This window comes from Mesorhizobium sp. M1163 (assembly GCF_040318415.1).
Classification (GTDB): domain Bacteria; phylum Pseudomonadota; class Alphaproteobacteria; order Rhizobiales; family Rhizobiaceae; genus Mesorhizobium.
Window position 1 is genome coordinate 1 of the sequence record NZ_JAMYMF010000021.1, and the last position, 111974, is coordinate 111974.

113 protein-coding genes and 15 pseudogenes (1 of these 128 running past the window's edge) are annotated in these 111974 nt (G+C 61.2%); 53 read left to right on the forward strand and 75 right to left on the reverse strand.

The genetic code is table 11. The features are described 5' to 3' along the window. Nucleotides 1-802: 802 nt before the first annotated feature. The 4 genes and pseudogenes from NKH43_RS19820 to NKH43_RS19835 all read right to left on the reverse strand — a co-directional run. A complete protein-coding gene (locus NKH43_RS19820) occupies nt 803-1168 on the reverse strand; it encodes a hypothetical protein (RefSeq protein WP_352859521.1) in 366 nt (121 codons plus the stop codon). Between the two features lie 144 nt (nt 1169-1312). Further along, nucleotides 1313-1690, reverse strand: a complete 378-nt coding sequence (locus NKH43_RS19825; RefSeq protein ID WP_245278716.1) for a VanZ family protein — start codon at nt 1688-1690, stop codon at nt 1313-1315. A 408-nt stretch (nt 1691-2098) separates the two neighbouring features. Next, a complete protein-coding gene (locus NKH43_RS19830) occupies nt 2099-3085 on the reverse strand; it encodes a methyltransferase (RefSeq protein WP_352611051.1) in 987 nt (328 codons plus the stop codon). 336 nt (nt 3086-3421) lie between these two features. After that, nucleotides 3422-3673 (reverse strand): annotated as a pseudogene (locus NKH43_RS19835) (DUF2285 domain-containing protein); the annotation flags it as partial. Nucleotides 3674-4236: 563 nt separating this feature from the next. Here NKH43_RS19835 and NKH43_RS19840 point away from each other — a divergent pair. Then, entirely contained in the window at nt 4237-4767 is a 531-nt protein-coding gene (locus tag NKH43_RS19840) for a Ros/MucR family transcriptional regulator (protein ID WP_023721808.1), read from the forward strand. Here the strand turns inward: NKH43_RS19840 and NKH43_RS35340 are convergent. Continuing rightward, a complete protein-coding gene (locus tag NKH43_RS35340; RefSeq protein ID WP_084643003.1) occupies nt 4757-5026 on the reverse strand; it encodes a DUF736 family protein in 270 nt (89 codons plus the stop codon). The two genes, NKH43_RS19840 and NKH43_RS35340, sit on opposite strands and share 11 nt — an antisense overlap. A gap of 315 nt (nt 5027-5341) precedes the next feature. After that, a complete protein-coding gene (locus NKH43_RS19850; RefSeq protein WP_023721810.1) occupies nt 5342-5902 on the reverse strand; it encodes a DUF1003 domain-containing protein in 561 nt (186 codons plus the stop codon). A gap of 705 nt (nt 5903-6607) precedes the next feature. Between NKH43_RS19850 and NKH43_RS19855 the strand changes: the two genes are divergently transcribed. Then, nucleotides 6608-7030, forward strand: coding sequence for a YidB family protein (locus NKH43_RS19855; protein WP_023721812.1), 423 nt, complete (start codon nt 6608-6610; stop codon nt 7028-7030). A 38-nt stretch (nt 7031-7068) separates the two neighbouring features. Here the strand turns inward: NKH43_RS19855 and NKH43_RS19860 are convergent, their stop codons facing one another. The 5 genes and pseudogenes from NKH43_RS19860 to NKH43_RS19880 form a co-directional block, all read right to left on the reverse strand. Further along, nucleotides 7069-7227, reverse strand: a complete 159-nt coding sequence (locus NKH43_RS19860) for a KTSC domain-containing protein (protein ID WP_023721813.1) — start codon at nt 7225-7227, stop codon at nt 7069-7071. 84 nt (nt 7228-7311) lie between these two features. Then, nucleotides 7312-7542 (reverse strand): hypothetical protein, encoded by a 231-nt coding sequence (locus tag NKH43_RS19865; protein WP_352496536.1) that lies wholly within the window; start codon nt 7540-7542, stop codon nt 7312-7314. Between the two features lie 200 nt (nt 7543-7742). Further along, nucleotides 7743-7946 (reverse strand): CsbD family protein, encoded by a 204-nt coding sequence (locus NKH43_RS19870; RefSeq protein WP_031194857.1) that lies wholly within the window; start codon nt 7944-7946, stop codon nt 7743-7745. A gap of 154 nt (nt 7947-8100) precedes the next feature. Continuing rightward, nucleotides 8101-8401 (reverse strand): annotated as a pseudogene (locus NKH43_RS19875) (DUF1236 domain-containing protein). A gap of 201 nt (nt 8402-8602) precedes the next feature. After that, a complete protein-coding gene (locus NKH43_RS19880) occupies nt 8603-8989 on the reverse strand; it encodes an alpha/beta fold hydrolase (protein ID WP_245278717.1) in 387 nt (128 codons plus the stop codon). 128 nt (nt 8990-9117) lie between these two features. Between NKH43_RS19880 and NKH43_RS19885 the strand changes: the two genes are divergently transcribed. Continuing rightward, entirely contained in the window at nt 9118-9702 is a 585-nt protein-coding gene (locus NKH43_RS19885; RefSeq protein ID WP_023721817.1) for a CGNR zinc finger domain-containing protein, read from the forward strand. A gap of 113 nt (nt 9703-9815) precedes the next feature. On the opposite strand, the gene NKH43_RS19890 is transcribed toward NKH43_RS19885, so the two are convergent. Together NKH43_RS19890 and NKH43_RS19895 are read right to left on the reverse strand one after the other, a co-directional pair. Next, nucleotides 9816-11138, reverse strand: a complete 1323-nt coding sequence (locus NKH43_RS19890) for an MFS transporter (protein ID WP_352859523.1) — start codon at nt 11136-11138, stop codon at nt 9816-9818. Between the two features lie 46 nt (nt 11139-11184). Beyond that, nucleotides 11185-12078 (reverse strand): NmrA family NAD(P)-binding protein, encoded by an 894-nt coding sequence (locus NKH43_RS19895; RefSeq protein ID WP_352483889.1) that lies wholly within the window; start codon nt 12076-12078, stop codon nt 11185-11187. 120 nt (nt 12079-12198) lie between these two features. Here NKH43_RS19895 and NKH43_RS19900 point away from each other — a divergent pair, with 120 nt between their 5' ends. Further along, on the forward strand, nt 12199-13101 hold the full coding sequence (locus NKH43_RS19900) for a LysR family transcriptional regulator (protein WP_023721820.1): 903 nt from the start codon (nt 12199-12201) through the stop codon (nt 13099-13101). Nucleotides 13102-13559: 458 nt separating this feature from the next. On the opposite strand, the gene NKH43_RS19905 is transcribed toward NKH43_RS19900, so the two are convergent. From NKH43_RS19905 to NKH43_RS19930, 6 genes are all read right to left on the reverse strand, one after another. After that, nucleotides 13560-14309 (reverse strand): ribonuclease activity regulator RraA, encoded by a 750-nt coding sequence (locus NKH43_RS19905; RefSeq protein ID WP_023721821.1) that lies wholly within the window; start codon nt 14307-14309, stop codon nt 13560-13562. Nucleotides 14310-14331: 22 nt separating this feature from the next. Then, nucleotides 14332-15495 (reverse strand): mandelate racemase/muconate lactonizing enzyme family protein, encoded by a 1164-nt coding sequence (locus tag NKH43_RS19910; protein WP_023721822.1) that lies wholly within the window; start codon nt 15493-15495, stop codon nt 14332-14334. 33 nt (nt 15496-15528) lie between these two features. Next, nucleotides 15529-16626, reverse strand: a complete 1098-nt coding sequence (locus tag NKH43_RS19915; RefSeq protein WP_023721823.1) for an ABC transporter ATP-binding protein — start codon at nt 16624-16626, stop codon at nt 15529-15531. A gap of 10 nt (nt 16627-16636) precedes the next feature. Next, nucleotides 16637-17527: a carbohydrate ABC transporter permease gene (locus tag NKH43_RS19920; protein ID WP_031194860.1), complete on the reverse strand. Its 891-nt coding sequence runs from the start codon at nt 17525-17527 to the stop codon at nt 16637-16639. Beyond that, entirely contained in the window at nt 17524-18483 is a 960-nt protein-coding gene (locus NKH43_RS19925) for a carbohydrate ABC transporter permease (protein WP_023721825.1), read from the reverse strand. The genes NKH43_RS19920 and NKH43_RS19925 overlap by 4 nt, the downstream gene beginning before the upstream one ends. A gap of 78 nt (nt 18484-18561) precedes the next feature. Then, a complete protein-coding gene (locus tag NKH43_RS19930) occupies nt 18562-20040 on the reverse strand; it encodes an ABC transporter substrate-binding protein (RefSeq protein WP_031194862.1) in 1479 nt (492 codons plus the stop codon). Nucleotides 20041-20248: 208 nt separating this feature from the next. Between NKH43_RS19930 and NKH43_RS19935 the strand changes: the two genes are divergently transcribed. From NKH43_RS19935 to NKH43_RS19960, 6 genes are all read left to right on the forward strand, one after another. Then, complete coding sequence (locus tag NKH43_RS19935; protein WP_023721827.1) at nt 20249-20959, forward strand: GntR family transcriptional regulator; 711 nt, start codon at nt 20249-20251, stop codon at nt 20957-20959. A gap of 55 nt (nt 20960-21014) precedes the next feature. Then, entirely contained in the window at nt 21015-22181 is a 1167-nt protein-coding gene (locus NKH43_RS19940) for a mandelate racemase/muconate lactonizing enzyme family protein (RefSeq protein ID WP_023721828.1), read from the forward strand. 52 nt (nt 22182-22233) lie between these two features. Next, nucleotides 22234-23595 (forward strand): mandelate racemase/muconate lactonizing enzyme family protein, encoded by a 1362-nt coding sequence (locus NKH43_RS19945; RefSeq protein WP_352718094.1) that lies wholly within the window; start codon nt 22234-22236, stop codon nt 23593-23595. Nucleotides 23596-23612: 17 nt separating this feature from the next. Next, nucleotides 23613-24812, forward strand: a complete 1200-nt coding sequence (locus NKH43_RS19950; RefSeq protein ID WP_352859525.1) for a mandelate racemase/muconate lactonizing enzyme family protein — start codon at nt 23613-23615, stop codon at nt 24810-24812. Between the two features lie 619 nt (nt 24813-25431). Continuing rightward, a complete protein-coding gene (locus NKH43_RS19955) occupies nt 25432-25860 on the forward strand; it encodes a YybH family protein (protein ID WP_352859526.1) in 429 nt (142 codons plus the stop codon). Nucleotides 25861-26783: 923 nt separating this feature from the next. Then, on the forward strand, nt 26784-27950 hold the full coding sequence (locus NKH43_RS19960; RefSeq protein ID WP_352859528.1) for a tetratricopeptide repeat protein: 1167 nt from the start codon (nt 26784-26786) through the stop codon (nt 27948-27950). Between the two features lie 56 nt (nt 27951-28006). Here NKH43_RS19960 and NKH43_RS19965 read toward each other — a convergent pair whose 3' ends face one another. Further along, entirely contained in the window at nt 28007-28168 is a 162-nt protein-coding gene (locus NKH43_RS19965) for a hypothetical protein (RefSeq protein ID WP_352591020.1), read from the reverse strand. Between the two features lie 147 nt (nt 28169-28315). Between NKH43_RS19965 and NKH43_RS19970 the strand changes: the two genes are divergently transcribed. The 8 genes from NKH43_RS19970 (at nt 28316) to NKH43_RS20005 (ending at nt 35486) form a co-directional block, all read left to right on the forward strand. Continuing rightward, on the forward strand, nt 28316-28927 hold the full coding sequence (locus NKH43_RS19970; RefSeq protein ID WP_352859530.1) for a cupin domain-containing protein: 612 nt from the start codon (nt 28316-28318) through the stop codon (nt 28925-28927). A 116-nt stretch (nt 28928-29043) separates the two neighbouring features. After that, entirely contained in the window at nt 29044-29982 is a 939-nt protein-coding gene (locus NKH43_RS19975) for an ABC transporter substrate-binding protein (RefSeq protein WP_352790407.1), read from the forward strand. Nucleotides 29983-30056: 74 nt separating this feature from the next. Then, nucleotides 30057-30854 carry an ATP-binding cassette domain-containing protein gene (locus tag NKH43_RS19980; protein ID WP_023721835.1) on the forward strand — a complete coding sequence of 266 codons (798 nt, stop codon included), beginning with the start codon at nt 30057-30059 and terminating at the stop codon, nt 30852-30854. After that, the gene (locus NKH43_RS19985; RefSeq protein ID WP_352548565.1) at nt 30851-31855 is read left to right on the forward strand and encodes an ABC transporter permease; all 1005 of its coding nucleotides are present in this window, start codon (nt 30851-30853) and stop codon (nt 31853-31855) included. Before NKH43_RS19980 ends, NKH43_RS19985 begins: the two co-directional genes overlap by 4 nt. 4 nt (nt 31856-31859) lie before the next feature. Further along, entirely contained in the window at nt 31860-32948 is a 1089-nt protein-coding gene (locus NKH43_RS19990; RefSeq protein WP_352848528.1) for a phosphotriesterase family protein, read from the forward strand. Between the two features lie 28 nt (nt 32949-32976). Continuing rightward, nucleotides 32977-33747, forward strand: a complete 771-nt coding sequence (locus NKH43_RS19995; protein WP_352848525.1) for a glutamine amidotransferase — start codon at nt 32977-32979, stop codon at nt 33745-33747. A 3-nt stretch (nt 33748-33750) separates the two neighbouring features. Beyond that, entirely contained in the window at nt 33751-34659 is a 909-nt protein-coding gene (locus NKH43_RS20000) for a ribokinase (RefSeq protein ID WP_352859532.1), read from the forward strand. After that, nucleotides 34656-35486 carry a BtpA/SgcQ family protein gene (locus tag NKH43_RS20005; protein WP_352811987.1) on the forward strand — a complete coding sequence of 277 codons (831 nt, stop codon included), beginning with the start codon at nt 34656-34658 and terminating at the stop codon, nt 35484-35486. The genes NKH43_RS20000 and NKH43_RS20005 overlap by 4 nt, the downstream gene beginning before the upstream one ends. Before the next feature lie 111 nt (nt 35487-35597). On the opposite strand, the gene NKH43_RS20010 is transcribed toward NKH43_RS20005, so the two are convergent. After that, nucleotides 35598-35843, reverse strand: a complete 246-nt coding sequence (locus NKH43_RS20010) for a type II toxin-antitoxin system Phd/YefM family antitoxin (protein ID WP_352848517.1) — start codon at nt 35841-35843, stop codon at nt 35598-35600. A gap of 301 nt (nt 35844-36144) precedes the next feature. Next, nucleotides 36145-36495 (reverse strand): hypothetical protein, encoded by a 351-nt coding sequence (locus NKH43_RS20015; RefSeq protein ID WP_352859535.1) that lies wholly within the window; start codon nt 36493-36495, stop codon nt 36145-36147. Nucleotides 36496-36551: 56 nt separating this feature from the next. Between NKH43_RS20015 and NKH43_RS20020 the strand changes: the two genes are divergently transcribed. Then, nucleotides 36552-37574 (forward strand): LacI family DNA-binding transcriptional regulator, encoded by a 1023-nt coding sequence (locus NKH43_RS20020; protein WP_352859537.1) that lies wholly within the window; start codon nt 36552-36554, stop codon nt 37572-37574. Here NKH43_RS20020 and NKH43_RS20025 read toward each other — a convergent pair. Further along, a complete protein-coding gene (locus tag NKH43_RS20025; RefSeq protein ID WP_352811982.1) occupies nt 37562-38539 on the reverse strand; it encodes an alpha/beta hydrolase in 978 nt (325 codons plus the stop codon). The genes NKH43_RS20020 and NKH43_RS20025 overlap by 13 nt on opposite strands. A gap of 15 nt (nt 38540-38554) precedes the next feature. Further along, a complete protein-coding gene (locus NKH43_RS20030) occupies nt 38555-39703 on the reverse strand; it encodes a Gfo/Idh/MocA family protein (RefSeq protein ID WP_352811980.1) in 1149 nt (382 codons plus the stop codon). A 437-nt stretch (nt 39704-40140) separates the two neighbouring features. On the opposite strand from NKH43_RS20030, the gene NKH43_RS20035 reads away from it, so the two are divergent. The 6 genes from NKH43_RS20035 to NKH43_RS20060 are packed head-to-tail and all read left to right on the forward strand — an operon-like array spanning nt 40141 to nt 45363. Beyond that, nucleotides 40141-40914, forward strand: coding sequence for a sugar phosphate isomerase/epimerase family protein (locus NKH43_RS20035; protein ID WP_352859592.1), 774 nt, complete (start codon nt 40141-40143; stop codon nt 40912-40914). Between the two features lie 10 nt (nt 40915-40924). Further along, nucleotides 40925-42001, forward strand: a complete 1077-nt coding sequence (locus NKH43_RS20040) for a Gfo/Idh/MocA family protein (protein ID WP_352548576.1) — start codon at nt 40925-40927, stop codon at nt 41999-42001. Then, nucleotides 42001-42819: a sugar phosphate isomerase/epimerase family protein gene (locus NKH43_RS20045; RefSeq protein WP_352818086.1), complete on the forward strand. Its 819-nt coding sequence runs from the start codon at nt 42001-42003 to the stop codon at nt 42817-42819. The genes NKH43_RS20040 and NKH43_RS20045 overlap by 1 nt, the downstream gene beginning before the upstream one ends. Then, nucleotides 42819-43652 carry an alpha/beta fold hydrolase gene (locus NKH43_RS20050; protein WP_352848508.1) on the forward strand — a complete coding sequence of 278 codons (834 nt, stop codon included), beginning with the start codon at nt 42819-42821 and terminating at the stop codon, nt 43650-43652. The genes NKH43_RS20045 and NKH43_RS20050 overlap by 1 nt, the downstream gene beginning before the upstream one ends. Further along, nucleotides 43649-44371, forward strand: coding sequence for a ribulose-phosphate 3-epimerase (locus NKH43_RS20055; protein WP_352790388.1), 723 nt, complete (start codon nt 43649-43651; stop codon nt 44369-44371). The genes NKH43_RS20050 and NKH43_RS20055 overlap by 4 nt, the downstream gene beginning before the upstream one ends. Continuing rightward, on the forward strand, nt 44371-45363 hold the full coding sequence (locus NKH43_RS20060; protein ID WP_352548581.1) for an ROK family protein: 993 nt from the start codon (nt 44371-44373) through the stop codon (nt 45361-45363). The genes NKH43_RS20055 and NKH43_RS20060 overlap by 1 nt, the downstream gene beginning before the upstream one ends. Before the next feature lie 97 nt (nt 45364-45460). On the opposite strand, the gene NKH43_RS20065 is transcribed toward NKH43_RS20060, so the two are convergent. Then, complete coding sequence (locus tag NKH43_RS20065; RefSeq protein WP_023721854.1) at nt 45461-46222, reverse strand: DeoR/GlpR family DNA-binding transcription regulator; 762 nt, start codon at nt 46220-46222, stop codon at nt 45461-45463. A gap of 232 nt (nt 46223-46454) precedes the next feature. Between NKH43_RS20065 and NKH43_RS20070 the strand changes: the two genes are divergently transcribed. From NKH43_RS20070 to NKH43_RS20100, 7 genes are all read left to right on the forward strand, one after another. Next, the gene (locus NKH43_RS20070) at nt 46455-47261 is read left to right on the forward strand and encodes a beta/alpha barrel domain-containing protein (RefSeq protein ID WP_031194878.1); all 807 of its coding nucleotides are present in this window, start codon (nt 46455-46457) and stop codon (nt 47259-47261) included. After that, entirely contained in the window at nt 47258-48196 is a 939-nt protein-coding gene (locus NKH43_RS20075) for a PfkB family carbohydrate kinase (RefSeq protein WP_352548582.1), read from the forward strand. Before NKH43_RS20070 ends, NKH43_RS20075 begins: the two co-directional genes overlap by 4 nt. A gap of 149 nt (nt 48197-48345) precedes the next feature. After that, entirely contained in the window at nt 48346-49491 is a 1146-nt protein-coding gene (locus tag NKH43_RS20080) for an ABC transporter ATP-binding protein (RefSeq protein ID WP_352483933.1), read from the forward strand. Between the two features lie 707 nt (nt 49492-50198). Further along, nucleotides 50199-51452: an ABC transporter substrate-binding protein gene (locus tag NKH43_RS20085; RefSeq protein ID WP_031194880.1), complete on the forward strand. Its 1254-nt coding sequence runs from the start codon at nt 50199-50201 to the stop codon at nt 51450-51452. Nucleotides 51453-51610: 158 nt separating this feature from the next. Further along, nucleotides 51611-52492: a carbohydrate ABC transporter permease gene (locus tag NKH43_RS20090; RefSeq protein ID WP_352591063.1), complete on the forward strand. Its 882-nt coding sequence runs from the start codon at nt 51611-51613 to the stop codon at nt 52490-52492. A gap of 6 nt (nt 52493-52498) precedes the next feature. Next, nucleotides 52499-53347 (forward strand): carbohydrate ABC transporter permease, encoded by an 849-nt coding sequence (locus NKH43_RS20095; protein ID WP_023721860.1) that lies wholly within the window; start codon nt 52499-52501, stop codon nt 53345-53347. A gap of 54 nt (nt 53348-53401) precedes the next feature. Beyond that, complete coding sequence (locus NKH43_RS20100) at nt 53402-53641, forward strand: ricin-type beta-trefoil lectin domain protein (protein ID WP_352590998.1); 240 nt, start codon at nt 53402-53404, stop codon at nt 53639-53641. 87 nt (nt 53642-53728) lie between these two features. Here NKH43_RS20100 and NKH43_RS20105 read toward each other — a convergent pair whose 3' ends face one another. The 6 genes and pseudogenes from NKH43_RS20105 to NKH43_RS20130 form a co-directional block, all read right to left on the reverse strand. Further along, entirely contained in the window at nt 53729-54127 is a 399-nt protein-coding gene (locus tag NKH43_RS20105; RefSeq protein WP_352516340.1) for a type II toxin-antitoxin system VapC family toxin, read from the reverse strand. Continuing rightward, complete coding sequence (locus NKH43_RS20110) at nt 54124-54390, reverse strand: AbrB/MazE/SpoVT family DNA-binding domain-containing protein (protein ID WP_031194881.1); 267 nt, start codon at nt 54388-54390, stop codon at nt 54124-54126. The genes NKH43_RS20105 and NKH43_RS20110 overlap by 4 nt, the downstream gene beginning before the upstream one ends. A gap of 400 nt (nt 54391-54790) precedes the next feature. Continuing rightward, the gene (locus tag NKH43_RS20115) at nt 54791-55135 is read right to left on the reverse strand and encodes a DsbA family protein (protein ID WP_352859594.1); all 345 of its coding nucleotides are present in this window, start codon (nt 55133-55135) and stop codon (nt 54791-54793) included. A 44-nt stretch (nt 55136-55179) separates the two neighbouring features. Further along, nucleotides 55180-55398 (reverse strand): annotated as a pseudogene (locus tag NKH43_RS20120) (DsbA family protein); the annotation flags it as partial. Between the two features lie 698 nt (nt 55399-56096). Next, nucleotides 56097-57176: an S-adenosylmethionine:tRNA ribosyltransferase-isomerase gene (locus NKH43_RS20125; protein WP_352859541.1), complete on the reverse strand. Its 1080-nt coding sequence runs from the start codon at nt 57174-57176 to the stop codon at nt 56097-56099. Then, nucleotides 57173-57895 (reverse strand): SDR family NAD(P)-dependent oxidoreductase, encoded by a 723-nt coding sequence (locus NKH43_RS20130; protein WP_352859542.1) that lies wholly within the window; start codon nt 57893-57895, stop codon nt 57173-57175. The genes NKH43_RS20125 and NKH43_RS20130 overlap by 4 nt, the downstream gene beginning before the upstream one ends. 316 nt (nt 57896-58211) lie before the next feature. Here NKH43_RS20130 and NKH43_RS20135 point away from each other — a divergent pair. Together NKH43_RS20135 and NKH43_RS20140 are read left to right on the forward strand one after the other, a co-directional pair. Beyond that, nucleotides 58212-58421, forward strand: a pseudogene (locus NKH43_RS20135) (LacI family transcriptional regulator); the annotation flags it as partial. 333 nt (nt 58422-58754) lie between these two features. Next, entirely contained in the window at nt 58755-58904 is a 150-nt protein-coding gene (locus NKH43_RS20140) for a hypothetical protein (RefSeq protein WP_023721868.1), read from the forward strand. 178 nt (nt 58905-59082) lie between these two features. Here NKH43_RS20140 and NKH43_RS35345 read toward each other — a convergent pair. The 6 genes and pseudogenes from NKH43_RS35345 to NKH43_RS20165 form a co-directional block, all read right to left on the reverse strand. After that, nucleotides 59083-59219: pseudogene (locus NKH43_RS35345) on the reverse strand (integrase); the annotation flags it as partial. Between the two features lie 161 nt (nt 59220-59380). After that, the gene (locus tag NKH43_RS20145; protein WP_352859544.1) at nt 59381-61126 is read right to left on the reverse strand and encodes an adenylate/guanylate cyclase domain-containing protein; all 1746 of its coding nucleotides are present in this window, start codon (nt 61124-61126) and stop codon (nt 59381-59383) included. Between the two features lie 901 nt (nt 61127-62027). Continuing rightward, the gene (locus NKH43_RS20150) at nt 62028-62456 is read right to left on the reverse strand and encodes an SgcJ/EcaC family oxidoreductase (protein WP_031194889.1); all 429 of its coding nucleotides are present in this window, start codon (nt 62454-62456) and stop codon (nt 62028-62030) included. A gap of 885 nt (nt 62457-63341) precedes the next feature. Then, complete coding sequence (locus NKH43_RS20155) at nt 63342-64400, reverse strand: adenylate/guanylate cyclase domain-containing protein (RefSeq protein WP_352859546.1); 1059 nt, start codon at nt 64398-64400, stop codon at nt 63342-63344. Between the two features lie 203 nt (nt 64401-64603). Further along, nucleotides 64604-65059, reverse strand: a complete 456-nt coding sequence (locus NKH43_RS20160; protein ID WP_352859547.1) for an SRPBCC family protein — start codon at nt 65057-65059, stop codon at nt 64604-64606. A 295-nt stretch (nt 65060-65354) separates the two neighbouring features. Beyond that, the gene (locus NKH43_RS20165; protein ID WP_023723176.1) at nt 65355-65525 is read right to left on the reverse strand and encodes a hypothetical protein; all 171 of its coding nucleotides are present in this window, start codon (nt 65523-65525) and stop codon (nt 65355-65357) included. Between the two features lie 103 nt (nt 65526-65628). Between NKH43_RS20165 and NKH43_RS20170 the strand changes: the two are divergent. Beyond that, a pseudogene (locus NKH43_RS20170) lies at nt 65629-65779 on the forward strand (ISNCY family transposase); the annotation flags it as partial. 321 nt (nt 65780-66100) lie between these two features. Here the strand turns inward: NKH43_RS20170 and NKH43_RS20175 are convergent. From NKH43_RS20175 to NKH43_RS20200, 6 genes are all read right to left on the reverse strand, one after another. After that, complete coding sequence (locus NKH43_RS20175; RefSeq protein ID WP_023723177.1) at nt 66101-66817, reverse strand: ABC transporter ATP-binding protein; 717 nt, start codon at nt 66815-66817, stop codon at nt 66101-66103. After that, the gene (locus tag NKH43_RS20180; protein WP_352859548.1) at nt 66814-67560 is read right to left on the reverse strand and encodes an ABC transporter ATP-binding protein; all 747 of its coding nucleotides are present in this window, start codon (nt 67558-67560) and stop codon (nt 66814-66816) included. Before NKH43_RS20180 ends, NKH43_RS20175 begins: the two co-directional genes overlap by 4 nt. Next, nucleotides 67557-68543, reverse strand: a complete 987-nt coding sequence (locus NKH43_RS20185; RefSeq protein ID WP_352859550.1) for a branched-chain amino acid ABC transporter permease — start codon at nt 68541-68543, stop codon at nt 67557-67559. Before NKH43_RS20185 ends, NKH43_RS20180 begins: the two co-directional genes overlap by 4 nt. 8 nt (nt 68544-68551) lie before the next feature. Beyond that, the gene (locus tag NKH43_RS20190) at nt 68552-69424 is read right to left on the reverse strand and encodes a branched-chain amino acid ABC transporter permease (protein WP_352496556.1); all 873 of its coding nucleotides are present in this window, start codon (nt 69422-69424) and stop codon (nt 68552-68554) included. A 161-nt stretch (nt 69425-69585) separates the two neighbouring features. After that, nucleotides 69586-70854, reverse strand: coding sequence for an amino acid ABC transporter substrate-binding protein (locus NKH43_RS20195; RefSeq protein WP_023723181.1), 1269 nt, complete (start codon nt 70852-70854; stop codon nt 69586-69588). Between the two features lie 627 nt (nt 70855-71481). Beyond that, entirely contained in the window at nt 71482-72291 is an 810-nt protein-coding gene (locus NKH43_RS20200; protein ID WP_352590970.1) for a class I SAM-dependent methyltransferase, read from the reverse strand. A gap of 270 nt (nt 72292-72561) precedes the next feature. Between NKH43_RS20200 and NKH43_RS20205 the strand changes: the two are divergent. Beyond that, nucleotides 72562-72735: pseudogene (locus NKH43_RS20205) on the forward strand (tyrosine-type recombinase/integrase); the annotation flags it as partial. Here the strand turns inward: NKH43_RS20205 and NKH43_RS20210 are convergent. The 3 genes and pseudogenes from NKH43_RS20210 to NKH43_RS20220 form a co-directional block, all read right to left on the reverse strand. Further along, nucleotides 72732-73088, reverse strand: a complete 357-nt coding sequence (locus NKH43_RS20210; RefSeq protein WP_352859552.1) for an RES domain-containing protein — start codon at nt 73086-73088, stop codon at nt 72732-72734. The pseudogene NKH43_RS20205 and the gene NKH43_RS20210 sit on opposite strands and share 4 nt — an antisense overlap. Then, nucleotides 73009-73365 (reverse strand): RES family NAD+ phosphorylase, encoded by a 357-nt coding sequence (locus NKH43_RS20215; protein ID WP_352859553.1) that lies wholly within the window; start codon nt 73363-73365, stop codon nt 73009-73011. The genes NKH43_RS20210 and NKH43_RS20215 overlap by 80 nt, the downstream gene beginning before the upstream one ends. Next, nucleotides 73362-73433: pseudogene (locus NKH43_RS20220) on the reverse strand (XRE family transcriptional regulator); the annotation flags it as partial. The pseudogene NKH43_RS20220 and the gene NKH43_RS20215, both read right to left, overlap by 4 nt. A 187-nt stretch (nt 73434-73620) precedes the next feature. Here NKH43_RS20220 and NKH43_RS20225 point away from each other — a divergent pair. The 9 genes from NKH43_RS20225 (at nt 73621) to NKH43_RS20265 (ending at nt 84612) form a co-directional block, all read left to right on the forward strand. Beyond that, nucleotides 73621-74661 carry an NAD(P)-dependent alcohol dehydrogenase gene (locus tag NKH43_RS20225; protein WP_352859554.1) on the forward strand — a complete coding sequence of 347 codons (1041 nt, stop codon included), beginning with the start codon at nt 73621-73623 and terminating at the stop codon, nt 74659-74661. Nucleotides 74662-74998: 337 nt separating this feature from the next. After that, nucleotides 74999-75910 carry a carbohydrate ABC transporter permease gene (locus NKH43_RS20230; RefSeq protein ID WP_352642010.1) on the forward strand — a complete coding sequence of 304 codons (912 nt, stop codon included), beginning with the start codon at nt 74999-75001 and terminating at the stop codon, nt 75908-75910. Next, complete coding sequence (locus NKH43_RS20235; protein WP_352859556.1) at nt 75910-76809, forward strand: carbohydrate ABC transporter permease; 900 nt, start codon at nt 75910-75912, stop codon at nt 76807-76809. Before NKH43_RS20230 ends, NKH43_RS20235 begins: the two co-directional genes overlap by 1 nt. Nucleotides 76810-76856: 47 nt before the next feature. Continuing rightward, nucleotides 76857-78386 carry an ABC transporter substrate-binding protein gene (locus NKH43_RS20240; RefSeq protein ID WP_352859558.1) on the forward strand — a complete coding sequence of 510 codons (1530 nt, stop codon included), beginning with the start codon at nt 76857-76859 and terminating at the stop codon, nt 78384-78386. Nucleotides 78387-78451: 65 nt separating this feature from the next. Further along, entirely contained in the window at nt 78452-79981 is a 1530-nt protein-coding gene (locus NKH43_RS20245; RefSeq protein ID WP_352859560.1) for a xylulokinase, read from the forward strand. Continuing rightward, the gene (locus tag NKH43_RS20250; protein ID WP_352642018.1) at nt 79974-81299 is read left to right on the forward strand and encodes an iron-containing alcohol dehydrogenase; all 1326 of its coding nucleotides are present in this window, start codon (nt 79974-79976) and stop codon (nt 81297-81299) included. Before NKH43_RS20245 ends, NKH43_RS20250 begins: the two co-directional genes overlap by 8 nt. A gap of 76 nt (nt 81300-81375) precedes the next feature. Continuing rightward, on the forward strand, nt 81376-82458 hold the full coding sequence (locus tag NKH43_RS20255) for an ABC transporter ATP-binding protein (protein WP_352859562.1): 1083 nt from the start codon (nt 81376-81378) through the stop codon (nt 82456-82458). Continuing rightward, nucleotides 82459-83514 carry an NAD(P)H-dependent glycerol-3-phosphate dehydrogenase gene (locus NKH43_RS20260; RefSeq protein ID WP_352642021.1) on the forward strand — a complete coding sequence of 352 codons (1056 nt, stop codon included), beginning with the start codon at nt 82459-82461 and terminating at the stop codon, nt 83512-83514. A 183-nt stretch (nt 83515-83697) separates the two neighbouring features. Next, a complete protein-coding gene (locus NKH43_RS20265; RefSeq protein WP_352484287.1) occupies nt 83698-84612 on the forward strand; it encodes a sugar-binding transcriptional regulator in 915 nt (304 codons plus the stop codon). Between the two features lie 52 nt (nt 84613-84664). Here NKH43_RS20265 and NKH43_RS20270 read toward each other — a convergent pair whose 3' ends face one another. The 5 genes from NKH43_RS20270 to NKH43_RS20290 all read right to left on the reverse strand — a co-directional run bounded on the left by NKH43_RS20270 (nt 84665) and on the right by NKH43_RS20290 (nt 89546). Continuing rightward, nucleotides 84665-85396: an ATP-binding cassette domain-containing protein gene (locus tag NKH43_RS20270; RefSeq protein WP_031194992.1), complete on the reverse strand. Its 732-nt coding sequence runs from the start codon at nt 85394-85396 to the stop codon at nt 84665-84667. A gap of 2 nt (nt 85397-85398) precedes the next feature. Further along, nucleotides 85399-86379, reverse strand: a complete 981-nt coding sequence (locus NKH43_RS20275) for an ABC transporter permease (protein WP_352859564.1) — start codon at nt 86377-86379, stop codon at nt 85399-85401. 203 nt (nt 86380-86582) lie between these two features. Then, entirely contained in the window at nt 86583-87566 is a 984-nt protein-coding gene (locus NKH43_RS20280; protein ID WP_502906498.1) for a sugar ABC transporter substrate-binding protein, read from the reverse strand. A 39-nt stretch (nt 87567-87605) separates the two neighbouring features. Next, nucleotides 87606-88811: a mandelate racemase/muconate lactonizing enzyme family protein gene (locus NKH43_RS20285; RefSeq protein WP_352859565.1), complete on the reverse strand. Its 1206-nt coding sequence runs from the start codon at nt 88809-88811 to the stop codon at nt 87606-87608. 15 nt (nt 88812-88826) lie between these two features. Continuing rightward, nucleotides 88827-89546 (reverse strand): FadR/GntR family transcriptional regulator, encoded by a 720-nt coding sequence (locus NKH43_RS20290; RefSeq protein ID WP_352859567.1) that lies wholly within the window; start codon nt 89544-89546, stop codon nt 88827-88829. A gap of 344 nt (nt 89547-89890) precedes the next feature. On the opposite strand from NKH43_RS20290, the gene NKH43_RS20295 reads away from it, so the two are divergent. After that, entirely contained in the window at nt 89891-90895 is a 1005-nt protein-coding gene (locus tag NKH43_RS20295; protein WP_084643047.1) for a Tim44 domain-containing protein, read from the forward strand. 276 nt (nt 90896-91171) lie between these two features. Here NKH43_RS20295 and NKH43_RS20300 read toward each other — a convergent pair whose 3' ends face one another. Both NKH43_RS20300 and NKH43_RS20305 read right to left on the reverse strand, forming a co-directional pair. Further along, nucleotides 91172-92287: a Fic family protein gene (locus tag NKH43_RS20300; RefSeq protein WP_352813501.1), complete on the reverse strand. Its 1116-nt coding sequence runs from the start codon at nt 92285-92287 to the stop codon at nt 91172-91174. A 244-nt stretch (nt 92288-92531) separates the two neighbouring features. After that, nucleotides 92532-92903 (reverse strand): annotated as a pseudogene (locus tag NKH43_RS20305) (MarR family winged helix-turn-helix transcriptional regulator); the annotation flags it as partial. Nucleotides 92904-92945: 42 nt separating this feature from the next. Here NKH43_RS20305 and NKH43_RS20310 point away from each other — a divergent pair. Beyond that, nucleotides 92946-93195, forward strand: a pseudogene (locus NKH43_RS20310) (RES domain-containing protein); the annotation flags it as partial. Here NKH43_RS20310 and istA read toward each other — a convergent pair. From istA to NKH43_RS20345, 5 genes and pseudogenes are all read right to left on the reverse strand, one after another. Next, nucleotides 93196-93750: pseudogene (gene istA, locus NKH43_RS20315) on the reverse strand (IS21 family transposase); the annotation flags it as partial. Nucleotides 93751-94719: 969 nt separating this feature from the next. Beyond that, nucleotides 94720-94965, reverse strand: coding sequence for a DUF982 domain-containing protein (locus NKH43_RS20330; protein WP_352496211.1), 246 nt, complete (start codon nt 94963-94965; stop codon nt 94720-94722). An 8-nt stretch (nt 94966-94973) separates the two neighbouring features. Further along, entirely contained in the window at nt 94974-95219 is a 246-nt protein-coding gene (locus NKH43_RS20335; RefSeq protein WP_352548639.1) for a DUF982 domain-containing protein, read from the reverse strand. 219 nt (nt 95220-95438) lie between these two features. Next, the gene (locus NKH43_RS20340; RefSeq protein ID WP_352859571.1) at nt 95439-95693 is read right to left on the reverse strand and encodes a DUF982 domain-containing protein; all 255 of its coding nucleotides are present in this window, start codon (nt 95691-95693) and stop codon (nt 95439-95441) included. A 350-nt stretch (nt 95694-96043) separates the two neighbouring features. Continuing rightward, nucleotides 96044-96250 (reverse strand): annotated as a pseudogene (locus NKH43_RS20345) (hypothetical protein); the annotation flags it as partial. Between the two features lie 66 nt (nt 96251-96316). Here NKH43_RS20345 and NKH43_RS20350 point away from each other — a divergent pair. Continuing rightward, nucleotides 96317-97104, forward strand: a pseudogene (locus NKH43_RS20350) (class I SAM-dependent methyltransferase). A 55-nt stretch (nt 97105-97159) separates the two neighbouring features. On the opposite strand, the gene NKH43_RS20355 reads toward NKH43_RS20350, so the two are convergent. The 14 genes and pseudogenes from NKH43_RS20355 to NKH43_RS20420 all read right to left on the reverse strand — a co-directional run bounded on the left by NKH43_RS20355 (nt 97160) and on the right by NKH43_RS20420 (nt 105104). Continuing rightward, nucleotides 97160-97504 carry a hypothetical protein gene (locus tag NKH43_RS20355; protein WP_023722173.1) on the reverse strand — a complete coding sequence of 115 codons (345 nt, stop codon included), beginning with the start codon at nt 97502-97504 and terminating at the stop codon, nt 97160-97162. Between the two features lie 126 nt (nt 97505-97630). Next, the gene (locus tag NKH43_RS20360; protein ID WP_023722174.1) at nt 97631-97807 is read right to left on the reverse strand and encodes a hypothetical protein; all 177 of its coding nucleotides are present in this window, start codon (nt 97805-97807) and stop codon (nt 97631-97633) included. 193 nt (nt 97808-98000) lie between these two features. Further along, nucleotides 98001-98135, reverse strand: coding sequence for a YHYH domain-containing protein (locus NKH43_RS20365; RefSeq protein WP_156948257.1), 135 nt, complete (start codon nt 98133-98135; stop codon nt 98001-98003). A 125-nt stretch (nt 98136-98260) separates the two neighbouring features. Then, complete coding sequence (locus NKH43_RS20370) at nt 98261-98488, reverse strand: hypothetical protein (protein ID WP_023722175.1); 228 nt, start codon at nt 98486-98488, stop codon at nt 98261-98263. A 445-nt stretch (nt 98489-98933) separates the two neighbouring features. Further along, nucleotides 98934-99198, reverse strand: a pseudogene (locus NKH43_RS20375) (hypothetical protein); the annotation flags it as partial. A 4-nt stretch (nt 99199-99202) separates the two neighbouring features. After that, nucleotides 99203-99484 (reverse strand): divalent-cation tolerance protein CutA, encoded by a 282-nt coding sequence (gene cutA / locus NKH43_RS20380; RefSeq protein WP_023722176.1) that lies wholly within the window; start codon nt 99482-99484, stop codon nt 99203-99205. 75 nt (nt 99485-99559) lie between these two features. Then, a pseudogene (locus NKH43_RS20385) lies at nt 99560-100509 on the reverse strand (IS481 family transposase). A gap of 984 nt (nt 100510-101493) precedes the next feature. Continuing rightward, nucleotides 101494-101703: a hypothetical protein gene (locus NKH43_RS20390; protein ID WP_084643038.1), complete on the reverse strand. Its 210-nt coding sequence runs from the start codon at nt 101701-101703 to the stop codon at nt 101494-101496. A gap of 271 nt (nt 101704-101974) precedes the next feature. Continuing rightward, nucleotides 101975-102823, reverse strand: coding sequence for an NAD(+) synthase (gene nadE, locus NKH43_RS20395; protein WP_352859573.1), 849 nt, complete (start codon nt 102821-102823; stop codon nt 101975-101977). Between the two features lie 20 nt (nt 102824-102843). Further along, nucleotides 102844-103467, reverse strand: coding sequence for a cysteine hydrolase family protein (locus NKH43_RS20400; RefSeq protein WP_023722180.1), 624 nt, complete (start codon nt 103465-103467; stop codon nt 102844-102846). Then, nucleotides 103464-103778, reverse strand: coding sequence for a hypothetical protein (locus NKH43_RS20405; protein WP_352859574.1), 315 nt, complete (start codon nt 103776-103778; stop codon nt 103464-103466). The genes NKH43_RS20400 and NKH43_RS20405 overlap by 4 nt, the downstream gene beginning before the upstream one ends. Beyond that, nucleotides 103775-104005, reverse strand: coding sequence for a hypothetical protein (locus NKH43_RS20410; protein ID WP_023722182.1), 231 nt, complete (start codon nt 104003-104005; stop codon nt 103775-103777). The genes NKH43_RS20405 and NKH43_RS20410 overlap by 4 nt, the downstream gene beginning before the upstream one ends. Nucleotides 104006-104021: 16 nt before the next feature. Continuing rightward, the gene (gene xth, locus NKH43_RS20415) at nt 104022-104798 is read right to left on the reverse strand and encodes an exodeoxyribonuclease III (RefSeq protein ID WP_352548623.1); all 777 of its coding nucleotides are present in this window, start codon (nt 104796-104798) and stop codon (nt 104022-104024) included. A gap of 123 nt (nt 104799-104921) precedes the next feature. Further along, nucleotides 104922-105104 (reverse strand): DUF3606 domain-containing protein, encoded by a 183-nt coding sequence (locus NKH43_RS20420; RefSeq protein WP_031195005.1) that lies wholly within the window; start codon nt 105102-105104, stop codon nt 104922-104924. 363 nt (nt 105105-105467) lie between these two features. Between NKH43_RS20420 and NKH43_RS20425 the strand changes: the two genes are divergently transcribed. Next, nucleotides 105468-105983, forward strand: a complete 516-nt coding sequence (locus NKH43_RS20425) for a hypothetical protein (RefSeq protein ID WP_352859576.1) — start codon at nt 105468-105470, stop codon at nt 105981-105983. Between the two features lie 364 nt (nt 105984-106347). Here the strand turns inward: NKH43_RS20425 and NKH43_RS20430 are convergent, their stop codons facing one another. The 3 genes from NKH43_RS20430 to ligD form a co-directional block, all read right to left on the reverse strand. After that, nucleotides 106348-106515, reverse strand: coding sequence for a hypothetical protein (locus tag NKH43_RS20430; RefSeq protein ID WP_352859578.1), 168 nt, complete (start codon nt 106513-106515; stop codon nt 106348-106350). A 225-nt stretch (nt 106516-106740) separates the two neighbouring features. After that, the gene (locus NKH43_RS35350) at nt 106741-107625 is read right to left on the reverse strand and encodes a hypothetical protein (RefSeq protein ID WP_352548626.1); all 885 of its coding nucleotides are present in this window, start codon (nt 107623-107625) and stop codon (nt 106741-106743) included. A gap of 634 nt (nt 107626-108259) precedes the next feature. Then, nucleotides 108260-110038, reverse strand: coding sequence for a DNA ligase D (ligD, locus tag NKH43_RS20440; protein ID WP_352859597.1), 1779 nt, complete (start codon nt 110036-110038; stop codon nt 108260-108262). Between the two features lie 157 nt (nt 110039-110195). On the opposite strand from ligD, the gene NKH43_RS20445 reads away from it, so the two are divergent. The 4 genes from NKH43_RS20445 to NKH43_RS20460 all read left to right on the forward strand — a co-directional run. Further along, entirely contained in the window at nt 110196-110438 is a 243-nt protein-coding gene (locus NKH43_RS20445) for a DUF982 domain-containing protein (protein WP_352484268.1), read from the forward strand. Nucleotides 110439-110798: 360 nt separating this feature from the next. Next, the gene (locus tag NKH43_RS20450) at nt 110799-111041 is read left to right on the forward strand and encodes a type II toxin-antitoxin system Phd/YefM family antitoxin (protein ID WP_031195006.1); all 243 of its coding nucleotides are present in this window, start codon (nt 110799-110801) and stop codon (nt 111039-111041) included. Continuing rightward, complete coding sequence (locus NKH43_RS20455; RefSeq protein ID WP_352548630.1) at nt 111041-111457, forward strand: type II toxin-antitoxin system VapC family toxin; 417 nt, start codon at nt 111041-111043, stop codon at nt 111455-111457. Before NKH43_RS20450 ends, NKH43_RS20455 begins: the two co-directional genes overlap by 1 nt. Further along, nucleotides 111447-111974: the beginning of a tyrosine-type recombinase/integrase gene (locus tag NKH43_RS20460; RefSeq protein ID WP_352859581.1), read on the forward strand. The gene runs 645 nt beyond the window's last position; the window shows 528 of its 1173 coding nt (coding positions 1-528); its start codon is at nt 111447-111449; its stop codon lies beyond the right edge, outside the window. The genes NKH43_RS20455 and NKH43_RS20460 overlap by 11 nt, the downstream gene beginning before the upstream one ends.

Here is a 111974-nt window from a genome sequence, read left to right on the forward strand (position 1 = left end):
AAGTGAAATCAACACCGAACAGGTTCGCCCCGCTCAGGTCCTGTCCTTCTAGGATGAGAAGCTTCTTGTCACACTCGTGCCAATTGACGCCAGGCGTCGCGGCTGCGTGGCAATTGTGAGCGGCAGTGGCGTTCTGCCAAGCAAACACAGTGCAAAGCGCTAGAGCCAAGCCGGATGCGCCGTAAGCTCTGGTTCGCCTCAAAGTCATTGTTGCTGGACCTCTGCTACTCGCCGACACTCAACCTTACCACATCTGCTGACACTCGAGCCACGGTGACCACCGCGGTCACAGTTAGCGCATTTCTCATATTCACGATTTGATGTTGATCAACCGATCAACCCGCGCGTGGGGCGCGATTTGCGAGCGCCTCCCCATATCATCGCCGGTCCAGCAGAGCGCCCTGAAAGAATCGCCAGCCCGAAAGCGGACTATAACGCTAGCATCGACTACGCGCGCGCAGAAGCAAGCCGTGAAAACGTGGTTGTGAAGATCATCGAGTAGCGTGCCGGCTAAGCGTATCTCTAGGGAGCGAGGATGATCACGCCGCCAAGACGACACGGCGTGCCGATCGCGAGATACTGCCAGGAGGCCATGGGGCCGGGATTCCAAGCCATCGTAGGTTGCCTGCTTGGGCCGGATGGACGCGAGGCGAAATCATGCAATCCCCGCGACGGCTCATCGCCGCCGACAATATGGACCCAGAAAGAGAGGCGAGGACGGAAGCGGAGCTTGCGATTGCCGAGCGATGGTCTTCTTGCTCGTCGGTCCTCTCTAGCGGGTTCCCGGGAGGGCGATGCAAAGCTAAGTCTCTGCGCGGCGACGCCACCACGTGAGCCCGCAAGCGAAGACCCAGTTGAAATAGATGAGGGCGATAACCGGCCCGGCCAGGGGACCTTGCAGGTGCCAATAATCAAGGAAGTACCGTGCGCCTTCTGATAGCGTTCCATACGCCGTACCTACGAGCACGACGCATGCGGTAACAAGCAATCCGTTAGCGATATGGAGTGAAGGTATAGTGCGCAGTGCGTTGAGCCAAGCGGCAAACGAGACCGCAGCTAATGGCAGGCAACTCAACGCGCCCGCGATCCACCCGTGGCCAGCGCCAGCCAACGCGATGAAACCGAACAGCAGGAAGGCGCCGAACAGCGAGGCGATGACGTATTTCATGCGTCTAGTTCCGGGACTCCGAGTCCTTCTTAGCTACGGCCATCCCATTCTCCTCGCGGAAATCCTTTAGCGAAGCGTGCCGCAAATCCTATTCACCGCGCAAGTACTTTACGCGGCCAGCCCGTACTTGCCAGGATGCGACCTCTAGGAGAAGCCGTCAGCTAATTTCTTTGTCCAGCTTGCAATCGCGAGCCCGCACGCGATGCCGACACAATCGGCAAACCAGTCGAAGATATCCATGTCGCGACTTATTATTTGCATGCCCTGCAGTATCTCGATCGCGCCGCCAGTAAGGGCGAGAAAAACTATCAGCCTTGCTCTGTGCTCTGGCCAACCAAGACTGCCGATAGCCGTCAACACGACGAACGCTGCGGCGTGATTGAGCTTGTCATCGTGAGAGGTGAACCCGAAACCAAAATTCTGCAAAAGCCACACCGGTGAGAGCGCGAGCACGAGGACACCGGCCAGTGTGACCAGAAAAGCAATCCTTGCCACGATGGGAAAAGGTCTCGCACGCAACAAATCAGGCCACTCCTTTTATCCGAACCTAGGACGCCGCTGCTTCGAACATAGCCATCCGCACGTGGCGGCACATTGGGGAACAGAGTCCATTGCCGCAGATGGCTGGGAAAAAGGTAAATTGGAATCTCGGTAGGCTTCTGCGTTTAATACGGCAGTATCAGGGCGGGCGTCAGAAGCGGGCTGCGATCGGTGCCACCGACCAATGCAGCAATCGGAGGGGGAGTTTGCTGCGCGTACCGAACCGGCCACCCGGTTGTTCACCAACGGCGGCCGCGCCAGCAAGAGCTGCAGCGGAAAAACCAAAACGAGCTGCTCGGGCGGCAGCAGCGACAAGACAGCCGCAACCGCAATCAAGTCGCGGGGCGCCTCGGAGATCCCTGCGTCCGAAAATCAACGATTCAGCCACGGTCAGCCCGTGAGGCGCGCACGAAAGAGCGTGGAGCCGTCCGCCAGGCGCGACCTCGAAATATCCCGGAATCCAGCCTCGGTCATCCACGCGCGATACTGACCTTCAGTGTACGATTCGCCGTGGCGATAGAGGTTCAAGAAAGTGACATTCAGAAAGACACCCTCAGGCGGGCCGAGGCGGTCGTCATCGACGACACCCCACCCCGCAATTGCGATCTCGCCTCCGGGTGTGAGGCAACGTGCCGCGTTCAGGATCGAACTGCGCGCCTGGTCCGGCGGAGGCACCTGGACGACGGCCTTCAGGATCGCCAGATCGTGCCGACCGATCGATGGAGCGACAGTTATGTCCCCCTCTTCGACGACCACGTCGTCTGCACCGTATTCTGACAGGATCGCTGGCGCGACCGCTGCGACCGTTGGGAGCTCCATCAGCGTCGCCGCAATCTGCGGCCACCGCTCCCGAAGTCCGACAAGAATGGTCCCGGAGCCCCCGCCGATGTCGATCACCGAACTGATCGCCGAGAGGTCCATCTCCCGGGCCAAATGTCGGCCGAAAATCACCCCGCCCGGTGCGAGCCTGCGGCTGAAAGCCGCCGCGGCCTCGGCCCGCGCTTCGGAGAAGTCGTGCAGCGCAGCCGGCCGGTTCTGTCGCAGCGACTCTGCCGTCAGCAAGTCGGCTCCCCAGAGCTCCCGCAGGAGGGCATGATCGCCGCCGCGATAGGTTGGCTTGGACGCGTCGAGGAAGGCTGACGCTTCGGCTCCGTTGCGAAATTGACCATCGTTGACTTCGAGAAGACCAATGCTGGCGAGCGCGTAGAGGAGCCGCGACAGACGATCGGGCTCGACTTGGAGCGCGGCCCCAAGGCCGTCAGCGGTCACCGCGCTGCTCCCGAGCCGGGTGAAGATGCCGAGGTCCAGCCCGGCGCGAAGCGCCAAGGCCGCGGGCACCGCTGCGATCAGTTTGTCGATCCGATCAGAACCAACCATGCCACATCTCCTTGCGCAATCCAGGACCGAGTTTGAGGCTCGGAAGATCGGATTGGACCGAGGCGGCGCTGTCCTCACCTATCCAAGCTGAAGAGTTGTGCGACCGACCGTGAAAAACACGCCGCACTCTACAGCACGACCGGTCTATCAGGCATTGCACCACGCCAGTGGCGTGGAATTGGGTTGGGCTGTACCCGGTGCGCGGGTTTGTGAAAGATCATACCCGCGCCGCTGCTTAGCTACTGAAATTTGGGACTTCAAAATGCCGTTCAAACGAGCCGTCCATACCATTCCGATCTTCATCGCGGTGACTTTCACCAGATCCTGGCTTCGCAGCGCGCCACCGGAAAGAAGATATCGATAGCCGTTGATGGTCATCCAGTGCGCGCGCGCTAGATGCGTCTGCCAGGCTGTGAAGGCCCGCTCCGGCTCCTTGTCCGAATCCACGTGCAGAACGATCCTAGAAACTTCCCTCCAATCGGCCCCTTCGTCAGAAGCATCAAGCAGGCGGATAAAGGTAAGCAGGTGCTCTTCGTCGTAGCCAGGCGCCTCGTCGGCAACGTCGGTGTCTAGCAAGGGCTTGAGCATGGCCCAAGAGAAAAACGCACCCGTGGCAAAGCGTCAAGCGAGAAAAGCTCGCCAGAACGCTATCGTAATCACGATCAGATTGCGCACCAACTCCGGATGCTGGATGGCCGTTCTGAAGCGCCGAGGCACCCGAACAGCCGGGGATGTCTGCCTGGCGATGCCGAGGGCGCGAGAGTTCGGCGATATCATCGCCGCTGCTTCCGCGGGCTCATGCGCGTGTCGCGCAGACCGGTCCGGCTGTAGCCTTCGACGTCAATGGGACGCTGACCTGGCACTTCTCAGACAGCGGGCCCAGTGATCTGGGCCTCGTTCCTGCCGCTGCCGATCGGTGGCATTGTGTCGGACCTCGACCCCGCCGAATAAGCTGCTGTTGCATTGCTTCATCAGCAGGCTGCCGACCTCGAGCGCCTCCCAACCTTGTCTGGAGCTGATGAAAGCGAAGCGTGCCGGTTGATATTTGCAACGAATGAGGTTTGTTGGCGGAAACGACGAATTGTTTGCCTGATTCCGAAATAAACAGCTCATCTGTTTCAACGCGTGCCATTAGACAAGAGGAAAACTCGATGAACGTTTCTCCGGACCGAAACAACCAGGCTGATCTCACATCAATTACGGCCGACATCGTTTCCGCCTACGTGTCGAACAATCCCTTGCCGGTCGGCGAGTTGTCGAAGCTGATTGGGGACACCTATGTTGCTTTGCAAGGGATCGGCACGCCTGTCGTTCCGGCCGCAGTCAAGCTGGAGCCGGCGGTGTCGATCAAGAAATCAGTGTCACCTGATTTCATCATCTGCCTGGAAGACGGGAAGAAGTTCAAATCCCTCAAGAGGCACATCGGAGTTCATTACAATTTAACGCCCGACGCGTACCGCCAGAAATGGAGCCTGCCGTCCGACTATCCGATGGTGGCGCCGAACTACGCAGCCACCCGCTCGGCTCTTGCGAAATCAATTGGGCTCGGGCGCAAGGCGGCGCCCGCACCAGCAGCGGCAGAAAAACCAAAACGAGCTGCTCGCGCCGCGGCGGCGACAACAACCGCAACGGCCGTCAAGTCGCCGGTGAAGAAGGCGCGCAAGGCACTCGTCAAAGCGTAGCGTGCTGCACCCGATAAGGAGCTCCAAGCAGTGTCGTACCTGAACGTGGCGAAGCCCGCCTTTTGCGACGGGGCTCCGTGTTGGGGCGGATCACTCTGCGGCGCGGCGGGAAAATGATGAGCGAGAACTCGTTTTTTGTCTGGGTATCGACCACGCTTGCATAAATCGGAGCAGGAAAGCTTGGATCGTCGAGCTTGACCGAGTGATATTCGCGGCTTTCGCGACGTCTTCCATGCGGTGCCGACGCGCTCGTTCTGATTGACCTGCTTCCGGCCCGCTCAGATGAACCTCGCGGGTAGGGTGGAGGCGCTGGCCGGCTTCGGGCTTAGCACGGGCGACATTGCCTGCGTGCTCGCCACAGACGAGCAGGTTTAAGGCGACCTATGCCCATAAGCTCGAGAGCGGCGCCATCAAGGCCGACGCACGGGTCGCCGAGAACCTATACCGCAAGGCGAGCGGTGAAGGTCGAGGGCCGTCACTGAAGCAATCTTCTGGCTGAAGACCAGGGCGCGCCGGAAGGAGACGTCGATCCATGAGCTAGAGGGAGACACATCAGTGACCTTCGTCACCACCTTCAGCGCTGGTCCAGCTTCTTCGCAGTCTCCCGCTGCTTCGATTCGATCTCGTCCAGTACTGCTTCTGGCGCAATGTCTCTCTTAATCTCGCCGACTTCTATATCGCTTAAGGCTGGTTTTACACTCAACCGATCCGCAATTGAATCGACAAGTTCAGTAAGCTTTGTGAGTTCGTGCTCCGTTAGCAGGCTCACCTGAAGGTCCAGATCCGCCCGTTTATCTGCGGCAACTGACATCCGGTTTTGGCTGATCAGTACAAAGGTCGAGAGGAATATGGCCTCGACGGAAGCTACCATAGCCAATATCACGAATGTCGGATCAAATGGCGGAGTGATCGGTATCCAGCCCAAGTTCAAGACGATCCAGCCGCCATACACGGCCAAGTGAAGGTACACGAAACGCATACTGCCCGTAAAAGAAGTAATCGCCTCAGCGATTTTCTCTTCCAAAGTTGCATCGCTTGCTTCCTTCGCCCGGCGCTCCTCAATCGCTTGGATATTGCGTTTCAGTGTTTGGCTGAGTTCAGTCGGAGGTGGCGGAGGCAACGTTGGAGAATCCATGGAACACCCGTTGGATAGCTATCGGTACTGCCACTCAGGGCAACGTACAAAATCATGGATATTCGACTTTGTTCCCGACTAGAGCCATCTAATCATTGGCTCCGCTTTTTACCGGGGCCCGGGGTCTTAGACGCTTGGCGCCACCAAACGGTGGTTTGCAGTTTGCGCACCCTTGGGGAGGTCAAGTTGCCGAGCGCAGTGGTGTCTCCACGCGGCGGTAAGGCCGCTCGGGACTGGGCATCGAGGCTCAGCGCACCGCGGTCGTCCAGGGGGTGCTACGGCCCTCTGTTTAGGGCTCGGAGTGCCCGATGTCCGGTTCCGCCTCTACATCGTGACGCGTGCCCCTCATGGGAACATCGCCCAGGACCGATGAGCACCACGTGCTGCAGCCTTCCGACTGATCCTTCCCGGCAACCGCCGTCACGACTATACCGAATGCAAGCGAAATGGCGAGGGCGACACCCATTGGGAGATGATGCATGCCTGCCCGCCTACCGAGCGCTTGGAAGACGGTCGATGGAACGTTTGGAGATAGTCCCATCACCGCCTCAACATGCCTAACGAACCGTTATGCGGCTGGCGGCACGGTGCTGCTTGATCGAACCATCGTCGCAGGCGGGGGCCCGGAATTCCGGTGGGAGATCCGACCCGGCGGAACCTTTCAGAGCCGCATGCCTTGTCCCTTTTGGATGAAGGAGACGACAAATGAGCCTTGACATAGGAAAGGTAGCCATAGCGTTGCTTGGCCTGCTTGCCTACAAGAACAAGGACAAGATCGGCGAGCTGATCGCGGGAAAGAGATCGACAGATCCCAATAGTGCCGGCTCGCCCGGCGGCCTCGGCGACATCCTGGACCGCCTCAGGAATGCAGGTGCCGGCGACCAGGTTGATTCGTGGGTAAGTAAAGGATCAAACCGACCCGTTCAGCGGGAGCAGGTTGAAAAAGCAATCGACCCGCAAACGTTGAACGATCTGGCCGAGCAGACCGGATTGTCCCATGACGAGCTTCTCGATCGGCTCACAAGAGAACTCCCTGACGCAGTGGACAAGCTCACTCCCGACGGCCAGTTGCCACCGAGCAAAGGTCCAAGTCTCCTGGACGAGGTCCCAAGGACTGGTCGCACTTAGCGCCACCTCGCCACGACATGTCAGGTCATCCCGGGTCGCTATCGCTCGCGGCCCTTCGCGAACGCGGCTTTGAATGCCGCAAAGGTCTCTGGCGGAACACCCTCAAACTCGTACCGCTTGCCGCTGGCCACGAACCACACCGAAAGTACCTTCCGCTCGGGATCGTACTCCGTTTTGCGAATCGAGGTAGAGGGCATAAAGGATCAACGAGCGGAAAAGCCGTCGCGTTCCTCGTCTTTGATGGCGGGGCGCAAAGGAAGCCCGGCGGCGCGACCGTCCCTCTAGTTCAGCGCCGGCGGCTGCCCTGGCCTGAAACTTTTCAGAGCGGCAGCGATGCCCATCATGATGGACGGGTCAGGAAAGTCGAGCAAGCGCAACGTGCCCGGCTCCTCGCCGCAAACGCAACGGATTGGCACGATTTGGTAGTCATCGTCGAACGGCGTGCCGCAGCCGTTTGCAAGAAAATCATATTCCGGGAAGCAGGCCTTCAGGAATGCTTCGACCTCGCGCAACACCGCTTCGGACCGAGCCCCTGAAGGTGGCAGCATGACGAAGCTATCGACCTCGTCGCTTGCCGGAGTACCGGAAGTATTGATGGCAGTAAGCATGAAGAACCCGACATAGCTCCTGGCGACTTTGGAACCAAACGCGGCATCTCGCGCGTTCCGTGAGGCTGCCCGCCGCCGTATGCCGGCGGCGGGCGCATCGTCCGCTACCATGATTGGCGGCTGTACCAGTCATCGACGTCGGATCGGACCCTGTCCTTTTCGATGCCGTAGCGTTCCTGAATTTTGCCTTCGAGCTGGTCACGCTTTCCGGCAATTAGATCGAGATCGTCATCAGTGAGCTTGCCCCACTGTTCTTTAACTTTGCCTTTGACCTGCTTCCAGTTTCCTTCCACGCGGTTCCAGTCCATGGTTTTCTCCATCAGGCGGGATCGCCATAGTTACGAAACGATTGTCACCGGTTTTGGTTCTACGAAACGAAAGGCTTCCCGATCAGTTGCTTGGATCGGCTGAACGCAAAAAGCCCGCCGCACCTTTTCGGCACGGCGGGCTTCAGGTAGAAAATCAGTCGTAGATCTTAAAAGTTTTGCGGGTACCTGGATCAACCAGGACGGTTCGTCCCTCGGCAACTACATAGCGGTACTGAACGTCCGGCACTTCGTAAAGCTCTGACTGTGTCGGGCAGAGCGGTGCCAATGTTGAGCTCAGCACAGGGAAGGCTCAGGGATGCTATCGGCTTCTTCTTTACATATTCCCGGATCACCATGTCTTGCTCAGGCTGAATGATGACGTCCTGAGCGGCGGCGGTTCCGATACCTACGAATAGAAAGATTCCTGTGGCAGCAGATAAAAGTTGCTTTCCCATATAGCAATCCTCCAGCGAGGCAACCTTCCGCTACGGTGCTTGATGCTTCCGTGCGAGGCTACTTACCTAAACGGGCAGAAGGACTTGTTGGAGCGCTCCTCGCCTGGGCCATATCCAAGGGCCTCAAGCTCGCTGATCTCTTGGGCCGGGGGCATGGTGCCGATGCGGTCCCAGAACGCCTTTCGCTTCTCCGCCAGCGGGTCAGCCTTTGGATCGAGCTTGTCGCCCACCTCTTTTCGCCAGCTGAGCTTGTCGGCGTCGGTGTGGATGTAGGGCAGCTGCTGCGCACGAAGCGTCGCCGGCCCGACATACACATGACTTGAGCGGGTCGATCGTCTGCGCCAGGGCCTCCAACGTATACGGATAGTCTTCTGGCGCCTCCGTGAAGCTGAACCCGGGCAGATCGGGCGCGACGACCCGTGCCACTTCCGCCAGCGGGTTGATGACGTCGCGGAAGCTGTACGATGAGCTGGGCTGGCCGTGGAGCAGCAGGACACCGGGCGCATCGCGCCGCCCCGCCTCGCGATCGAACAAGTTCACCCCGTCCACTTCGACCGTATGATGCTTGGCTTTATGAACGTTCAGCATGGCCGTTTTCCGTCTTTGGTTTGCAGCGAGCGAAGAAACCTGATAAATCGGTCAATCCGGTTACGTTTTGTAACCATGTAACGGAATATTAAAGGTTAAGTTCCCTGTCGCGCGATCCCACGGCCTGGGTGCCAGAGCACTTCATAGGCGGCCACGCCGCCCTCGACCTTTCGAACGCCGTGTATGACCGGCGAAACCCGCCCCTGCACAATGAACTCTTCAACTCCCCTCGCGATATCGGGACGTGGTTGCTCGCCGCGGGGTTGGCAGATGAACAGGAAGCAGTGGCCGTTGCCGAGATACGGGATCGGCACTTCCTCCACGAAGTTCGTGACATACGGGAATCGTCATACGCGCTCTTCGACGCGATCGCCTCAAATCTGGAGCCTCCCTCGCAACCGCTTGGTCTTTTATGCTCACGCGCCGCAAACAGGTTGGGAGCCCAGCAAGTCGCGTGGGATGGGACACGGCTCGCTCTGGCGTCTGATCAATGGGAAGACCCAGCCTTGGTGACCGCATTCCTTGCGTTCTTGTCCATCGAGGCGTTTTTTACGCTACCCCGCGCAAGGCTCCGCGTGTGCCCACGATGTGGGTGGCTCTTCGTAGACATCTCACGGGGCGGAAAACGTCGCTGGTGCAATATGCGGGTTTGCGGGAATCGCGAAAAGGTAGCCCGCCATCGGGGCCAAGTGGCATCGTACGAGGTAAGATGACAACGCATCCCGCGCCATGGCCTCATTCGTCGCATATTGTGGGCTCCGGATTCAAACATCATGGCGCGTCGTTGTGCCACCGGCGAGCTCGGCGCGAGCTGACTATTCGTTTGTTACAGGTTTGTTGAGGTTTCCCCCGGCACCGAAGGTGTCCCCGGATGCCAGTTCGCAGAGCTGGCGATCAGTGCAGCAAAGGCAAAGACCAAGCTTGCACCGCTGATGCCTGCCCAGCCGGCCTGGGCCCAGCATACTCCAGCGAGACTGGAGCCGGCCGACCCACCCAAGAAGAACAACCCGGTGAAAAGCGCATTCATGCGTCCGCGCGCCTCCGGTCGGACTGTGTTGATGGCGATGCGGCCGAGCACCTGGTCGGCGACAGTACCGAGATTAAGCAGAACCGCCCCAATGGCCAACGCCGCGAGCGACAGCCAGGGGAAGCGATCCGCCTCCCAGAGACCCCAGCCGCCGGAAGTTGGCAATCCGATGAGCACGACGCCGATGAAAGCCGACAGGTGTGCAAATCGCGTTGCGCCATCTGACCAGCCTCGATCGGCGATCCGGCCCGTGAAAGGCGCAATCAACGCAGCGGGTATGCCGACCAGTGCGAAGGCTGCAATGCCAATCTGGTCGAGCCCGAATGGTGGCTCAGCAAGCCTCAGGGCGACCGCCGTCCAGAAAATATTGAAGGCAGCCATCAGCAGGAACTGATAAAGCACGCGACGGCGCAGCAATGGCTCTTCACGGATCAGCTTCCAAAGCGATCCGATGAGAGCGCCGTACTGAAGACCGGTCGCCGGGCGATGAGCCTTGACAACGCGCGCAAGGATCAGGCCGAGCACAGCAACCAATACGGCCATGATACCATAGAATGCACGCCATCCAAGAAACTCGGCAGCCAGGCTTGCGGACGGGCGCGACAGGAGGACGCCCACCACGATGCCGCTCTGCACCGTGCCCACGATGCGGCCCCGATCTTTTTCCGCCGCCAGTCTCGCGATGACCGGAACGAGCATCTGCGCGACCGTGGAGGTGATGCCGACGGAGGTCGAGGCGACAAGAAAAAGTGCCGCCGTTGGGGCAAGCGCGCTGGCAATCAGCGAAAGCACCATGAGGACAAGTGTCAGCCCGATAGGCCAACGGTTCTCCATCAGATCGATGAGCGGGACCAGGAAGATCAGTCCGGCTGCGTAACCAAGCAGTGTGACGGTCGGAACCAACCCCGCCATTTCCGGACCAACCTCGAATGTAGTCCCAATCAAGCCGAGCAACGGTTGAGAGGCATAGAGGCTCAATACGATTGCGGCGATGGCGGCGGTGAAAACTGGGACCAAGCGGCCCTCGGTGGCAGAGGCATTGCTTCTGCCAGGGTAATCGAGAGATGACGTTCCGTGTCTGCGCCGTGGCACGAGTTGGAAGATCAATTGGGAGACCGACATCGGAGATACCCTCTTTGCGAGAAAATGGCCGAAGGCGTCGATGAGATCAGGCGGCCGCGGCCGCCCCGCGCGACGCTGCAGCAAGTTCCTCGAAAAACTGATGCAACGTGCGGGGCTGGCGTCCGAGGATGGCACGCAAGGTCAGGCTGTTTCCGGCGGAACCGAAGTCGGAATAGGACTGAAATACCCGTTCGAGCTGAGCAAGCTGCTCCCCCCGGAAGGGCGGCTTCGCGACAGCGGTCCATTGCTCGAACGTCACCTCGGCTGCCTCCACGGGCCGGCCAAGGGCGACGCTCATCATCCCCGCAATTTCAACGCGATCGTGCATACTTTCTGCCGCAAGCTCGAAAGAGCCGTAGGCGAGCCGGTCGGACGTCAGGGCCTCGGCCGCCACTTCGGCGACGTCGCGGTAGTCGACACGCGCCAGGCGCGCCGTTTTCGCAAACGGCTCGGCAAAGACGCCGGTTTCCACCACGCCTTTCCAAGCAGCTGCCATGTTCTGAAACAGCGTCGCCGGATAGAGGATGGTGTAATCCAAATTCGCGCGGAGAATGGCCTGCTCAACGGGCAGCTTGCTTGCGTGGTTTGCAAGTCCGTTCGCCGGGTGGATAACTGAAGAGAAAACGAACTTGCGGATACCGGCACGCTTTGCGGCCTTGACCATGGTTATGCCTAGGTCCGCTTCATCGGCCACGAACGGCGGTCCGACATGATAGACTCCGTCGACGTTTCTCAGCGCTGCCTTTAGGCTCTCCGGATCTCGAAGGTCACCTGAAGCAATTTCGGTCGCTCCGCTCGCGCGTGCCGTCGCAGCAGCGTACTCACTGCGGACCAACGCCCTCACCGCTATGCCCCGCCGGGCAAGCTCGGCCGCGACGAAGCCGCCGCTGCGGCCGGACGCACCGACAACCAGAACAGTTCGTTTCTTGGGTTCTGACATGAGTTCTTCCTTTCGTAGCGAGGTGGCGTCCCTGCCCCATCGAGTGAAATATCGAGTTCCGCTTTTCGGATGGTAGGCGCGGAAAATGTGATATGGTCTCTCTAAATTTGAGAGATCATCATGGGCGGATTTCGAGACATTGAGGCGTTTCTCGCTGTCGTGGAGCGCGGCAATCTCTCAGCCGCGGCGCGGCACCTCAGCCGCTCCTTGCAATCTGTCAGCCGGTCGCTTGCCGCGCTTGAAACCAGCGTCGGCGTCGAATTGGTCCGCCGAACCACCCACAACACGCAAACGACTGAGGCAGGCCACGACTTTTATCGACGGGTGAAACCGGCACTGTCTGAGATTGTCGAAGCAAAGGCCGAAGCCGGCAAGCGCAGTGCCGAACCTTTCGGACTCCTAAGAGTAGGAGCGCCGGTGCTCTTCGGCCCTACTTACCTGGTACCCGTCGTGGCCCGCTTCATGGAGCGCTATCCGAGGATCGAGGTCGACCTCAAACTGTCGGACCGATTCGTCGATCTCATTGAAGATGAACTCGACCTTGCTGTTCGCATCGGGGAACTCCGCGACTACGATCTCAAGGCCCGGCGCCTTGGAGCGATGCGTCTCGTCATTTTCGGCGCTCCGTCGTATTTCGCCACGTACGGGCGGCCACAACATCCGAAGGAGCTAGCGAACCATCAGTGCATCTTCCGCAACACCGACCGCGATGCTGGAAAATGGCAATTCCTGGAAGCCGGCAAGCAGCTGAGCGTCAATGTGGGTGCGCGATTTCACGTCGACAATGCCGCCGCAAGCCATGCGGCGGTCGCTGCGGGGTTGGGCATCGGTCGGGTACCACTCTGGCAAGTAAGAGACCTGGTAGACGACGGGGCGGTTGAGGTTATCCTGGCAGCGTTCGAACAACCGCCGATCCCGATTCATGTGGTGTGGCCAGCGACCCGGCTTCCACTTGCCAAGATGCGCGTCTTCATCGACTTCCTGGTTCAGAACCTAGTCATTGGGGACAGCGAGCGAAATTGAACCGACATCTGATTTTCTGTTAAGCCTGCCGCCGTTTGTCGCCTTCAGGAGCTCTTTCGAACTAGACTAGGCTGATCGTGCCTCGTACCGGCGGACGCCGAAAAAGCGTTTCGACGCGCCTAGAGACTAGGTGATCCGCGCTGCGAGAAGGATCAGCAGCCGCCTCCTGGCGTGTCTTGGCGATACATGAGGTTACTCTGCAGCAGCCCGTACAAGCTTCGTCACGCCTTCGCCAATGGCGTCGATCGTCGCGGAACTCGGCTGCCGAACGCCCGGTGCTACGTCAGCTTCTAGGCGCTGATGAGGCTTCCGGTTAGCCATTGGAGGTCCGCATGGTGTAACGCTTGGTGCCCGCACGAGATGGCGGGAGCCGGACCGTCTCGATCGTTCAGTGCAGTGCAGTGGGCGCCCGACGACGAAACTCGACTCCCCGGCCCCGCCACGAGGTAGTTGATGCGCTAACTCGGGTTTTCCAAGCGATTTGCTTTGCGCCACTCCTCGTACTCCCCGCGGGCATCGTCATGCAGCGGATAGTAGCGTTGCAATGGGCCCCCCTCCATGAGCTTGGCTCGCGAAAACTCCTCCCAATCGTGATGCTTCTGTGATTCTTCGATCACCTTCGGGGCCATCACGACGGGAAGCACCACCACGCCGTCGTCGTCAGCGACGATGATGTCGCCGGGGATCACCGTGACACCGCCGCAGGCAATCGGAACGTTGACGGCATTGGGATAGATGCTGGTCTGCACATGATAGTTTGGCGTCCAGCCGCGCAGCCATAGGGGTAGATCGAGCTTTTCGACATTGGGCCGGTCGCGCATGCACCCGTCGATGACGATACCCGCCCCGCCCCTGCCCTTGAAATAAGTCGACATCATATCGCCAAAGACACCCGAGCTCATGTCGCCGCGCGCGTCGACCACGACCACATCGCCCTCCTGCGCGTGGTAGAGCACGTGCCGGTGAAGTTGGGTCTCCGGATCGGCATATTCTCCCTCGGTGAACAGGTCCGGCCGCTGCGGCAGGAACTGCAGCGTCAATGCCGGCCCGACGATCGACTTCCCATGGTTTTGCGCCACCGGACCGACCATGTGCGGATTGCGGAAGCCCATTTGGCCAAGCGTGCCGGCAACCGTCGCGGCGCCGATCTCCCTCAGCGCGTCGATCAGGTCTTTAGGCGGCCGCGTGATGTCGGAAGTATGCGTCATTGTCGACTCCGGATGAATGGAACTACCAGTTCGTAACAGAACCATCGCGGCGCTTAAGGTGAGGCGCTTCCCAGAAACGCAAACTCTGCGCCTGGACCGCCACTTCGTTGACCTCGACGCCGAGCCCCGGCAGATCGCCGACCGGGTAATCGGTCCCGTCGAGCCGTGGTTGCACGGGGAAGAAGTCGGAACTGTCGAAGCCCAGCTTTGTTTCGGGCGCCCTGGTCTCGAGCCACGCGAAGTTGGGTACTGCGGCGGCGAGATGCACGGTAGCGGCCGTGCACACTGGACCAAGCGGATTGTGCGGCATCAGGTCCACATAGTGCGCCTCGCTCCAGCCAGCGATTTTCATTGCCTCGGTGAGCCCGCCGACGTTGCAAACATCGAGCCGGTTGAACTGGTGGATGCCGCGCTCGATGTAGGGCAGGAACTGCCACTTGCTGGCAAATTCCTCGCCGATGGCAAAGGGGATGTCGGTCATCGTGCGCAGCGATTCATAGGCCTCCGGCGTCTCGTCCCGTATTGGCTCCTCGAGGAAATCAAGCACGCCGCGGCCGAGCTTGTTGCAGAAGCTCGCCGCCTCTGCCACCGACAGCCGATGGTGATAGTCGATGCCGAGAACGGCGTCGTCGCCCAGCGCCTCGCGCGCCTTGTTCAGCATACCCGCGGTAGCGCCGATGGACTCGCGCGGCTCGAAGATGTCCTTGCTGTTTTGCCCGAAGGGGAAGAAGCGGATCGCCTGCCACCCCTGTGCGCGAAGTTCGCGGGCCCGTCCGATGGCAACATCGCCCTCGGCCTCGTCGCCGGTCGAGGCGAAGGTGGGGACGCGGTCGCGCTGCTTGCCGCCGAGCAGCTCGTAGACGGGCACGCCCAGCGCCTTGCCCTTGATGTCGTGAAGGGCGATGTCGATGGCGGAAATCGCCGCCTGCAGGACTCGCCCGCCTTCGAAGTACTGGCTGCGGTAAACCTCCTGCCAGATCCGCCCGATCTGCATCGGGTCGCGACCGATGAGAAACTCGCGATAGTGCTCGACCGCGCCGGCCACGGCCCTCTCGCGACCGCTCAAGCCGCTCTCGCCCCAGCCGAAGATGCCCTGGTTGGTCTCGACCTTGACGAGCATCTGGTTGCGCGTTCCTACCCAAACCGGATAGGGCTTGATCGCGGTGATCTTAAGCTTCTCAGTCATCCACGCCCACGTTCCACACGCATCGGCCCTATCTCAGTTGGCTTTGAGGGCCATTTCAGTTTCGCCGTCGAACAGATGCATCCGCTCCTGGTCGAACTCGAGCCAGATCTGCTCGTCGGGCGAGACGGCAATGTTCGGCGGCACGCTGACGTTGACGATGGCGCCGGACAGGAACGCCTGCACGAAGGTGACGTCTCCGGTCGGTTCCACGGTGTAGGCCTTGGCCGGAATGGAACCGGGGACCGCGCTCTTGTGGAGCTTGATCGTCGAGTGACGTGCGCCGAGCACGACTTTCATGGTCGTCGCTCTCACGACCTTCTGGGCATTGCGCGGCGAGAGCTCAAGGCGCCAGCCCTCGGCGCCGGTCAACACCGTGTTTCCGTTTGCCGTCGACGCCTCCAGCGGAATAAGGCTCATCGCCGGGCTGCCGATGAAGCTGGCGACGAACATGTTCACCGGATGGGCAAAGACCTGCGCCGGTGAATCGTATTGCTGCAGGTAGCCGCCATTCATCACCGCCATCTTGTCAGCCATGGTCACGGCCTCGAGCTGGTCGTGCGTCACATAGATGATCGTCGCCTTGAGGTCCTGGTGGAAGCGCTTGATCTCCGACCGCATCTGCACGCGCAGTTTGGCATCGAGGTTAGACAGTGGCTCGTCCATGAGGAACACCGCAGGGTCGCGGACGAGGGCACGGCCAAGGGCCACGCGCTGCTGCTGCCCGCCCGAAAGTTCGCGCGGCTTGCGCTCGAGCAGATGCGTCATGTCGAGCACTCGCGCCGCTTCCTTGACCTTCTTGTCGATCTCGTCCCTAGGGAGTTTGCGCATCTGAAGCGGGAACGCCAGGTTCTTGTAGACCGATTTCTGCGGGTAGAGCGCGTAGTTCTGGAACACCATTGCGATATCCCGGTCCTTGGGGTCGAGGTCGTTGACCACCCGCTCGCCGATGATGATGTCGCCCGATGTGATCGGGGTCAGCCCGGCGACGAGATTGAGCGTGGTTGTCTTGCCGCAGCCTGAAGGGCCGACGAGCGCAACGAACTCGCCGTCATTGACCGTCAGCGAGACGTGGTTGACAGCTTTGAAGCCGCCATAGCTCTTGACGAGATCTTGGAGGACCACGTGGGCCATCGGCAACTCCCTAGTGCTTGACCGCGCCTTCTGTAAGGGCGCGTACAAAGTATCGTTGCAGGACCAGGAACAGCACCACGACGGGCACGCTCATCATGAAGCTGGCCGCCATCAGGCCCGGAAAGTCCGTCGTATTTTCCGAGAAGAAGCGCTGGATGCCAACCGGAAGGGTCAACTGCTCGTTCTTGGAGAGGAAGGTGTAGGCGTAGATGTACTCGTTCCACGCGCCGATAAAGGAATAGATTGCGGTGGCGATGATCCCCGGCGTCGAGAGCGGCATCACGATCATGATGAAGGCCTGGAACCGTGTGGCGCCATCGATGCGCGCCGCCTGCTCCAGCTGCACCGGGATGTTGTCATAAAAGCCCTTGAGCAGCCAGATCGCCAGCGGCAGGCCGAAGGTGAGATAGGTGAGTATCAGCGAGCCGTGCGTGTTCACCAGCCCGATCGCGCGCATCAGGATGAAGAGTGGCACGAGAAAGATCACCGCCGGGAACATATTGCGCAGCAGCACGGCAAAAAACAGGAAATTCCGGCCGGGGAAACTGAAGCGCGAAAACGCGTAGGCCGCAGGGACAGCCACGATCACCGAAAGGATTGTCGTAACCGTCGACACGAAAAGGCTGTTCCAGAAGAAGCGGAGGAAATCCTGGCCGACGCTGTTCTGCGGATCGAGCAGCTTCTGGTAACTGGCGAGGGTAGGCTCGTCCGGCCACCATTGCGGCGGGAATTGCGTCGCCGCGAATCCGGACTTGATCGAGGTGATCAGCATCCAGATCATCGGCAACGCAGTATAAAGCAGCATGAACACGAGGAATATGCGCCCGGCCCACCGCCAACCGTCGACGCGCATGCGGCGACGGGTCGGGGCTCGAGAGGCTGTCTCGGCAATCGTGCTCATGCGCTGCCCTCTTTCCGCTCGTTGCCGCTTAGCGCACGGACGTAGAAGTAGCCCAGTGTCATCAGTGTGAGGAACAGGAGCACTGAATAGGCCGATGCCACGCCCCAGCGCTGCCGTCCGAAGGCGAGCTCATAAATGTGGGTTATCCAGATATGCGATGCGTTCGACGGCCCGCCGCCGGTCATGATCCAGGGGATGATGAAGGAATTGAAGTTGGCCACTGCGAGCAGCAGCATCGTCACCACCGAGACGTTGCGCAAGTGCGGGAAGGTGACGTGCCAAAAGCGCTGCCATGCACTGGCACCGTCGACTTTTGCGGCGCGCAGCAATTGGTCGGGGACTGTCTGCAGGCCGGCCATCATCATAATCATGGCGAACGGAAACTCGCGCCAGATATTGACGACGATCAGGGAGGGCAGCACCGTGCTGACATTGTCGATAAAATTCGGCGGCCGGTCGGCCAATCCGAGGCCGACCAGCACCGCGCCGATGATCCCGAAGTCCGAATGGTAGATCCACTTCCAGATATAGGAGGCGGCGACGGCACTGATGACCCAAGGGATGATCAGGATAGCGCGCAAGACACCACGGCCGATGAAGTCGCGGTGGAGCGCCAGCGCCGTTGCAAACCCCAGGACAAAGGAGATGAAAGTGGACCCCAGCGTCCAGATCAGTGTGTTCCAGGTGACCTTCCAGAACACCTGACTGGTGAGGATCGTCGTGTAGTTGTCGAAGCCGATGAAGGTCTTGTCGCGGAGCTGCAGACCAGGCGGTGTCTTAAAGAACGACAGCTCGACCGTGTAGTAGATCGGATAGGCGATGACGATGAGCATCACGGCGATCGCCGGGAGCACATACGCGTAGTCCGCGCGATGCTCCCAGATCTTCCGCAGCGTGCCGGCTGTACCGGGTTGCAATCTTCGGCGAGCCTCGGCCTTGCCGGTCACGATCGTCACTTGTGGCGTGCCCTTATTCTTCGGAACGAGGCGGCTGCGCCAGCGGCGCAGCCGGTCAGGTCGTAGGTCAGGCTTGGACTAGAGTCCGCCCATCACGTCTTTTACCTTCTTGGCCGCGTCGTCCGCCGCCTCGTCGACGGTCATCGCTCCGGTCAGGGCATTCTGCAGCATGTCCGGGATGATGATGTTCATGATCTCGGGGGCCTGCGGCAGCGCTGGGAACGGAATGCCGTATGGCAGCATCGAGGTCGTGACATCGAGGAACTTGATGTTGTCCAGACGTTCCTTCATCCACTTGGTCTTGAAGCCGTTAAGGTTGCCTGGGTTTGATCCGGCGTAGGCCATCTTCAGCGACCATTCAGGGCTCGTCCACATGCAGATGATAGCCTTTGCAGCAGGCTCGTCTACCTTGCCGCCCTCGACATATTCGGGCTTCAGGATGTGAATGTTCGAGCCGCCGAACACGACGGCGCGCTTGCCGTCGGGGCCAGTTGGAATCAGGCCGTAGCGCATATTGTCGATGACCGTCTGCGCCTTGTCCTTGTCGGTGCCCGTCGCCTTTTTCTGCAGGTCGAGCATGACGTTGTAATCGGACGGGTGCGAGATCATCATGCCGAGCTGGCCGGCGACGAACAGGGGCTGGTTATCGGCCTGCTGGTTGGTGAGCGCCGAAACCGGAACCGACTTGTCGCGAACATACATGTCGTAGGAGGCTTGCAGCGCCGCCTTGCTCTGGGGACTATCGAGCTGGACCTGCTCATAGGTCGGATTCGCGGTGGCTTCGTCGAAGACGCCGCCGCCATAGGCCCACAGCTGTGGCATGAAACGGTACGGCGTATTGCCGGCATTCTTGCGCGCCACGAGGCCGTAGCCGGCAATGCCGAGCTTGTCGTGGATCTGCTTGGAATATTTGACGACGTCTTCCCAGGTTGCCGGAGCCTTGTCCGGATCGAGACCCGCACGCTTGAAGATGTCGGCGTTCCAGATGAACGCCATCGTCTCGTTGTTGGTCGGAATGCCGTAGGTCACGCCCTCCCAGGTCACGGCCTTCATGGCGCCGGGCCAGAAATCCTCGGTCGAATACCCCACATCCTCTGGCTTGAGCGGCGCCAGATAGCCCTTTGAGGCGAACTCGGTACCACCCAGGATTTGCAGGCGGACCGCCATCGGCGCGGCATTGCCCAGGAGCGCCGTGCGGAACTTGTCGAGAAGGTCGTTATAGGTGAGGGCTTGTTCCTCGAGCTGGATGTTCGGATAGGTTTTGCGGAAGGTCTCGAAGAAATCCTTGTAGTACTGGCGCAGGAGGTCGGGGTCGCCCTCGAACACGCCCTGATACCAGAAAGTCAGCCGCCCCTTGTAGTCGAGCGGGGTGACCTTGGCGCAATCGGCCGCCGTGTCAAAATCCTGTGTGCCGGCGATGGAGCGCACATATTCCGGCGACCACTTGCTGAGGTCGACCGGTGGCGCAGCCAGCGCCGATGTGGGCATCAGGGATGCCATCAAAGCAGTGACGACAGTGCCGCGCAGGACCGCACTGCCGAGCGTAATCCTCGTCATAGGTATCCTCCCTGGTTCTCCCATGCCGCCCTGCGCCAAGGCAAAGCGGTCCTTGCTCGTTTCGATCGCGAGGATGCTCAATGTATCCTCCCGATCCCTTGGTACGTTTTCAGATCATGGATTGCCTGTCAACGCGCAGGATCGTACATTGTTTGCGAAAGCCGTGTGTGATATCGGGCAAGGTATGTATTAAGTTGGGGAGCCGGCCTTGGCCGAAATAAGCGATTTCAAAGCTATGCCACCTGTGGGCACCGATCCCATCGGAGCCTCCAGCGAGGGCGCCTCGCTTTATGAATTGATCAGGGAAGACATCATCGAGGGACGGCTCGCCGCCAACGAACGGCTTGTGGTCACCGATCTGGCCCGGCGTCACGGCACCTCGACCAATCCTGTGCGCGAGGCCCTGCAGCTGTTGCGCGGCGAAGGCTTTGTCATCTTTGTCGCCAACCGCGGGGCACGCGTCCGACCCATTGATCAGGATTTTGTCCGGGATATCTACGAGATCGGTGTTCTGATCGAGCCAGCCCTGACACGATGGTTTGTGAATATGGCTACCGGCGAGGACATTGCCGAACTCGAACGTCTCCAAGGCCTGATTGAAGAGAACAACTTCGCCGACACATTCAGGCACAGTGAGCTGGATACCGCTTTCCACACCGTGATGTACCAGCGGCACTATAACCGCCACGCCGCCGAGCTTTGGTGGAAGCATCGCGAAGTGCTGCGAGCCGTGAGCCGTCGTTTCAACTTCACGCTGGCGCGACGTGCCGCGATCATGCGCGAGCACCGCGAACTCATCGCGCTCGTAAAGGCGGGAGAGGCCGACAAGGCGGCCGAACTCGTCTCCCGCCATGTCGAGGGCTCGGGCCGGCATATTCTCGAACAGATGCGTGCGCGCAACGCCGCTCGGGCCGGATAGAATATCCAGTCCAGAACATCGTTAGGCTGACCATTTTCAGACAAAGGTAGTTGCGATGAAAATCACGAGCATTCGGCCGTGGCTGATCAAGTCCGATGCTTCTTATTGGGGAGAGTTCCTGTTCGTCGAAGTGACGACCGACGAGGGAGTGAGTGGCTGGGGAGAGATCACCACCACCACAAGGCTCGCCAACCGCGCTCTCTGCACGATCCTGCGGCAGATCGGTGTCGCCGTGACAGGCGAGGATCCAGCGCGTATCGAGCATCTCTGGCACAAGATCTTCCGCAGCTTCACCTACATGGGCAGCCGCGGCGCCGCCGTCGAATGCGTGAGCGCCATCGATATTGCCCTCTGGGACATCCGGGGCAAAGTCCTTGGTAAGCCGATTTACGAGCTGCTGGGCGGACCAGTACGCGATGAAATCGCGCTCTACACCCATCCCAACCAAGCCAAATTCACGAGCAAGGAAGCCGTGGTCCGCGAAATTCTAGACATTGTCGAGTCCGGACACACTGCGCTCAAGTTCGATCCTTACCCGCACCAGGGTCGCAGCGCCGATGGTCTGCCTCGCGAACAGCGGGACGGCTACCTCGATGGCAGCATGACCCGCAAGGACGAGCGCGAAGCCGCCGAACTCACGGCTCTGATCCGTGAAACGGCGGGACCCGATGTCGACATTCTCATCGATGCCCATGGCCGCTTCGACGTTCCCACCGCCATTCGCCTCTGTCGGAGCCTCGAGGAAGCCGGTCAGATCGACTGGTTTGAGGAGCCCTGCCCGCCCGAGAGCCTTAACGCCCTCAAGCAGGTGCGTGAGAAGGTCAATACCGCCATCTCGTGGGGCGAGCGCGGCCACACGAAGTGGGATTTCGTGCCGGTACTTGAGAACAAGCTCGCCGACTACATCATGCCCGACGTCACCTGGACCGGCGGCATTACCGAACTCAAGAAAATTTCTGCCCTATGCGAAGCCTACTACGTCCCGGTCTCGCCACATGACGCCGCGGGACCGATCAATGTGGTTGCGGGAGCACAGGTGATGATGACCGTCCCCAACTTCTACAAACTCGAAACGTCGGAGTGGAACCTGGGCAAATACGATCACCTGATCGACAGACCACTCGACATTTCGAACGGCAGCCTCAAGCTGACGTCGAAGCCTGGTCTCGGTATTGAGATGGACCGCGACTATCTGCAGGCCCACGAGATTGAGCTGGGCTAGCAACACTCTATGCCCAGGGTACGGGGCGACAAGCCGAAAACGAGGATAAGTCATGGCAAAGACAGGTGGCGCCGACGAGGCGCTCAATCGGGTGAACGCGAACTCCAGGCCATCTCAGCTTCGCATCACCGACATGCGGGTAGCCGAAATCGTCGGCGCGCCGTTCACCTCAACCCTGCTCAAGATTTACACCAATCAGGGCATCGTCGGACTTGGCGAAGTGCGCGATGGCGCCAGCGCCACCTACGCGCTGATGCTGAAGAGCCGGCTGCTTGGCGAGAACCCTTGCGACATCGACCGCCTGTTTCGCCGGATCAAGCAGTTCGGTGGGCACGGCCGGCAAGGCGGCGGCGTCTCGGCGGTCGAAATCGCGTTGTGGGATCTCGCCGGCAAGGCCTATGGCGTGCCCATCTATCAGATGCTTGGCGGCCGGTTTCGGGAGAAGGTGCGCCTCTATTGCGATACCGATGCGACCGTGCCGAGCGGCACCGAGACCGGCAAGCGCCTCAAGCAGCGCATGGCGCTTGGCTTCACCTTCCTCAAGATGGATCTGGGGCTGATGCAGATCGCGGATGTACCCGGTGCGGTCGTATCCCCTGCCGGCTCACTTGAAGGGTACCGCGTCCACCCCGGCCGCGGCCCGGTCAAGACCACGGAGGAGCGGCGCGCCCGCAATGCCGCGTATGATTTGCATAATGTCCCCCACCCGTTTACTGGCCTCCACTTTTCCGACAAGGGCCTCGACCTGCTTGAGCAGTACATTGCCGAGGTTCGCGAAATTATCGGCATGGATGTTCCGCTCGCCATCGACCATGTCGGCCACATCTCACTGCAGAACGGTATTCGCCTCGCGAGGCGGATTGAAAAATACGTGCCAGCCTGGCTCGAGGATGTGATCCCATGGCAGTACACCGAGCAGTACCGACAACTGCAGGCCGCCACCACGGTGCCGATCTGCACCGGCGAGGACATCTACCTTAAGGAGGGCTTCGAGCCTCTGCTCAAGAGCGGCGGCCTCTCCGTTATCCACCCAGACCTGCTCACCAGCGGGGGCATTCTGGAGACCAAGAAGATCGGCGACATGGCACAGGATCACGGCGTCGCCATGGCCATCCATATGGCCGAAAGTCCTATCGCCGCAATGGCCGCGGCACATGTCGCGACCGCGACCGAAAACTTCATGGCGCTCGAATACCACTCTGCCGACGTCGACTGGTGGGACGATATCGTCGCCGGCGTTTCCAAGCCGCTCGTGAAGGACGGCTTTATCACTGTTCCGGACAAACCGGGCCTGGGGATTGACGACGTCGTCGACGAGGTGATCTCGCAGCATCTGCAGCCGGGTGTCACCGACATCTGGCAGCCCACGGATCACTGGGACAACGAGTATTCCTGGGACCGCACCTGGAGCTGAGGCGAAAAGAACCGAAGATGAAGATCACCGACCTCCGCTGTGCCGTTATCGGCAGGCACCCCATCGTCCGCATCGTTACCGACGAGGGCCTCTATGGCCTGGGCGAAGTCGAGTTCACCAAGACCTACCTCAAGCCCTGGGTCCTGCATTTCCGCGAGGCGCTGATCGGCGAGGACCCGACCGACGTCGAGCGGGTGATGCTGAAGATCCGCCAACGCGGCTCTTTCAAGCCCTATGGCGCGGCGGTAAGCGCTATCGAGCATGCGCTGTGGGACATTGCCGGCAAGGCCGCAGGCGTGCCGGCCTACAAACTGCTCGGCGGCAAGGTGCGCGACAAGGTGCGCGTCTATAACGGCTCGATCCGCCAGAAACGCACGGGCGACCGGCCGGAGGATTACGCCGCTGACGTCAAATGGATGATGGAGCAGCCGCAGAACTTCTTCATGATCAAGCAGGGAATCTCGTTCCACTCCGACATGAAGGACACCATCGAGGGCTTTCACTACGGCGTGACGCAGAAGAAGGCCGGCTATCACGGCGCCATGGATCAGGGCGTGATCAGCGAGCGCGGTTTCAACCACATGCTCGACTGCGTGATCGCGATGAAGGAAGTGCTGGGCGACAAGGTCAGCCTGGCGCTCGACTGCGGCCCGGGCTGGATGCTGCCCGATGCGATCAAGTTCGCTCGCGCGGTCGAGAAGTACAATTTGATGTGGCTCGAGGATATGCTGACCGGCGACTATGTGCCGTGGGTCAATCCGCAGGCCTATCGGGAGCTGACCACCTCCACCTCGACACCAATTCATACCGGCGAGCAGATCTACCTGCGGCACAATTTCAAGGAGCTGATCGAAACGCAGGCGGTGCGCGTCATCGGCCCCGATCCGGCCGATATTGGCGGCATTGCCGAGCTCAAATGGGTCGCCGAGCACGCCTATATGCACTCGATCCTGATGGCACCGCACGGCACCGCGAACGGCCTTCTCGGCCTCGGCGCGCTGATCAATGTCTGCGCCACCCTGCCCGCCAACTACATCGCGTTCGAATACCCGAGCGCCTCCGACCCCTGGTGGGAGGATATCGTAATCGGCCTGCCGTCGCAGATCGTGAAGGACAGCATGGTGGACCTGCTGGAAGCGCCGGGGCTGGGCCTCGATATCGACGCCGAAGCAGCCAGGAAGTATCTCGGGGAAGAGGATGCGGGCTTCTTCGACTGAACCGTCCTTCTTGCGCCACCCTGCACACGCGCACTGATTCTCGCAAATTGGCACCGGAATGACCGTTTCGGGCCGACAGCGGACTGTCGGCTTTTGGACACATGGGGCGAATAGCGGAAGTTGAACTGGAAAGCGCCATATGTGTCGGATTGGCCCACATCACACGGCGTCACGGGCCACCAATCCTAGCCGAACGGCATTGGCCGATTTCCACCGCACCAAACTGTCTTTTTCATGGGTCGAAGTGAGGCGATCCACGCCGACTAACTCGTGAACCACGCGGCATAATGCTGGTGCACGAGTGAAGCCAATAATCGAAATTCTCATGCCGCGTTGGTAACTCGGCTTGAACTAAAGACGCCACCCGCCATGCCCCAACTCAACGCGGTTGATCTCGTTCGACCAGCCATCTTGCTGGTCGGTCCCTTAGTCGTATTGGCACTCGCGGTGGGCCACTAGAGCCCCGATGATGCGATGTCCGGCAGATGAGGGGCTCATCACTCTTGATACCACGATGCAACAGCAGCTAGGACCGGCCATGTTTGTCACGAATGGTGGCGTGTCGATGTCGGATTGATCGCCCCGGCCTCGTCGTTCCAGAAAATGAAGGAGCAACTATATGTCTGAAAAGGAAGTCTTGTCTGTCATCAGGGGCCAGGAAGACGCAACCGCCAAGGGGGACGCCCACGCCAACGTCGATGCCATGGACCCGGATGTCGTGGTTTTCGATCTGCCGCCGCCGCTTGCCTATCGAGGCGAACAGGCACGCGACATCGAAGGGATAAATGCTTGGTTTGCAACTTGGTGCAACGGCGTCACCGTTCACATGGCTGACCCGCAGCTCATAATCGACGGCGATCTTGCAGTGGCCTTCGGGCTATCGCGCATGACTGGCATTAAGACCGATGGCACAAAGGTCGACTCCTGGAGCCGGCGAACCATCGTGCTAAGGCGCATCGCCGGTTCTTGGAAAATCATCCACGAACATGCCAGCTTCCCTATGGCTATGGACGGAAGTGGGCGCGCTGTGACGGATCTCTTGCCGTAGTTGCGGAACGCCTAATGTCCTCAATAGGGATGTCGGCTTGCACGCGGCAGGGGTTCGTAGGTGAACGGTCGATTTGTGAGGCGCAGAGCAGACAGGCGGCTTTCGAACCGGAGCGACAAGAGCAGACCTTTTGTTCGGCGCAAGTGTCGTCCTGACGTGACCAATGCGGTTCTTTCAGTTGCGAGCGTCGCTGGCTGGAGCTGCGTCAGTCGGTCGGAGACCAATGGTATTTTCAATGGAACGCTAATATACATGGAAACCCGAACGAGCAGCGCCTGCCAGATATTTGAGGAACGCCATGCGAAGGCTCATCTTCACGGCAATATGTATCGCCGCCGCAACAGCCGCTAACGCCCATGATTGGTACGAAGACAAGATTGACCCGCAGACCAAATTCAAGTGCTGCGGTGGTTCGGATTGCCGCGCCGTACCTCGGTCTTCGGTGCGGTCCAGGGTAGACGGTGGGTACACTTATTTGCCGCATAATTTCACCATCCCACGGGACCGTGTACAGGAATCCCCGGATGGACAATACCATATCTGCGAGAATAAATATGTTGTAACCAATCAGCTGTATTGGCGTTGCTTCTTCGCACCTCGTGTCGATGTGTCTATACTTCTAAAGCGCTAAGGCAAATACCACGCTCCGCTTCCGCAATTCACCTTCGCAAGGTGCCAGGCCATTAATTCTGTTGGACTTTCTTTAGAATTGTCGAAGCTCAAGTTACGTGATTTCGCCCTACTCCAGGCCCACTTTGGCTGCGCGGTCCCGAGCGCGAGCAAGCCCACAACCTCGCGATCAGCTCAAGTCAATATTTATCAGCCCATCTTCTTAGCGGCGATGCCTTGCGCAGAACCAGAATTTGTTTGATCAAATTGGCAGGAGACCAACAACCCGCAATAGTGATCCGAAATCTGCTGACATGATGTTTGACAGGCGGCCAATCGAACGGTCAATTCAAGCGGGACATCGGGTACTGGCCGGTCTCGTTGTGCTGCTTGCGCTCGGCGCTCCGACCTTGGCTGAGGACGGCGACGATTGCGGTGGCGCCGCTGCAGGCTCACAGCGGATCGCGGCCTGCACGCGGATCATCGAGGACAGGACGCGAAGCCCGGGCAGTCGCGCCATCGCTTACCACAACCGGGCTATTGCCTGGATCGACAGCGGTGACAATGACCAGGCCATGGCGGACTACGACAACGCCATCGCTCTCGATCCGAACGACACTGATGCCTACAACGAGCGTGGGCTGCTGTGGCTCGAGAAGGGTAAGAACGACAGCGCCATCCGCGATTTCGACCGGGCGATCGAGCTCGACTCGGGGAAAGCCCTGGCCTTTTACAACAGAGGTCTCGGCTGGGCTCACAAGGGCGACGACGCTCACGCCATCGCCGACTACAGCCACGCAATCGAGCTCGATCCGGCATATATGGAGGCCTACAACAACCGCGGCTTCGTCTTCAACAGGATGGGGGAATTCGACCGCGCCATCGCTGATTTCGACGAGGCGATCAGACTCAACCCCCGACACCCGTTCGCCTACAACAACCGGGCCATCTCCTGGGGCGCAAAGGGTGATGCAGAGCGCGCCGTCGCTGACTACAGCCAGGCGATCACGCTCGATCCGACCTATGTCAACCCTTATGGAAGCAGGGGAATTTACTATTTCTACGGCCCGGAACCGGCCAAAGCGCAAGCCGATCTTACAACGGCGGCGACACTTGCACCCGACAATGCCTACTATGCGATCTGGGCGGATCTGGCCGAGCTGCGCGGTGGCGGCGCCAGCCATTTGCGCCGTGTGGCCAGCAAGTTGGACATGACCAGATGGCCGGCGCCGTTGGTTCGCATGTTCCTTGGCGAGCAGTCGCCCGAAGCAGCCTTGGCCGCGGCCGACGATCTCGTCCCGAGCAGGAGGCGCGGAAATCTGTGTGAGGCCAATTTCTACGCGGCGGAATTCCACCAGCTCAAGGGCAATGCCGACAAGGCTTTGCGACATTACCGGCTAGCCGTGCGCCACTGCCCCAGGGATTTTATCGAGTACGTCGCGGCTACCAAGAGCCTGCGCGCCCTGGGCGTAACTCCATAGGGCGCTGCCGCGGGTGACTTCTGGCGGACTCCGCGAATTCGGTGACAGTCCAGATTTTATCGTGTCGGCACGGCCGTGGTTGTGTAGATTGGCTGTGTGGCCGTCTTGCAGGCATTGTTGTTCCAGGTCCACTCGCCACGTGACGCAACGCGGTAGCGGCTGGCGATTTCGGCCACGATGGACAGCCATGCGATAAGGACAACTGAGCGCGGGGTCATCAGCGCGATTCATGCGGGATTAGCATTCGCCAGATGCGGGAGGTCGGCTGCAGTCTCGAATTTGACGCATCAGCACTTGCAAATCGTCGGCCGAGGTCTTTTGCTCGCGCGATAGTTGCCCTTGACCGTTGAATGGTTGGCGAACAGATGAATAAAATCGATCGACGACGGCCAGAGTCGGAAACGGACGCCACCGTAAATGCCGCGAGACTTGGAACTCGGCTGCGCCTCGCCCGCCAGACACGCGGCATGACGCTGAAGAGCCTGGCCGCGGCTGCGAATTGCTCGGAAAGCCTGCTGTCCAAGATCGAGAACGGCAAGGCTTCGCCGTCCCTGCCTATGCTTCACCGTCTGGTTGAGGTTCTCGACACCAATATCGGCTGGATGTTCGAGCAGGTCGACGACGACGAGGCGATCGTGTTCCGGGCGGGCGCGCGGCCGTTGATCGCGCTCGACGCGTTACGGCGCGGCGAGGGAATCTCGCTCGAACGCATCATCCCGTATTCGGCCGGCCACCTCTTACAATGCAACATCCATCACATCGAGGCAGACGGCGAGAGCGAAGGTCCAATTCAGCATGCCGGAGAGGAAGTCGGCTACGTCCTCGCCGGCCGGGTCGAACTGATCGTCGACGGCAAGCGACATGCTCTCGCCACCGGCGATGCCTTCGTTTTCAGGTCGGAGCTGCCACATCATTACCGCAATATCGGCAAGGAACGCGCCAGCATCTTCTGGGTCAACACGCCGGCGACTTTCTGAGCAACGCTCAGCGTTCATTTGGATTGACAAATATTCAAGTCTCTTGAATGCTTGCCTCGTGCCTGTAGCACCAACGGGAACCAGCCGGTCTGGTCCGCAAGCAAGGGGAACCGAAAATGCGTCTGTTCAAACTTCTCGCCGGCTGTGCCGCCGCCATTGCCATGGGCTCGGCAGCCATGGGATCGGCGCTTGCCGATACGTTCGCACTCGTCAACATCAACCAGCAGGCCCTGTTCTTCAACCAGATCAACGAGGGCGCGCAGAAGGCAGCCGACGCCGCCGGCGCCAAGCTGGTCATTTTCAACGCCAACAATGTGCCGAGCGCGCAGAACGACGCGATCGAGAACTACATCACGCAGAAAGTCGACGGCATCATTCTGGTCGCCATCGACGTCAACGGCGTCAAGCCCGCGATTACTGCGGCCAAGGCGGCCGGCATTCCCGTCATCGCCATCGACGCGCAGATCCCCGACGGCGACAACGTTTCGTTCATAGGTGTGGACAACACCAAGGCCGGCGAGGACATCGGCAAATTCTACGCCGACTATGTGAAGACCGAGATGGGCGGCAAGGCCAAGATCGGCATCGTCGGCGCACTCAATTCATTCATCCAGAACCAGCGGCTCGACGGGTTCAAGAAGGCGGTGACCGAAAGCGGCCAGACCGTCACCTTCCTGGACACGGTCGACGGCCAGAACGTTCAGGAGACGGCGTTGAGCGCTTCGGAAAACCTGATGACCGCCAATCCGGACATGAACTCGCTCTATGCAACCGGCGAACCCGCCTTGCTCGGCGCCGTTTCGGCTGTGACCAGCCAGGGCCGCACCGGCGACGTCAAGGTGTTCGGCTGGGATCTGACCAAGCAGGCCGTTCAGGGCATCGACGACGGCTGGGTGGTGGCGGTCGTGCAGCAGGATCCGGCAGGCGAAGGCAAGGCCGCGGTCGAAGCGTTGGGCAAGCTCAAGAAGGGCGAGAAAATCGACCCGATCATCAATATCCCGGTGACGATCGTGACCAAGAAGAATGTCGACCAATACCGCGCGATGTTCAAGTAAACTGCGTCGGCGACCGAGCCGCGGCGCCGCCTGAAGCTGCGCCGCGGATACCTGGCAATCGCGTGGAATCCCAGATGAGCAGTGGCCAGACCTATCGGGTGCGGATGAGCGGCATCTCAAAGCGTTACAACGCCATCCAGACGCTCGATGATGTGTCGCTGACGCTGAAGCCGGGCGAGGTGCTGGGGCTGGTCGGCGACAATGGCGCCGGCAAGTCGACATTGAGCAAGGTGCTGTCGGGGGCTGTGGTTCCCGACGCCGGCACCATCGAGATCGACGGCAAGCCGGTGATCTTCAGCTCGCCGGCGGACGCACGTGCGGCGCGCGTCGAGATGGTCTACCAGGACCTGTCGCTCTGCGACACGGTCGATGTCGCCGGCAATCTGTTTCTCGGCCGCGAGCCGCGCCGCCGCATCGCCGGCATTTCCTTTCTCGACAAGAAGCGCATGCACGACGAGACGCGCCAGATGCTCGATCGGCTCGGTATCGTCATTGCCGACACGCGGCTCAAGGTCGAAAACCTCTCCGGCGGGCAGCGCCAGTCGATCGCCATCGGCCGCGCCGCCTCGTTCGAGCCGGCCGTGCTGATCATGGACGAGCCGACGGCAGCGCTTGCGGTGGCCGAGGTCGAGGCGGTGCTCGAACTGATCCGCGCGGTCAGCGCGCGCGGTGTCAGCGTCATTTTGATCACCCACCGGCTGCAGGACCTGTTCCTCGTCTGCGACCGCATCCAGGTCATGTATGAAGGGCGCAATGTCGCCGAGCGGCTGATCGGCGAGACCAATATCGAGGACGTGGTCAATCTGATCGTCGGCCGCAAATTCAGTGCGCGTTCCGCCACCAACGGCTATCGCGGTGGAGCGCCGGCATGAGCGATGCGATCCACGCTGCCCAGCCCTCACGAGTGCGCAAGGGCACCTGGCGCGATGCGCTGCTCGCCAATGGCAGTGTCGTCTCGATCGCGCTGTTCTTTCTGGTCGTCTGCATCATCTTCTCGGTGGCGACCGACGCCTTTCTGACGTCGCCTAATCTGTTGAACATCCTGCGGCAGTCGGCGCCGCTGCTGATCGTCGCCGCGGCAATGACTTTCGTCATCACCACTGGCGGCATCGATCTTTCGGTCGGCTCGGTACTGGCGCTGGTGGCAACGCTGTCGGCGACGCTCTTGCAGTTCGGCCTGCCATGGCCAGTCGTTATCCTCGCCATGTTGGCGCTCGGTGCCCTGCTTGGCGCGGTGCAAGGCTATTTCGTCGCCTATGAGGGCATCCCGTCCTTCATCGTCACGCTTGCCGGGCTTTCGGTGATCCGTGGCGTGGCGCTGCTGATCACCGGCGGCTATTCGATCCCGATCGAGCCCGGAAGCGCTTTCACCGTGCTGGGCCGTGCCTGGTTCCTTGGCGTGCCGGTGCCGGCGCTGATCGCGCTGGCGATCCTGGCCATCGCCTATCTCGCCTTCAACGAGACGCCGTTCGGCCGCTATGTCACCGGCATCGGCGCCAACGCTGAGGCGGTGCGGCGCGCCGGCGTCAACACGCGGCAGACGACGCTCTTCGTCTATGTGATTTCCGCCACCGCGGCAGCCCTTGCCGGGATCATCATTGCTGCCCGGCTTGGATCGGGATCTTCGAATGCCGGACAGGGTTTCGAGCTGGAAGTCATCGCCGCCGTCGTGCTCGGCGGCACCAGCCTGTTCGGCGGCCGCGGAACGATCATTGGCACGGTGCTCGGCGCGCTGACCGTGGCCGTCATCGGCAACGGCCTGATCCTGGCGCATCTGTCGCCTTTCCTGACGCCGATTGTCACCGGAACGATCATCCTGGTCGCCATCTGGCTGAACTTCCGCCTGTTCCGCGGCGCCGTGCGGAGCCGTTGAGCCGATGGGCGGTCTGTTCGATGACGCGGTGCCCGGCCAGCGGCTGGCGATCGGGGTCGAAACCGGCCATGTGATGACCGTGCTCGGCCCGGTTCCGGTCGAGGAGATGGGCATCACGCTGATGCACGAGCACATCTTGCTCGATGGCGCGCGCAGCTGGAAATGCCCCTGCCATCCCGATGACATGGCGGTCGCCGAGCAGCCGGTGAACATCGAGATCATCGGCGAGTTGCGCATGAACCCATACGTCAACCGCGACAACGTTTCGCTCGACGACGCCGACCTGGCGCTGTCAGAGCTACAGCGCTATCGCGCACTGGGCGGCCACACCGTCGTCGATGCCACCAATATCGGCATCGGCCGCGATCCCGAAAAGCTCGCCCGTATCAGCCGCATGTCCGGCCTGAAGATCGTCATGGGCACCGGCTTCTATCTCGAGCACACCCATCCCGAATGGCTGAAGGCCATGGATGTGGACGCGGTGACCGAATTCATCGTCAACGATGTCGGCGGCGGCGAGACGCAGCCGCCGATCATGGCCGGGCTGATCGGCGAGGTCGGCGTCAGCAAGGATTTCACCGCCGAGGAGCGCAAGTCGCTCAAAGCTTCGGCGCGCGCTTCGCGCATCACCGGCGTGCCGCTGTCGGTCCATCTGCCGGGCTGGGAGCGGCTGGCGCACGAGGTGCTCGATATCGTCGAGGCCGAGGGCTCCGATCTCCGCCATACCGTGCTCTGTCACATGAACCCGAGCCACAACGACCCCGACTACCAGACAAGCCTCGCCCGGCGCGGCGCGTTCCTCGAATACGACATGATCGGCATGGACTATTACTATGCCGACCAGGACGCGCAATCGCCCTCCGACGAGGAGAATGCACGCGCCATCGCCGCCCTTGTCGAGGCGGGCTTCGGCGACCGCCTGCTGTTGTCGCAGGACGTGTTCCTCAAGATCATGCTGACGCGCTTCGGCGGCTTCGGCTATGGCTATATCCTGAAGCATTTCATACCGCGCCTAAAACGCCACGGCGTCGAGCAGCCGGCCATCGACCGCATGCTGATCGCCAATCCGAAAAGCGTATTCGCGCGGCTCTGAATGGCCTCGAGTTACGACGGGAGTTCAAATGTCCAAGAAGAAGATCCTGCTTGCCGGCGAATCCTGGGTGTCGACCGCGACCCATATCAAGGGTTTCGACCAGTTTCCGACCGTCACCTACCACACCGGCGCCGACGAATTGCTGGGCGCGCTGAAGGCGACCGATTTCGACGTCACCTTCATGCCGGCGCATGAGGCGCAGCGCGGCTTTCCGCAGACGATGGAGGCGCTGTCGGCCTATGACGCGGTCGTGCTCTCCGACATCGGCGCCAATACGCTGCTGCTGCATCCCGACACCTGGGTCCACTCCAAGCCGACGCCGAACCGCTTGCGCCTGCTGCGCGGTTACGTCAGCGGCGGCGGCGGTCTATTGATGTTCGGCGGCTACTATAGTTTCCAGGGCATCAACGGCGGGGCGCGCTACCGCAAGACGCCGGTCGAGGACGTGCTGCCTGTGAGCTGCCTGGCCTATGACGACCGCGTCGAGGTTCCGGAAGGTTTTGCGCCCGTACCGAAACCAGGGTCGACACATCCCATCCTCAGGGGCCTTGGTTCGGACTGGCCGATCCTGCTCGGCTTCAACGAGGTGAGGCTGAAGGACGGTGCGGAAGTTCTGGCTACCGTGTCGTCGGACTATGGCTCACTGCCGCTGCTCGTCACCGGCCACCATGGCAAGGGCCGCACCGTGGCCTGGACATCCGATGTCGGGCCGCATTGGCTGCCGCCGCAGTTCATCGCCTGGCCAGGCTACAAGACCCTGTTCGAACAGATGCTGGGCTGGGCGACCGGTGAAAGCTGAGCCATGCGCGTCCACGTCGTCGGCAATGCCTGCGTCGACACCATGTTTCGCGTCGGCCGCTTCCCGGCCGTGGGCGAGACCTTGAACGCCGTGAGCTACGCTGACGGCCTCGGCGGCAAGGGCGCCAACCAGGCGGTCGCGGCAGCGCGGACTGGTGCAGAGGTGACGTTCTGGACGGCGCTCGGCAAGGACCGCGAAGGCGCATGGATCAGGAGCTGGCTCGACAGCGAACTGTCAGACCTCGAGGTCAGCGAATTCGAGCTGCCGAGCGACCGCTCGACCATCGTCGTCGATGGAGGCGGCGAGAATTTTATCGTCAGCGGCGTCGCCTGCAGCGAAGCGTTCTATCCGATAGAACAAACTGCGCTTGCCCGCTGGATCGCGCCCGGCGACATGCTCGTCTGCCAGGGAAATTTGCCCCTCGCCGCGACCAATGCCTGCCTCCGAGCAGCAATGGAAAACGGCGCGCGCACCGTCCTCAACGCCAGCCCCATCGATGCGGCATCTGTGCCCGATCTCGGACTGGCGGAGGTTTTGGTGGTCAACCAATCCGAAGCGCAAGCCCTGACCGGCCAGAGCGATATGGCAGCCGCCGCCCGGGCGCTGGCGGCCAGAGGCGCGGGTATTGTCGTGATCACGCTCGGCGGCGAAGGCTGTCTCGTGCTTGGTCCGGACCAGACGGAACCGCTTCGCTTGCCGGCGCCGCGCGTCGAAGCACTCGACACCAGCGGCGCCGGCGATGTGTTCTGCGGCTGTCTGGCCGGCGGGCTTGCCCGGGGCATGCCGGTCACCTCGGCACTGGAGCTGGCGCTCGCCGCCGCCGCAATCGCCGTGACACGGCCGGGCACGCTGGCATCCTGTCCTTCCGCCTCCGAGATGGCGGCGCTCATCGATCAAATGGAGCTCTCATGACCCAGATCGGCCAATCCGGCGGCGACGCGCTCGTGGACCTTTTCGGCCGCACCAAGGTGGTGATCGGCGTCGTTCACCTGGCGCCGCTGCCCGGCGCGCCGCGCTATGATGGCGAGGCGATCGAGGCGATTTACCAGCGCGGGCTCGACGATGCCCGGGCCTATCTCTATGGCGGCTGCGACGGCGTCATCGTCGAGAACCATGGCGACATCCCCTTCGCCAAGCCTGACGATATCGGACCGGAGACGGCGGCCTATATGGCTGTCGTCTCAGACCGCATCCGCCGCGAGCTCGGCAAGCCGATCGGCATCAATGTGCTGGCCAATGCCGCCATCCCGGCCTTGGCGATCGCTAGCGCCGCCGGCGCCGGCTTCGTCCGCGTCAATCAGTGGGCGAATGCCTATGTCGCCAATGAGGGCTTTGTCGAAGGCGAATCGGGCCGTGCGGCACGCTACCGCGCCAGGCTGCGCGCCAACGGCATCCGCATTTTCGCCGATGCCCATGTCAAGCATGGCGCACACGCCATCGTCGCCGACCGCCCAGTGGAGGAACTGGTCAAAGACCTGGCCTTCTTCGACGCCGACGCCATCATCGCCACCGGCCAGCGCACCGGCCACGCCGCCGATTTGGGCTACATAAGCATGATCAAGCAGGCCGCCGGCCTGCCGACGTTGGTCGGCAGCGGCGTGACGCCGGACAACGCCAACGATATCCTCGCCATTGTCGACGGGGTCATCATCGCCAGCGCGCTGAAGCACGACGGCGTCTGGTGGAACCAAGTCGACTCTGCTCGAGTAAAGGCGTTCATGGGTGGTCTGAGGCGATAGCTGACTTCAACCCCCCACCGCACCGAAGGGCCGCAGTCACCCGCGCGAGGGGCGGGAGCTCTTCGGGCTCGCCCGCCGCCCAGAGCAAAAGATGGGCATCGAGCAGAAGTTTCATGCGTCGCCGCCAAACAGCTTCCCGATTTCCTCATCGGCCATGCGATCAACATCGTTTGGAACTGAAAACTGCCCGGCCATAAACCCAACGCGACGCATTTCGCCGGCCGCAGGTGCGTCTATGGCAACGACCTTCACCATCGGCTTGCCGGATTTCGCAATTATGAAGGATTCAGCTTTGACCGCCCTGTCGACAAGACGAGACAGATGCGTCTTGGCCTCGTGAATATTGACGGTGTGCATTGCGGGCCCCGCGACTTAGTCCACGCAACTTAATCTACTCGGGTCGATCTTCTACTATTGAGCGACTTCCTCGCGCCTAGCCGGCTGCTAGCAAGGAAGGGATTTCGACCCAATGGCCCGAATTCGCCGTTAGGAATGGCTTGATCAGGATGGTAGCTTCGCTCAACCACAGCAACGAAGTCGGAGGCGATAGTTCGATGAGTGTGGGGAAGGCATCTCGCCCAGTAGTGCCGTTGGACGCCCGTTTCGACTTCGATGCCGCCGATCTTCGACGGATCTCGAGACACAGTAACTGTTTGGATCAAGTCCCGCATCGCCTCTGCGGATTCGCAGTTGCCAGCCCCAATTCCTTTGGCAAGCCTGTTTGAAGCTGGTTTAGTTGTTCATCGTAGCGTGCCGGCACCACAGGGCTCCAAACAGTCACCGCGCATGGGTGTCGGCTGATCTCGACAAGGATCTCGCCGGCACTGACCAGTTTCTCCATCTCGCGGAATTCGTTCCGGCGCTGCGCTCCCGCCTCGCCGCGACACTCGAATTTCCCATTGCTCACCCGACGATGAATACCGCTTGCGCCTTTTGCGTCAATTAATAAATTTACGCATGGAAACTCTCGGACATTATCTGTAAATTTTCGTCTTGCAGTTGCACGCATGGCGGGCAGCGCCGAGGAACCACCCGGGATCGGATGTCTGTGACGAGAGGATTTCAATGCCGATGACGCACAAGACCATGGAGGATTTCGCCCACTCCTGCGGCGTCTCCAGGCCGACCTTGTCGAAATATTTCGAGGATCCAACCAGCGTCAAGCCAGCGACGCGAAAGCGGATCGAGGAGGCACTCCGCTCGTCCGACTATCAGCCCAATCTGTTTGCCCGCAACCTGAACCGCAAACGGACCCGCAGCATAGGCATCGTGGTGCCGACTCTCGCCGATCCTTTCTATTCCGAGATGGTCAGCCGCATCGAACTCAGGCTGCGCCACGAAGGCTACTGGCCGATCGTGATCTCCTCGCACGGCTCGCGCGAACTCGAAGTGGAAGCGACGCGAACCATCCTGTCACTAAAAGTTTCCGGTGGGCTGATCGCGCCGCTCGGCCTGCGCTCGGACCACCGTGCGCTGGAGAAGCTGACGCAGGCCATACCGATCGTCTATTTCGACACCTATCTCGAGAGCGGCACGCCGTTCGTCGGCAACAACAACAGCCAGAGCGTTTCGACGATCGTCGATTACCTCTGCCGCTCCGGCGGCGCGCCGGTCTATTTCGACATCCCGCACGTCAATCACAATACGCGCGAACGCCTGCACAACTATGTAAGCGCCATGCAACGGCTCGGGCAAGAGCCGGTGATCATTGGCGACACCCATGAATACACCTGGGATTTCGAACGCATCGGCTACCAGCAGATGGAGACAATGCTCAGCAATGGTGGCTTGCCGGGTAAGACCATTTTGTGCGCCAATGACCGCCTGGCCTTCGGCGTCATGGCGGCCGCCTATTCGCAAGGTCGCAAGGTCGGCCGCAAAAGCGATTGCGACCTGCGCGTCGCGGCCCATGACGACCACCCGCTCAGCCGCTACACCTGTCCTGCCTTGACCACCATGGCGCAGAACTTCGCCGCTATGGCGGGACGCAGTGTGGAGACGCTGCTGGCCCTGCTTGATGAGGACGGGACTGCGGTTGCACCCAAGATCAATCTCGACGCGACGCTGGTCATGCGTCAATCGGCCTGAGCATTTCCAAAGGCGAGATCGAAGCCGCGCCATGCGCGGACCGCCGCGCTGACCGCTTGCCGTGCAGCCGGGCTATGGCGGCCCATCGAGACGAAGCCGTGGATCTGGCCATTCCAGCGGCGCAGGGCGACCGGCACTCCTTCATCTTCCAGACGCTTCGCGTAGGCCTCGCCTTCGTCGGCGAGAATGTCATGGCCGGCGATGGCAACAAAGGCCGGCGCCACACCGGCAAGGCTGGGCGCCTTCAGCGGCGACACGCGCCAATCGTTGATATCGCCGGCATGGGTAACATAGTGGTCGCGGAACCAAGTCATGGTTGCCGCAGTGAGACCAAAACCCTCGGCAAAGCGGCAATAGCTGTCGGCCGTCTGCGCGGCGTCCGTATTCGGGTAGAACAGCAGCTGCGCCGTCGGCGGATTCTTGTTTTCGCGCGCGAGCAGGGAGAGCACCGTGGCGAGGTTGCCGCCCGCACTGTCGCCTGCGACAGCGATGCGCTTCGTGTCGACGCCGAGATCGTCGACGGCACTTTGCATGAAGGCAAGCGCCACGCGGCAATCCTCGATCGCCGCCGGGAACTTGTGCTCCGGCGCCAGCCTGTAGTCGGGACAGACGACGACGCAGGCGGCCATGTTGGCAAACCAGCGGCAGATCTCGTCATGGGAGTCGAGATTACCGATCACCCAGCCGCCGCCATGCAGATAGAGCAACGCCGGCGCGCCGTGCGCGGAAGCTCCTAGCCCGCGATAGATCCTGAGCGTCAATGGGCCGCTTGGTCCGGCGATGGTGCGCTCGGTCAGCGAGGCGACCGGCTCGCGTTCGCCCTGCAGTGTCGGAAAGCCCTGCTCATAGGCGCGGCGGGCTTCCTGAGGGCTGCCGGCCTCAAACGGCTTGGCGGCCGCCTGCCGGCCGAGGTCGAGCACATGCCGGGCTTCCGGATCGAGCAAGGGCGAAGGCGATATTGTCATGGACGGCTCCCAAACTCAGGCAAGCAGGCTTGCCGCCTCGTCCTCCGCAAGGAGTGGCGGCTGATCGACGGTTCCATTGACTGCAACCGACTCGCGGCTTTCTCCCGAAGCGAGGATCGCTTCCATGATCTCCAGCACATGCAGCGCAAGGTCGCCGGACGCACGCGGCTTTCTTCCGCTCAACAGCGCGCGTGAAAGGTCGGCGACGCCGAGCATGCGGTAATTGGCGCGATCGGGCGCGGCGAAGGGCCAGTTGCGCGCGCCGTAGAGTTCGCTCTCGCTTGTGAAGTCTGCCCAGTCGGCTCCGCGCTCCGAAAGCGAGACGGTGCCGCCGAATGTGTCCGGATCGGGCAGCTTGAGCGAGCCTTCCGTGCCATGCAGTTCGATCGGATGGTTGGAGTGCTTGAAGACGTCCCAGGAGGCGCCGAAGGCGACGGTAGCGTCTGAGCGGAATTCCAGCAGCGACAGGATGCTGGTTGGCGTGCCGACCTTGAAGGTGGTGTTCCTGTAGGGACCCTCTGCGGTGATCAGGCGCTCCTCCTGGCCACGCGTTGCCATGGCCATCACGCGGCCGACCGGCCCGAGCAGGTTGACCAGCATAGTCAGGTAATATGGCCCCATGTCGAAGACCGGGCCGCCACCGGGTTGATAATAGAATTGCGGATTGGGATGCCAATGCTCCATGCCGCGCCCCATCATGAAGGCGGTGCCGGTCACCGGCCGGCCGATCGCACCCCCGTCCATGAGGCGGCGCGCCCGCCGGCCGGCGGCGCCAAGAAACGTGTCGGGGGCCGAGCCGAGCAGCAGCCCGCGCTTCGCCGCCTCCGTGACAAGACGGCGACCGTCGTTGGCCGAGGTCGCCAGCGGCTTTTCGGTGAAGACATGCTTGCCCGCCGAAAGTGCTGAAAATGAGATGTCGAAATGCGCCGACGGGATGGTCAGGTTGAGGACGAGGTCGATCTCCGGGTCGGCCAGAAGCGCGTCGACGCTGAGCGGACGGATGCCATATTCGCTGGCGCGCAAGGCCACCATGTCGGCGGAAATGTCGGCGCAGGCGCGCAGTTCCACCTCACCGAACAGAGCCGCATTGCGCAAATAGGTCATCGAGATGTTGCCGCACCCGACAACGCCGATGCCGAGCTTTGTCTTTGATTTCCCGTGCATTTCGATCGTACCTCCCAACACGTCAGCGGCCTGGACCGCTGCGCGGCAACGGATCACATTCGCAAGCCGCTATACAACATTTTAAATATTGACGCGCGTAAAATTGTTATAGAACATGCGAAAATGCTGACGAACGTCGGGCGCGCTGCCGGCCCTGGGAGGAGAAATGACTGACATGAAAAATCGGCCGGCCGCCGGCTCGAAGCCCGTGCTCATGTTATGATCGCCGACCGCCGGCAATTTCTCACTGGAAGCGCCGGGCAGCTGGTGCAGTAGCGCGGCTTGCGCGCAGGACTGGGCGTTCGCCGGACTCGCGCCAGTCGCGCGCCGAGCTTTGCCAACACCGCCTCGGGGGAGGCTGACGCAGGGCGGCATCAAGGAAGGAAAGGACGGTCGTGAAAAACCTGAAAGTCGGTTGCCAGACTTTTCCTTGGGAAATGTTGGGAGACCGCTTTGCCGGCGGCCCCGACGATCTCGTGAAGGCGATCGCGGATGGCGGCTATGCCGGCATCGAGATCACCGACACGATGATCGGCCGCTATGCCGGCAGGCCGGCGGAATTCGCCACCGCACTGAAGGCGACCGGCCTCACCCTCGTCTCCTTTGCCTTCGGTTCGAAGAACGGCTTCACACTGAAGGACAAGATCGGCGCCGACCTCGAGGCCGCGAAGCGCTGGATCGACTTCGCCGCCGCTTTTCCGGGCGCGATGGTGTCGATGGGCTCGGCCACCGTCGTCTCGGACGGCCGACGCGACGACAAGTTCGCCATCGCGGCCGAGATCTACAACAGGGCGGGTGAGCTCGGGCGCAAGGCCGGCGTCGATGTCGCGGTACATCCGAGCTCGCACCACAACACGCTGCTGTTCGACCGCGCCGATTACGACCGTATCTTCGGGCTGATCGATCCGTCGCTGGTCGGTTGGGTGCCCGACACCGGCCACATATTGCGCGGCCACAACGATATGATCGACACCCTCACAACCCATCGCGACCGCATCCGCTACCTTCACCTGAAGGATGTCGATGCCAGCGGCACTTGGGCAATGCTTGGCAAGGGCATCTGCGACACCCAGGCAGTGATCGCCATCGCCAGCGCCGCGCCCAACTTCAACGGCTGGCTGGTGTTGGAGGAAGAATCCGACACCGCTGCCGCAGATCCGGCCGCCGCGGTCAAGACCAACCGCCAGACGATGCGCGGCTACGGCGCGTGAGGAACAGATCATGATCCGGAAACAAGACCGCCGCCTTCGTGTCGGTGTGCTCGGCTGCGGGCCGATCGCGCAATTCGCCCATCTCGAATCCTGCGTCAAAGCAAGGAACGCCGACCTCTATGCTATCTGCGATGCCGCCCCCGACCTTTTGGCGCGCATGGGCGCGACCTATGAACCTGAGAAGATGTATGGCGACTACGACGCCATGCTGGCCGACCCGGAACTGGAGGCGGTGATCGTCGCGACCTCGGACGCCTATCACGTGCCGATGGCGATCAAGGCGCTCGAGGCCGGCAAGCATGTGCTGTGCGAGAAGCCGATCGGCGTCTCGGTCGAAGAGGGCCAAAAACTCGCCGACGCGGTCAAGCGCTCCGGCAAGGTGCTGCAGGTCGGCCACATGAAGCGCTTCGACCCGGCTCTTGAGGCGGCGCGCGATTTCGTCCGCGACGAGATGGGCGAGATACTGGCGCTAAAAGCCTGGTATTGCGATTCCACCCACCGCTACACCAACACCGATGCCATCCAACCGCTGCCGGTCAGCAGCCGGCTGGCGCGCAAGCCGGCCGGTAATCCGAAGGCCGATCTCAGGCGGTACTTCATGCTTGCGCATGGCTCGCACCTCGTTGACACCGCACGCTTCCTGTGCGGCGAGATCCTCGCGGTGCGCGCCCGTCTCAACCAACGTTTCGGCGCCTATTGCTGGTTCGTCGAAACGGAATTCGCCAACGGAGCGCTTGGCCATCTCGACCTGACGGTGGCTGTGCGCATGGACTGGCACGAGGGCTTCCAGCTCTACGGCGAAAACGGCTCGGTGATCGCGAAGACTTTCAATCCCTGGTACTTCCGGGCAAGCGAGGTCGATATCTTCCATGAGAAGGATGCAACGTCGCGCAAGCCGCTTGGCGCGGACGGCCATTTCTTCCGACGCCAGCTCGAAGGCCTCTCCGACACCGTGCTTGACGGCGCGCCGCTGCGTGGCGCCGACGTCGAGGACGGCCTCGCCTCGATCCGCGCCATGGTGGCGATCGCCCGCTCGGTCGAAACCGGCCAACGCGTCGAGATTGCTGGCGTAACAGGAGCGGTCTGATGGAGATCGGGGTGTTCGCCAAGACCTTTCCGGGAAGCGAGCCGGCCGGTGTGCTGGCCGCGGTGCGCGACGCCGGATTTGCCGTTACCCAGTTCAACCTTGCCTGCGCCGGCCTGCCGTCGATGCCGGATGCGGTGCCGGATCACGCCATCAGCACTATTGCGGCTGCGTCTGATGCCTCCGGCGTCGCTTTGGTGGCGCTGTCGGGCACCTACAACATGGCCCATCCGGACAGGACGGTGCGCCACGACGGCCTGCGCCGTCTTGGCGCGGTCATCGAGGCCGCGGCAGCGCTTTCGGTTCCGCTCGTCACCCTGTGCACGGGAACGCGCAACGCGGACGACCAGTGGGCGCATCACCCTGGCAATGCCGATCCGTCGGCCTGGGCCGATATGGCAAGCGAGATGGAAAAGGCGCTTGCTCTGGCCGAGCATCACGGTGTCGAACTCGGCATCGAACCCGAACAGGCCAACATCGTCACATCGGCAGCGGACGCGATGCGCCTTATCGCAGAGATGGGCTCGAAGCGGCTGCGCATTGTGCTCGATCCGGCGAACCTGTTCGAACAGGCGAGCACAGGGCAAGCACGCGCCGTCGTCGCTGCAGCAGTCGAAGGCACCGCAGGCCACGTCGCCATGGCCCACGCTAAGGACCGTTTCGCCGACGGCCGCTTTGCCACCGTCGGCCGCGGCGTCGTCGACTTCGCCGATTTCGTCGCCCGGCTCAAAGTGTCAGGCTTTGACGGGCCGCTGGTCACGCACGGCCTTTCAGCCGAAGAGGCACCAGGCGTCGCCCGGTTCCTGAAGGGGCTGGCCTGATGGCGCGCCCGGCCACCTTGTTTCGCGACGATGCCACGCTGCGGATTTCCGATGAGGGCGACGGGCTTGCCGTCGTCTTCCAGCACGGGCTGGGCGGCGGCGAGGCACAGGTCGCGCAGGCTTTCCCCATCGACGCCGGCTGCCGGCGCATCACGTTGGACTGCCGCGGACACGGTGAGTCCGATCTAGGCAGCCGCCGACCGTTTTCAATGGCGATGTTTGCGGACGATGTTCTGGCCGCCGCCGACCAGGCCGGCCTCGACCGTTTCGTCGCTGGCGGCACTTCCATGGGCGCCGCGATTGCGTTACGCCTTGCCTGCCGTTGTCCGGACCGCGTCGCTGGCCTGATGCTTGTGCGGCCGGCCTGGACGTTCGAACGCGCGCCAGTGAACCTGCAGCCGATCGCCGAGGTCGCCGGCCTCATCCTCGATCATGGCCCCGACAAGGCCAGGACGATCTTCTCGCGGTCTGAAGTCGCCGCGCGCCTGCAGAGCGAGGCACCAGACAATCTCGCCTCGCTGTTCGGTTATTTCGACCGCCCGGATGCAGCATTGTTTGCGCAAGTCCTGGCCGACATCGCTGCCGATGGAGCTGAGGTCTCGGCAAGCGACGCCGCCACCCTTGGCATTCCTGTGCTGGTCATCGGCAATACTGTGGATGCGGTGCATCCACTATCGGCCGCGCATACACTTGCGGATGCCATCCCCGGCGCGGCCTTTGTGGAGATCGCCGCCAAGGCGCTCGACGGCAAAAGGCATTTCGCCGAGCTGCAGGCCGAGATCACCACGTTCCTTCACGCCCACTTCAACATCCGGAGCCTTGTTGCGTCATGACGAGCAAATCCTTATCCGGCCGTGTTGCCATCGCCGCCTTGCCGCGCAACCGGCTGCTCGGCGAGTTTTCCCTGTGGTCGGCCGACCTGGCCAACATGGAGCGCGATCTGAAGCGCATAGACGCTTATGTCGACCTGCATCACATCGACGTCGCTGACGCCCGCTTCACCCCCGGCTTCCTGTTCTTTCCGGATCTGGTGGCACGGATCGCCAAGCTGACGACAAAGCCGATCCATGTGCATCTGATGGTCGAAGCGGAAATCGTCGAGGAGCAAACGCGCCAGTTCATCGAGGCCGGCGCCGACCTCATCAGCGTCCATGCTGAAAACGGCGAGGCCGGGTTGCGCGCCGTGCGGCTGGCGCATGAGCTCGGCGCCGAGGCCGGCGCGGTGCTCAGGCTGGAAACGCCTGTCTGCGCCGTCACGCCCTTCTTGCCCGAAGTTGCCTTTGTGACGCTTCTCGGCACGTCGATCGGCGTCAAGGGCCAGGCGCTGTCCGATCAGGCCTGCCCGCGCCTGATCGAGGCGCGCGCGCTGATGCGAAAAGCAGGTCGAGAGAACCAAATCATCTTGGCTGCCGATGGCGGAATCCGACACGAGACGGTGCCGCGCCTGCGTGCTGCCGGGGCCGAAACGGTGGTGCTCGGATCGCTGGCGTTCGGCGACCCCGACCTTGCGCAACGCATGGCCTGGCTGCATGGGTTGAAGGTCACCGCCTGATGACCAAAGTTGCGCTTGCATTCGATCTCGGCGGAACGGAGCTGCGGGGCGCGCTGGTCGAGCGCAACGGTCGGGTTGTCGCCCGCGTTTCGGCGCCGACGTTGGCGGGTGCGGGATCGGAAGCGGTGATCGGCCAGATCATCTCACTTGCTGGCAGGCTTTTGGTCGAGCGGCCGCAGGCAGAGATTGCCGGCATCGGCGTCTGCGCGCCGGGGCCGCTCGATCCCAAGGCCGGGATCGTGATCGCGCCGCCGACGCTGGCCGGCTGGCACGACGTGCCGCTGCTCGACATTCTGGGCAGGCATTTCGGCCTGCCGGTGCGGCTGGAGAACGACGCCAATGCAGCCGCGCTGGGCGAATGGCGTTTCGGCGCCGGCCGGGGTAGCGGATCGGTGGTCTTCGTCACCGTGTCGACCGGCATCGGCGGCGGCGTTGTTGCCGATGGCCACATCTATCATGGCCGACGCGGGCTGGCAGCCGAGATCGGCCATATGACCATCACCGGCGAAGGCGACCGCTGTTTCTGCGGCGCCATCGGCTGCTTCGAGGCGGTGGCATCGGGAACCGCGCTCGGGCGGCATGCCACGCGGCTGACGGCTCCCGGCGACGGCTCACTGCTCAGGCGTCTTTCCGGCGACGGCGATGTCTCGGCCAGGCACGTCGTCGAGGCCGCTCGCGCCGGCGATATCAGGGCCCTGGAACTGGTCGAGGCCGAGGCGAAGTGGCTGGGCATCGGCTTCACCAATCTGTTGCACCTCTACTCGCCTGATCTGATCGTGATGGGCGGCGGCCTCGCCAACGGCTTCGATCTGCTGGCGCCGCTTGTCAGGGGCACCGTCGAAGCGCGGGCGATGCCCGCCTATCGCGATGTGCCGATCGTACAGGCGCAGCTCGGCGACCAGGCCGGCCTGGTCGGCGCGGCAAGCCTGATCCTGCGGGAGGGCAAGCCAGGAACGTCACTGGCAATGGCGCAGAACGACGAGAGAAGATGACGCCGGCACTCGCCGGGAGCGCTTCGGCCGCAGCGAATTCGAACTCCGGCGTCAAACGCAGCGCGGCACCGAGAGGCTGATGGCAGACGGAAGGCACTCACACGTAGCGCACTTCGACTCCCAGCTTGTCCAATCGGCTACGAATCCCATACGGCATACCAGTGTCGGTGATGATCAGATCGACACGTGACAACGAGAATGCCTTGGACGAGGCGCCGATATCCCATTTGCTTGAATCTGCCACAAGGATCACACGCCTGGCCATACGAACCAGGTTACGCTTCGTACGTGCAATGTCTTCTGAGACATCGACGACGTCGAATGAGTGATCTATCGCATGCGCGCTGACGAATGCCTGGTGAGCCACAAGACCGCCCACGGCCTTGTCAAAATCCGACACGATCGTGCTGACCGTCTCGGGATAGACCCGACCGCCTATCATATGCACGTCCAGTCCGGGACGATACATCAGATGCTGCGCGATGTTCATCGCGGTTGTCGCTACTACGACATTGCTGACCGGGGGCATCTGCATTGCGACCTGCAGCAACGTCGAGCCGCTGTCGAACACCACGGACTGGTTGTCTATGATCTGGCGCGCCGCCATCTGCGCGATACGCCGTTTGGCATCGAAGTTGCGGTACATCCGTTCTTCGAAGGCCGCGGCGGGCGAATCAGCGGGCAAGGCAATTGCGCCGCCATGCGTTTTGATCAACTGCTTTTTTGCGTCCAGAATTTCCAGGTCGGACCTAATGGTCACCTCGGACACGCCGAAGTTTTCCGCCAGTTGGCTGGTGCGCGCCTGGCCGGTCCGTTGAAGCTCGAGCATGATCTGATGTCGTCGTTGTTCCGCCAGCATGTGTGACCCCGAATTGCTGTTTGAATAGCTGCACGCTAACCTTTCGAAAATCGAACCCCAAACCGGCAAGCGTTTGCGAATCCTTGGGATAGCGCGTCATCGTAGCGAACGCTAGCGGTCGCAATCGCAATCTTATATCAAAACGAAAGAAATCGAAATATTGAGTATTGTTTTGCTTTCGAGTTAGGGTCCCTCAATGTCAGATCAAAAATCGCGAAGGGACTGCACCGATATGGGCCTTGGAACTAAAATTCGCTTGTCGCGGCTGTTCTCGCATCGATCTGGAAACCTGTTCGGTGGTGCGGTCGACCATTTCGTAGGCTATGGCAACGTCCGTGAGGGCGGCCTTGCGGATCTCCCCGGCGCGCTCAAGCGAGTGATGGCCGGAGAGCCAGATTACATCAGCATTCAGCCTGGTGCGGCGCGTCATCTGTGGCCGGCTTACGCCGGCAAGGCGGCGCTGGTCATTCAGGCGGGATGCTTTACGCCCGACGATCGAATCAGTCAGTTGATCGCGACACCCGAAGATGCCGTGCGCTACGGTGCCGATGCGCTGGCCGTCGCTATTCCGGTGCGGGGCGATACCGAGGGCCACTACATTCGCTGGCTTACCGATACGGTCAACGCTGCTGCTCGTTTCGAAATGCCGGTCGTTGCTCATGTTTATCCGCGCGACTATTCAAACGGCTGCAAGATCGTCTTCACGCCCGACGAGATCGCCTATGCAGTTAGGATTGGCTTTGAGACCGGCGTCGACGTGATCAAGGTCGGATACACTGGGGACTTCGACTCATTCAAGGAAACGGTCGCCACTTGCCCGGTTCCCATCGTTATCGCCGGCGGCCCGAAGACCGAGGATCTTCTGGGCGCTCTGACCCAGACCTCTGAAGCCCTGCGCGCCGGCGCGAAGGGTGCGGTCGTGGGGCGCAATTTGTGGGGGCATGGTGACATCACGATGGCAGCGCGTGCGTTCAAGGGCGTCATTCACGACGGGATGGCGCCGCAAGACGCTTTGGCGGCTGCGGCACGTGAGCCGTGACCGGCGATCTTCAGGTCTTGGGCTTCGGAGCCTTGGCGATTGACGACATCATCTATGTCGACAGCCCGCTGGGTGCCGGCAAAGGGAGGGTGACAAATCGCACGAGGGACCACGGCGGCAATGTGGCGACGGCACTCGTTGCTGTCGCCAAGTTGGGCGGGCGTGCCGGTTTCATCGGCTGGCTGAGCGATCAGCCACATTCAGATGTCAGCGCCCGCGAACTTGAACGACACGGTGTCGACATATCGTTCGCGCCACGTCGTTCCGATGCCAGGCCAATCCGGTCGGTGATCACTGTCGCGCCTAATGGTGACCGGTTCATCGCCTATGATGATGATGTGCCGCACGGGACCTCGGATGCGCTGGCCGACAGCGTCCTTGCGCAAGCCCAGGTACTGTTGATCGACGGCTACGCCACGCAGGCGGAGATGGTCGTTGCTCGAGCCCGCACGCTGGGTCTGGCGGTGATCGCCGATATTGAGTGGACAATCGGACCTGCAACCGACCGATTGATCCGCCTATCAAATCACCTGGTATTCCCTCTGGAATTTGCGCAGACCTATACAGGCGAAAAAGAGGCGACGGCGATCCTGCGCAAGCTGTGGTCGGATGACCGCTCCGCGGTCGTGTTGACCGATGGCGATCGAGGCGCCTACCTCCGGCAAAAGGACGATGCCGTTTTGTGGCACGTTCCGGCCTACAAGGTCAGGGCAGTGGACACGACCGGCGCGGGGGATTGTTTCCATGGGGCCTATGCCTTTGCCCTTACACAGGGAAAGCAGCCTGTCGCCTGCGTTATTTATGCAAACGCCGCGGCCGCGATCTCGGTAACGGGCCGCGGTGGCCGTATGGCTCTGCCAGACCACAATGCCTGTCTCGCGTGGATGGCGAAAGAAAATGCGCCTGTGCCCATACCGATTACGTCGCCAGACTGAGAATTCATCGCTCGGATATTGCCGCTTCTGGGGGAACGTCCGGGGAGCGCGCCTTGGCTGCGCCGATGACACTGCCGGTTCGATCTGCAGTCGCGCTGGGTGGAGGCTATTCGACGTTTAGCTAGCGCAGATAATAGGGAGGATGTGACGTGGCCGTTGTTGTGTTGGACAAGATTTGCAAGACCTACGGGACGAAATTCCAAGCAATCAGGGATCTTAGCCTGACGATAAACGATGGCGAGTTCCTCATTCTCGTTGGCCCTTCGGGATGCGGAAAATCGACTGCCTTGCGCATGATCGCGGGGCTGGAAGAGATCAGCAGCGGAACCCTGAGCATTGGCGGCGAGAATGTTGAGGATCTGGCGCCGAAGGACCGCGATATTGCGATGGTCTTTCAGAATTATGCTCTTTATCCGCATATGACAGTGTTCGACAACATAGCCTTCTCGATGAAGCTTGCGGGGAAGAGCAAGGCCGAGCGCACGAAGCGCGTCCATGAAATTGCAAAGACCCTGCAATTGGAAACGCTGCTCGACAGTAAGCCGGCGGCGCTGTCAGGCGGACAACGCCAGCGGGTCGCCATGGGGCGCGCGATGGTGCGCGAACCGGCGGCCTTTCTCATGGATGAACCCTTGTCAAACCTCGATGCCAAGCTGCGCGTGCAAATGCGCGCGGAAATTGTCAGCCTGCAAAGACAGTTGGGGGTGACCACGATTTATGTAACACACGATCAGACCGAAGCCTTGACCATGGGCGACCGGGTTGCGGTCTTAAAAGGCGGTGTGCTTCAGCAGGTCGACACGCCAAAGACACTGTACAATCGGCCAATCAATGCCTTCGTGGCGGGTTTCATCGGGTCGCCATCGATGAACCTGTTCGAAGGCCGTTTGCACAATGGCAGGATCGACCTGCCGACCTTTTCGATCCCGGTGCCGACGAGTGCGTTTGAGCGCTCGCCTGGTCTGACCGCCTTCGAAGGCAAGACACTCATCTTCGGCATACGCCCCGAGGATCTCTACGACAGCAGTCTGGAATCGGGATCGCGCCATGCCACTCTGCCGGCCATCGTAAAGTCGACGGAGGAATTGGGATCCGAGCTTGTCGTTCACCTGAGTGTCGATGCGGTTCGAATCGATTCCGGCGACCCAGATGCCGTTGAAGATCTAAGCGGTGCGGCAAACGCCGTAGCGAGGTTTGAAGCCGTCAGCGCGGTCCGGCCGGGCGAGTTGATTAATCTTGCGATCAACGCGGCCAAGTTGCACTTCTTCGATCCCCAGACGCATCTCGCAATTTAGCGTGATCCGCGAGGGTTGATCCGGAAAGAATCGGACGCGCAAATTTTGTTAGACGCTGGCTCCGCTCTGGTGTGCGAACCCCTCGCTCGACCATCAAATCGGTTGGTTGAGGGTTATTTTTGGGCCGTGACTTCTAAGCTGCAAGATCGTAGCCGGCCAGGAGCCAAGCATTCGTGGGCGACTAAGATCGTTGGCTTTGCATCAAGGGAAATTTCGGGCCGTCCTCCTTGGCAAACGGTGCAACCCTGCTCGACATCGTTCAGCGGTGCGACACGCCGATTTTTTCACCGGGAGCTCGAGATCGTCTTGTGCCCATTGGTCACCCAACAAAGCGACCAAGCGATCAAGAGTCGCCTGAACGCCGTCTAAATTGCGACGTCTTCGCAAGTGCGTGACCTGCCGAAAGCCCGCTTTTCCGCCCGATCGATGCGCCTTTCATTTGTTTTCTTTTGAGCTAACAGGCTTTCGTTTGTTTACGAAATTAGCGGAAAAATGCGACGCGAGCAATGTGTACAATGGAAAAAGCACCTCCTCGGAACTCAGACAAATCGCGTTATTATTCAACTGCTTACATTTATTTCTGGCTTCGCATTATCCCAGCCATTCTTCACGATCCCAGTTCTTGATTGACACAAAGACCCGGAAGGGAACCTAGTTTGATCGCGATCGGGAGGATCGAGCCAAAACATCGCTCCGAGGAGGGAAACATGAACGTCAGTAAATATATTGTAGCGGCTTCGTCCGCTGTGGCCGTCTGGGTACTATCTGCCACCTGCGCCTTCGCTGAGACCAATCTCGAATTCATCCAATGGTGGGAGCCCGAAATGCCCGCTGGCGCTCTGCGTGGCATCATGGATGAGTTCGAAGCTAAAAACCCTGGCATCAAGGTGACGCTTGTCAGCGGCCCCTACTCCGCCACCCATGATCAGATCGTGGTCGGCGCCGCGTCGGGTACGCTCAGCGATGTCGTCGGCCTGGACGGCGCATGGGTCAACGGGCTTGCAAAGCAGGGCGCAATCGCGTCGATGGACAGCCTAATGGCCGACGCCAAATATGACCCGAGCCAGATCGCTGACATCATCAAGGTCAACGGCCAAAGCGTCATGTTCCCGCTAGCCTCGTTCGTATACCCGGTCTTCGTCAATCTCGATCTGGCCAAGGCTGCCGGTGTCGACAAGATGCCGACTACCCGCACAGAATTCGCCGCTGCCGCGAAGAAGATGACCAATACGGACAAGAACGAATACGGGTGGGTGCTGCCGCTATCGCTGCAAAATCCCGGCGGCATCCAGAACGACGTGATGTCTTGGGTGTGGGCTTCCGGGGCGTCGATGCTCAAGGACGGTAAGCCCGATGTGGAAAATAGTGCCGTGGTCGGTACGCTCGAATACATCAAGTCCCTGCAGGACGCCGGCGTCATATCGCCAGGCATCTTTGCCAAGAAGGAACAGGACAAGGTCGAAGAGTTCGTCAACGGCCGCGTTGGAATGATGATCGACTCGCTGGCACATATCAATCTTATCCGCCAGCGCAACCCCGATCTCAAGTTCGGCATCTCTGCCCTGCCTGCGGTTGATGGCTATTCGGGTAAGCGCGGACTGCCCTATGCCTCGTGGGGCATCGGCATCAGCAACAGCACCGAGCACAAGGCTGAGGCCTGGAAGCTCGTTGAATATCTGATGAGCCCGGAAGTGAACGGCCGCCTGGTATCGCTCGCAAACGCCTTTCCAGGCAATGTGCACGCGAAGCCTGACTTCTCGAAATCGGACCCGCTATTTGAGGAAGCCTTCAAGATCTACCAAAGCGGCCACCTGGCCAACGAATTCGTGGGCCTGCCCGTCGCCGAGGACCTGATGCGAGACATGAACGTCGAAGTGCAAAAGATGTTCGACGGCCAGCAAACCGCAAAGGACGCGGCTGCCAATACGCAAAAGCAGTGGTTGGTTGACTTCGCCAAGTAGGCGCAGCTCCAGACAATTCCGGCAGCGCGATATGGTTCTATCGCGCTGCCGCTGCATCGTAACCAGACGATACGTTCCTACGATCAAACGGGTTACACCTCATGAGCCTCGCCAACGAAGGTCTGATCGTCACGCCAACGAAAGTGCGCAAGCGTGGCATGATCTCTTACAAGACAAGAAAGAGGCTGATCCCGCTGTTTTACGTGGCGCCAGCCACGTTTTTGTTTTGCCTGCTCATGCTGTTTCCCATGATCACGGTCCTGCGCTATTCGCTGATGGACGGCGCGATCATGAAAAAGGACGCTGCTTTCGTAGGGTTGCGGAACTACGTGACGATCTTCGCAGATCCGGTTTTCTGGCAGTCGGTCGGGCAGACCCTCTATTTCACGGTGATGAGCGTCATTTTCCATCTTCTGATCGGCTTGGCCTTCGCGCTCTTGCTCAACACGCAACGGGTCCATCCGGCGGTTAGAAGCATTCTGCGTGTTCTCTACATCTTGCCCTGGCTTTTTACGGCGGTGATCATCGCGATCATCTGGCGGCTGATTCTGGATCCCAACGGCGTGGTCAACAGCATCCTGATGGCGCTCCATATCGTCAACTTCAAGGTCGAGTGGTTCTCTTCGACGAAAACCGCGCTCCATGCGTTGACGTTTGCGAACATCTGGGCGGGATACCCGCTTTACATGGTCAGCTTGCTCGCCGGTCTGCAGGGCATCCCCAAGGACCTTTACGAGGCCGCAGGCATCGATGGGGCCAATGAGTTCCAAAAGTTCCGGTACATCACGATTCCGCAGCTGATGCCGATCATCATCAGCATCGCCTTGCTGGATTTCATCTGGACGATGCAGGTCTTCCCGCTGGTCTGGATGACAACGGGCGGTGGCCCGATCCATGCGACCGAGGTGCTAAGCACATATACCTATAAGCTTGCGTTTTCGAGTTACGAATTTTCACAAGCCTCGGCGAGCGCGATCTTCATCCTGATCATCTCGATGGGCGCGACTTACTTCTACATCAAACACCAGAAGGCCAGGTGACCGGCAATGGCAAAGCGCTCTTCTTTCAAAAACACCGTATTGCCCACCGTACTGACATATCTGGGGCTCGCGGCCGGTCTGGTCTTTGCAGGTTTTCCCATCCTGTGGATGTTTTTCACTTCGTTGAAATCGAACACCGAGATCTTTGCCCTACCGCCGAGGCTGCTGCCCGACCATTTCACCAACGTAGCCTACCTTTCGATCTTCAATGATCCGGTCAAGGTGCGCTTCTTTCTCAACAGCTATCTCGTCGCGGGAGTGGTAACGCTTCTGACGCTGCTGGTCGCCGTTCTTACGGCCTATGGCTTCAGCCGCTATTCATTCCGTTTTAAGAATACGCTCAACGTCTTTATCATCAGCACACAGACCGTCCCGCCAATCACACTTCTCATTCCCTATTTCGGCATGGTCGTCGCCTTCGGTATTTTCAACACCTACTTCGCGCTGATTCTAACCTACATGGTATTCACCTTGCCTTACGCAATTCTGCTGATGACGGGCTACCTCAATACCCTGCCAAGGGAACTCGATGAGGCGGTGTTGGTCGATGGGGGGTCAAGTTGGACAGCGCTGTGGCGTGTGGTTATCCCTCTTTCAGTGCCTGGCATCGTAGCGACTGCGGTCTATACGTTTCTATTGGCGTGGAATGAGTTCCTCTTTGCGCTCACTTTGACGAAGTCGACAGACATGCGGACCGTTCCAATCGGTATCGAGTTGCTAATGGGCCAACATGCGTTCGAATGGAACGAGATGATGGCGATGAGCGTGCTGGGATCGCTCCCGCTTCTGATCCTGTATCTGATTGCACAGCGTTATTTCCTCGCGGGCTTGGCCGCCGGGTCGGTGAAGATCTGAGCGGCTGGACTCCCAGTTCGCCGCTCTCGTCATCCCGTTGAGGGATTGGCCGGAATGGTGTTGCTGAACACAAACACCCCCAATGTCCGGCTACCCGGTTCGAACGTGATCGTCCATTCCTGCCAGCAGGGAAGCAATCAACGCTGGGATCATACTGGCGGCCAACTTAGGAGTCGTGCTTCCGGCCTATGCTTGACCGCGCATGACGGCGCACAGTTCACTATGGAAAGCTGCACTCCCGGCACGCGCAATCAGATTTGGCACCTGCCTCTCCTGCCTGCCGCACCTAGATGATTGTGGCACGGGACAAACAGAATTCGATTCCTCGCAGCAGCCTCTAACAGACGCGACAGCGCAGTGCGAAAGACCACCGCGGAAAACTTAGGAAAGAAGCTGTACGGATTGTCCCTGCGCCGAAAGCAGTTTGGCGGCCTTCCGGTCAAACGAGACGAAAGTCTCCCCGCCAAGCCAGCCGCCGTCAAAAGCGATCACGCCGTCCGCGAAATCGCCGCCGGCATCGAGGACTGACAGCCCTGCCTCAACTGCCGGCCGGTTGACGACAACATTCGCGGTGTTCAGCAACGCCCGGATCGCCGCGGCAATATTTTCGCGCTCTGTCTGGTATTGCCTGGCCAGAACCCAGGCGAACTCGCACAAGGCCTGCAAGCTCACGGCCACGATGTCCGCTTTGGCCAGCAGGTCGACGGCAACGGCCGCCTGCCCCTCATCATCGGCGACATAGGCGCGCAGCAGCACATTCGTGTCGGCCGTAACCCTCATTCCTTGCCGGACCCGGCCGCGGCGCCCGCTTCCGCTATCGCCTCGTTGATCTCCTCGATGCTGAGCACCTGGCCGTTCGTCTTGCCTCTGAGGAAGCCGTGGAGGTCCCGGAATGACCCTTTCGCCCGTGCCGCCTTCAATTCCGCCCGACCGTCGGGCAGCAGATCAAGCTCGATCTTCTCGCCCGGCTTGATGCCCAGATGTTGCAGCACGTCCTTGCGGAACGTCACCTGTCCCCTTGTCGTCACTGTCAACGTTGTCATATTAAACATTTCCTGTTCATCGCAATAAGATAATGCAAATCTGCATTATTATCAATGCAGATCGTCGGGGCCAAGCTTGGCGTCCATGCGGCGACAGAATCGCATTCCTGCCGTTTAGAAAGCCGCCAGGGACTGTGGATTCGCTCTCGCCCCCTAGTTCGGCAGATTCGTTGATTTCCCAACGTCGAGTGGATCACGAACGGTCGCTTCGAGTATCTCGAGATAGCTTTTTCGACGTTGCGGCCGGTCTGGACCGCTGCCCTCCATCTGCCCTGCGATCTTCTTCAGATTTTCCGCCGCCGGCCAGAAACGACCATCACCTTGGCGAATTCGCTCATAGCGGACAAACAGGGCAGGTCAGCCACGATTGGCGGATCCAAGGGGCTCGCGCACTTCCGTGCTAATGGACATCTTGCAACCGATGCCGACCGGTTGCCCAAGAAAGCGCTTCTTCGAGCCGGTCGTCTCCCCAAAAAGTTTCGCCATTTACCACGAACGCAGGCGAACCGAAAATTCCGTATTCGCGCGCCGCATCGGTTTCCATCTTGAGCCGCTCGTGGGCGGCGGGTGCGTTGGCCTGAGCGATCACTGCATCCACGTCTTTGCCGAGTGGCCGAAGCACGTGTTCAAGGTGGGCTCTGTCGCCGAGGGCCACGCCCTCCAAATACCAAGCCTTGAAGCTCTCGATTGTATAGTCCTCACACCAGCCGCCTTCCGCGGCGACCATTGCAACCCTGTTGGCCAGAAGGTCGGGGTCGGTTGGCCAGTGGGTGCATTTACGAAGGGTAGCGCGTGAGTTCGCGCCCTGCGCTGCACGTCACGCCACATGTATTTGACCTTGGCGGTCTGCGGGCGAAGCGCAATGTTGTTTTCCGCCATGACGGTGCGGACATTGAATGGACGCCATCTGACGGTAATGCCAGCGTCCCTCGCCAAAGGGCCGATACGCACGACGGAGAGGTATGCATAACCACTCCCAAGGAAATAGAAAAATTCGAGTTGCCTCATCCGCTGTCTCCTCGACACTGTCTGGAGCCCGGGCGTTCACGCGATCGCCGACGCCACCACTACGCTGCCAGCTGCCCTTACCAAGACTTCACGCGTCGCCTCCCAGTTTCCTGGTCGTCATGGCGCATCGAAGGCATCCTGCCCAAACATCAGGGTAATTGCTGAGTTCCTGTATTGCGCAAGCGAGATCCCTGTCTTCGCTCTGTGAAAAGGCTTGCCGAATTGCTTCCCAACCACGCAACGTTACAGTGGAAGAGACGATCCACCTGGCATCTTCCGCCTAGGCTGAAGCACAAGCTGCTGCCTTGAACCGATTCACGAGCTGCAAGGTATTCTCTCGTGATTGGGCAAAGTCTAAGCTAAAGCCAACTATGGCCTCCTGCCTCCCGACGCACACTATCGCCCAACGTTGGAGCGTAGGCAATATTGTATTAGCGTCAACTTGAATACCGCCATCGTCGCTCCCGGCTCACCCTGGCGCGGCGAATAGGCATTGGTGACGTGGTGGCGATCACCGCGGCACAGGGCGCGGGCCTATCCGCGTCTCAGCCGCAGCTCGCGCGTGACTCCCGGCGGCGAAATTCGAACTCCGGACCCCTAGAGTCGAAGTTACTAGTGTCAAAATAGTTGTTTTGAACCAATTGTTTAATCAAAACATCGTTTGCGAAAGCCCTGGAAATCCAAGATCATCGGATCGCCTAGAGTAGAGGCTTCGTCTCGCGCACTTCCCGGTTCTGTCCGCGCGGTCGATCCAGCCGTTGGCGATTGAGCAGCATGGAATCGCCGAATTCATGCGTGCGATATCGGTGCTCGGCGAAGGCTGCGGAGGCCTTGGCGAGCAGAGCATCGTCGGCAAAGGCTCGCAGGAGCTCGAAATGGCTTTCGCCAGGCTGGTGGACGCCTGTTAGAATCGCATCGACCACGCGAAGTGGCGTGCCCAGCGCGATACGCCCTGTCGCAATGCCATTTCCGGCACGCACATTGCCGTCGGGGTTGGCAGCTGCCTCAAGCGCGCGCACCACGCTCGTGCCGATTGCGATGATGCGGCTTCCGCGGAGCTTCGCCCGCGCGACCTGCGCCGCCGTGCGCTCGGGAATGCGGTACGGCTCGTCGAAAGGGAGGCGCAAGTCGAGCGCGGGGTCCCCGGTGGAAGACACGCCCGCGGCATGCGTGAGTGTTGCGAAGCCCACGTCTCGCCGACGCCAGGCCTGGAGCGTGCGCCAGTCGAGTGCGAACCCTGCCGATGGCGCCTCGAACGCCACCGGCCCGGCGGCAATCTTCGTCCAAACATTCCAAAGTGCCAACGGTTCGCGAACATTCGCATATTGGATCGGCCGGCCGTGCTGCGCCACTCCTGCAAGCACCGCTGCGCGGTCGCCTCGGAAGCGCAATTCGAGAAGGCGAGGATGGTCGAGAAGGCGCTCTATGACGGCTTCAAGCCGGCCGAGCCGGAGGTGATCGCCTGGTGATAGCGGGGGCGGAGGCAGCCGATTTTCCGTGCGCATGCGGTGATCGCCCGCGCCGAAGGCAATCGCCAGGAAGTTGGTTGGGTCGGGAAATGTCAGCCAGCCTGCCAGGCGGATCTCGATCGCCTCGTCGCTGGGAAGGTGCGTGCCGCGCAAGCTGGCAGGCAAGGTCGCGGCGTCATTGGCGATGACCAGATCGCCGGCATCGAACAGTATCGCGAGTTCAGTGCGCGGCAGGTCGCGCGTCGCGCCGTCCGCCTCCACGACGAGCAGCCTGGCGGCGCGCCGATCCGGACGGTCGGCGGCAATCATCCGCGTGTCTCGGCGAGAAGTGTTGCGCCGGCCGGCAACGTATCGAGCATCTTTTCGATGATCTCGGCAGCAGCCAGGTCGGGACGCTTCAATGTCGACGGATCGGCGTCAGGAAGCGCCAGCGCGTGCAGCGGGGTGTCCATATCGCCGGGGTCGAGCGCGAGGTGCCGGATGCCGTCGGCCTTCGCCTCCTCGTCCCAAATCGCCGTCAGGTGAGCAAGAGCGGCCTTGCTCGCACCATACGCGCTCCAGCCGGGATAAGCGTTCACCGCCGCGTCGCTGGAGATGTTGATCACCAGCGCGCCACGGTCCTCGCGCGCGGACGCGGCAAGTGCACCGAACAGTGCTTTCGTCAGCCGGAACGCGCCGACGAGGTTGACCGCGAGCGCTTTTTCCAGCTCCTCGCACTCGGTATCGGCAAGGAGCGCCGGTGGAACGGGCCCGAGGCTCGACGCATTGTTGATCAGAACGTCGAGCCCGCCTAGGCTCGCGGTGACCTGCAACGCGATCGGGTAGATGTCGTCCTTTTTGCCGACGTCGCCGACGATGCCATGTGCGCCCGTCTCGTCAGCGATGCGTTCGACGTTCGCGGCAGTGCGGGCAACGAAGGCGACGAACGCACCCTCTCTGGCAAGCTGCCGGACAAGCGCCAGTCCTAGGCCGGACGTGCCGCCGGTGACTGCTACACGAAGTCCCTGAAGATCAATGTTGGTCAGCATTGACGATACTCCTTCAATCCGTACAACTTATTGGTACAAGCTGAAGTTAACTTGAGGTCAAGCATTCATTCCGTGGATCGATGCCGACCAGACTCACGTATCGCGGCGCACCTTCGCCTTGTCGGCCAGCGGGCTGATCGCATGCGAGCGGGCCGGAACGGGCGCAAGCGCAGCCGCGATCATGCCGAGCCGGATCGCCTTATCGTCTTGACGCCGCGTATTGGCTGTCGATCGAGGCGATCGGCTCCGAGTTCGCCGTGATTATCAGGCCGGTGAAGGAAGCGTGTCGCCGTGCAAGCGCCATCGGATTGCGGCGGCGGAAACAATTCTCAGCCTCGCCGAACGCCACCAGTACACTACCAATCTGCAGGCGCGGGGCTTGGGAGGCTCGCGATCGGGCCTGGTCGGACTGATGCTGCCCATCCACGACAATCGTTACTTCTCCGCCATGGCGCAGACTTTTGACGGACATGTGCGCAGCCGGGGCCAATGCTCGGTCGTGGTCAGTGCCAGCCGCGACCAGGAGAGGAACGGCGGACGCGGAGACGTTTTCTCGATGACGGCGGCTTCTCCGGCTGACCAAGGCCCACCGGCTTCACTCCACCAAAGAAATATGATCATGATCTGGACCGAGACGATCGGCTTCCTCGGAAGCTTCTCCACCGTTCTCACCTCAATGAAAGCCATGCTGTGGCTGCACATCACGGCGGTGCTGAGCTGTTTGTGCTTTGCCACCTATGGCGCCCTCATCGGCAACTTACCCTGAGCCTGATGGAACTGGTGCTGCTGCCGATTATGCCTGGCGCCTGGTCGAACTTCTCCATCAAACTCAGCCGGGCCGGATTCAGGGGGCCCGAAAATGCCAACACCGCATCTCTGGCTGCTGCTCCGGTGGGCGCTTTCCCTCTGGGTGCTCGGCCGGATCTGGCTTGTGATCGCCGCTAGCGACCGCTTTCAGGAAGTGGCAGAGCTCGTCTCAACCGCCGAGACGAGGCGCAAATTCGCCTAGCGCCTCAACGCCGCATAGTTCCGCCTTTGATGGGCGACAGTGGACCGGCGGTTTTCGGGATGACCATCTTCCATGCCGAACGGCTGTGATGCGACGCATTGCGGAAATCGAGCCCCGTAACTGAGCGGTGGCTTTCAGAACATGATGACCTCTCCGCGAAGTCGAGAGGCCATCGTGATCAGATCTCGGTTCCCTCGGCGATGTGAGCGCGTCCCCGACCTCGACATCCGGATGGCGAACCGTATTCTCGATCTCGGTGTGCCCAAGCAGGATCTGAACCGCCCGGAGGTTGCCTGTTGCCTTATAAGAAGCGGATCGAAACCGGAAGTTCGACGCGAATTCAACGGAGAGCTCGCCGGCTGTTCACGCTGCTCTACGCGCTCAGTCCTAAGACAAGCCGCCAGAGAACTGGCCTTCCAGAAGCGACGCAGGTCAAGGGAACGTCGCCTCGCCGGGCATCTTTGCAACTGCGACGATCACTCTGGCACGCCGGAGATGCCCAGCGCCTCGACATAACGCTCGGCGAACACCTCGTCCAGCCACGGGTTGATCTGTCTCTGCAGGGTGAGCGTGTAGGTCGGGAACGCCTTCATAAGACGCCGCGCCGCCGCCTGCGCCTCGTCCAGCCGGTTAAGTTTGACCAGCGCCATGATCACCACCCGGTGCGAGGAGCCGTAGTTCGGCATCTCGTGCAGCGCGCGTTCTCCCCATGCCAGCGCTTCCTCGTAGCGCTCGAGCATCAGGTAGCTCATCCCGATGCCGGAGAGCGCGATGCCCTTCTCAGGGTCGATCGGGCTCAGCCGCATTGCCCTGTGAAAGTGCTCGATGGCGACGAGCGGGCGGCTGGAATGTGCGTTCACCCAGCCGCTGCCCGTATGGCCCTGCGCCGAATTGGGGTTGAGCAGCAGGGATCGCTCGATCGTGCGCAACGCCATCTCGTAGTCCTTCGCGCTGTAGGCGATCACCTGCGCGGCGAAGCGCAGGCTCGTGGGATCGTCGCGCGCTTCCGCCAGTACCTCTCGCGCCATGCGCGCGGCGACTCTGATATCGTCGGGCTCGTGCCAGCACTGGCTCACGGATAGGCTGCGGATATAGGCGCCGAGTGCCTTCGCCAAGTTGAAGCCAGGGTCGATGCTGAGCGCCTCGTTGGTGAGCCGGCGCACGTCGGCAAAGCCTTCGCGCGTCATGCTGTAGAAGCGCGGCAGCGCGCGAAGGTAGAGGTCGTAGGCGCTGATGTACTCGGTCGGTTTCATGCGCGCCTGCTTGATCTCCTGCAGCCGGATGCTCGGTTCGACCGCACCGACGACGCTCTCGGTCACCTTGTCCTGCAGGTCGAAGATGTCGCTCACATCGCCCTCGAAGCGGTCAGTCCAGACATGGTGCCCACTGATCGCGTCCACCAGCTGCCCGCTGATACGCACCCGCGATCCTGCTCTGCGGATGCTGCCTTCTAGCACGTAGCGGACGCCCAGCTCGCGCCCGACCTGGCGCAGGTCTACCGCCCGGCCCTTGTAGGTGAAGGACGAGTTGCGGGCGATCACGAAGAAGGAGTTCACCCGACTCAATCCCGTGATGATGTCCTCCACCAGCCCGTCGGCGAAGTATTCCTGGTCGGGGTCGCCGCTCATGTTGGTGAAAGGCAGGACCGCGATCGAGGGTTTCTCGGGCAAGGGAGGCGATGCAGCCACCGAGGCGCTGGCGTCGGTCTCGACGCGGTAGGCGCGCACGGGCCGCTCGATGTTCTTGAGGCGCAGGTTGCCGAGCGGCGTGAAGCCGCAATCGAGCTTGCCCTGAAGGTGGTCGTACGCGGTGCCGGAGACGACCACGGTGCCGGGATCGGCGATGCTTTCGAGTCGGGCGGCGATGTTGACCCCGTCACCGTAGAGGTCGCCGTCCTCCTCGCAGACCACGTCGCCGAGATTGACACCGATGCGCAAGCGAATCCGCTCTTCCTCGGGCACCTCCGCCTCATGTTCTGCCAGGGCCTGCTGAATCGCCATTGCCGAGGTCACCGCGTTAACGACGCTCGCGAACTCGCACAGCATGCCGTCGCCGGTGAGCTTGACGATCCGACCCTGGTGCACAGAGACCAGCTGTTCGAGGAGGTCCTTGCGGTACATCTTCAGCCGCTCGAGCGTGCCGCGCTCGTCGCGCTCCGTCAGGCGCGAATAGCCGACCACGTCGCAAGCCATGATCGCTGCGAGGTGGCGCTGCGTGGTCACTGCACCGCTCAGCCAAGCGCCTGCACGCGGGCCGCCCCGCGTCCATGTCCTGCCAACTTCCAGACGCCCCATGCGCATGGTATCCATCTCTCCCAGTCGCCGCCGTCGCCGATATAGAACGCAGAACGCAGCTCGACCTTGCCTTCACGAGGTTTCGCTATCCCTCTTGCGAGGCGTGGAGCGTTCCAGTCGCCGCGCCCACGCAGCCTCTGGAGACGCTGACACGTCACTCCCAGAAGGCCGGAGATATTTCTTGCCCTGTGTAACCGGTTGACGCCACCGTAGCGGTGCTTTTGTCACGGCGATGTAACAGCGAGATGGCCTGCGAGCGCGCGCATCGGGCATTACACCAGACGTTTGCGCTTAGAGGTGCTGAGGTCGGCAGGTAGTGCGGGCGCGACCTTCAGCATGGTCAGCTGCGATGTCTGCTTTTGGGCGAAAGCAAAATCCGCCTCTGCGGCCGATATTGAAGCGCAAAACTGCCATTCACTTCGTGATAGATGTAGGCCGGCTTCAATTCAGAACCGACCTCGGCCAAAGGCTACCTTTGAGCCAAGATGGCCTTAGTTGCATGTGATTGGGCAAACACGCCGACATCCTCAGTCGGCTATTGTCAAGCCGCTCGGGCTTCATGTCTTCGCCGCTCACCATTTTGTCACGGCGGAGAAATCGCGCTTGCCTGAGCCGAGGATAGTCACTTTCGCAACGACGCCCACCTCGGCCGGTACCCTCAGGTCCATGGCGCCATGGGGCCTTGGCGAAGACCAGGAATTCGGCACGCGTGGCGCTGACGGCCTCGGTGACGAGGATCAAAGCAGTCGAATTCGGCATTCCGGCACGCATACGTATTGGTGGTCAGGCTCGCTGGCGGACGCCCTGTTCCGCCTCTGGTTGGCGCGAGCTAGCCTTTCGAGCCGGCTGGGGCGATTGCGCCTGGAACAATATCCGTGTTCTGAGCCACCTTGATTCGCCATCCCGACTGCCCTTCTTGCACAATCAGAAGCAATATGCCTTTCCTAACCCCGGCCGGGGAGCCGTCCGGAGCAAATGCTCCCGTTAGCGTCCAAGTGTAATGAACAGAAGCAAGCCCCGGAGCCAATTCCACAACCGACGAGATATCGCCTTCTAATCGGCTATCCCGAAACATGGTGTCATGGGTGGCTCGGTGCGCCGCTTCGATCTCGGATCGGTTCTTCCACCAAACACCTACGACGTTAACGAAATTAGCATCGGAAGCGAACAGAGACGCAAACTCATCCATGTCATGCCGGTTCCAAGCGTTCGCAAAAGCGGTAGCGACATGCTCGGGCTTATCAGACGTCACGCTCATGACCCACGTCTCCTGCGTACCTCCGCTAAGCATAGGAGCCGGAACCGGATGCGACACGGCAAAGGTCAAATTTCAAATTGACGCACTACCGGCAGCGGAGGAATTGCGACATCCAATGTGGGATCCTGTTACGATCCCCTATGGCCATCCGAATAGTGGTTATCCTGGCGCTTCTTTCCGCCTTCGCCTACGGATTCGCAAAACTCGTTGAACGTTATGGCGGCGTTGGCGATCAGCCTTCTCCACGTGAAGAAGGCTCAACCCTTGATTGCCCAGACCGCAATGCGCCGCCACCTTAAACCTGAGCCTAAGCATTCGAGCGCGCTTGGAATAGGAAGTCGCGTTCGCGCCAATCAAGCGGAAGACCAAAGTCTGCACGGCAGAAGAGCGAATTGATGGCTATCATCCTGACATGATAGCGTTGCCGCACCTTGCCCGAGGACGGTGTCTTCGCGCCATTCCATGCACATGCCATGCGTCGCAGTTGCGCCACAAATGCTCAGGGCGCCAGTCCGGCCTTCCCCCAAGTGACAATCATGGCGTCAGGCGCCGCAGGCTGATGGATGTTGTCTGGTCGGTCATCTTTGATGAAACCGTACCGGATGCAGACGCCGAAGGGGGGCGGAAGGCGACTAAGAGCCCGCCAATTTCGTCTAAGTTCATGTCCGCCGTTTGCAAGTAAAAATGCGAAAAGCCACTACGATGCAAGGACTTAGCTTGCGTTCTTGAGCCTTCGACCTTTTCTCTAGCACGCGGCAGTAGTCCGGAGCAGTGGGTCTGAGTGCCCCTATTCTGCTCCTAGTTTTTGACGTTCGGAGACGACTAGATGGCCAAAATCAAGCTAACCAAATCTGCGGTTGACGCCGCCGCCCCGCAGGACCGCGATTACGCATCCGGCAGGGTGAAGACGGTGCAGGGCGCCGCGATGCCGCGCAGCACGTGTTCGCCCAGCGGCACCAGCCGTGTGGTGGTCTCGGCGGCGACCGCGCCCGAGATCAGCACCGAGCGGCCGAGCGGCCGGCATAGCCCCTCCAGCCGGCTGACCAGGTTGACCGCGGGGCCGATGGCGGTGAAATCCAGCCGGTCGACCGCGCCGATATTGCCCCACAGCATCTCGCCGAGATGCAGCGCCGCGCCGAACGGCAGCCGCGGCAGGCCCTGCGCCTGCCGCCCCGCATCGAGATGGGCCATGCCGGCGCGGGCGGCGACGACGGCGCGCAGCGCCGCCTCGCAGGCCTCGGCCGGCGCAGCGGTGACCGGGAAAATCGCCAGCATGCCGTCGCCGATGAATTTCAGCACTTCGCCCCCGAAGGCGTGCACCGCACCGGCGACGCGGTCGAACCAGGCGTCGAGCGCGGCGATCACCGCCGCGGGCTCGGTTGCCTCGGACAGGGCGGTGAAGCCGCGCAGGTCGGCATAGAGCAGCGCGGCGTGAATGGTTTCTCCGGTGCCGCGGCGCAAGGCACCGCCCTGCACCCGGGCGGCACTGCGCCGGCCGAGATAAGCCTCGAGTAGCGCTGTCAGCGCCGCCCGCGCGGCAAGTGCGGCAAGGGGCGCCGCGGCGAAGCGCGCGGCCTGGCGCAGCCGGGCAGCCTCGGCGGGGCCGAACGGCCGGATTCCGGCCCAGCCCAGCACCGGACTATCCGGCGCCCGGCCAACCGGGCCCTCCTGCACCGGGCCGAGCTCCGCCAGCCAGTCGCGCCCAGCCTGGCCGAGCGGACCGCCGGCGAAGCTCAGCGCCTCGATCACCGCCCCGGTCTCCGCCCGCCAAAGCCAGGTGCGGCGGGTGACAATGGGATGCGGAACCGCGAGCGTCAGCGCGCCGCCGGCCAGCGGCAGGCCGTCAGCCAGAAGTCGGCCGCCGAGCTCGGCCAGAAACCGATCGGGGGCGGCCGAGGCGCCGGCCTCGTCCACCAGCCAGGCGAGAGGCGCGGGCAGATCCATGGCGCGATTATGCGGCCACCGCACCCGGCCTGTCATCCGCGCCGTGACGATGCGCAGCCGGCCCGCCGATCTATCCTCCCCCCGCCCCCGGCGCTGGTACGGTCCGATCTTCGATGGCGCCGGGTTCGACCCGCCCTGCGAGCCGGCGTCCGCCGTCAAATTGCAACGGGCTCACGGGCGGCGATATCGTGCGCGGAAGGCTGTCACCCCCTGCCCGTGTGGCCGTATTTGGGATCCGGGCCGGGATCACGCCCGGCTGCAACCTCGCCCAGCCTGCCGAGGTAATGAGCCCAGCCCTCCGCATGGCCGGCGCATTGCTCGGCGCTGGGCAGGCCGGTGTGGGTCAGGCGCAGCAGCGTTCCTTCCGGCTGCTCGATCAGATCAATTTCGACCAGGCTCGATCCCGGCGGCACCTCATCGCTCTCTTCCCAGCCGAAGCTGTATGCCAGACGGTGCACCGGCACCACCTCCCGGAAGGAGCCGCGAGCGACGCGAGCCCCGGTAACATTGACGAGATAGAGCCCGCCGGGCTGCGGCTCGAGCTGCGCCTCTGTTCCCATCCAGCGCAGGATCTTCTCCGGATCGGTCAGGAGGGCAAACAGCGCAGCGGGGGGCGCCGGGATGTGTGTCTCGCGGCGGACGACGAGGGCCTCTTGCATCGGCTTCCTCCATAGTTGGGACAGTTGGAGCAATTATAAACCAGTTGGCTGCTCGTGCGATAGAATAGGATCGGACATCGACACTGGAGTGACAAGTGTGGCGAGATTCCGATGGGCACTCGCCGATCACAGCCGCGGCGCATGCGCTCCGCTTCGGGAGGCGTTCGAAGCGTTGGGTGCCGCATCCGATATCCCGAGGATCGATTCTCAGAAAACTGGCGCGGTGCTCCTACGCATAGCTGATTCCCGTCAGTGACCGGGGTTGCAGCGCGGAAACAGGCAAGCTGCGGCAGCTTCATGCCCCGTCGTCGCCCTCACGCCACCAGACGCGGAGCAGTTCGTGCAGTCGCGGCGACATCGTGGAGTGGCGGTCCTTGCGGCCCTTTCCCTCCTGGACGCGGCCGAAGTTGATCGGCCGCAACACCAATGCGCCCAGTATGATGATCGGCCAGCGGGCCGCGGACATGATAATCCATCAAGAAGTGCTGCAGTGACGCCCGTCGATCCCGGGCTCCTACGCAACATCCATTTCGGGACCATCTCTCTATTATTCTGCAGGCGGACGCGTGCCGGTTCTCAAAGGACGTGTTGAGCGCGCCAATCAGACACTCCAAGATCGGCTTGTGAAGGCACTGCGCCTGCGCGTCATCAGCACGATCAAAGGAGACCAATGCTTATGCACCTGAGTTCATGGCGGACTTCAACGCTCGCTTTGGCAAGGACGATCCTGCCGGTGGCTTCGGCGAAGCGCCGGGCCGGTGATCTGAACATTCCCCTTTTGCGGCGATATCTTCGGCATTCCACGAAACGAACGACGGGAGTTGGATATGAGAACGGAAATGTTGCTCGACGCAAAGGTCTCGCCAAGTCGGCCACAGGGCGAGTGTTCAGGTTCTGAGCAGCAGGCTTGAACTTCTGTACGACAACGAACTCAGCCTGATCATTCTCCCAATTGACTGCCGAAAATGACCGCCTTCTTACAACTAACCGCCAAGCCACATTTGGCACTTGCAACTCGCGCTGGGGTGTCGACCGCTTCTCTCACGCTCCCCCCATATAGATTTCCATGATCTGCCGGTCGTCGCGCACGTCACGACGCGTCCCCTCGAAGCGCTTTTCGCCGGCCGCCAGGATGTAAAGCTTGTCCGCAATCGGCATCGCCTCGCGGATGTTCTGCTCCACCATCACAATGCCGATGCCGTGCGCGGTGAGGGTGGTAATGCGTTCGAGCGTCTCGATGACCATGGCCGGCGACAATCCGGCGGAAGGCTCGTCCAGCAGAATGAAGCGCGGTTCCGAAACCAGTGCCCGCGCCAGCGCAAGCATTGCCTGCTCGCCGCCCGAAAGCGAACCGGCCGCGGTACGCCGCCGCCGTGCCAAAGAGGGATATTGCTCGATCAGCGCCTCGATGCGCTGCTCGACTAGCCGCCGGTCCGCGATGGCGTAGCCACCCATGCGCAAATTCTCCATCACTGTCAGGCGCGGAAACACACCGCCGCCCTGCGGCATCAACACCAGCCCCTGGCGCACCACCTCATGGACGGCAAGGTTAGAGAGTGTTGATTCGCCCAGGCGCGCCGTACCGCTCCACACCGGCAGCGCGCCGACAATGGCCTTGAGCAGGGTCGACTTGCCACTGCCGTTCGGCCCGAAGATGCAGGTAATCTTGCCAGCTTCCGCGCTCAGCGAGACGCCATGGACGATCTCCTGCTTGCCGTAGCCGGTAACGATGTTGTCGGCGGTGAGCGTGGTGCTCATTGCGGCCGCCCCAGATAGGTCTGCATAACCTCCGAATTGCGAACGATGTCGTTGAAAGGCCCGGTGGCCACGACACGGCCTGCATCCATGACGATGATGCGGTCGCACACGTTCCGCACCATTTCCATGTCGTGCTCGATGACCAGGACAGTGGTGCCGCGCTCGCGCAGCCGCGCGATGGCCTCCACGATGATCTTGCGGATGTTGGGATGCACGCCCGCTGTCACCTCGTCGAGCAGAATGAGCGAGGCCTGGCGCATCACAACGCGCCCGAACTCCAGCAGTTTCTGCTGGCCGCCGGAAAGATCGGATGCGCGGTTGTCGGCGACATGCTCCAGCTTGAGCAGCGCCAGCGTATCGGCCGCCCGTTCGCGCGCGCCCTGCCAGTGGCCCTCGGCCGCAGCCGCCAGCAGGTTTTCGGTGACGCTCATATTGTCGAACATGGCCGGAATCTGGAAGGTGCGAGCAAGCCCCAGCCGCGCGATCGCGTGAGCCTTTCGGCCGCCGATTTCGTGACCGTCGAAGCGGATCTGGCCACGATCCGGCATCACCGTGCCCGATATCAGGTTGAACAGAGTCGACTTGCCAGACCCGTTAGGTCCGATCAGGCCGGCGATCTCGCGCCGACCGACGTCCAGGGAGACACCGTTGACGGCCTTGATGCCGCCGAAATGGCAGTGGAGTTCGCGCACGACGAGAATAGGCTCGCCGGTGCCAGCCGTTTTGCCCTCGGCGGCGCTCAACTGGGCCGTCCCGGGCCGCCGCCGACAAGATTGCCGACCGCCTTGTCCAGCACGGCGCCAGACTTGGCCACGCGCCTCGAAAACATGCCGGCGATGCCGTTCGGTAGGAACAGCACCACCAGCACGATGGCCGCGCCCAATATGGCGATATAGAAGGCGGTGTCACCCCAGTACATCCAGATGATGCGGTTTACGACAAAGAGCGCCACACCGCCCAATGCCGGCCCCCACAGGCTGCCCAGCCCGCCCAGCAGCACCATCACCACCATCTGATCGGTGATGTCGCCGCCGAAGACGCTTTTCGGATTGATGAACGTGACCCAGTAGGCGAAGATCGCGCCGAATACCGAGGCGGTGACGGCACTGAGCACGAAGGTCTGCAGCTTGACCAGCGAAGTATTGATACCGATAGCCTCCGCCGCCGGCTCATGATCGCGCAGTGCCTTGACCTTCAGCCCGAAACGCGAGCGCTCGAACAGCGCCCACGTAATGAGATAGGTGAGCGCAGCCGCGCCGAACATGGCGAAGTAGAAGAAGCGCTCGTCAAGAAAGGGCGGCAGCCCAATGCCGCCGATGCCGCCGGTGAAGTCCATCACCGAGGCGAACTGTATGAGCACCTCGGCGAAGGCCCAGGTGGCTATGGCGAAATAGGCGCCGCGCAGGCGCAGCGTCGGCGCGCCGATGATGACGGCAAACAGCGCCGTCACCACGATACCGGCCGGGAGGGTGGCGAAGAAGGGCCAGGCGAGCCTGTCGCCCATCAGCAGCGCCGTAACATAGGCGCCGAGCCCGAAGAAGGCCGAATGGCCGAAATTGATGTAGCCGGCATAGCCGCCGAGCATGTTCCAGGAGCAGGCCAGCCCCGCCCACATCAGCGCGCCAGTGGCAATGCGCAGCCAGTAGTTGTTGACCAGCATCGGCAGCAGCGCCAGCACAACGATTACGGCGATCAGCAGGAGGAGGACGGCCCAGCGTGGCTTCATGTCCCGCCTCACAAGCCGTGCCGCAGGATCCCGCGCGGAGACACGAGAAGGACGAGGAATAGGGTGCCGAAGATCGCCAGCAGCGAATAGCTCGACCCGACATAGGTCGCGACGAAGGCTTCGATGACGCCGAGCAGCAGCGCGGCGACGAGGGCACCGCCGACGGAGCCCAAGCCGGCAAGCACAGCCACGAAAAATGCGAACAGAGTATAGCGCAGGCCGACTTCCGGGTTCACTGAAAAGATTGCACCCATTAGTACGCCGGCCATGGCAGTGATGCCTGCGTAGAGCCCGTAAACAGTGGCGCTGAGGCGGCGGATGTTGACGCCCATCAGTGCGGCGTTCTGCCGGTTTTCAGCCGTCGCTCTGATCGCCAACCCATAGCGGGTGCGGTAGAGGAACAGGAACAGTCCGCCGGCGATGGCGATCGCGAAGACCGCCGCGGCCACGCGGATCAGTGGCACCGTCACGGGCCCGACGGCGAGGCTCTCGCCGCTCAACACGGTCGGCACGCTGTGGGTATTGAAGCCCCACGCGGTCAGCATGCCGCCGCGCAGCAGTGTGAACAGGCCGAAGGTCAACGCCAGCGCCATCAATTCCGGCCGCGCCGTGCGGCTGTTGCGGACATTGTAGAGGATCGGCCCAATCAGATAGCCGATGGCGCCAAACAGCATGAAGGCCACGGGGATCGCCAGGAATCCGTCGACACCAAGTCCGGCACCCATATAGTAGCCGAGATAGCCGCCCAGCACGACCCAGCCGCCCACCGCGAAATCGATGACATGCAGCACACCGAAAGCGAGCTGGAAACCGATCGTAAAAGTGGCGATGACGCCGCCGATCAGAAGGCCGTTCAGCAAGGTCTGTAGGAATAGATCCAACGCGGGAACCGTCCGTCAGCCAACGAAAGAGCGGAGTGCCGCGGCAAAGCGGCCGTACACACGATAGCATGGTCCGTCATTTTCCGAGCACGCGCAACCACCGTCATTGCGCCGGGCAAGGGTGATGGCGACGAGGCCGCCCCCACCCTGTCCAGAACCGGCTATTTCCAAGCTGGCAGCGGGTAGGTGAGGTCCGCTGCCGCAGCCTCTTTCGGCCCCACCGCTACGGTCTTGCCACCCTGAATCTGGATCAGCACCGGCACCGGCTGGACGTTGTCGTGGTAGTGGTTGCCTTCCTTCTCGAACTTGATCGGTCCGTAGAAGGTCTGGATGTCGGTCGCGGCTATCGCGTCCTTAAGAGCAACCCTGTCTTCAGGCGTGAGCCCCGGCTTCTTGCCAAGCCGCTTGACGGCATCGCCGAAAACGAGACCGCTGGCCGCGCAGGCCGCTTCGGTATAGTCGGGCTCGTGCCCGGACTTCTTTTGCGCCATCTCGGCAAACTCCTTTGCGGTGCCGAAGAGGTCGTCCTTATATGAAACTGACGGCAGCCACACGGAGACGCCGCAGGTGCCGTCGGCGTCCGCGGCGAGCGCCTGGGCGAAGGCCGGGTCGGTGACGCCATAGTGCATTATCAGCGCCTTGGGCCGGAAGTTCAGCGACTTGGAGGTCTTGACGACATTGATCAGCGGCTCCTCATGGCCGCCGACGGCGACGATATCGGGATTGAGCGCTGCGATCTTAGAGATGACGGGGGTAAGGTCGCCAGAGGCCGGCACCAATTCGTAGGCGACGACTTCCAATCCGGCCTCCTTGGCCCCGTCGCGAAAACCTTCGCCGGTTTCCTTCGAGAAGGGTTCGTTGACGCCGATCACAGCAATCGTCTTGGCCATGGGGTTAGACAGTTTCGCCAGCACGGCCAGCGATTTACCCGCAGTGGTGTCCACGGCCGGGATGATGCCGAAGTTGAATTCCGGCTTGGCCTTCCAAACGTTTGGGGATTCCGCGGAGCCGGAAATCATCGGCACCTGGTACTTCTGGCAAATCGGCTGCACGGCGATAGTCGAGCCGCTGGTGTAAGGGCCGAATAGCACGTCGACCTCATTCTGGACGATCAGGCGCTCGGCGGCATCGGCGCCGGTCGCGGGGTTGCTTTGGTCGTCACCGTAGAACATGTCGACCTTGAAACGCTCGCCGGCGACTTCAACCCCGCCCTTGGCGTTGACGGCCTCCGCCCATAGGTCGTAACCGCGTTTGGTCAGGTTGCCGCCGAGGATGTTCTCGCCCGACAGCGAGGTGATAACGCCGGCCTTGAATGTCGTCACCTGCGCGCATGCCGCTCGCACAAACGGGCCCAACGGGCCGGCTGCGAAGGCGCCGGCGCTGACGCCGAGGAACCGACGGCGCGAAAAACGTTTGCTGTTCGTGAACATCACTCAACTCCCTTCATCCGTTATCAGATTGGAAACCGACGATATCTCCTGTTTATACCACTGTATGCCTTTTATGCGGACAGAGAAGATATGCCTGGGTCAACAGGCAATGCGTAAGGCGGCTTCGGGTCATCAACGCGTAGAGGCGCCGCAGGCTGTGGATGCTCAGTGCCTCGTCGTGCACCAGCTTCGTCGACGTATGCCTTTTGGGCGCCATTGGCGCCGCGAGCAGTTGTAGACGCGGCTCCTATTCTGCACCTAGACAAGTTTGCGAGGCATCAAGGAACGAAGGTCTAGTCATTAAGGCATTGATTTTTCTATTGATTATGTTCCTCGCGACGCTCCGTCGCATGGTAGACAAACCACTTTTTGAGAGGCAAGGCGCGAGATAGCCCTCGGATCATGGTCGCGGAGGGGTGGGATTCGCCGATCATGGCCTCGTCGCCAAGATGACGCCTTCGGCAGCCTTTTGATTTCTTTAAAACGGTCGCCGCAGTTTCGAAGATGGAGCCCCACGGAACCAAATCTGTCCGCTCGCGTCCGGGTTGGCTGGGCAAAGCCGGCCCGGCGCCCGAAGGCAGGCCCAAGCGGACAAGCGTGGCAACAATGCTTTCATTCCAAATTGGGTTACTCGGGCCGTTCTGCCACAAAGAGAGTATCGGAGAGAAGCCCAAGCCGGTCGCGATCCGCGGCGGGTATACGATCTGAATTTATTCGGGTGACCGTAAAGCCGGCGTCCTCGATACGCTCCTTGATATCCGGTCCGTAGGCTCGCACGTGATCCGATCCACCAAAGCGCTCGTCGCGCTCGCTCAGTGACATAGATGGCGTCGCTTCGATCGTTTGGCGATAAATAAGCGGCACCTGGATCCAGACCTGCCCTCGGGGCTTAAGAGATGACCAAAGTTGCCGAAACACATGCCGATCATCAGGTACGTGTTCCATGACATGACTTAAGACGACGATATCGAGATCGCTGGTGCGACGCATGTCCATCAGGTCAATTTTCACGGTATCGGGCCCGTACCGTCCCGGCTCGAAATCGGCTTTGATTAGATTGCCCGCTTGAGAGAGTCTCTTTGAAAGACCCTTCTCGCTCGGCGCAATCTGGAGAATTTCAAGCTGCCCCGCCGGCAACTTGATAAGCCTACGGTCTAGAGCACAAATCAAAAACCGCTCACGATCCACGGCATGACAAAGCGGGCAGATAAGAGTGTACGCTCCGAAACGGTAAAAAGCCGCTACATCGCGATCGCAGGCATTGCAGTGATGAGTCTTGCTCGTCGGGAGGTGCGTCAGGGCAAAGGCTCTGAGCCAATCTCGGTACGAATGAAGTTTGCGTGTGACCCGCCGTACTGTGATACGATCACCATAGCTGCGAAAAAGAGATAGAAGTCGGCTCTCTCGAACATTGTTCTTCCTTGATGGTTTCAGCATGTCGCCTCTAAGGTTTTTTCACCCAGGGGACGATAATTAGCGCCAGCTGATATGAAGTCGAGTCTGCGGAGCAGCCCGTGCTCCCGATCGGTCGCTGACGATGCAGGGCGTGGGAGCCAGGCCCTCGCGCTAACGCTGGGACAGCGGCCAGCAGGAACACGCGCTGGCGGGGCTGCTAGTTCTAGTTGTCCTATTCGAACCCCGCCTTTGAAGAGAAAAATTCGATCATCGTCATTGCTGCGCCTTGCCCGCTGCTCCTCGACAATGGCCCGCATCGTCAAATTCGCCGGCCACTCGCTGCGCGCTGGCCTCGCCTCGTCGGCCGAGGTCGACGAACGCGATGTGCAAAAACAGCTCGGCCATGCCTCCTCGGAGATGACCCGCCGCTATCAGCGCCGCAGACATCGCTTCCGCATCAACCTGACCAGGGCTTCCGGCCTCTAAGGAGGCAAAAACCCCTCCTCTGCCGTTATTCCGCCGCTCAGGTTCACGCGAACGCCTTCACCCTGAGCGTCAAGAGACTGGTTTTCTGCCATCGGGCAGCCCCGGAGCCTCCGGGCCTGTTTCATCGCCAGGACAGCTGGTCTTTCGGCAGCTGACCGCTCGGATCGAACACGTTCACTTTGTGCGGAAGATCGCCAGTCCCACAGCACCAAATTGCGGTCTTCCGTCTCCGCGCCCGGACCAAAACTCGGCACCAGAATTCCAGCAATGCCTTCAGGCCGCAGCCGGTCGTAGATGGACCAGGATGCAGGTCGCTCTCCGTTGCCGAGAGCCGTGGCCCAGGCGCTGCCCATGTTCGCAAGCGTGCCAGAAGATTCTCCCCTGCTTGGTTGACAGATCAGTGATGTCCTCGCAGTCCACCTCATAAGAGCACAGCACGCAGGGATCGATGCGATGCGCGAAGCCCTGGTTGGCTTCCTTGACAGTCGTCATGACCGTCAGCGACAAATATAGCGCGGGCACACCTTTGGGATTGAATCGAGCGCCCCTGATCGCCGCTCCATCACCGGAACTCGGCTTGAATGCCCAACGTGGATCATGCGTCCTGTAGCAGGTCCCGACAAGCCTCAAGCAAAGCCACCCAGGGCCATATGATCGAGGTAGTCGCGAATAGCAGCGGCCTTGCCGTCCTTGATGATCCCGCGCTAATTCGGCAGCGGCATGGTCGGCCTTCAAAGTCCTTGGCCGGGAAGTCGGTACGGAATCAGGCAACACCCGTTTCCGAACTGGATTTTGAAGCCGTGGATAAGCGGCTATGATGAGGGTGCCGAATGCAAGTAAGGTCGAGGAGGCCTCGAACAATCGGCTTTAGAGGAGACTAAGTCGATGACGAACGTGCGTGCCCTTGTCCTTGAACGCCAGCACGAACTCAAGCTGCGTGACATCGATCTGCCACAGACCGTAGGCCCGGGCGAAGTTCGCATCAAGATCCATACGGTAGGCATCTGCGGCTCTGACGTGCACTACTACACGCATGGCCGCATCGGCCCGTTCGTGGTCGAGGCGCCGATGGTCTTGGGTCACGAAGCCGCTGGCACCGTCGTCGAAACAGGCGAAGGCGTCGAGCATCTAAAGGTCGGCGACCGCGTCTGCATGGAGCCGGGTATTCCCGATCCCAATTCGCGAGCGAGCCGGCTCGGTCTCTACAACATCGACCCGGCGGTCAGGTTCTGGGCAACGCCGCCGATCCACGGCGTGTTGACACCCTATGTCGTTCACCCCGCCAACTACACTTTCAAACTGCCCGATAATGTCAGCTTCGCCGAAGGCGCCATGGTGGAGCCCTTCGCTGTCGGAATGCAGGCGGCGGCCAAAGCGAAGATCGCGCCGGGTGACACGGCGGTGGTGATTGGCGCCGGGCCGATCGGCACGATGGTGGCGATCGCGGCGCTCGCCGGCGGCTGTGCCCGCGCCGTTGTTGCAGATCTCGCCCAACCCAAGCTCGACATTGCCGGCGGCTATCAAGGCGTGATCCCGGTCAACGTCCGCGACCTGGCGGCGGAGGTAAAGCGCCTGACCGATGGCTGGGGCGCCGACGCCGTATTTGAATGCTCGGGCTCGTCCAAGGCATGGGAGACCCTGCTCGATTTGCCGCGGCCCGGTGGCGTGGTGGTGGTGGTCGGCCTGCCGGTGGCGCCGATCGCATTCGATGTCGCCACCGCCTCGACCAAGGAAGTCCGCATCGAGACTGTGTTCCGATATGCCCACCAATATGAGCGGGCGATCGCCCTGATGGCGTCGGGCCGGGTCGACCTGAAGCCACTCATTTCGGCGACCTTCCCCTTCGAAGACTCCATCACTGCCTTCGACCGCGCAGTCGAAGCCCGGCCGGCGGACGTGAAGCTCCAGATCAGACTGCCGGATTGAGGCGAGTTCCCAACAAGCCCGGGCGGTCCTCCCGAGCTCCTGGACGCGTTCCGTAGTTTCTTGGGCCGCCAAGTTGGCGGCGGCCCTGGTGCTTTTTATGCTGGTACACGGCATTGCCAGCGGCGTTCTACAAAAAGAACTCCATATCCGGCGATGACGGCGTCCCGTGGGACCGCGAGCAATCCCTTGAGCACTGATGGAACCGACTTGACAAATCGGCGGCCGTCCGACACGTTCTTAACAAAAGGCACAACAAACTTACAAAAGTTCAAGTTGGCACAATCTGGCCGATAGGGAGAAGGCCGATGCATCTCTGTCACCGAACGGAGATTTGCGCGTGAGCACCACAACCCTCACGCGGCCGAGTTCCAGGTGGGCCCTGCCCCGGTTCATGACGGCCGAGCATCCGTTTCCCTGGCTTGCGCCAATCACGGTGATGCTTCTCGTTTTCGGCATCTATCCTCTGGCTTATTCGGTCTGGCTGTCGTTTCACAAACGCAACGTCGTTTCCCGGCAGCTCGACTTTGCCGGGCTCCACCAATGGACGCGCGCATTCTCGGACGCGCGGATGTGGCATTCGCTGGAAACCACGCTGATCTACACCTTCGTCGCGCTTGCCGTTCAGCTTGCGCTCGGCATCCTTATCGCGCTTCTGCTTGACACCGACCGCAAAGGCTACGGGGTGCTGCGGGCGCTGATGACACTGCCGCTGGTGGTGCCGCCTGCCGTGACCGGAATGATGTTCCTGCTGATGCAGGACGGCTCTTTCGGCGTCCTGTCGTTCTACCTCTATGCCCTCGATCTGATCTCGCCGGCACAGCCGATCCTGACGCAGCCGGGAACCGCATTGGCGGCGATCCTGCTGGCCGACATATGGCAATGGACGCCGTTCATGGTGCTCATCATCCTGGCAGGGCTCAGGGCACTGCCGAAGGAACCTTTCGAAGCCGCGGCGATCGACGGCGCCAATGGCATCCAGACGTTCTGGCGGCTCACATTGCCGATGCTGCGCAAGGTGATAGCGGTCGCGGTGCTGATCCGCGGCGTCGATCTCTTTCGCATCTACGACTACGTCTACATCATCACCGCCGGCGGGCCAGGCACGGCTACCGAGACGCTTTCATTCTACGCGGGTCGAATCTACTTCACCGGAGACTTCCCCTATGCCGCGACCCTGTCGCTGATCGTGCTCGTCGTCTTGATCGTCGTGTCGAACGTCTTCGTCAGGCTGTTCAAGGTGAGGTTCTGATGGAACCGTCGCGCGCCCAAACGATCGCCCGTGACGTGCTCGCCATCCTGGTGGTGGCGATCTTCATGTTCCCGATCGCGTGGTGGGCTCTGTCGTCTATCAAACCCTATTCGGCGATCTTCGATCGCAGTGGACCGGTTTACACCGGTTTCGCGCCGACGCCGGACAATTACCGCGTGACGTTGCTTGGCGTTTCGCGCGTCGACATCGGCATGGAACAGGGCGGCGAGGCGGCGGGGGTGATCAAGGGCGGCGCCAGCTCCTACGATTCGCGCCAGTCGTTGCTCGACAGCGCCATCATAGCCGTCGGATCGACGGCGCTGACGCTGCTGCTGGCCACTCTGGCCGCCTATTGTCTGTCGCGAATGCAGTTCAGCGGCCAGCAGTCCTTCCTGTTCTGGATTCTCTCGCAGCGCTTCATGCCGCCAATCGCGATCGTCATTCCGATCGTTTTCATGTTCCGGGATCTCGGCTTGCGCGATACCTATACGGGGCTCATCCTCGTTCACAGTTTGATTAACCTGCCGCTGGCGGTTTTGCTTTTGAAGTCGTTCTTCGACGATGTTCCGCGCGAGGTTGATGAGGCGGCGCTGATTGACGGAGCGACGCGCTGGCAGACGTTCCAACGCGTGGTCCTTCCCATGGTCAAGGGCGGCATCGCTGCGACGGCTGTGCTGTGCTTCATCTTTTCGTGGACCGAGTTCCTGCTCTCACTGTTCCTGACAACGTCGATCCGCACTGTGCCGGTGAAGATCTCGACCTTTGTCACCTCGACCGCGACCGAGTGGGGCTACATCACAGCGCTCGGCACGTCCGCGATCATACCCAGCTTCATCTTTATCCTGCTGGTTCAACGGCATCTGGTCCGCGGCCTCACCCTCGGATCCCTGAAGGAGTGAGGCGCAGACGAGAAGAACGACGACAAAAACGCAACGGAGGAACGATCATGAGCTTCAGTGAACACGACAAGAAGACATTCGTCACCGATACCTGCAATGACTTTACGGCGCGCCGAATAACCAAACGCGACTTCATGAGGAAGATGGCGCTCGCTGGTGTCGGCTTTTCCGCCTTCGGATCGGCCATGCTAGGTGGCGGCCGCACCAATCGGGGTATGCTGGGGCTCGGGGTTGAAGAAGCCCGCGCCCAGGACGCCGATATGCTGAAGTGGCTGGCCGATGTCGGCAAGCCATATGCCGGCACCAAAATCCGCTACACTTCAGAAGCGACGCCGCCAACGATCGTGGCCAACCAGCTTGTCGCGGGTGAATTCACCAAGGCAACCGGCATTGAGGTGGAAGTCGAGATCGTGCCGCTGGAGCAGGTTCTCGCCAAGGCTACGCAAGACGTACAGGGCCAGCTGGGCACCTACGACGTCTACTATCTCGACCAGTCCTGGATGGCGACATTTGCACAGGATGTCGTCGATCCGCGCGAGTATTATGACCAGAACAAAGCACTGGCGATGCCCAACTTCGACTGGGACGATTTCTCCAAGCCGCTGGTCGACGGCATTGCCATGTACAACGGCAAACAGTGCGGAATTCCATTCGATATTCCGATCTTCATCCTGATGTACCGCAAGGATCTTTTCGACAAACACAATATCGCGCTGCCGACAGACCTCGACGCCTATCTCAAGGCCGTGCAGGCGCTCACAGAGGCAGAAAAAAGCAACGGCATCTTCGGCACCGCGTGCCAGGCCAAGTCCGGCCATTATTCGCTGGAATGCGACTGGACCTTCGCTCTGTGGGGCCATGGCGGTTCGATCTTCAACAAAGACAAGAAGTTTGTCGGCAATGACGAGCGCGGCGTGGCCGGGCTGCAATTCTATCAGGAGTTGGTCAAGAACTCACCGCCGTCTGCAACGACTTGGACCTGGGACGGTCAGGGGCAGGCGCTGACACAGGGTCAGGCCGCCATGGCAATCACCTGGGGCGAAGATTTCCCCGGCTTCGACGCCAACGATTCCAAGGTCAAAGGCCTGTTCGAGGCCTTGCCGGCGCCCAAGGAGGTTCCTGGCCGTCGCGCCGCCGCCGATTGCGGGTTCAACGAAATCCCGGCCGTCGGCCACCAGGGTGGCTCAACGATTTCGTTGTCGCAATATTCCAAGAACAAGGAAGCGGCATGGCTGTTCATGCAGTGGGTCTGCTCGAAGGATGTGATGGCGCGCGTGTCGACGCTCGGCGGCGGGGCCTCGCCGATGCGCAATTCCTCTTTTACAGATCCTCGGGTCAAGGCGAAGGCCGTTGTCGGGCCCGGAACGACACGCCATTTCGAGGCGATCAAATACACTATCGACAACCAGATGGGATCGGAGCCGGACATGCCGATCTGGGCGGATCTGTCGAACAACGACATCCCGGTTGAACTCGGCAAATTGCTTACGGGCCAAGACTATGGCGGCGACGCCAAGGCATGCCTGGATGCCATTGCCGGCATTGTCGACGGCAAAGTCAAGGATGCCGGTCTTTAGCGGGTAGTCGGTGATTTGGGCGAAGGCGGCTTCGACCGCCCTCGCCCTTTGGCAATGTGGCGGCAATGGTTCCTGATCTCGTCATCGGCATTGATTCCTCGACCTCGGCAACCAAGGCGATCGCCTGGGACCGCAATGGTCTGGCCGTGGCTGAAGGTCGTGCACCGCTTGCGATGTCGAACCCGCGCTCGGGCTATTTCGAGCAGGATCCGGCCGAGTGGTGGACCTCGACGGTCGCAGCGCTGCGGGTCGTGGCGTCGACGGTTCCGCCGGCACGCATTGCCGCCCTTGCCATTGCCAACCAGCGCGAAAGCTTCGGACTTTTCGATGAGCAGGGCCAGGCAGTCGGGCCCGCAACGCTCTGGCTCGATGAGCGCGCCCGGCGGAAGGCACGCCGCTTCGGCGAGAGCTTCGGCGCGGCACGCGTCCACGCAATATCCGGCAAGCCGCTGGACGTCATTCCTTGCCTTTACCGCATGATCTGGTTTCGCGAGGAAGAGCCCGAGATTTTTGCCCGGGTGGAGCGAATGGCCGAAGTCCACGGCTACCTGGTGTTTCGGTTGAGCGGCCTGTGGGTGACGTCCACCGCATCCGCCGACCCGATGGGCATACTCGATATGCGAGCTATGGACTGGTCGAACGATATACTGAACGCGGCAGGCGTCCCCCGGCGCATGATGCTGGACCTGGCGCGGCCCGGCGCCGTGCTGGGCCAACTAACGTCGGAAGCGGCCATGCTGACGGGCTTGCGGGAGGGCACGCCGATCGTCGCCGGCGGCGGCGACGGTCAATGCGCCGGCACGGGCGCGGGTGTGTTGCAGCCGCGATGCGCCTACATCAACCTCGGTACGGCAGTCGTCTCTGGCAGCTTCGGCATCGACTACGTGCATGATTTGGCCTTCCGCACCGAAACGGCGGTCGCCGATGATGGCTATATCTACGAGACGTGCCTTCGCGCCGGTACTTTTCTTGTCGACTGGATGGCGCGCGAAATGCTTGGCGTCGATCTGCATGGCGCAAGCGACGCCCTGAAGGCGCTCGAGGCCGAAGCCGCTACCAGCCGGATCGGCGCAGGCGGCATAATGCTCCTGCCCTACTGGCAGGGCGTCATGGATCCGCACTGGGATAGTGCTGCCCATGGTGTCATTGCCGGGCTTTCCGGGTCGAGCCGCCGCGGCGACATCTATCGCGCCGTGCTGGAAGGCATAGCGCTGCATCAGGCCGCGACAAGTCAGCGGGCCGCTGCGGCTGCCGCCCAGACCATCGACCAGTTCATAGCCATCGGCGGAGGAGCGAAGTCCGACCTGTGGATGCAGATTCTGGCCGATGCACTCGACCGTCCCGTAATGCGTTCGACGACAGTGGAAGCCTCCTCCCTCGGCGCGGCGATGGCAGCGGCCAAGGGCGTGGGCTGGTTTTCCACCATCGCCGAAGCGTCGCTCGCAATGGCCAGCAAGCCGGCCAAAACCTTCGAACCGGACGCGAAACGGGCCGAGCTCTACGCCGAGCTTCTTGCGATCCATGCCGATCTTTGGCCTACGCTTTCAGCCTGGAACCAGCGACTCGCGGCCTTCATGGAGACCGATCATGGCTGAAACGACCAACTGGAACGCGTTGATCGAGGACGTTGTCGCGGAACGCTGGAAAGATCCTGAGACAGGCGCGGCTGCCGTCCTGCCGTTCCAGACGATCGAATTGCTGGAGACGACGGAGGGCCGCGAGGCGGATCTCGTTGCGCCCCTGGGGCTCGGCCGTCGCATCGCTGTTGTGTCCGATGTCAACACCGTCGATGTGATGGGCCGGCGCGTCGCGAAGGCGCTGCGCGCCATCGCCGACATCAGTGAAATCGTTCTGCCTGACGGCCTCGACTGCGACGAGGCAACGATCCAGATGGTCAGAGAGAAGACGCGTCATGCCGACGGGGTCGTGGCCGTCGGGTCCGGCGTCCTCAACGACAGCTGCAAGCATGCAACCTTCCTCGACGAGCGCCCCTATGCCGTCTTCGGCACGGCCGCCTCAATGAATGGCTACGGCGCCTCGACAGCGTCGGTGACGTTGGCTTCAGGGCTCAAGATCTCGCTGCCCTCGCACGCTCCGCGGGGCATCTTTCTGGATCTTGGTGTATCGGCCGCAGCACCCGCCTGGCTCAGCGCCGCTGGGCTCGGCGACAGCCTCTGTCGTCCCACCGCCCAGATCGATTGGTGGGCTTCGCATCGGCTGTTCGACACCTACTATTCTGCCGTGCCCTACCTGCTGCAGGCGGGCGATGAGGAACCGATGCTGGCCCATGCGCCTGGTCTTGCCAGGCATGACGTCACCGCTGTCGGGCATCTCCAGCGCGTCTTGACGCTGTGCTCGATGGGTGTGTGCTTCGCCGGCGTTTCCCATCCTGGATCCATGGGAGAGCACCAGATTTCCCATTGGGTCGACATGTTCGCGCAAGACCATCATCCCGGCACCACGCACGGTCAGCAGGTCGGGGTTGCCTCGCTGGTCATGGCGCGTCTGCAAGCGCGGCTGCTGGACAGGAAAGAGCCGCCGCAGGTGAAGCCGACCGCCATCGACGAGGCGGCGATGCTGGCCCGCTACGGGGCACAACTTGGACCACTTTGCATTGCCGAGATGAAGAAGACGGCACTCGACGCCAGCCAGACGGAAAGCTTCAACCGCAGGCTTGCGGAAATCTGGCCGGCCCTGCGCCAGGAGGTTCGGCCCATGGCAATGCCGATTGCACGCATGGAGGCAGCACTCAAGGCTGCCGGGGGGCCGGTCACTGGCGCGGAACTAGGCCTGCCGCGCGCGCTTTGGCACGACGCCATCCGCTATTCGCGAGAAATCCGCGGCCGATGGTCCTTTGTCAATCTGGCCGCCGATGCAGGGCTGCTGGAGGAGTTTCTGGAGAGCGAATGGTGAGAGCGCATCCGATCGCCAATGGCTCGCATGGCGACGTGGAACCCAACCGGCAAGAGCAATCGAAGGATAACAATTTATGGCGTCTGTCACCATCAGCAACATAAAGAAGGACTATGGCGCCCTCTCGATTATCCATGGACTCGATCTCTCTATCGAGGATGGCCAGTTCGTCGTTCTGTTGGGGCCGTCCGGCTGCGGCAAGTCCACACTGTTGCGCATGATAGCCGGTCTCGAGCCCATCACGTCCGGTGAGATCACGATAGGAGACAGGGTCGTCAACACGCTTCATCCCAAAGACCGCAACATCGCAATGGTCTTCCAGAATTACGCGCTTTACGCGCACATGACCGTCTTCGACAACATGGCGTTTTCCATGCAGTTGAAGAAGCGCCCCAACGAAGAAATCAAACAGAAGGTGGGATGGGCGGCGTCGATCCTCAATCTGACGCCCTATCTGGAACGGTACCCTCGCCAGCTTTCGGGCGGCCAGCGGCAACGCGTCGCCATGGGTCGCGCCATCGTGCGAGACCCAACTGTCTTCCTGTTCGACGAGCCGCTGTCCAACCTCGACGCCAAGCTGCGCGTGCAAATGCGGACGGAAATCAAGGAGCTCCACCAGCGGCTGAAGACCACCACAGTCTATGTCACGCATGACCAAATCGAGGCCATGACCATGGCCGATGTCATCGTCATCATGCGCGACGGCCACATCGAGCAGATCGGGCGCCCGCTCGATGTCTACGATCGCCCGGCAAACCTCTTCGTCGCCTCCTTCATCGGCTCGCCCGCAATGAACATGTTCCATGGCGAGGTGGCTTCCGAGCGCGACGCCTGGGTGGTGCGGACCGACGAGCTATCCCTCCCGCTTCCGCCAGAGGCCGTGGTCCGGCCCGGCCAAAAGGTGATCTATGGCATTCGGCCCGAACATCTTCGACCTGTGGCAGACGGGCGCGGCATCCCGGCGAGGATTACGGTTGTCGAGCCGACTGGCCCCGAAATCCATATCTTTGCCGCCATGGGCAACATTGCGATCTGCTCGGTGCTGCATGATCGCATGGAGCTCTCTCCTGGAGCTGTGATCCACCTGGAGCCAGCGCCTGAGCGAATCCACCTGTTCGACCAAGGCAGCGGCGAGCGGCTGGACAAGGAAAGAAGCTGAATGGCGCAGATCATTATCCTCGGCGCTGGCGTCATGGGCTCCGCCATGACGCTTCCGGCCGCTCACGCGGGTAACCGCATCACTCTTGTCGGCACCCATCTCGACGAGGAGATCGTCAGCTCTGTGGCCGACACAGGTCATCACCCTCGCCTCAACATCACTCTGCCTGACGCGGTGGCCGCCTGTTCCTGGACCGAATTCGGGACGGCGATGAACGATGGAGCCGACCTGCTTGTACTCGGCGTCTCGTCGGCCGGCGTTCCTTGGGCGATCGACCGCATTGCTGAAAGCATCAAGTCGCCCGTGCCGATACTGATGATTACGAAAGGACTCGCCGCGAGCGACGAAGGCATCGAAATCCTGCCGCATCTGCTTGCCCGCGAGATTGAGCAACGTACTGGCTTGTCGATCCCGGTAATGGCCGTCGGCGGACCTTGCATTGCCGGCGAACTGGCCGCACAGCGCGATACCTCGGTGATCGTGGCCGGACACGATCCCGACCAGGTGGCCGCGGCGTCACGCATTCTGCGCGCGCCTTTCTATCATGCGCGACCATCATCCGATCTCATTGGCGTCGAGATCTGCGCCGCTTTCAAGAACTTCTATACACTCGCCGTTGGGGCTCCCGTCGGGCTGCTTGAGCGCGACGGCAAGGCGCCCAACGGTGCGCTCATGCACAACCTTGCCTCGTCGCTTTTCTCGCAGTCCCTCGCCGAGATGGCGATTCTGGTCGAAGCTCTGGGTGGAAAAATCGAAACAGTGCTGGGGCTGGCCGGCTCCGGCGATCTTTATGTGACCTGCCAGGCGGGCCGTAACGGTCGCATGGGACGCCTGCTCGGCCGCGGCCTGCCCTATTCCGTGGCGAAGCGCGAACATATGAGTTCGGACACGGTCGAGGGGGCGCAACTGGCGCTGGACCTTGGTCAGGCTTTGAAGAATATGATGGGCCGGGGTGTACTTCCCGATGATCGCCTGCCGCTGACGACTGCCATCATCGACGCGATTTGCCATGATGCTCCGCTGGTTTTGTCCTTCGACCGCTATCATCGAGGCTAGCGGAGCCGGGGAAACTCGATTGATGCCTCATATCGATGAGCACATGGCTCGGCCGAGCCCGCTCTGGACCCGCTGCCGCGGAGTGGACAGGATGATCTGATGGAGAAACCAGCACGAAAGAAACGCGACGGCCGCCAAGCCGTAACGAGTTCCGTCACGGCCGATCGCGAGGAAGGGCTGCTCGTGCGCGCCGCCTGGCTTGCTTATGTCGGTGACCTCACCCAGGCGCAAATCGCCAAGTCTCTTGGCCTGACCCGCCTCCGCGTCAACCGGATGCTGGCGCATGCGCGCCAGCGGGGGATCGTTCAGATTCGCATCAATTCCAAGGTGGCGAACTGCATCGAGTTGGAGAACCGGCTGCGGGACGCCTATGGTGTCTCGGATCCAATCGTGGTCCCGACACCGCCGGATCCTGCTCTGGTGCCACAGGTCATCGCAGCCGCCGCCGGCGAAGCCCTGTCGCTTAGAATCCGTGACGGGATATCGGTAGGCGTGGGATGGGGGCGGACGCTCCAGCTCAGTCTGCGGTCGGTGACCGTGCGCCCGGTCAAAGGAATGTCGATCGTTTCCCTGCTTGGCGGGCTCACACGTGGATCGGCGATCAACATCTACGAGATCGCTTCCCGGCTCGCGGCGCTCTTCGACGCGGAATGCTTCTACATCGCAGCACCGGTGTTCACGGATACCGAGGCCACACGCGATCTGCTTATGCGCCAGTCTATTCTGGAAGACGCCTTCACTCATGCCCGCGACGTTGACGCCGCTTTCGTTTCGGTGGGCGCGGTGCACAAGGACGCCACCATCTTTCGGATCGGACTGGTAGGAGACGATGATCTCAGATCACTCCGCGAAGCCGGAGCGGTCGGCGATATTTGCGGCCATTGGATCGGCGCCGACGGACAACTCGTCGATCACCCGCTAAACAGCCGCGTCATCGGCCTCGCCCCCGAACATCTGCGCGACGTCGACACTGTGATCCTGCCCTCCGGCGGCCTCGACAAGGTTCCGGTGCTGCGCGCCGTGTTGCGTCTGGGAGTCGTCGATGTGCTGATCACCGACGAGAAAACCGCTGAGGCTATTCTTGCGGAAAAGTCGTAGCGCAGACTGATCTCCACCAGCAGAGTGGCTCGCGAGTGATTGCTTCTTCACGTCACAGCACCTCGTGGATTTCCTCGATCGAAGTCTCGCCGATCGGCTTGTCCAGAACGATCTCTCCGCGCGCCATCGCCACGACCCGGTCACAGCATTCGAAAACATGATGCATGTTGTGGCTGATGAAGACGCTAGTGATGTTCTGGGCCTTGAGGCCACGAACGAAGCCGATCACCTTTCGCGTCTCCTTCACCGAGAGATGGTTGGTTGGCTCGTCGAGAATCATGACTTTCGACTTGAAATGCATGGCCCGGGCGATCGCCACGCCTTGGCGCTGGCCGCCCGACAGTTCGCCGACCAGCGCGTCGGGCGACCGCAGATGCAGGTCGACATCGGCGATCGCCTTGACGCTTTCGTCACGCATGCGCTTCTGGTCCAGGATGCCGATACCGAAAACCGAACCCTTCACCGGCTCGCGTCCGATGAAAACGTTGCGGGCGATGGTCATGGTCGGGACCATGGAATTGTACTGGTAGATCGTCTCGATGCCGCGTTCCATGGCATCGCGCGGGTTAGAGAAGCGGACCGGTTCACCTTCGATCCTGATCTCGCCGCCATCGGGCTTTTGGGTGCCTGAGAGGATGTTGATCAGCGTCGATTTGCCGGCGCCATTGTCGCCGACGAGGCCCAGTGCCTCGTCGGGATAGATATCCAGCGTAACGTTTTTCAAGGCGTGGACGCCGGAATACCATTTCTGGAGTCCCTTGATCGCGATGATGGGGGCCGCCATGATCAGGTCTCCACCTTCATTGCCCTGCCCCGCTTTCGAAGCCATGCGTTCATGACGACCGCGAAGATAGTCAGAAAGCCGATCGCCATCTTGAACCAGTTGGCGTCAACCTGGCTCAGCACCAGTCCGTTGTCGATGACGCGGATAAGAGCAGCCCCGATGATGCCGCCGAAGATGGTGCCGATGCCACCAGCCAGCGAGGCGCCACCGATGACGGCGGCCGACACGGCCTGCAGCTCCAGCCCCTCGCCGATCGACGGCAGCGGGGCGCCGAGCCGCATCACCTGAATGGTACCGGCAAAGCCGGCGAGCACCGAACAGATCAGGAAGCAGGCGACCTTCACCCGGGCCGTCGGGATGCCCATCGATTGCGCGGCGGGCAGAAAGCCGCCGGTGGCGCGCACCCAGTTGCCGAAATTCGTGTGCGACAGGAGCACGGTCACCAGGATTGCCACGGCGAGAAACCAGAAGAACGACATGCGAAAGAGGTCGCCCGGTCCCACATAGACCGTAAACAGCCATTTGGGCAGAGCGTTAGCTGGTATGACAGGAGGGAAGCCGCCGGAGATTACCACCGTCAGCGAACGCGCGATGAACAGCATACCAAGCGTGGTGATGAAGCTTGGTATCGCGAAACGAATCGTTATGAACCCGTTGAAGAAGCCGATGAGGGCAGCGATCGCGAGGCCGGCGGCAAAGGCCGGCGCGAACGGAACGCCTGCCGCGAGCATCACCGCCATGGTCATCGGGGTCAGCGCAAAGACCGAGCCCACCGAAAGATCAAACTCACCGCATATCATCAGCAGGGTCACGCCGATCGCGACCAGCCCCATTTCGGGCAGCAGCCCAAGCATTCCGCGAAGGTTCTGTGTGTTCAAAAATACGCCGTTCGAGCGAATCTGAAAGACAATGAGGAGCAGGAGCAGGAACACGACCGCCGCAAGCTCCGGCTTCTCCAGATAAATCTTCATCAAACGCTTCATCATTCGCTCCGGCTCGGGATCGTTTCCGCTGGTTATCGCATCGGCAAAGGGGATGGCGGCAGTCTGTCTTCTACCGCCCTTGACGGGGAGATGCCGCTGGAGGATGGGGACGGAGCCAACGCCCAAGACCGTGTTGGCTGGCCCTCCCCCTTGTCCAGCCGACCTCTCCCCGTAAGAACGAGGAGAGGACGCCGGCTTCGTGCCTACCGCACGCCCTTTGCGGCCAGTTGCTTGAGCTTTGGCACGTCTTCCTTGACGATGATGCCCTTGCCGGTGTCGATGTCTGCCGGCAGCAGACCGACGTTCTTGGTGAGATAGGCTTCCATCACCGGCATGAAGCCCTGCATGTAGGGCTGCTGGTCGACTTGGACCTGGATATAACCCGCTTCCATCTGTTGCAGGACTTCCGAGACGATATCGAAGCCGCCCATCAGCACCTTGCCCGGCTCGATGCCGCGATCGATCAGTACCTGGGCGACGTAGGCATGCCAAAGGCCGGTGTCGAAATACACCGTGGTGTCCGGGTGGGCAGACAGATAGGCGCCAACACGATCGGCGACGACGGCGCCATCTGTGCCGGTGTCGAGCCGTTCAATGACCACTTCGCGCCCGCCATTCGCGGCCTTGTATTCCTCAAGGAACTTCATGACGCCGGCAGCGCGCTGTTCCGACCAGTTCTGACCGGGCGCGGAGACGCCGACGAGCGCCCTGATCTTGCCTTCCTTGGGGAAGAACTCGGACATCTTCTTGCCGAGTTCGTAGCCGGCGGGAATGAAGCCCTGGCCGATGAAAGCCTGGCGGGCATTGCCGGCTGCTCCCTCGGTGTCGTCGACATTGGACGCGATGACCGTGACGCCGGCAGCGCGGGCGTCGGCGATGATCTGGTCGAAGGCATTGTTGTCGACGATCGAGGTGATCAGCGCGTCCGGGTTTGCCGCGAGCGCCGCCTGCATGTTGGCCGATTGTTGCTCGATCGAGCCTTCGGTCTGCGTGAAGACCATCTGGCAATTGGCCTGGATCTTGGCGCAGGCGTCGTCAAACCCCTTCTTCACAGCTTGCCAGAACGGGTTTGACGCCGACGAATGATGTGTGAAGACGATTTTCATCGGCTCCTGCGCGCGTGAGCCGATTGCCGAGCCTCCAGCCAGTACTGCTCCCAAGACTGCCGAGATAAGTAGCTTCTTCATGGTTCTCCTCCTCCGTAGAAAGCTGCTTCAGGTTCATTTTCAGAGAGTCGATGCGTCAGTCACCCGTCGAAGCGCCGTGAAGGCGCGATCGATCTCCGGGTTCAGTTCCATGCCGAGGCCCGGTCCGGGAGGCACGGTGATCATGCCGTTCTTCACCTGCGGCAAAGCGGTCACAAGATCGCGGTACCAGGTCTTGTAGAAGGCCCTGACACTCTCCTGGACAAGTGCGTTCGGCGCATTCAGCGACAGGTGGGTCGATGCGCCGAGCACAACTGGACCGGTGCAGTCGTGCGGCGCGACCGGCAGGTGCCATGCTTCAGCCATGGCAGCGATCTTGCGCGCCTCCGAGAGCCCGCCGCACCAGCTGATATCGAGCATAATGACGCCGGCCGCCCCGGTCTCGAGAAGGTCACGGAAGGCCCACCGGGAACCGAGCGTCTCCGAAGCTGATATCGGCGCCAGCGAAGCCTCGGCATAGCGTTTCAGGCTGGACAGGCTGTCCATCCTGATCGGATCTTCGTGCCAGAAGGTCTTGTAGGGGGCAAGTTCGCGAGCGATCTGCATGGCCGGCAGCAGCTGCCACATTGAATGGAATTCAACCATGATGTCTATCTTGTCGCCGACCGCATTGCGGATTTTCTCGAATGGCGTCAGCGCGGAATTCAAATCAGGCTGCGAAATATACAAGCCGCGCGTTTTCTCGGCGGCCATGTCAAAGGGCCAGATCTTCATGGCCGTGATGCCTTCCTCCAACAACGAATGCGCCAGTTCGTCGGCGCGGTGAAGGAAGCCGTTCAGATCATCATAGGCGTCGCCGGGCTTATCGAGCCCGTAATTGGCCGTCGTCTGGCCGGTGGTCTTCTTGATGTATTCGGTACCGGCACAGGTGTTGTAGGTCCTGATCTCGTGCCGGGTGAACCCGCCGAGGAGTTGTGCGATCGGCTGACCCGTCGCCTTTCCGAACAGATCCCACAGTGCGATATCGAAAGCGGAGTTGCCCCTGACTTCCGCGCCCGTCGATCGGAAACCGAGATAGCCGACGAGATCGGCGGCAAGCAGGTCGATCTGCAAGGGGTTGCGCCCGATCACGCACGGCGCGACATATTCGTGCAGATAGGTCTCGACGGTTTCGGCCATGAAGAAGGTCTCGCCCAGCCCAACGAGGCCTTCGTCCGTGTGAACCAGGACCCAGAGAAGGTTCGGCCGCTCCTTGATCCGCAGCGTTTCCAGTTTCGTGATCTTCATCGCGCACCCCGCTCCTCAGGCGATGCCAGCCGCCAGCAGGGCCTTGACGCTCTCGTCAAAATGCCTCGCCATCAGGTCGCGAGCGGACTGAGGATCACCGGTCTCGATTGCTTCGGCGAGATCGATATGGATTTGGATCATCGCCAACTGCTCGGCATCCGAAGGGCGGCTCCGCCAGCCGATCGGCCAGGTCTGGCGCGATACGCGCTCGAACGCGCCGACGATGAGGCTGAAAACCGGATTCTTTGCAGCCTTGGCGAGTTCGAGGTGAAAGGCGAGATCGTGCTCCATGACCTGTTCCGGCCGCTGGAAATTCTCGCGCATGGCGAGCGCGTGCGTCCTGATCCTTTCCACTTCGTCGGCTGTTCTGCGCAAGGCCGCCAGCATGGCGGTGCGGGTCTCAATCGTGCGGCGCACGTCGTAGATTTGCTGCACCGTGATCTGATCCGTGTGGACGCCATGCTCGATCACCAGCGACATGGCGCCATAATCCAGCTCGGCGACGGTAGCCCGTCTGCCTGCCCTCAGGTCGATAAGCCGCATGGCAGCGAGCGAGCTGAAGGCCTCGCGAACCACGGTGCGCGAGACGCTCAATTGTCTCGAAAGCGCGGCCTCGCTGGGCAGCCGGTCGCCGGGCCCGAGCTCATGCGCGCGGATATGGCGTGTGATCTCGCCGATCGTATTGCTGACCAGGCTCGCTGCGTCGGAATGTTTTGCGGATACGGCCGTGCTCACGCGATCACCAGTTCAGGAGGGCAAACCTGTATGGCAGGTTTTCCAGATGTGTTGATAGTATGCGAGAAAGATGTATGTCAAGATCAGGCGGGCCGGCGTCGTCGCCAGGAGACCGATGGCAAGAGGCTTGCACGAAAGATGCTCTTGACGCGCCGTTCGGCCGGGTGCAGGAGCCCGCGCGGTCGAGCAGGCGATCGTCTGCTTGGCGCGCTCGACATTCTCGTCGTGAACAGCGGCGGGCCGCCGACCATGTCGTTCGAATTTTCTCGGCGGACGATTCACTGATATTTCGATCGACGCACCCCATATGAGCGGAAAGAGTGTCACTTGAGGACTTGCCTATGCTGATTTCGCGTTCAGGACGGTTTGCAATTTTGATTGCGGGATTGTTCCTGGCATTTTCCATGGTCGCTGTGGATCACGCCGATGCGCGCCGTGGCGGCAGCTTCGGCAGTCGCGGCATGCGCACTTTCCAGCCGGTCCCGCCGACCAGGACGGCGCCACAGCCTTCCGCACCGGTCGAGCGCTCGATGACGCCCAATGCGGCAACGAACAATGCGGCCCGCCAGCCGCAGGCATTCCAGCGCCCAGGCTTCTTCAACGGCCTCGGTGGATCGATGATGCGGGGGCTGCTGCTCGGCGGCTTGATCGGCGTTCTTTTGGGCCATGGGTTCGGCGGCTTGGCCGGCATGTTCGGCCTTCTCCTTCAAGTGCTGCTGATCGGCGGCGTGGTCATGCTGGCCATTCGCTTTTTCCGCTCGCAATCGGCGCAAAACCCAGAGCCCGCTACGGCCGGTGCCTCGCGGGGCACCGGGACCTTTGGGCGAAGCGCTGCAGCCCGGCCCGAGTCGAGCAACGCCACAGCTTTCGCCATGCCAGGCATTGGGTCAGGATTTGGCGGAACGAGCCAAGCCAATCCTTCCCAAGCCAATGCTGCCGATGAGATCACCCTCACCCAAACCGACCTCGACACGTTCCAGCAAAGGCTGACGGAAGTTCAGGACGCATTCGGGCGCGAAGATCATGTTGCTTTGCGCCGGTTGGTGACGCCCGAGATGGTGTCCTATCTGTCCGAGGAACTTGCCGACAATGCCAAAAAGGGCGTCAGGAACGACGTGTCGGACGTCAGCCTGTTGGAGGCCGATATTGCGGAAAGTTGGCAGGAGGGTGATCGCGACTACGCGACGGCTGCTTTGCGCTATGAGTCTCGCGACGTGACCCGCGATCGTATCAGCGACAAGATCATTGAGGGCCAGGCCGATCGGCCGACGGAGACGACCGAACTGTGGACCTTTACGCGCCAGAACGGCGGTGACTGGAAGCTTGCCGCAATACAGCAGCCGAGCTGATGTGCCCGGCCTTGATGTCTGCCAAGAGTTTTGTTCAGGTTTCTCGCTACCACTCGAAGGCCAGCGCGCCCCTTCCGCGCGCTTGTTTCCCCCAACGCGCGTTGAGGTAACACTAAACCACCGGCTTCAACCGGGACCGGACAATCAGCATCGCACCGCGCGACTTTTTGCGTTTCCGGTCTCGTGTAACCCAATCGACGACCTCCTGCCGGGTTGCAGCCCGCCACCCCTCGATGCTCAGGCAGGCAGGCTCTTTGACAGCCTGCCTCTTCTGGTTTACGTGCGGCCATCAAGAATGTTCAACGCGTAACGTGTGTGTCGCCGTTCGCCGGTTCTTATCAGTGCACCGTTGGCAACGAGGTCCTGCAAATCTCTTGTTGCCGTCGCGCGCGATGCCTGCGTGATGGCGATATAATTCTCGGCGCTGAGCCCCCCTTTGAACCCGTCGATGCCCGCGCGGAACATCCGGGCGATGACCTTTTCCTGGCGCTCGTTGAAGTGATCCCGGTAGCGTTCGTGAAACTTGGCCTTGACGACGGAGAATTCGACACGAGCGAGCGTTACGCGCTGCGCTTCGAGGATCGTGTTGGCGAAGTAGAGCAGCCAATCTGTTACCGCGTTGCTCGTGTTGCTGGCCTCCAGATGGTCGTAGTAGGCCTTGCGGCGGCGCTCTATCGTATAGGCCAACGCGATGAGGCTGGGCTCACCCAGATTTTGCGCCAGCGCCTTTTCGCAGAGGGCACGGCCTATGCGACCGTTGCCATCCTCGAACGGGTGAATGCTCTCGAAATAAAGGTGCGCGATAGCGGCACGCGTCAACGCTGGCAGCGGTGTCTTGCCTTTGGATGAGGTATCGTTGAACCAAGTAGTGAAGGCATCCATTTCGGGTTTCACCCGCGCGGAGGGCGGCGTTTCGAAATGAACTTTGGGCTTATCCAGCCGATTGGAAACGATCTGCATGGCATCGGCATGCTGGCGGTAGTTGCCGATGGTCTCGATACGACGCTCACCCGACATCACCATCGTATGCCAAGCGTAAAGAGTGCGATGCGTCAGCGCATCGGCAAAATGCAAGTAGACATCGGCCATCATTTCAGCGATGCCCCGCTCGGCAGGCGGAATGCGCCTGGTCTCCCCGCCCAGACCAAGTTGCTGGCGCAGGGATGATTGCAGGCTCTCGCGGTCGAGGTACTCCCCCTCAATCGCGGATGTCTTCAAGGCCTCTTCGCTGATAAGATCGATGCGGATCTGGTCGCGATCGTCGGAACCGACATGACGAAAGACGCCTAGGAACTCGCCCGATCGCAACAGGAACTCGCTTTCCAGCGGTTCCAACGCCTTCTTATCGTAGGTAAAATGCGGCCAGTCCGCCTGCTCCCAATTCCATACCATGAGTTATAGGGCACCCTTCTATAACTCACGATAGCAACAATTGTGAGCTATAGCAATCTTCTCTATGCCTCAGAAGTCGCGGCTTTGCCCCGGCGCGATCCAACGGCTAACCATCCAGATCAATTTAATCATGCTTGTAGGGCCGCCGCATTGCGGGCCGCGCTCATTCGTTGCTCGAACGTTTCGGTTTTTTCTCCCAGCTCAATGAGCGGCTTAAGTTCTTCATACCCCGCACGTGCAGCGACACGCGACGTGGTGCGACGGGATGACAACGGCGTGTGACCAGGCCGCATGCTTCCAGCCGCTTGAGCAACGGCGTCAGCGTCGCCGAATCAAGCCCAAGCACTTCGCCAAGCTCGCCCACCGTGCTTGGCGCTCGCTCCCATAGCGCGAGCATCGCCAGATATTGCGGGTAGGTCAGCCCCAGCGGATCGAGCAGCGGCCGGTAAAGCCGGGTCATCAGCCCGCTTGCCGAATAGAGCGCAAAGCAGAGCTGCTGATCAGGCCGCCGAATCCCGCCGGAAGCCGCCGGGAGGTCCTCGGGTCTGGTTGTGATCTCTAAGGGGGCATGCTGCCTTTGCCGGAAGTAGCACCGCCGAAAGCGCCACTTCGACATTGCCCCTGATGGCATTGGAGGGGCACATCCGATGCGCCGCCGATACAAGCGATCTATGCGCGACATCCGCTGTCGGGCCGCGGCGCCGAGGACGATTCGATCCAAAGGGCGTACCAGCGCTCTATTCTTCGCTATCGGGGGTGGCGGCGCTGAGGGAAGCCAATCAGGCGGCAGCCTTCAGCCGACCACCCTGCTTGCCTATGACGCCGAGATTGAGGGCATATTTGATAGCCGGGATGAGGACGCCCTGAAAGCTGAAGGGATGGATCCCGCCGCCCTTGCCCACATGACTTGCAAAGGCCCTGTCATGGGCGTCGAACACCATCTCCTGCGTCTCGCGCGGATAGGCCCTGACGAACATCATGCGGCTGTGGCAGAGCCGGACATGGGCGACCTTCACGGTCACCGTCACGCCGTTGATCAGGACGATCTCGTGGCTCCAGTCGAACTGGTAGGCCTCGCCCGGCGCGAAGAACAGCGGCACATAGGCGTCCGCCGTCGCCGACCCCTGCGCCTTCGCCCAGCTCTTCGCGTAGCGGCGGACGGCGTCATAGCCACCCTCGTAGCCGAGACTGCAAAGCTCTTCGTAAATCCGGATCAGTGTCAGTTGCTCGCGCGCCGCCTTGCCACGGTTGCCATTCAAAAACCCGTCAAGCTGATCCTGCCACGGACCGATCTTCGGCTTGGGCTGCCGCTCGCGTTCGTAGGAGAACGATGTCTCACTGGATCTGAGAATCTTGCGGACGGTGTTCCGCGACACAGGCAGCTCGCGGCAAATCCGCTTGAGCGACCATCCCTGCACATGGAAGGCGCGCCGAACCCGGGCAATCGTATCCACCGACTTCATCCCCACACCATCCGCTCGCCACGACGAGCCGATGGTCGCAAATCAAAGCATCAGGGGGGGCAAAATTGGACGCCGATTCCCCGGCTTATGGGGTCAATTTTGCACGCCGATTCACAGCTAAAGTCTTCGACTGTCCCCCCCCATGCCGCTCAAGCCCTGCGAGCAGGCTCGCTCGGGCGTCAGCCATCAACTCAAATTGAACGGGACGACCTGTCTTCTGCTGAAACACTATCGCGCGAGTCCGAATTTCGGGACCTGCGACTAACGTGCCGATCCTAAGCTTCACAAGATCACAGCCACGCAGCTTGCTGTCGATGGCTAGATCAAAAAGTGCCCGATCACGCAGCCGAGGGGCACAGGGACACGGGAGACCCTTCCTGATGCTTAGCCAGTATGACGGATAAAGTCGCGTTGCCGTGAGCGCATCTCAGCGAGCAAGGCCGCTTCGTCAGTCATTCCGTCTTGGAACAATTGCAATAGCGTAGACGCGATTATCTCAGCGTCGCCCGAGCTTGCATCGTGGTTGCCGTCTGCGCATATCTCGTCGAACACTCGTTGGAGTAGCGCAAGATCATTCGGATAAAATGCGCTTGTGCCGACGTAGCGCTTAAACATCTCACCTCACGAGGCGAGAGTACGACACCCTCTCAATCGCCGGCTGCCTAACAGTTGGCTGGCGACTTCATGACTGTAGGCTAACGCACCGAATTAGCGAATCTATTCGCCAAACGTTTCGCACGAACTCCCCTCCTCCTTAGCAGCAGCCCCGAAGGCCTTACGGGCCTCCTCCGGGGTCGCCCGATCCTCGACGGCGCGTCGATGTATAGTTGTGCAGCCTTCCGCCACTTAGGTCCCATCTTGGTCCATTTCAGGAGTTCCTCGGCGGCACCCTCGACATTGTTAGACCCGTAGGTCGGTCGGTCTTGACGTACACTGGAGGGGAGAACCAATGGGTTGCCACGACACCTCCTACTCAGGGGAGAGATACATCTTGGCCTCCTTTGCGGCAGCCTCAAAGGCCTTTCGCACCACCTGAGGGTCAATCGAATCGCCCTCCAGATCTGACAGGCACAGCGTCACCGCCTTATGCCAGCAGGGTCCTCTCCGGGTCCACGTTTTGAGCTGCTCAAGGGCTGCCCTCGCATTGTTGCAGCCATGCCTGACACCGGTTTCAGTCTTCACGAACACCGGAGGGACGAACCAATGGGTTGCCATGATACCTCCTACTCAGGGGAGAGATACACGTTGGCCTCCTTGGCAGCCGCCTCGAAGGCTTCACGGACCTCTTGGGGGGAGGATTTGCCCTCGAGTGCATCGACGCAGGATTGGACAGCCTTGGTCCACCTCGGGCCCTTTGTGTCCCACGCCATGAGTTCCTCGGCGGCTCCCTCGACGTGGCTGACCCCATGGCGAATGCCTGGACGTTTCGTCTTCACGTAGATCGGTGGAGAGAACCAGAAGGGACCCATGAGGATGAACTTAGAGCGGCAAGAGGCTGCTGACCAACCCAGTTGCAGCCTCCGCTGATAAGGGAACAACGCAGGCCTTCGCGGGTTTAGAACTCGCAGCGGTCGATTCTTCGTGGATGCACCCGCTGTCGGGTCCGTCGCTTTTCTCACGGGCGGCGGGCTCCTTTCTGGAAGGCGGTGTTGGTCAGAGACACATAGAACCTTATACCGCAAAACAATTTAGCTATTTGTCGTTGGGGGAATTAACGTCCCCTCCTCCATCGCGGCAGCCAGGAATGCTTTGCGGGCCTCCTCAGCTCCCATCTCGTCGAATATCACGGCCATGCAAACGCGCACCGCGAGGTCCCAGCAAGGCCCACGCTTGGTCCACTTCATCAGCTCCTCGCCGGCTTTCTCGGCGTTGTTGACGTTGCGGATGATCCCGGGACGCTCGGTCCTGACAGGGACCGGAGGGTTGAACCAGTGGAGAGCCATACGTCACTCTTTGTCGGCCCTATCAAGTTCCTCCAGCAAATACCTTTGCTCAGCCGGCAGCTCCCGTTCTACAGGCAGATTTAGCATGTTGCGAAGGTAATTGCGGATTACCTCTGAGGTGATCCACCGCCGCACAACTTCGGCAATAACCTTCTGTTTGGCTTTATCGATTTCAACCAGATTCGGGCCTACATCTTAAAAGGACCGAACTGCACCGCGAGCGGATTTGTTCCTTAAGGGGGCCAGAATGTTTGATACAAAAATCTGGGCGGGTGATCGGATAACTGGCTCGCGCGAGGCCCCCCGCGCGCGCCCTGCGTTTCCCACTGGCGAGGCCCTAACAATCCCCGTCAGAGAAGTTGGAACCGCCAAGCTGCTGCCGTTTCGTCCGCGACGCCATCCACCATTACATGACCGATGCCCCGCGAGCAGCGCTCGATCCGCGCCTCGACGCGGTACACATCACGCAAGAGCGCCGGCGTGACGACATCTTCCGGCGTGCCGCAGGCGAACATCCGGCCCTCGGCGATAACGATGCATTTGTCGGCGAACCGGAGGTGTAATCAAGAATTATCTTTTAGAGCAATTCCAATGTACCGCTTTGGGGGAGAGCATTTCGGGTGATGACGGCTCACGCAAACTATTCGCTGCGCGACGAAATTCGGGACTATTGGTCCGATCGCGCCGAGACCTTCGACCTGCAGGTCGGTCACGAGATTTTTTCCGAGCAGGAGCGCGCCGCATCGGATGCGCTCATAAGCAAACACCTCGGACCCGGCGCCGGACGGGTGGCGTTGGATCTCGCCTGTGGGACGGGCGTGATTTCGCATTAGATTCACGATCTGGGGTTTGTGCTGACGGGCCTCGACCTGCTCAGAAGCCATGCTCGCCAAGGCACGCGCCAAGGCACAAAACCGCGGCGCCGGTATACGCTTCATCATAGGGGACGCCGAGCGGACGCTCGAGGACAAGGCGAGCTACGATGTCATCGCCACTCGTCACCTGGTCTGGACGCTGGTGGAGCCGAAGGCCGCGTTTGCCGAATGGTTCGCTGCTGAAGCCCGGCGGCAAGCTGCTGGTCATCGACGGCGATTTTGTCAGCCGCAACTGGGCGACGAGTTTGCGGGAACTTTGGGAGAAGCTCACAACCGGCAAGTCGCGGGTCGTGGACAATGACCTCGCCTCCATGGCCAGACGCCACCAGAGCATTCTTGCCCGTGTCTATTTCTCGGGCGGCGCACGGGCGGAAGAGATAGGGCGCCTGCTGGCCGAAGCCGGGCTCGATCAGCCCGTCGTCGTCTGGAAACTGGTTGCGATCCATCGCGCCCAAGCTCAACAGATGAGTTGGCCCAAGGCGCTCGAACGCGCCACCCAGCACCGCTTCGCGATCTGCGCGACAAAGCCAAAGTAAACTCCTCGGCGCGCCGGCGTCGGTCGCTCTAGTCAGGGTGGAACTTTAGGGATTTCTAATAATTGCCTGTGACCATTAGGCACGCTCCCTCCACTGCCCGCTGCAGATCGGGCCGCAACCCGATCGGGCCCGCGCTCCCCGCCAGAGGCGCGGGCTTCTTGGTTGCCTCGCGCTTTGCTAGCGTGTGGTGAAAGCAGGCTTCGCTACTGAAGCGTGAACTGCGGGACGCGCAGTTGGCATCCTTCGGTCCGAGCGTGAACAGCCAGACCTTGCCTGCGACCTCCGCCGCAAGCGAGGTCGGGCTTGCAGCGCCCTGGGCCTGCGCAAGCGTCGGGAAACTCTCCAGCCGCCAGTCATTGGCCGTGTGAAGCATCTGCGCGGCGAGGACGACTTGCGGCACGCGTCGTTGCAGGATTTCAGGGACGAAGGAACTACGGAATGAGCACCCGCGGTACGAACTTCTTGCACAAAAGGCTGAGCACGGCCTGCCTGAGAGCCATCTGCCTGCACAAAAGGTAGCATTGTCTTAGCTCCAGATGAACGTGAGGAAGAAACCGGCAATAGCAATTGCCGAGATGACATTGGGCCACCATACGGCATCGTGGGCCGGTTTGGCTGGCTTGTACCTGTGCCCCGTGCGGGGCAGCAGGTCCGGATCGTAGCGCACGTGGCGCTTGGGGTCGTATTTGATTGGCCGTTTCATCGCGGGCCTTGACCACCAGCAAGCTTAAGAGGAGGCGCTGTGCTGGCTGATCAAAAACTTGCGCTCAAGGCAACGGAATAGCATCATTCGAACGAACACTGTTCGTCATGACGAGGAGGGAAGTGAATGCGGTCGGCGGCGCTTTCAAAGCTCTTCCGCAACAGATAGGCGGGTCATTCAGAGCGCCGCATAGTCAGTGGCAGTGGTAGTCGCCTGTCTTGTGGTTCTTGTGACAACCATTGCTGTCGGTGCCGCCGCTGTGTGCATAGGCGCTGGTCGCAAAAGCCAAGGTCAAAGCCGCCAATACGGCCAGAATTGCACATTTCATTTTAGCCCTCCCTCAATTAATCTGCACCAAAGTATCTTTGCAGGAGAGGTCCAAGCAACTTGCCGGAGGCGCGCTAGATCGGGGGCCGGCGCCAAGATCGAAGAGATCACGCCGAAGGTGAAGAGCTAGCCGGTCAGCTTAGTGAAGTCGTGGCGGCGCGCGCGAACATGTGCCAGCAAATTCGTTTCATTGACGACCCCGGATTGAAAGAGAGTCAGCGTCGTCGAGGCCAGAATCTGACCGTCTATCGAGGTGCTGTACCATTTAGCGTCGGCGGTTATTTGGTCGACCACCCGCTGGCAGATCGCCCGATCTTCAGGTCTCAGGAACTGGCTTTGCGGTGCTCGTAGCATCTCGACGCCTTTAAAAGGGGAGTTACTGTGCCTCCCACGCGACACCCATGCTGGTCGCAGACAATGGACCGTAAACGCATTCAGACGGAAAATTGCCATTCATTTGAGCGGTGCAAGCAAGGTCTTAGCGCTTCGCCCTAACGGGGACGGCCCAGCGGCTTGGTTGCGGGGGGACTGGCAGCTGGAGGCCGCTGGGCCTGACCAGCGAGCCTTCGGGGGTGCTCGCCTGGCTGGCGAATACATGCGCTCAAGCTAATAGAATCGAAACATGCGAACGACGTACGTGGTGGAAAATTCCGCTGTGTAGAAGCCATAAGGTGCCCCGGAATGGGTCAATGCGTCTGGCACCGCACTTGCAAGGTCAGGTATGGGGGAATGGGGTGGAGGCCCGTCGCTTCGCAAATGTAGCGGCGGGTCTTCTGCATAGAGGTCCCGTACCAGCCTGCGCGCTGCCGTCCGTCTCGCTTTCCTCATCGATCGCCCGGACCGGCAGATAGGCGTTGGTTTCCAGCACGATCTGAATGCGGTCGGATCTACTGATTTTCATTTCAGCCGCGATGGAGTTGAGAGCGTCCTCCGTTGCGGGCGCCGGAGACGTTTCTAAGCATTAATGCGGCGCGGCGCAGGATGACCTGCAGATCCGCGCGTGAGATGTCCGCGATGCGGTCGGCGGCGCTTTCAAGCTCTTCAGCGATAGATTGGCGGGGCATTCGACTAGCGCTGTTCAAGTTCGCTGACTCTAATCTCCAACGCTGCAATCTGCTGCGCCAACTCGCGGAGCAATTCCTGCTGACTATTATGGTTCTCGACCTCTCTGTCGTTAATGTAGTTGACACAGGCGGCCAAGCGCTCGCTGACGCCATTGAAATGGTCAGCTAAATCGCGCGCGATTCTGCTCGCACCTTGCATGCATGTGCTCTTGTCAAAGAGGCTGCTTCCTGCCGGAACTGCGGACAGAACCAGAATTGCCAAAGAGAATATCACCCGACTGCGCATCCCAAATCTCCCGCCTTCATTTCGCGCGAGACTTTCCCTTCCGAAAGAAAAACGCAAGCTCCGCCCGCCGGTGACCTAAGGGTTTAGTCCCGGCATTTGATGGAGAGGATCGAGCCTGAATCGTTTTGGCTCTTTTGTCCAGATTTTGCAGATGAATTCGTATGGTGTGAGTCCCTTCAGGGTCTTTAGCCTGCGTCCGAAGTTGTAGGCGCTGACGAAGTCTGCGAGATGGGCTTCGAGCTGCTGGTGACTGTCCTAGTGGAAGCGTCTGACGGTGGCTTCCTTGATGGTTCGGTTCATCCTTTCGACCTGTCCGTTGGTCCAGGGATGCTTCACCTTGGTCGTGCGATGCTCGATGCCGCTGTCCCGGCAGGTGCGCCCGAAGATGTGCTCCATGGCGGTGCGGTCCTGCTCACGGTTTTTGAACTGGATACCGTTGTCGGTGAGGATCGTGTGGATTTTGTAGGGAACCGCCGGGGTGAGATGGCGCAGGAACTCGGCCGCGATCATTTTTGTGGCCCGCTTGTGCAGCTCGACATAGGCGAACTTGCTGGTCCGATCGATGGCCACGAAGAGGTACAGCTTGCCTTCGGCCGTCTGCACCTCGGCGATGTCGACGTGGAAATAGCCGATCGGATAGGTCTTGAACTTGATCTTGGCCGGCTTGTCGCCTTCGACTTCCGGCAGGCGACTGATCCCATGTCGCTGCAGGCAGCGATGCAGGGATGAACGCGTCAGGGTCGGAATCGTTGGCTGCAGTGCGTAGAGGCAATCATCGAGCGGCAGCAAGGTGTGCCGCCGGAAGGCGACGATCATTGCCTCTTCCTCGATCGTAAGCACCGTCGAGGAGGGGTTCCTCGGCCCCGTCGGCACATCGGCGACCGACGTCCGCCCCTTCCACTTGATGACCGTCTTCTGGTTGATCCCGTAGCGCTTCGCCAGCGCTCTCAGGCTCTCTTGACTATTTTGATTGCTCGACGGACTGCCTCTGTCGTCGTGGCGCTGCCGTGAAGAACCTGGCCCATAGTGCCTCCTTCGATTCGGAAGAAAAGAATGCACCATCAAAGCTCGGGATCAAACACTTAGGCCACCTTAAAGGCGACCACCCGCTGCCGGCCCTCTCCCGGGCTTTCAAGGGGGTGAGGCATGGTCAGCATCGTAGCTATACGCCCACTCGCATTTCCGGCAATTCCCGCTTCTTGAAATGGCAAAAGGACTTCGCTCCTTTCGACAAACCTGTGCTTCGCTACAAAGTATCGCGCATAGGCGAAGCGCGTCATGGATCGCGGTGTGCACGTTGCGGCTAGCAGCAGCGTCGCCGACCCCATCAGGGCCAGCAGCTTCAAATGGCTGCATGAACAGGCACCCAACCAATGCGCCAGAACAACGAATTGCCTCTTTCAACGGGAGCCATCCACAGAACACATCGCCAGTGAGCACGCTATAGGTCGCGGTTGCCAACGGCCTTATGGCTCGCATTGGTTGATTGGACCAGACGCCAACAGGTTGCCGGACCCTTCAAGCGCCATGCCTGATCTGACCGAACCCGCAAGTGTCAGGATGCTGTGAGCCAATCGCGGAGAGTGGTGGCACTTGCCGTAAGCTTCCTCTTCTGAATGAAGAGTACACGCTGCTGACATGACCGGCGATGCAGTGTCAGAAACCCGCAAACTCGGCTGCCTTCCTTCTGAAGGCGGCCGGCGCCTCTGGGGGCGTGGGGTAAGAACGCTTGGCGGCGCCGGCCTGGCGGGTTGGGGTCCGCCACGTGAATAGTAGCGAGCTTGGCGTTTCAGGTAATTCCGCGATCGCGGAAGACGCGTCTACGCGTCCCCATTCGTTTTCGTCGATCTCCCGCCTTGGCAGCTAGGCGTTAGTTTCCAGCCACTCGCGCAGCACGATCGTAATGAGACCCGATCCGCCGATTTCCATTTCGGCCGCTATGCACTGCAAAGCGCCGCCCCCCGCAGGGGCGCGCTTGACGATAGCAGGACGAAGTGACTGGCGTTGATTCAATAACCGCGCGGTTTGGCCTTCGGCTCTGGCGAGCTTTCCGACGGGTTTGCAGCCAATTTTGCAGATCGCCGATCTTTTACCCACAGCGACTTTCTTCTTGCCAGTAAATCGTGGCGATCGCCTTCAGCGGTCGCTCGGCTATGCGTCGCAGCAATGGCATAGTCGGCTCTGTTGGTTCGATAGTCCTCTTCTTTTTGCACAGTCATCGTTTGCTCCCAGTTCGTGGCCCCTCTTTTGCCCTACCGGGGAAATTAACTGCCGGTGCATTCCGCGAGTCAATCGATTAAATAATGCACTCTGCAGTCGCGCCTACATCTCATTGTTTTCGATGATGCCGGCTAGCCGTCGGGCAGTTTGGGCGCGGGCGAAGGGGGACGTTTTGAGCCTCGCGCAGGCCCTACCATTCTCGCGTGGAATGGCTCTGGCTCGGCTTCGCGGTGGCTGCGGCGAGCACGTCGGCCGTGTATCGTGAGGCAGTTATTGGCGATGCGGCAATGGCGAATTAGTCATGGCAATGGCTGTGACCGGAAGCGCTCGCTTATGCGCTGTGCTGGAATGCACATGAAGTATGCGCGTGCGCGCCGCTTCGTCGATCTCTCGGCCTTCGAGGAAGTCGTCGATCTGATCGTACGAGACACCATATGCATCTTCGTCCGGCCGAAGCGGAACGAGGTTCTCCAGATCGGCGGTCGGGATCTTGTCAACAAGTTCACACGGAGCGCCCAGATGCGCTGCCAAAGCGCGAACCCTGCGCTTGTTCAACCCGGAAAGCGGAAGAATGTCGGCGGCACCATCGCCGAACTTGGTGAAGAAGCCCATCAATGCCTCAGCCGCATGGTCGGTGCCGATGACCAGCCCTCGGGTGGCGCCGGCGAGCGCGAACTGGGCGATCATGCGCTGACGCGCCTTAATGTTGCCAAGCAAGAAATCCTCGCGGCCGGCATCGCCGAGCTCGACACTGGCCAGCTTGATCGAATCCAGCATCGCGTCGGCAGCCGGCTTGATGTCGACCCGGTGCACTTCATCCGCTCCTATGGTGTCCAAAGCTCGCTGGGCGTCCTTCTCGTCCGCCTGAGTGCCGTACGGGAGACGAACCGCCACGAATCTTGCCTCGTATCCCGCCTTTCGCAGTTCCTCGACGGCCCGTTGAGCCAGAAGGGCCGCGGCGAGTGAATCCACTCCGCCGCTGATCCCCAGCACATACGCACTGAGGCCCGATGCACGAAGATAGGTGACGAGAAAGTCCACGCGCCGGCGCGCTTCCAGCGCGCCATCGAAACTCGGAGTGACGCCCAACCCGTCGATGATCATTTCCTGTTCCGTCATGCGCAGTGGTGCTCCTGATGTCACAACATTCCGTCCAGCCGCGCGGCCAGGAGGTCGGCGGTGGTCACCGTCTCGACCTGCATGCCGTAGCGGCTCTCATAGATCGCGAGCATGGCATCGTGGGTCGAGTCAGCTCCGGAACATACCGCATCAGCCACGATGACCACCCGGTAGCCGAGATCGATCGCCCCCATCACAGTGGCGAGCACGCAAACCTCCGTCTCCGCGCCTGACACGATGAGTGAATCAATGCCCGCAGACCGCAGGCGAGCATGCAGTGACCCGTGCCAAGCGGACATGACGGGTTTGTCCTCCAGCAAAGCGGGCGGCACGAACCGCGCCAGTTCCGGAACAAGATCAATCAGCTGAGGATCGAGCCGATCGCGGGTCATCGTCCCCCACTTGTGATAGTACCGCCGCCAGGCGCCGACTGCGTCGTCGGGAGATTGAGGGGGAATAAACCGGGTGAAGATCGTCCGCGCCGGATCAAGTTCGACGAGGGCGACGACATTGGGCAATACACGCTCCATCCACGGCGTGTGCCATTCAGTCGCCTCGGCAAACATCCGTTGCATGTCGACGCAGAGGTGAACCCAGCGCTCACGAAGCGGTCCAAACCGCAGGGCTTGGTCCAATTTCGTCAACGCCCGACCGCCTCCCTGACAATGCTCTGCGCCTCGGACTTGTCCTGATGACCCACGATCTTCGCTTCCTTGCCTTCGGCGACTTGGCAGCCGACGAAGTAGTCCTCGATATTCTTGAGCTTGTTCAGTGGCATGTAGGCGAACTCATATGGTGGATGATCCTGGTGCAGCAGGAGCGGTGCCGCCAGTAGGCGGTTGTTGCGTTTGGCGGTTCCCCGCTGGACACATCCGCCGCGATTCCTCCGAGGACGCGGCACCGCAGCAGTGAGCCCATCGGAAGATTGGGATCCGTAAGCAGCGACATTTTTCATTGGATCACCTTCGTCAGCTTGCGTCGAACCGAGAAGCCGAACGAAAAAGGCAACGCGAAACCCAAAGTGAGCAGTTTCTTGGCTCGCAACATTCTGGTCTCAGCATCGTGGGCGTTCTGCGTCCGGCCTTCTTGGGGCGTCTCAACCGCAAAGCTGTAGCCGCCGGCCGCGTAGAGAGAGATATTGTCGATTGACTCGTTCATTTCGGGATAATCCGGTTCGACCATCCGTGTTCCTCGTGGTTCAATTGAGTTCGATCCAGGCCGGCGCATGGTCGCTTGGCTTCTCCCACCCGCGAAGCTCGACATCCACGCCGGCATTACGCAGCCGGTCGGAAAGAGAGGGGCTCACCAGGAGATGGTCCATGCGCAGGCCGGAACTCCGATCGAAGCCGCCCCGGTAGGAGAAATTCCAATAGGTGTAGATGCCCTTCTCCGGATGGATGCGCCGGACGGCATCGATCCAGCCACCTTTGAGCATTTTGGCATAGGCCTGCCGGCTCCCCGGGAAATAGACCGCATCGCCCAGCCATCGCCTCGGCACCACGGCGTCGATTGGGGTTGGAACAACATTATAGTCGCCGCAGAGAACGCTTGGTGCCCCGTCGTCGAGCAAATGCTGGCCGTAGCTGATGAGACGATCGAACCAGCGCAGCTTGTAGTCGAACTTTGGGCCAGGCGCTGGATTGCCATTGGGCAGGTAGAGGCAGCCTACGACTATCCCATCTACCTCGGCCTCGATATAGCGGCTGTGGGTATCGTCTGGATCGCCCGGTAGGCCGCGTCGACGTTCCACCGGCTCGATTCGGCGAGCGAGGATTGCCACACCGTTATAGGATTTCTGGCCGTGCCAGATGGCGCCGTAACCCGCCTCTCTGATCGCATCGACAGGGAACTTGTCGTCCGACGTCTTCAATTCCTGCAGGCAAATGATGTCGTAGTCGGTTTCGCCCAACCACTTCAGGAGCACAGGCAGCCGGCCGTTGACGCCGTTCACATTGAAGGTGGCGATGCGGGTCATGTGCATGCCCCCTCATGAGATACTGGCGGCAACCGGCGCGCAGGGGGGCGTGGCCTATCCCGTTGCGCTGAACCCCCAGCTCTTGGTATCGCCAACTTCGCCGGCATCCTGTGCGGCCGAGGTTCACTTCTTGCCCAGCTCGTCTTCGACCTTCTTGCGACTGTTGCCGAGCGACTTCACTGCCGATTTGACGTCAGCTTTGCTGGCGCCGGTTTTGCCCGCCTCGTACTTCATTTCATGATCCTGCCCACCAGCGACCCTGGCACGGTCCTGATTGCGTCCACGTGTTGTTCCAGTGCTTGCCATTTCTTCCTCCGAGGATTGCCGTTCCAGTCCCAACAACGCAGCCGGACTCTTCCGGTTCAATCCTTCGACGCGCGGGCCATGGAACCGAATCCAGGCCGGGTTTGTTGAATCAGCCCATGTATTCGAGGCCCTCAGTCGACCAGGCGCTCACCGACGACGCCCCCGAGCTCGCCGCCAGCCTGCACGACTTGGCCGACCAGCTGCACCCCCTGCCCGCCAGCCTGAGCGACCGCATCGCGCGGCGCAGGCCACCGACCTCGGCCGGGTCGCCAGGGATACCTGGCGCGGCGCCGCCACCGGCGACGCGACAATCCCCGCTGCCTGGCTGGCGCCCTGGTCACCGATGCATCCGGCATCGGCGACGTGCGCGACCTGATCCACGAAGGCTGCGCCTATGTCGACGGCGCTGCCTATGACCCGGTCATCCTCGGCCTCGCCGCCGTCGGGCTCACCATCGCGGTCGTCACGGTGACCATCCTCGGCGCCACCACGCCGGCACGCGTCGGGGCCACGGTTCTCAAGGCCGCCAGCAAGGGCGGCCGGCTGTCGAAGCCGCTGCGTGGCGAATTGGTGCGGCTCGCCGGCGACGCCGTCGATGGCGAGGCGCTGCGCGCCACGGTGACTCTCGCCACGGCCGGCGATCTCGCCGCCGCCTGCGCCACGCTTGGGGGCGTGCTGCGCCCTGCCCCGTTGGCCACCCTGCGCACAGCCGCCGCCGACCTCCTCGGCATCGTCGCCAAGGCGCAAGGCTACCGCGCCACGGCGGATGTTCTGAAGCTGTGGACATCCGCGGCGGACATGGGCCGGTTCACGCGCCTGTCGGCGCGGTTCGGCAGGGGTTCCGGGGCCTCCTCGCCGTGCTCGGCGCCTCGGCGCTGACGCTCGCCGGCCTGACCGTCACGCTCACCAGTTAGCTGGCAGGCCTCGGCCGTGCTGTGGGCCCTGCTCTACTTCAGCTGGCGGCTCCTGCGCCGGCTGGGGCGGTGAGCTACCCCGTGGGGGCTGTCTGCCTGGCTGTCTGCCCCCACACCCCCGAGGATATTGTAGGACGGTTAGGATCCTGTTTTCGGAGGTGTCATGGCGCGGAGACGGGCTGGCAGGCGGGCGATCAGCTCGCCGATCGGCACGCCCGGCCGAGGGTCGCTAAGACTGGCACGCTGCATGGCCTCAAGGACGGGTGTGGGTCTCCGCATCGTCGACGCTCGAGCCGCCTTCAGCGGCCGGCACCTGACCAGGCGCGCTGTCAGTCGGCTTCGCCGGCATGGAACAGGGCTGCACCAGGCATACCCCAAGCCACTGCCCAGCCTGGCGCGACGCGTGACCGCCCGCCGCCCCTCGCGCTCGGCGGGTTTGTCATTTCCGCCGCGGTGCCCTTTTCCGCCTTGTAAGGGCGGTATCCAGCGACGAACATTTTCTCCACGCTGCTAAGAAGCGATATGACAATTCTTGCGGTTAACTTCCAAGCGATACCCGCCCCCCCTCTCTGATCTGGGAATCACTTTACCAAATCAATGCGTTTCCACACAGGCTGGACCCAAGGCGGTCGCCATCAGTCAGCAGTAGACCTGCCCAAGCTCCGCCCGACCGAAGAATCCGTGTGTTGCGGCCGCCTTAACGCCGGATGTGAGCGCCGCATCTACCGCTCGCGACTTCGCCTACTACGCTCACTGCCGCGGGCTTTTCGACGGGCAACTCTAAGTTCGGCGAGCGTTGGCCTCCACCAGCCTCTGAAGCGTTCGGTCGGCCCGGCGGATAGCCGAGCGGGCCATGTGCTCACAAGTTCGGCCAGCGTAGCCGAACGCCACCTGCCCCAAACGAAGTCGCCGTTCGCAGGCATTGCGCGGGGGTAGAAGGCGGCTACGTCGGATAGCTCAACCAGTTCACCGGAAATTTCAGTGAAGACGACAATCCCGTACTGCTCGGTTGCGACAGCGCGGCCCAGAGTAGGTAGATCTTGAGCTGGCAGCGGATAGCGATGGCGCCGGCGTTCAGCAGCCCGCTTTTGTGCGGCTTTATATGCTTCGGTGTTCCTGGCGGCTGCTCGTCGCCGTTTCCTCTCCTCCGGTTCGGCATGCTGCGCAGCTTTTTCGATGCTTGGCCATCGGCGCCGTAGCTCTTCATATGAGCGGAACGGAACTCTCCAAGCCCGCAACTCATCGTCCCAACTCGCCCACGGAACAGCGCGCAATTCTTCAAGCACGGTCCTCGAATAGGAGGTGCGAATGCGGAGGTCGTCCGCGATCTCCAGATACTGGCTCGATATTGGGTCGAAGGCGAAGGCATCGCGTCCCTTGCTATCGTCATGGGGCGCCCGTAGCGCTGCCTCTTGCGCCAGCCAGCGGTCGATCCGCCGGGCCGCCGTCTTGCCGGGTACGAACCAGCTGCTGCGCTCGTCGCTCCATCTGGCACGCGGAAAGGTTTGCTGAAACCGCTCGATCGCCATTCGATCGAACGAAAAGCGGGCCTCGGCACCACGTGCATCCTTTTTCTGCGGCGCGGGACGAGCGTTGGATTCCGTCATTGTGCATCAACCGAGTTCGCTGCACGGAACGCAGCGCCGGCCCTAAAAGTTCACCAGCCTGACGGACTCCGCGGAATATGGCGCCTGAAGTGATCCCCGATGCTCGAGACCGGCGAAGTGAATCTTTTCCCACGCTCGGCGGTTAGGGAGAGCCGAGAGGATGACCAATGTCTAAACCAGATGGGAGAGCGGCTTGCGGCCGTGCGGCCGATAAAAGCTCGTTCGTGGCAACCGTGGTGCCGAGACGTTGGCTAGGCGGACGCAGTCACCTTTCCGGAGAGCCGGCAAGCCTACGCCGAAATGCTGGGTAACGGCTGGATTGATGCCGTCCGCCGCATCCCTCCACAGAAAGGCATCTACACGTATTGGAACTTCTCCTACCGGGGCGGTTATGATCGGAGTTCCGGCCTCCGGATGGATCATCTCCTCGTGAGCCCATCACTTTCGAACAGGTTACGTGATGCCGGCGTGGACGCTGATTTGCGAGGTTGGCAAAAGCCGAGTGATCATGCGCTCGCCTGGATAGAGCTCGACCTCTGCGGCAAATAGTTGAGTGATCCATTGTTCGGCTAGGCGTCTTCGCCGACTGCTGACAAAAATCCCTGCCGGGAATTTCGTTTCCTGCCCTTGATCCTCACGCTGCCTTTCTGACGGCCGCCCTGAACGGACGGTCGATGGTGAAGGCATCTGGACGGATGGCTGCCTCAACCTGGCTCCAGGTCACGGGATGAGCGATTGGGAAGCCAGGTCGCGCTCGTGGGGAGAAGGCGCCGACCGCCGTGTTGCCGCGCCCATTGCGGAGGTAATCAATGAAGATGCGGCCCTTTCGGGCTGCCGGTGCGGCGGAGAGCAGATAGCGATCAGGATGAGCTTCAGCGAGGCGCTTGGCGAACGACCGGGCAAGGAGCCGGGCATTGTCGTGCGGGATCTTCGTCGCAAGTGGGGCCATCAGGTGAATTCCCTTGCCGCCCGTCACCTTCGGCCAGCTCTCTAGGCCTTCTGCTCCCATGATGTCGCGGAGCGCTAGCGCGGTCCGGATGACCTCATCCCACTCGACCCCCTCACCCGGGTCGAGGTCCAGAACGATGCGGTCGGCATGCTCGATGTCATCAACGGTGGCATTCCAAGGATGCAGCTCTACAGCATCCATCTCGACCAGCCCTAGCAGGCCGGCAAGGTCGTCCATCCACACGCGCACACCTTCGCCACCCTCGCGCTTCTGAACGCGCAACTGATGCACTGCTGGCGGGATCTTCGGCAGCGCGCCCTTGTGGTAAAAGGTTGCGCCGAGAGCATGGCGGACCAGCTTCAGCGGTCGGTGGCCGAGATGGACGAGTGCGTGATCGGCAACCCTCTGCCAATAGCGCGCAAGCTCTTCTTTGGACGGCGAGACCGCCTCGGGCAGCAGTTGCAGGATGTTCTCGCTGGGAACGCCATATTCCCGGGCTGGCCCACGTCGCTTTGATGGCGCAGGAGGCTTGGCCGGGATCGCCACGAGGTCTTCTCGCAGACCCTTGAACACGGCTTCACGCAGCACGCCGCGATCTGTTACGCCACTGAATTGCACCTCGGCCAGCACGTCCGGTCTGACCCATGTCGCCTTCGGTTTCACGATCGGCTCTGACAGAGGTGATTTGTTGATGATCAGCGGGTCAAGCCGCTCTCGAACCAGTCGCGCAGCGCTCAAGGTGTAGCCGCTGCGAGCCTTGCCGGCATAGAGCAGTCGGTCGCCCTCGCGGCGGCCTATGTAAAGCGATGCGATACGGCGCGGGTGAGCGCCGAGCTTTTCCACGAAAGCGACAATGGGGAAGGTGTCGCTCTTGATGCACTTCACTTTGAGCCAACTCGTCTGGACGCCCGAGCGGTACGTGGCATCGGTGCGCTTGGAGACAATCCCCTCCAAGCCCATTCGGCAGGCATGTTCAAACACGTCCGTGCCGCTCACCTCCAGATGCTCGGCATAGGTCAGTGTCGGCGCTGAGTTCTTAAGCAGCTTCTCTAGGGCTGCCTTGCGCCTCACCAGCGGCTGCTGTCGTAGATCGCGCCCGTTGAGGTGCAGCAGGTCGAACGCGTAGAAGATGAGCCTCGCCGAGTCTGGATTGCCCAACTCCCGTTCCAAGGCTTGGTAATCCGGCAGGCCGCTGTCGCCGAGAACGACAGCCTCCCCGTCGATGATCGCCGCCTTCACCGGCAGACCCGCCGCTGTTTGAACAATTCGTCGGTATCGATGCGACCAGTCGTAGCCACGACGCGTGAAGGCCCGCGCTTTACCGCCCTCAATGATCAGCTCGGTGCGGTAGCCGTCGTATTTGATCTCGTGAAGCCATTCGCCGCCCTCGGGCGCATTCTCGACCAGCGTGGGCGACTGGAACTCAATGAAAGCGAGCTGGCCATCCCCAGCTTTGGAACTCATGGCATACTCCTGACCTTCCACCCAAACCTTGCGGCCAGTGAATAGGTTCCGCAACAGGGCTGGCCGGAGGAGTAAGGCCCCGAGCCGGTTTACCCGATCCTTGCTCGAACCGGGCGTGGTTGAGGGAACTCTTAGTTAAGCCGTCGCTTATGTACGAATGTCGCTCCATTGGTTCTCTCCGCCGGTCTCCGTAAGGACCACCCGTCCTGGCATTGCTTATCAGTGCAACAACGTCGAGGGAGCCGCCGAGCAACTGTTGCAGTGGACCAAGCGTGGCCCCAAGTGGCACAGCGCAGTGCAGCTCTGCATGGATGCCATGATCGATCAGGTGAAACCCGAAGTGGTCCGCAGGGCGTTTCTCGAAGCGGCCAAGGAAGAGGGAAACCTAGTGCCTCCTTAGCATCTGCGACCGAAAGCCCTACTCTTGGTCGGGCACGAACCTAACAAAGGGCATCGTCGGCTCTGCAGCGAGGCGGCGGTCGTAGAACTGGCAAGCGAAACCATTGACTTGCCGACTACCGCTGCGCCTTCAGCGATAGTCAAGCTATCCGGCATCTAAGCTGACTTGCAGGGGATTTTCTCCGGCCTTCTCACTATCGATAATTACCTCTTATCGATAGCGATCAGACCAAGGCTTGACCAATCTGCGGAATCGGCGCTATCGTGGTGCAGAACCGTGTTTGTCGTGCATGGCTGGGTTCAGCGCGACGCGAGTCGCATAGCGCGCTACAGCACAGCAAGCTCCTACGAGGACAAAACAATGACCATCACGGTGAAAATTGGCGAGGCCAAAACCCACCTTTCGGAACTGCTCGCTAAGGTCGAGGCCGGTGAGGAGGTGATCATTTCGCGCGGCAACGATCCCATTGCCAAGCTGTCCCGCCTTCCCCAAAACCAGGATCTGGGCGCCTTGATCGAAGAGGTCCGCGCCGCGCGGGCCCACGCAAAACCTGTCACCACCGAGGAAATTCTGGCCTGGAAGCATGAAGGCCACCGTTACTGATGCGTCTCGTCCTGGACGCGTCCATAGCCGCGGCCTGGCTGCTGCCGGAGGAGCACAGCGCGGTCGCCGAGACCCTGGTCGCCGGCCTGACAGGGCGATCGCCGGTGCCGTCGCTGTTCTGGCACGAGGCGCGCAGTGTCGTGCTGATGGCCGAGCGGCGTAGCCGCATCGCCGCAGGCGAAGCGGCCACCGCCATGGCACGGCTGCGCCGATTGCCGCTGGAGGACGCCGGCGGCGGGTCGGACGGCGCGGTGCTGGCGCTAGCGGCCGCGCACGGTCTCAGTGCCTATGACGCCGCCTACCTTGCGCTGGCCATCGAAACCGAGTTGCCGCTGGCGACCCTCGATCGCAAGCTCGCCGTTGCCGCGCGCGGCAAGGGAGTCCGCATTTTCGGACCGCTCGCCAATGGCAACTGACCTCGTCGCTCGGCCACCTGGCAATGGTGTTCGACGCGCCGAGGCGCTCGACGCATTGGATTCGGTGCTGCCCTTCGACCGGCGCGATCTTTTGGCCGAAATCCTGACCGACGACGATGTCGCAACGCTGCGCCACCTGGCCAAAGAAGGCATCGGCGCAAACTCTCTCCGCGCGCTGGCCTCCGACCTTGGCTATCTCGAGGCATGGTCTTTTGCCGCCACCGGTTCTCCGCTGCCCTGGCCGGCGCCGGAAACGCTTTTGATCAAATTCGTCGCCCACCACCTGTGGGATTCTTCCCGGCGCGAGAGTGATCCGACCCATGGCATGCCGGCTGACATAGCGGCGTCGCTGGTAGCCCAGGGCCTGTTACGGGTGACAAAAAGACCGCATGCGCCGTCCACCGTGCGCCGGCGCCTGTCGAGCTGGTCCACCTTGACCAGATGGCGCGGACTTGTCGGAAACTTCAACGCGCCGGGGCTGCAGAGCGCCATCAGACTGGCGGTGCGCGCCGGCGCC

Excerpts from the sequence above, each read along its gene's own strand:
- NKH43_RS19820 (WP_352859521.1), bottom strand. The coding sequence starts at position 1,168 with ATGAAATACGTCATCGCCTCGCTGTTCGGCGCCTTCCTGCTGTTCGGT.
- NKH43_RS19830 (WP_352611051.1), bottom strand. The coding sequence starts at position 3,085 with ATGGTTGGTTCTGATCGGATCGACAAACTGATCGCAGCGGTGCCCGCG.
- NKH43_RS19840 (WP_023721808.1), top strand. The coding sequence starts at position 4,237 with ATGAACGTTTCTCCGGACCGAAACAACCAGGCTGATCTCACATCAATT.
- NKH43_RS19850 (WP_023721810.1), bottom strand. The coding sequence starts at position 5,902 with ATGGATTCTCCAACGTTGCCTCCGCCACCTCCGACTGAACTCAGCCAA.
- NKH43_RS19855 (WP_023721812.1), top strand. The coding sequence starts at position 6,608 with ATGAGCCTTGACATAGGAAAGGTAGCCATAGCGTTGCTTGGCCTGCTT.
- NKH43_RS19860 (WP_023721813.1), bottom strand. The coding sequence starts at position 7,227 with ATGCCCTCTACCTCGATTCGCAAAACGGAGTACGATCCCGAGCGGAAG.
- NKH43_RS19870 (WP_031194857.1), bottom strand. The coding sequence starts at position 7,946 with ATGGACTGGAACCGCGTGGAAGGAAACTGGAAGCAGGTCAAAGGCAAA.
- NKH43_RS19880 (WP_245278717.1), bottom strand. The coding sequence starts at position 8,989 with ATGCTGAACGTTCATAAAGCCAAGCATCATACGGTCGAAGTGGACGGG.
- NKH43_RS19890 (WP_352859523.1), bottom strand. The coding sequence starts at position 11,138 with ATGTCGGTCTCCCAATTGATCTTCCAACTCGTGCCACGGCGCAGACAC.
- NKH43_RS19895 (WP_352483889.1), bottom strand. The coding sequence starts at position 12,078 with ATGTCAGAACCCAAGAAACGAACTGTTCTGGTTGTCGGTGCGTCCGGC.
- NKH43_RS19900 (WP_023721820.1), top strand. The coding sequence starts at position 12,199 with ATGGGCGGATTTCGAGACATTGAGGCGTTTCTCGCTGTCGTGGAGCGC.
- NKH43_RS19905 (WP_023721821.1), bottom strand. The coding sequence starts at position 14,309 with ATGACGCATACTTCCGACATCACGCGGCCGCCTAAAGACCTGATCGAC.
- NKH43_RS19910 (WP_023721822.1), bottom strand. The coding sequence starts at position 15,495 with ATGACTGAGAAGCTTAAGATCACCGCGATCAAGCCCTATCCGGTTTGG.
- NKH43_RS19915 (WP_023721823.1), bottom strand. The coding sequence starts at position 16,626 with ATGGCCCACGTGGTCCTCCAAGATCTCGTCAAGAGCTATGGCGGCTTC.
- NKH43_RS19920 (WP_031194860.1), bottom strand. The coding sequence starts at position 17,527 with ATGAGCACGATTGCCGAGACAGCCTCTCGAGCCCCGACCCGTCGCCGC.
- NKH43_RS19930 (WP_031194862.1), bottom strand. The coding sequence starts at position 20,040 with ATGACGAGGATTACGCTCGGCAGTGCGGTCCTGCGCGGCACTGTCGTC.
- NKH43_RS19940 (WP_023721828.1), top strand. The coding sequence starts at position 21,015 with ATGAAAATCACGAGCATTCGGCCGTGGCTGATCAAGTCCGATGCTTCT.
- NKH43_RS19945 (WP_352718094.1), top strand. The coding sequence starts at position 22,234 with ATGGCAAAGACAGGTGGCGCCGACGAGGCGCTCAATCGGGTGAACGCG.
- NKH43_RS19950 (WP_352859525.1), top strand. The coding sequence starts at position 23,613 with ATGAAGATCACCGACCTCCGCTGTGCCGTTATCGGCAGGCACCCCATC.
- NKH43_RS19955 (WP_352859526.1), top strand. The coding sequence starts at position 25,432 with ATGTCTGAAAAGGAAGTCTTGTCTGTCATCAGGGGCCAGGAAGACGCA.
- NKH43_RS19960 (WP_352859528.1), top strand. The coding sequence starts at position 26,784 with ATGATGTTTGACAGGCGGCCAATCGAACGGTCAATTCAAGCGGGACAT.
- NKH43_RS19965 (WP_352591020.1), bottom strand. The coding sequence starts at position 28,168 with ATGACCCCGCGCTCAGTTGTCCTTATCGCATGGCTGTCCATCGTGGCC.
- NKH43_RS19970 (WP_352859530.1), top strand. The coding sequence starts at position 28,316 with ATGAATAAAATCGATCGACGACGGCCAGAGTCGGAAACGGACGCCACC.
- NKH43_RS19975 (WP_352790407.1), top strand. The coding sequence starts at position 29,044 with ATGCGTCTGTTCAAACTTCTCGCCGGCTGTGCCGCCGCCATTGCCATG.
- NKH43_RS19980 (WP_023721835.1), top strand. The coding sequence starts at position 30,057 with ATGAGCAGTGGCCAGACCTATCGGGTGCGGATGAGCGGCATCTCAAAG.
- NKH43_RS19985 (WP_352548565.1), top strand. The coding sequence starts at position 30,851 with ATGAGCGATGCGATCCACGCTGCCCAGCCCTCACGAGTGCGCAAGGGC.
- NKH43_RS19990 (WP_352848528.1), top strand. The coding sequence starts at position 31,860 with ATGGGCGGTCTGTTCGATGACGCGGTGCCCGGCCAGCGGCTGGCGATC.
- NKH43_RS19995 (WP_352848525.1), top strand. The coding sequence starts at position 32,977 with ATGTCCAAGAAGAAGATCCTGCTTGCCGGCGAATCCTGGGTGTCGACC.
- NKH43_RS20000 (WP_352859532.1), top strand. The coding sequence starts at position 33,751 with ATGCGCGTCCACGTCGTCGGCAATGCCTGCGTCGACACCATGTTTCGC.
- NKH43_RS20005 (WP_352811987.1), top strand. The coding sequence starts at position 34,656 with ATGACCCAGATCGGCCAATCCGGCGGCGACGCGCTCGTGGACCTTTTC.
- NKH43_RS20010 (WP_352848517.1), bottom strand. The coding sequence starts at position 35,843 with ATGCACACCGTCAATATTCACGAGGCCAAGACGCATCTGTCTCGTCTT.
- NKH43_RS20015 (WP_352859535.1), bottom strand. The coding sequence starts at position 36,495 with ATGCGTGCAACTGCAAGACGAAAATTTACAGATAATGTCCGAGAGTTT.
- NKH43_RS20020 (WP_352859537.1), top strand. The coding sequence starts at position 36,552 with ATGCCGATGACGCACAAGACCATGGAGGATTTCGCCCACTCCTGCGGC.
- NKH43_RS20025 (WP_352811982.1), bottom strand. The coding sequence starts at position 38,539 with ATGACAATATCGCCTTCGCCCTTGCTCGATCCGGAAGCCCGGCATGTG.
- NKH43_RS20030 (WP_352811980.1), bottom strand. The coding sequence starts at position 39,703 with ATGCACGGGAAATCAAAGACAAAGCTCGGCATCGGCGTTGTCGGGTGC.
- NKH43_RS20035 (WP_352859592.1), top strand. The coding sequence starts at position 40,141 with ATGTTGGGAGACCGCTTTGCCGGCGGCCCCGACGATCTCGTGAAGGCG.
- NKH43_RS20040 (WP_352548576.1), top strand. The coding sequence starts at position 40,925 with ATGATCCGGAAACAAGACCGCCGCCTTCGTGTCGGTGTGCTCGGCTGC.
- NKH43_RS20045 (WP_352818086.1), top strand. The coding sequence starts at position 42,001 with ATGGAGATCGGGGTGTTCGCCAAGACCTTTCCGGGAAGCGAGCCGGCC.
- NKH43_RS20050 (WP_352848508.1), top strand. The coding sequence starts at position 42,819 with ATGGCGCGCCCGGCCACCTTGTTTCGCGACGATGCCACGCTGCGGATT.
- NKH43_RS20055 (WP_352790388.1), top strand. The coding sequence starts at position 43,649 with ATGACGAGCAAATCCTTATCCGGCCGTGTTGCCATCGCCGCCTTGCCG.
- NKH43_RS20060 (WP_352548581.1), top strand. The coding sequence starts at position 44,371 with ATGACCAAAGTTGCGCTTGCATTCGATCTCGGCGGAACGGAGCTGCGG.
- NKH43_RS20065 (WP_023721854.1), bottom strand. The coding sequence starts at position 46,222 with ATGCTGGCGGAACAACGACGACATCAGATCATGCTCGAGCTTCAACGG.
- NKH43_RS20070 (WP_031194878.1), top strand. The coding sequence starts at position 46,455 with ATGGGCCTTGGAACTAAAATTCGCTTGTCGCGGCTGTTCTCGCATCGA.
- NKH43_RS20085 (WP_031194880.1), top strand. The coding sequence starts at position 50,199 with ATGAACGTCAGTAAATATATTGTAGCGGCTTCGTCCGCTGTGGCCGTC.
- NKH43_RS20090 (WP_352591063.1), top strand. The coding sequence starts at position 51,611 with ATGATCTCTTACAAGACAAGAAAGAGGCTGATCCCGCTGTTTTACGTG.
- NKH43_RS20095 (WP_023721860.1), top strand. The coding sequence starts at position 52,499 with ATGGCAAAGCGCTCTTCTTTCAAAAACACCGTATTGCCCACCGTACTG.
- NKH43_RS20100 (WP_352590998.1), top strand. The coding sequence starts at position 53,402 with ATGGTGTTGCTGAACACAAACACCCCCAATGTCCGGCTACCCGGTTCG.
- NKH43_RS20105 (WP_352516340.1), bottom strand. The coding sequence starts at position 54,127 with ATGAGGGTTACGGCCGACACGAATGTGCTGCTGCGCGCCTATGTCGCC.
- NKH43_RS20110 (WP_031194881.1), bottom strand. The coding sequence starts at position 54,390 with ATGACAACGTTGACAGTGACGACAAGGGGACAGGTGACGTTCCGCAAG.
- NKH43_RS20125 (WP_352859541.1), bottom strand. The coding sequence starts at position 57,176 with ATGATTGCCGCCGACCGTCCGGATCGGCGCGCCGCCAGGCTGCTCGTC.
- NKH43_RS20130 (WP_352859542.1), bottom strand. The coding sequence starts at position 57,895 with ATGCTGACCAACATTGATCTTCAGGGACTTCGTGTAGCAGTCACCGGC.
- NKH43_RS20140 (WP_023721868.1), top strand. The coding sequence starts at position 58,755 with ATGCCAACACCGCATCTCTGGCTGCTGCTCCGGTGGGCGCTTTCCCTC.
- NKH43_RS20150 (WP_031194889.1), bottom strand. The coding sequence starts at position 62,456 with ATGAGCGTGACGTCTGATAAGCCCGAGCATGTCGCTACCGCTTTTGCG.
- NKH43_RS20155 (WP_352859546.1), bottom strand. The coding sequence starts at position 64,400 with ATGGATCTGCCCGCGCCTCTCGCCTGGCTGGTGGACGAGGCCGGCGCC.
- NKH43_RS20160 (WP_352859547.1), bottom strand. The coding sequence starts at position 65,059 with ATGCAAGAGGCCCTCGTCGTCCGCCGCGAGACACACATCCCGGCGCCC.
- NKH43_RS20165 (WP_023723176.1), bottom strand. The coding sequence starts at position 65,525 with ATGTCCGCGGCCCGCTGGCCGATCATCATACTGGGCGCATTGGTGTTG.
- NKH43_RS20175 (WP_023723177.1), bottom strand. The coding sequence starts at position 66,817 with ATGAGCACCACGCTCACCGCCGACAACATCGTTACCGGCTACGGCAAG.
- NKH43_RS20185 (WP_352859550.1), bottom strand. The coding sequence starts at position 68,543 with ATGAAGCCACGCTGGGCCGTCCTCCTCCTGCTGATCGCCGTAATCGTT.
- NKH43_RS20195 (WP_023723181.1), bottom strand. The coding sequence starts at position 70,854 with ATGTTCACGAACAGCAAACGTTTTTCGCGCCGTCGGTTCCTCGGCGTC.
- NKH43_RS20200 (WP_352590970.1), bottom strand. The coding sequence starts at position 72,291 with ATGCTGAAACCATCAAGGAAGAACAATGTTCGAGAGAGCCGACTTCTA.
- NKH43_RS20210 (WP_352859552.1), bottom strand. The coding sequence starts at position 73,088 with ATGGGCAGCGCCTGGGCCACGGCTCTCGGCAACGGAGAGCGACCTGCA.
- NKH43_RS20225 (WP_352859554.1), top strand. The coding sequence starts at position 73,621 with ATGACGAACGTGCGTGCCCTTGTCCTTGAACGCCAGCACGAACTCAAG.
- NKH43_RS20235 (WP_352859556.1), top strand. The coding sequence starts at position 75,910 with ATGGAACCGTCGCGCGCCCAAACGATCGCCCGTGACGTGCTCGCCATC.
- NKH43_RS20240 (WP_352859558.1), top strand. The coding sequence starts at position 76,857 with ATGAGCTTCAGTGAACACGACAAGAAGACATTCGTCACCGATACCTGC.
- NKH43_RS20245 (WP_352859560.1), top strand. The coding sequence starts at position 78,452 with ATGGTTCCTGATCTCGTCATCGGCATTGATTCCTCGACCTCGGCAACC.
- NKH43_RS20250 (WP_352642018.1), top strand. The coding sequence starts at position 79,974 with ATGGCTGAAACGACCAACTGGAACGCGTTGATCGAGGACGTTGTCGCG.
- NKH43_RS20255 (WP_352859562.1), top strand. The coding sequence starts at position 81,376 with ATGGCGTCTGTCACCATCAGCAACATAAAGAAGGACTATGGCGCCCTC.
- NKH43_RS20260 (WP_352642021.1), top strand. The coding sequence starts at position 82,459 with ATGGCGCAGATCATTATCCTCGGCGCTGGCGTCATGGGCTCCGCCATG.
- NKH43_RS20270 (WP_031194992.1), bottom strand. The coding sequence starts at position 85,396 with ATGGCGGCCCCCATCATCGCGATCAAGGGACTCCAGAAATGGTATTCC.
- NKH43_RS20275 (WP_352859564.1), bottom strand. The coding sequence starts at position 86,379 with ATGAAGCGTTTGATGAAGATTTATCTGGAGAAGCCGGAGCTTGCGGCG.
- NKH43_RS20280 (WP_502906498.1), bottom strand. The coding sequence starts at position 87,566 with ATGAAGAAGCTACTTATCTCGGCAGTCTTGGGAGCAGTACTGGCTGGA.
- NKH43_RS20285 (WP_352859565.1), bottom strand. The coding sequence starts at position 88,811 with ATGAAGATCACGAAACTGGAAACGCTGCGGATCAAGGAGCGGCCGAAC.
- NKH43_RS20300 (WP_352813501.1), bottom strand. The coding sequence starts at position 92,287 with ATGGTATGGAATTGGGAGCAGGCGGACTGGCCGCATTTTACCTACGAT.
- NKH43_RS20330 (WP_352496211.1), bottom strand. The coding sequence starts at position 94,965 with ATGGCAACCCATTGGTTCGTCCCTCCGGTGTTCGTGAAGACTGAAACC.
- NKH43_RS20335 (WP_352548639.1), bottom strand. The coding sequence starts at position 95,219 with ATGGGTCCCTTCTGGTTCTCTCCACCGATCTACGTGAAGACGAAACGT.
- NKH43_RS20340 (WP_352859571.1), bottom strand. The coding sequence starts at position 95,693 with ATGGCTCTCCACTGGTTCAACCCTCCGGTCCCTGTCAGGACCGAGCGT.
- NKH43_RS20360 (WP_023722174.1), bottom strand. The coding sequence starts at position 97,807 with ATGAAACGGCCAATCAAATACGACCCCAAGCGCCACGTGCGCTACGAT.
- NKH43_RS20365 (WP_156948257.1), bottom strand. The coding sequence starts at position 98,135 with ATGAAATGTGCAATTCTGGCCGTATTGGCGGCTTTGACCTTGGCTTTT.
- NKH43_RS20370 (WP_023722175.1), bottom strand. The coding sequence starts at position 98,488 with ATGCTACGAGCACCGCAAAGCCAGTTCCTGAGACCTGAAGATCGGGCG.
- cutA (WP_023722176.1), bottom strand. The coding sequence starts at position 99,484 with ATGCGCAGTCGGGTGATATTCTCTTTGGCAATTCTGGTTCTGTCCGCA.
- NKH43_RS20390 (WP_084643038.1), bottom strand. The coding sequence starts at position 101,703 with ATGACTGTGCAAAAAGAAGAGGACTATCGAACCAACAGAGCCGACTAT.
- nadE (WP_352859573.1), bottom strand. The coding sequence starts at position 102,823 with ATGACGGAACAGGAAATGATCATCGACGGGTTGGGCGTCACTCCGAGT.
- NKH43_RS20405 (WP_352859574.1), bottom strand. The coding sequence starts at position 103,778 with ATGAAAAATGTCGCTGCTTACGGATCCCAATCTTCCGATGGGCTCACT.
- NKH43_RS20410 (WP_023722182.1), bottom strand. The coding sequence starts at position 104,005 with ATGGTCGAACCGGATTATCCCGAAATGAACGAGTCAATCGACAATATC.
- xth (WP_352548623.1), bottom strand. The coding sequence starts at position 104,798 with ATGACCCGCATCGCCACCTTCAATGTGAACGGCGTCAACGGCCGGCTG.
- NKH43_RS20420 (WP_031195005.1), bottom strand. The coding sequence starts at position 105,104 with ATGGCAAGCACTGGAACAACACGTGGACGCAATCAGGACCGTGCCAGG.
- NKH43_RS20430 (WP_352859578.1), bottom strand. The coding sequence starts at position 106,515 with ATGTTCGTCGCTGGATACCGCCCTTACAAGGCGGAAAAGGGCACCGCG.
- NKH43_RS35350 (WP_352548626.1), bottom strand. The coding sequence starts at position 107,625 with ATGACGGAATCCAACGCTCGTCCCGCGCCGCAGAAAAAGGATGCACGT.
- ligD (WP_352859597.1), bottom strand. The coding sequence starts at position 110,038 with ATGAGTTCCAAAGCTGGGGATGGCCAGCTCGCTTTCATTGAGTTCCAG.
- NKH43_RS20445 (WP_352484268.1), top strand. The coding sequence starts at position 110,196 with ATGTCGCTCCATTGGTTCTCTCCGCCGGTCTCCGTAAGGACCACCCGT.
- NKH43_RS20450 (WP_031195006.1), top strand. The coding sequence starts at position 110,799 with ATGACCATCACGGTGAAAATTGGCGAGGCCAAAACCCACCTTTCGGAA.
- NKH43_RS20455 (WP_352548630.1), top strand. The coding sequence starts at position 111,041 with ATGCGTCTCGTCCTGGACGCGTCCATAGCCGCGGCCTGGCTGCTGCCG.